This window comes from Desulfomonilaceae bacterium, assembly GCA_041662605.1.
In the GTDB taxonomy this organism is placed as follows: Bacteria; Desulfobacterota; Desulfomonilia; order Desulfomonilales; family Desulfomonilaceae; genus CAJBEZ01.
This window is the reverse complement of record JBAZSD010000002.1, coordinates 1-115343: the sequence shown is the minus strand read 5'-3', so window position 1 is coordinate 115343 and position 115343 is coordinate 1. Positions and strand designations below refer to the sequence as shown.

Sequence of the window (115343 nt, the reverse complement as noted above, 5' to 3'; positions counted from 1 at the left end):
TCCAGCATCGCGACGAGTCCGACGCCTGTCCCACCTGGAACATCGGAATCAATTATGGTAACTACACGTTTGTTTTTCGAAAATGGCGTTACGACATTTATGACCGCAGATGGGTTGCACGAATGATAACCACCGGAGATTTCATAAAAATCTACCACCGCCCCTGCGACAGGGGTATGGTTGTAATGATATTTTTCCGGAGTTAACCTGAAAATGGCGAAATCTCCATTTCGGAAGGCTTCGAGCCATTGCAGTTTGTCCTTTCCCAGGAGTTCTTCGTAATCAAAGAATTTTCCCTTTAGGAATAGATTAGATGTGTCGTTCAACGACCCGACAATAACCCTGGAATCGGCGGGACAAACAACTGATGTGGGACATTGATCCATTGGCCGGCATTCCCAGTAACGAATTTGGCGTTCAAAGACACGTCGCATCGTTATAAATTCTTCTGGGTGAAGGCAATCATCTAAATTTATTCCAAGAGCCTCTAACGAGCGTCTTGAAAACAACCAAATTCTCATGTCGAATTTCAGAAATGATAGAAGCTCACTTGAAAATCGAGCGCTTGTTACTGCCCGGAAAAGAAAAGGGGCCCTTTCTCTTGCGGACGAATAAAGAAATTGGATAGCTTTATCTCCAATAAGTTTTTCCGTCCTGATCCTCCCAGTTTCTCTCTCCACAAACTGGTGGCTCATCATTATCATGTATTTCAATTCTCCTAATGTTTTTAAAAGGTTCATCCGCATCGCTGTGAATGGTAATGACAATGAGGTTTATGAGTTTCTCTATGATGTCCAAAGGAACGGATTCACTCAGAACATCTTCGCTGATATCTTCAAGAAACTTTCGCGTATCCCGATCTTTGACCACGTAGTGAATAGCTTCACGATAATCTTGTTTCAGAAAAGCCTGGTTTGAGTCTAACGAACTTAGGTCTTCATGAAGAAAGTTGAGGCCTTCCAGAACATGATTCTTTTTTAGCGTCGATCGATAGTAAGTTTCTGCGGACAAGTTAAAGGTTTCGGCATTTAACTTCATAGGCGATTTAGCCGCTGAGATATCTAGAATGGCCGAAGTCAGACGTCCGGCAACAGAAAATTGCGATGGGTTTTTCAGCCTGTTTAACAGGTCGTCTAACAGGTTTTTGAGATCGAACATTTCAATGAGATCGGCGGCTTCCGCTTGGAGCAGCCTGGTGAGCCCGAGAAGGTACTCCTGGTTATAGACTCGCATATAACCGGGATATCGTCTGCTTTGGCGCAATCCTCGCGTATATTCAAGGATTCGTTTCATAAAGAGGTTAGGCGTGCCGATTCGTACATAAAAAGTTGGGATGCCGATTGCCGATCCAAAGAAGATCTGCCTGCGTTCACTTTCTATGAAAGGATCATCGGGAATGTGCCGATGCGAAACCTCCCCAAGCAATGCAAGTTTGAAGGCTAGAGTTGTAACGAGGAGTTGAAGATTAACGGCGTTTGCCATGTCGTTTTCAAGATTTCCGAAAAGACTGTAATGACGTCCCTCAAAACCGGAGAACCCCATTTTGGAGAATTCTCGCAGACGATATAGGAAATATGGAGCCATCTTCTCGTCGAAGACACCAAGATCGGAAAGGTCTTTCTTGAGCCTGTCAGTATTGCCGAGTTTTCCGTCCAATCCTGGACTTTCATTTGTGCTCATGACTGAGATTAGATAGTCTATAAGCCTGAAATCAGGGACAAAATCTCCTTTTACCCGAAACAGCGTCGTTAGCGCTTTGTCTATCGGCGAGATTCCAAAAGGAGTAACCGGTTGCCCCAAAATATTAAGTTTGGCCTTTTTCTTCCAACGCCGCCAGATCATTCTCAAATGTGTATAATCAAGTTCGTGCGGTAAGAAACCGAGGACTTTCTCCGGGTGAAAATCCGGGAAGCCGAGTCTGTACGGAGCTGCGCTGTATGTGCCGACAAACAGGGGCAGGAAATGCTCCACAATTTTGATGACTAAGTCTCCCAGAAATTTCTCATGAGCGGCAGTGAATCCGGAAGAGCTACTCGAAAGGCGCCGGGTAAGTTTAACGCTCCCTAGGCTTACGTGAGTCCCATTGTTTGCGAGACTAATATTGGAAACATTTGGCAGGACTACCAGATTTCGATTAATTATGCCCGCTTCTCTAAGTTTGGCCACAGCGTTGAGTTGACTGCGACTGAGAACTTGATGGCACAAGCACATATAATCCTGCTTTGTTTGGCCAGTGTCCCATCCATTTAAGCACGGGCTCATAAACAGATCTCTGTAAAAAGAGTCCGAAATACAATCGTTGAGCTTTTTTTGACGGGTAGGAGGGTGCGGGGAAAAATACAGAAGGGCTTTCTGCCCGTTAGCTTCAAGCAAGAACTTCTTGTTCGCATACATGATGAGGAGTTGTGTGAGGAGATACCTTTTTGAGGTCTCCTTGGCTAAGGAGCGGCCCAGTTCCAACTCCCGCCTAATAGGAACCACATTGAAAGAAAATGTCTCAGGCGACGTGTTATCGTTCAACAAGTGCTCCATCAAGCGGGTCCCAGTAAAGTGAATTAGTTCAGGAAGCCCTTTTTGTGAACCGATTACGTCAGCCAAGGCGAGTTTCATAACGTAGCTTATCGGTACACGGAGGAATTCTTTCCCCTGATCAAGGTACACAAACTTGTGAGCGTCGGTCCTTAACGTGCCGCCGGATTTACGCTTGTCCGAGAGCAAATCATAATCAAATATTTCTCTGGCGGATTGATTAAGACATGAAAAGGGGAATCTGACCCAACTATTTTCCCACATGTTTTCCGGATTGTCGTACAGGTATTTCTCAAGTTCCGTTATGGCTTGTCTGGAAGTATCTCCAGAGGCGGCTCGTCTCACGATATTGGCGAAATAATTGGATTCTCTTATCCGTATGGGCAGGTCAACGCAATCCGTTTTTCCCAATACTGCCGCTTGAAGTTCAGTTTCAGATCCGGCCGTGACGTCGTCGATCCCGAATGGAATTGATTTTGGGTCTATGACGTCTGAGGTTCCGTGACATCCGAGAATCTCTCGGAGATTTCTCATTGAAAAATTGTGACCCTGTCCCAGCGAGATTATCGTGCGTCGTTCGATACCGAGTGTCATTTACAAGCGATTCCTGCGACCTTCCCGGAAATTAGATGGATTAATTACGCCTGCTTCATGTTAGCCGAACATTAAGGATTGGATAGTTTTTTGCTAAGGACGAGAAGCTTCCCATTGGGGAAGAATATGAATTCGCCGAATTTTCCTTGTCCCAATAATCCCCTTAACGTCCTGAAAAAATTCTCAACGCAATACTAACAAGTCCCTAATACCAACCTAACGCCTAGGCCGTAATAGTCCGTTTAATAGAATGGGAACCTTTCATAAATTGAATCAACCCAAGAGCGGAGCAAATCCTAACAGGAAACACTCGAATTCTTTTGGAAGCAGGAGGCAAAGGATCCATGGGAGAGTTCAGTCTTAATTCATTTGTTCTTCGAGACATTTTTGATCACGCCAAACCTCTGGGACATCATCAGCAAGCGGACAAGCTTAACCTCGGTTTTGGGTTCATCTATTACGGCGTTATCAGGGCGCTGCGTCCCAAACACACGTTGGTAATAGGTTCCGGATATGGATTCAGTGTTGTTTGTCTTGCGCTCGGGATTAGAGACAATGGTTTTGGCGCTTTGACGTTTGTTGATCCTTCGTATTCATTACTTAAGGATGGTCCTTTCAAGACACTTGGAGGAAGAGGGAATTGGGACGATTCAGAGACTGTGCAAAGTCATTTTCAAAGATTTAATGTGGATCAAATAGTCACGCACTACAGAATGTGCAGCGACGAGTTTTTTCAGTCGTACGAAGATCTACGATTATCCGAAATTAATGTGGCGTTTATCGACGGCGCCCATGATTACAAACATGTAAAACACGATTTCGTGGAGGTTTTGAAAAAGTCTTGCTCGAACACCTACGTCTTTCTGCACGATTCCAACATCTATATCAGGGAAATGATACGACATGCGGGGGTGAAACGATGGCTAAAGTTGTTGCAGAGATATGAAAAGGCGTTTCAGGTCATTGATTTCCCCTTTTCATCAGGTGTGGCGCTCGTTCGAATTCTAGAGCCGGATGTATGGAAAGAATTAAAACATTGATGATAGTAGGCGGCGTAATCATCGCTTTGCTAGCGGTGACTTTTCTCTTTTGGCGCTACGTTTGGTTTTTTCGGAATCCATCTCGGTCAATTCCGCCAGGTGACAACATTGTAAGCCCCGCCGACGGAACCATTGTTTATGTCAAACGCCTCGTGTCGGATGACGACGTAATTGTAATAAAGCAGGGTCTTTCGGCCAAGATATCCGACATAATCAAAGAAGATGTCTCCATGCCAAAAGTGCTGATTGGCACGTTCATGAGTCCGTTGAATGTCCATTATAACCGCTCCCCAATAGAGGGCAGAGTCGATTTTGTACGTCACTATCCCGCAAAGACCAAGAACCTCAACATGGGCTCAATGCAGTTCAGGACTATCTTCAATGTCCAACCCTATTATTGGAACAGCAAACACATAGTAGAAAATGAGCGAACCGTAACCCGCATAATTGGGCTATTCAAAGGACAACCAATTTCTACTTATGTCGTCCAGATTGCAGGTGGTCATGTCAGTGGTATCGACACTTATGCGCCTGAGGGCAGTGGACTGAGTAAAGGGGAGGTTTACGGTATGATACGGATAGGCTCCCAGGTGGACCTTATACTTCCGGACCTGCCTGGCATGAAAATCAAGGTGAAGGCAGGAGACGTCGTGAACGCCGGTGAATCCGTTTTGGTCGAATAGGCTTTATCAACACAAACTTCAACTGTTTTAAAAAGGTAGAACAGCATGAAAATTGATTTGCATTGCCACTCCAAGTTCTCCAAACGGCCTTCGGAATGGATACTTAAGAAAGTAGGTTCCCCTGAAAGCTTTACTGAACCTCTTCATATCTATGAGATAACCAAGAAAAAAGGGATGTCATTGGTCACAATAACCGATCACAACAGCATTGAGGGATGCCAGGAGATACTGGGGCTAAAAGGCGTTTTCGTAAGCGAGGAGGTAACCACGTATTTCCCTGAGGACGGGTGCAAGCTTCATGTCCTTGTCTACAAAATAACAGAAAAAGACCATTACAACATCCAGAAACTGCGAGAAAATGTCTATTCGCTCATTACTTATCTGAATCAACAGCGCATTTTTCATGCGTGGGCCCATCCCCTATATTCGGTCAATTCGAAGCTGACAATCGAAAACTTTGAAAAAGGTCTGCTTCTTTTCAAAAACCTTGAATTAAACGGGGCCCGTAGCGAAGAGCAAAACGAATGCCTTCGCCTGTTGGTGTCCAGCTTGAACCCTGAGACGATCGATAGACTGGCCAGGAAACACAATCTGAAGCCAATTCATAAGATATCGTGGCAAAAAAACCTTGTCGGAGGGTCGGACGATCACGGATCACTGACTCTAGCAGGTTGTTACACTGAAGTCGGTAAGGCTTCAGATTTACAGTCGTTTTTCAATGGGATTGAATGCGGCGAAAGCAATACCGTCGGGACAAAATCTTCGCCGCTATCTCTGGCGCATACCATTTACAGTATTGCTTACCAGTTTTATGGAAGAAAGTTTGATCTGGAAAAATATGTTCATAGTGACATGATTTTTTGCCTGCTTGACCGGTTCCTGCGCCCCTCGAGTAAGCAGCAGCCACGCCTTTTGGCAAGGTTGGGACATATATGGAATCACCGACATCGACCTAACCATACCGATAACGGCGTTAGAAACATTGTGGACCTCCTGAAAAGTGAAGCGGATCAGCTTTTATGGGACAACCCCAAGCTATCGGGAATGCTAAAATATGGATATAGGAATTCCGAGAACATAGAGAAAGAATGGTTTGATTTTGTAAACACCCTGTCCAACAGGGTGCTATGCCATTTTGCGGATCATATAATGAACAGTCTCTCCGGGGCGCATGTGTTGAATCTGTTCGATTCCCTCGGCGCCGCAGGCTCACTTTACTGCATGCTGGCCCCCTATTTCCTGGCATATTCAATATTCTCCAAAGATAGGCAATTCAGCGAAGAAGTTCGCTCAAACTGGGTTAGATCTAAAACAGAATACAGCAGGCTAAAAATTAATGTGGGTCATTTCACCGACACTTTCTACGAAGTTAATGGCGTTGCCGCGACGCTAAAGAGACAAATTGAGGCCGCTAAGCTGGCGAATAAAAAATACACTGTTATCACCTGTGATGCGGACGAAACGAAAAATGAGGATGGCATACATAATTTTAACCCGATAAAAGTTTATTCCCTTGCAGAATATCCGGAACAGAAATTATTCTACCCGCCTTTTCTTGAAATGCTGAATTATTGTTACAATCAAAAATTCACACATATCCATGCCGCGACACCTGGACCGGTTGGGCTGGCGGCGTTGGCGATAGCTCGTATTCTCAACCTGCCCCTAATAGGGACCTATCATACCGCTCTCCCGCAGTACACCCAGTATCTCACCAATGACGCCCTGGTAGCGGACGTCATGTGGAAATACACCATTTGGTACTATGATCAGATGGACCTTGTGCTTGCTCCATCGAAAAGCACCGCCGAAGAACTCACGGAAAAGGGATTAAATGGTAGCAAAATTAGAATAATGCCTCGAGGGGTTGATCAAAAAATGTTTCATCCCGCCAAAAGAAACGGTTGTCTCGAGAAATATAGCCTGAACAAAGATGAACTTAAATTGTTGTACGTAGGACGAGTTTCAAAAGAAAAGAACCTCCAGATCCTAGTAAGCGCCTTTAAAAAACTTATTGAATCGAAAAAGGATGTCAGACTCTTTATCGTCGGGGATGGACCGTACAAAACGGAGATGGTTGAAGCGCTCAAGGATACCCCAACAGTTTTTACAGGTTATGTTCAAGGTGAGGATCTTGCCGAGATATTCGCTTCTGCGGATCTATTTGTATTCCCTAGCACGACGGACACTTTTGGAAATGTAGCGCTGGAATCTCAAGCATCGGGTGTGCCCGTAATTGTTACCGATAAGGGAGGACCAAAGGAGAACATCATTCCCGGAGAAACAGGAATAATAGTGAAGGGAGATGACGTCGCTGCTTTACTACAGGGATTGCTTAAGTTGTTAGCGGACAAAACTCGTTTGAAGGCGATGGGAAAGGCTGCCAGGTTGTATACCGAATCCCGATGCTTTAGCTGCGCATTTGAAGAATCGTGGGAATTCTATCGAGAAGTGGCGGACAATAACAGTAATCGCTACCCCCCGGAAAGCACGCAATTTCCAGGAAAAAAATTTGCAGCAGCGTTTTATAGCAAGGTCGGATGACCTTTATTCAAAACTTATCTCGGTTAACCTCCTAATTATTGGAGTTGTTTACAGTTTATGAAGGAATGTCAAATGGAAAATGAAAATTATCACATTGCAAAGTGGAGAAATTTGAAAGGAACTGAGTTCTTCAGCGAATTTATTGTTCCCGGTTGTGTAGATACGAAGGAAATTCCATGGAAAGCGTGGGTATTGTCTGACCCGATGATCGTTAAGGACCCCATGGGCGAACTTCCTACACGGTTCTTTGGTTATTGGCGATCTGTAGGTTCCAGGAAACTGGTTGATTTTTTACTCGAAACCAATCAAGACCTGTCGAAACTGTATGACCTGATACTCGAACCACATTACGGCTTTGAGTATGGAGATACAATCGTTACGCCTGTTTGTCTGGGCAAGCGTATTTATCCGAGCGGCAGAATCCCCAAAATTGAGGTTTGGGCCTACCATGAGGACACTTCTACAGTGGATTTTGACGGTGATATGCTCAAACTTAAAAGAACCGGATTTCAACGTTTATTCTGATTAGCCATTCGGATCAGCGGGCAAACAGTTAACATTTACGATTGTCGTTGATACCGAACAAGGAGACAATGAATGAACAAGAAAAAGGTAATTTTCTGGTGCAGGGGGAATACCGCCCAAGCCAAATCGCTGAAGTTTTCTTAAGCAAATATGCCGATGAAAAGAGCGCTATCTTCCCCAGAGGCTTCTGTTAGGTTGCGTTGGCTGCTGATCCAGCGTCTTTTGCGGGCTCTGATGAAGAAAAATCAGCAGAGTTTAGAGAAATAGGGAAAAGGATAAAGCAACACATAAAGTCGTGATTGCAGAAAGCGTGTTAGAGATAGCCATTAGCCGCCTTTCCTGTCCATGCTTGGGCCGCCATCTGCACAGGATCCCACGGGCTGCTCAGTGGTGGGGTGTAACTAAGATCCAGATCAATCAATCCGTCCACGGTCATGTCGTGAAAAAGCGCCGTTGCCAGCACATCAATGCGTTTGGCGATTTCCGATCCGTAAGAGCCAATGACTTGAGCGCCTAGAAGTCGTCTTGTGCTCTGATCCGCTGTGATACTGATCTTTAATTTCTTTGCGCCTGGGTAGTATGCTTTGTGATCCCAAACTTCAATTTCATTTGTAAAAGGGGTGAATCCTTCCCTGGTGGCTTCTGACTGACGCAAACCTGTACGGCCGACCACCAAATCAAATATTTTAACCACCTGCGTTCCCAGTGATCCTGAAAATTCATATTCCCCGCCAACAGCGTTTGCGCCGGCGACACGGCCCTGTTTATGAGCGGTAGTTCCCAAAGGGAGATAGTCCGCTCTATTGAGAATGCGGCGCCACGTTTCAACACAGTCCCCTGCGGCATAGATATCCTTGACCGATGTCTCCATACGTCTGTTGACTCTAATAGCGTTTTTTACACCAGTGGCTATACCTATCTTCTCCGCCAAGTCGGTTCGTGGTTTACATCCCGCAGCCACCAAAACCATATCTGTGAGAATGTGAAAATCAGGACTACCGGACACACACAGTCCTCCTTCAACTTGTTTGATATCTTCTATGGCCACACCGTTGACTACTTGGACATTATGTCGCTCAAGTTCAACTCTGATTATCCCACTGAAACTTGGATCAACAGTTTCCATTACCGATCCGGCGTACTCCACCACTGTAACTGCGAGGCCCCTATGAGTGAGAGCGTCAGCCATTTCCATACCAATATAACCACCACCCACAATTACAACAGATTTGGGAAAACGCGAGGTAATGTGGTCCCGAATGGCAAATCCGTCTTCCATCCAGCGCAATGGATACACTCCAGGTTGATCCAAACCCATTATCATAGGTCTTGAAGATGTGGCGCCGGTCGCCAGGATAAGCTTGTCATATCCAAGGTGAAACTCCTCTCCACTCGACGTCAAGCAAGTTACCATCTTATCATTGCAATCGACGGATGTGGCTTGATGGTTGATTAATACCCGAATGTTCCCTTTCTCGATTTCCCCGATTTTTCGATGCGCTAACTGGCTCCATTCAGGCGTTTCCCCACTCAGATAAAAAGGCAGACCGCAAATGCTATAATTCGGAAAGCTGTCGGCGACAACGACTGTGATTTCGACTGTCGGACTCATCTCCCTGGCTGTGAGCGCAGCGCTGATACCCGCGTCACTGCCACCTATGATCAATAAACACATCATTTAACTCCACTCCGGTTTCCTACCATACATGTTAGAATTGAGTCCTTACGTCGTGATCTCAACCAGATCATTTTACAGATTTAATAAAACACAACCCTTCGGTGGCTAGCGAATCCGCCTTTCCATTTTGCTTTCTGGGAATCCACTTTAGCCTCCAACCAGGATGGTCGTTAAAGTATCGTCTTATGCTCATAATGATTTGACGAAAACGGCTCTTTTCACGAGTATTTATTTGACCATTTACCTGGCAGACAACGGTGCGGCTGTCACCGTGAATCTCGGCCTGATCAATTTTCAGTGAAATCAATCGTTGGATTAGAGCCATTAGAGCCAGATATTCGGCTTTCAGGGCGTCCCCTCTCCCGACGTATTCAGCGACTTCGCAGACAGGGAATCCATCTGGGTCCCTAACAACGTAACCAATTCCACAATCGCTTAGAAAGCAAGATCCATCAAAATAGGCTTTGTAGTTCATGCGTTAACCCCTCTAATCTAGAGAATTCCGGCATTCTTTGAACGCTAGTGATTGGCTTGTCATTTATCTTTTTCCTAACTCAGAGAAGGGCTCGGATCAAGTTAGAAAACGGTTAGTTTCGACTATGTTCATCGAACCAACTCTTCATGCGCAGCCACACGTATTTGAGCCTTAATCGCACTGGATTTGAGGGGGGTAGTGAAAGACCTGGAGTGAGCCTTATCATAAGGTAAACGGAGGCGTTCAAGAGGTCTGCTTGCTTTGTGAGATCCTGTCTGATAGCTAAAATTAAAATCTAAGATTTGTCTGTGATCGTCGGTCCGCGGAATCTCTTTCAACTGAATCTACCATGGATGTAATCCTGAGTATGTTTCTCCTTGGGGTCTTCAAAAACCTGTTTAGTTGCGCCGAATTCGACCAAGTAGCCCGTTCTTCCTCCCTGGGTTGTGTCGACGTATAAAAATCCAGTCTTGTCAGCGACACGTTGAGCCTGCTGCAAATTGTGGGTTACGATTGCTATTGTGTAGCTCTCCTTAAGTTCGAGCATAAGTTCTTCGATCCTTCGAGTCGCAATCGGATCCAGGGCCGAACAGGGTTCGTCCATGAGGAGCACCTCCGGCTTCGTCGCAATGGCTCTGGCGATACACAAGCGCTGTTGTTGGCCGCCGGATAGAGAAAGAGCGCTAGTATGCAATTTGTCCCTGACTTCATCCCAGAGGGCCGCGGCCCTTAAAGCCTGTTCGACACATTCTTCACGATTACCCTTATATCCGTTGAGTTTGAGACCAAACGCCACGTTACGATAAATACTCATAGCAAACGGATTTGGCTGTTGGAATACCATGCCAATGTAACGTCTGACAGCGACGGGATCGACGTTATGATGATAAATGTCCGTTCCCTGGAAATGAACGTGCCCTTCAAAGCGAAAACCCCTCACGAGATCGTTCATCCTGTTTAGGCAACGAAGCACAGTGCTTTTTCCGCAACCCGACGGTCCAATGAAGGCCGTGATCTTATTTCGCTCGATCGGAATCCTGGTATCGCGTACGGCTTTTAACTGACCGTAGTACAATTCATCAATGTTGCAGTCGATGACTACCCCATTCCCGTTACCGTTGCTGGGCTTTGGGGCCGACGAAAGCATTTTTGCTGCATGAGCCATGACAATCTCCCTGAAGTCACCTACGTGAAAGACTTTGTCCAATCAAATTCACGGTTAAAACCAGCAGCGCCAAAACGAGAGCGGCCGCCCAGGCTAGCTCGATCTGATTTTGAAACGGCATGGCGGAGAAGTTATAAATCAATACGGCTAAGGAGGAGGTTGGTTGCATCAGATCAAGACGCCCCCCGGAAACAATCCAGTAATTGCTGAATAAGGCAGTGAACAAAAGGGGAGCTGTCTCTCCGGCCGCGCGAGCGATTGCAAGCATTATCCCTGTGAGGATGCCTGGAAAGGCTGTGGGCAACAATACCATCCACACTGTTTGCGTCTGTGTGGCCCCCATGCCTAAAGCAGCTTCCCTAATTTTTGAAGGAACCATGTGAATAGCCTCTTCCGCTGTAAGCATCACAGTGGGAAGCATAAGGATAGACAATGCAATTCCTCCAGCGACGGCGGAAAATCCACCGGTAACCAAGACCACTGCCCCGTAGGCGAATACGCCTGCGAGAATGGAGGGAAAACCGGTCAGGACTTTGGCGCACATGCGGACAACATCGGATAGCTTCGCTTGAGGCGCTATTTCAGCAAGATATATTGCGCTGAGGATGCCGAACGGGACACTGATCAAAGCGGCGATCCCAACCATCACCAAGGTACCGACAATGGCGTTTCCAAACCCCCCACCATGCTCAAAGGCCACTGGAGGCAATTCAGTAAACATACTGAGACTAAGCCGCTGTCCCCCCCTGACCACCAGCATCAGCACAACTGAAAATAACGGGACAAGCGCAAGTATAGTCAGTGATGTCGTAAGGAAACTCATCAAGTAGTTGAAAGCCGTCCTCGGCCGGCGCAGGGATTTTTCCAGTACGCCAACATCGACAACCACGTCGGGATTAACTTTATTGGATGGAACCGGCACGGATGTGACGATATCAGTCATCAGCGCCCTCCTATTGTTGGCTCGGAGGCTTTCTGAAGGATTAGCGCTCCAACTATGTTGACGAACAGGGTGATGCCGAGCAGAATAAGCGCTGCAAACATTAGCACGCCTACCTCTTTAGGGCCAGCTTCTGGAAAGTTGTTGGCCAAAAGCGCTGCCAGGGTGTTGGCCGGGGAAAACAGTGACCAACTGATCACATTTGCGTTGCCGACAAGCATTGCCAATGCCATGGTTTCACCCAATGCACGGCCAAAAGCCAGTATAATAGCCCCAAATATCCCCTTGGACGCAGTTGGAACAAGAATGGCCAAAATAGTTTCCCAACGGGTCGCCCCTAAACCATAAGACGCTTCACGAAGTTTGGGCGGGACGGCAAGTAAGGCGTTGAGGCTAATTGCCGTGACCGTCGGTAGAATCATAATAGCGAGCACTATCGCTGCGGGCAGCATTCCCGGCCCACTTAGCGTCGTGCCGAATATTGGTATCCATCCGAGATTTTCGCTAACCCAATTGCACGTGGGACGGATAAGAGGTATGACGAAGAATATGCCCCAGAGTCCATATACAACGCTTGGGATAGCCGCCAGTAACTCAATGAGGTTTTTAAGGACGCTCTCCAACTGGTCCGGCAGCCTTGCCCACAGTGGGTGAAACTGAACACCGAAAAGCTTTTCCACTGAAAACACAAACGAGGAAAGAAAATGCTCGCTGAGGAATACGGCTACTGCGACGCCGAACAAGGCGCCGATGAACAGAGCCAGCAACGAACTGTAAAGCGTGCCCCAAATCTCGGGTAGTACCCCGAACCTGTGCGTGTTGGAGTCCCAGGTTGTTCCAGTGATGAATCCCAATCCATAATCTCTGATTGCCGGAGCCGCCTGGAACCCTATCACGCATACAATGTACAGGACCAGCAGGACGGTCAACCACGCAAAGAAATATGTGGCCCAGCCAAAAGCAGTGTTAAAATGCTTCTCAAAGAACGTAGGCGGTCTGGAAATTGACTCCCCCCCGTTATGCTGGTCCTGAATGTTTGAAGGCACGACTATCTACACCTTTTGGGAACTTATTTTGATTTGATATTGTTAAGAGCGGCCTTAATCTTACCCACAACGTTTTGTGGCAATGGCACGTAGCCAAGTTTCTCACTGTCCTTCTGTCCTGTCGTCAAACCATATTCGATAACACTCTTCAGGGCTTCCAGCTTTTTGGGGTCGCTGTACTGCTTGTAGCAAAGCAGCCAGGTGTATGTGACGATAGGATAGGACTTTTCACCCTGAGGATCAGGCAGCCACGCAATAAGATTTTCAGGCAACTCCACGGCTGCGAGAGACGATTGGGCTGATTCATTAGTAGGCTTGATGTATTTGCCGGCTTTATTCTCAAGCTCTACCATCGGTAATTTCTGCCCTATGGCATAGCCATACTCGAGATAGCCAATGGATCCCGGTGTTGTGGTGATGCTTGCGGTTACGCCTTCATTACCTTTGGAGCGAGTCCCAACAGGCCAGTTGGGCATGGTGCCGAATCCGGGGTTCTTCGCCCATTCCGGGTTTATTGCGGAAAGATGCTTGGTAAACACAAAGGATGTGCCACTCGCGTCAGCTCGAACCACCACGTGGATAGGACTGTCGGGTAGTTTTACTCCAGGATTGGTCTTTGTGATCAAAGGGTCATTCCATTTCTTAACCTTCCCGAGGAAAATGCCGGCATACGCTTCCCTGCTCAGTTTCAACCCGGGGATACCCTTCAGATTGTATGACAGAACTATGCTGCCTGCCGTCATAGGTAACAACTGGGCCCCAACGTCCACCTTCGAGATTTCTTCCGGTGTCATGGCCGCGTCACTGGCGCCGAAGTCAACCGTCTTGTTGATGAAATTTTTTATGCCACTGCCGCTACCTACGGACTGGTAATCTACCTGCACGTTCTGATGAAGAGCGTGATAGTCTTTAAACCATTTGTTATAGAGTGGCGCAGGAAAACTGGCGCCTGCTCCCGTTAATCTAACGAACTGTCCATTAGCGTCAGAGCCTTCTTTAGCGAATACGGACCCTGCAGCGACTGCCACTACCAGCAAACCTAATAAGAGAACTTTCCGAAATCTCATCTTTGCTCCTTTGGATTTGATTACCTAAATTGGATTAAATAAACTTAAAGACTTTATTGTGAGGGTTTTATTAGGAGAGTATTAGAGGACAGTTAATTCTTTGAGGTATCAACTGGACCTGAAACATTGTATTGGAATTAAGAATATAGAACGTAAAGAAACAAAGGAACCACTCGACTACTTCTATCAATCGGCTATCAATTCCTCTGTTTTATCTGTTTCTTCCCACGGCAAAGACAGGTCTTTTCTGCCAAAATGCCCGAAGACCGCAAGTTTCCTGAAGAAGCCACCCTTTGATAGCGAAGGCAAGAGTCTCAAGTTAAACTTCCTAATTATTCCACCGAGTCGAAAATCAAAGCAACGCTCAACTTTCTTCGCTATCAAGGTATCGTCAATTATGCCTGTTCCGCGTGTTTCAACCTGGACGCTTACGGGGCGAGGCAATCCGATCGCGTAACTCAATTCTACTTCACACTCCTCAGCCAATCCTGCCGCAACAACATTTTTTGCCGCATACCTGGCCGCATACGCCCCAACTCTATCAATCCTCAGGGGGTCTTTACCGCTCAACGCGGCCCCGCTATTTCTGGAGTAACCGCCATAGGTGTCCAGAGCGTTTTTTCTTCCTGTAAGGCCGGAATGGACAGAAGGCCCACCTAATTTAAGAAAGCCATAGGGATTGATGAAGAGTCTCGTCTCATTGTCAGGCCTTACAGACTGGTCCTTGAAGACATCATCCACTACATGAGTCAAAATATCATCCCGAAGAGTCGCAGGCGTAGGGACATAGCGATCGATCTGGGTGGCGCTGATCGTAAGACTGTGAATGCGAAATGGTTTTCCATCCTTATAATGAACCCCGACCTGAGTAGAGCCATCCGGAGCCAAGTAGGGCAATACAGCGTCTCTTCGAACCGACGTGAGGCGTCTGGCCAGACTGTGAGCTAACGTAACGGGTAAAGGCATCAGTTCGGAGGATTGCCTGCAAGCGAAACCAAACAGAGTGACTTGATCAGTCGCAGGAATTCGATCGATCTCGTCGTCTGTTATATTAGACTCTTCGAAAAAGAAATTCTGATCTGGGGCTATTTCTTTAAGACTTGTGATTATGTTGCAGGTTTTGAAATTGAACTCTTTATCCGTATACCCGATTTTTCTTATAACTTTTCTGGCCACATTGGGAAAGTCAACCTTGGTCTCAGAAGCGAACCTGGCGGCGATAAAAACAATCGAAGAAGAAACAGCGCATTCAGCGCTTACTCTGGACTTTGGGTCAGACTCAAAAAACCGGTCCACCAAGGCGTCACTGATTTGATCACACAGTTTGTCAGGATGTCCTTCCGTAACCGACTCAGAAGTATGAACGAATTCCTTTTTCATTTGTGCTGACCTTCTGATCCTGTCTTTCGAGTTTCATTGATTAACAGAGGAAGGGTTGAAGCCGCGCCGATCACAAGCATGTCACCGACCGTTATGGGCGCCAACCCCAACAATCCTCGTAAGGATGGTACCAACTGGGTGAGAAGTTGCAAAGCCAGGGACCCGAACACGGCCACATTTAAATATCTGTTCGGAGGACGCCCATCATCGGTAAATATGCTTGTGTCTTTAGATCTGCACGACAAAGCGTGAAGGATTTGAGAAATTGTGAGACTTTGAAACGCGAACACTCCTGCTGTTGGGCCCAAGCCATATTTGGCGACACCGTATCCATACGCCGATAAAGACGAAATACTTAATATGTTGGCTTCAATAGCAATTTGTTTAAAGTCCTCGTTCGTAACAATAGGTTCATCGTGATGACGGGGTGGCCGCGCCAATACATCGGGTTCCGGTGGTTCCAACGCCAGGGCCAGCCCAGGAAAAACATCGGATATCAGATTTATCCACAATAACTGTATGGCGTTCAAGGGGTAGCCGAGACCCAACAGACTGGAGAACAACATGACAATTATTTCACTAAAATTCGTGGCGAGCAAATAATGGAGTGACTTTCTAATATTATTATAAGTTGTCCTCCCGTCGCTCAAAGCCACAATCAAAGTTTCCAAATCATCATTTTCAAGCACGATATCGGCGACTTCACGGGCAACATCTGTGCCACTAGCGCCCATTGCTATCCCAATGTCTGCGGCTTTCAGGGCAGGTCCGTCATTGATGCCGTCGCCGGCCATACCGACTATCTTTCCACTGGCCTGCAACGCCTGAACTATTCTAAGCTTGTCAGAAGGACTCACTCTAGAAAACACATGGGCTTTGCCGCATAATGCCTTAACTATTTCGGGATCATTCGCTTCAAGATAACTGGAGTCGACTATCTCTATCGGAGCGCCCCGACTTAAGTCCAATTCTTTTGCGACCGCATAAGCGGTAGGCCCCTGATCGCCCGTAATCATCACTGTGTCGATTCCGGCTCTATGAAAAGACTCAATTGATTCTTTGACTCCTTCTCTAACAGGGTCCTCCATACCTACCAAACCTAGCCACGTCCAATTGGAACAATTTATATCCGAATCACCGTTACGACCGTGGGCGCAGGCTACTCCCAATACTCTTAACGCGAGCCCCGCCATCTTCTCATTTGCCAGGTCAATTTCATCACGACTTTCGTCAGTCAACTCATACAGCACGCCATGCTTTATAAAATTCGAGCATTTAGCGAGGACCTCATACGGGCTACCTTTAATAGCCAATAGCTTCTCGGAATCATTCGCTTGATGAAGCGTTCTCATAAATAGCTGATTTTCAGCCCTGTAATTCCTTTCAACAAGTGGATACTGATTTCTCACCGCCTCAACATTAACTCCGGCGGAAATCGCCAGGCTTACCAAAGCGTTTTCAGTCGCCGAACCATGAAGTTTGAACCCGCCATTATTTGATTGGATCTGTGTTTCACTGCACAAAATGCAAACATGCAAAAGTTTTATCAATTCGTCGGACTCATAAGGATTCACATGTTTGGACCCAGAGGCGAACATTCCGTCCCAGGTGTTTAAAAATGTCATGCCGGTGAAAACCTGGGTAACTGTCATGTGGTTCAGAGTAACCGTGCCGGTCTTATCGAAACAAATTGTTTGAACGGAACCCAGAGTACATACCGCGTCAAGATCTCGAACAAGCACTCCGTGGCGCTTCATGCTTCGCACTCCTAACGCGAGAGTTGTTGTAGCCACGGCCGGCAAACCCTCGGGTAATGCCGCTACCGCGAGAGAAACGCCCATTTTGAGCATTTGAATCAGCCCGACTCCTCTAACCAGGCCTATGAAAAAGATTATGACGCAGACAACGATGGACACTGCGGTAAGTTGATTTCCGACAACTGTAAGCTGCCTTTCAATAGGAGTGGTTGGCCGTTCAGCTTCTGAAACCAGAGTCTGGACCTTCCCAACCTCTGTGGAGGTCCCGACGGCCACAACCACCGCTATGCCATGTCCACCTGTGATACGTGTGCCGGCGAAGACCATGTTTTGACGTTCGGATATAGGTATAGACACACCGCTCAGCGATGTGGCGACCTTGCTTGACGGTAAGCTCTCACCTGTTAAGATTGATTCATCAGCGCTCAGGAGCTGGCTCTCGATAATTCTTGCGTCCGCAGCCACGTACGAACCGGGTTTGAGCGCCAAGATGTCCCCGCATACAATCTGGTCGGCTGAAACGATCTGTTTTATCGATCCCCTTATGATCTCGGCAGATGGTCTGACAAGTTTTTTGAGTGAACTAATGGTTCTTTCTGCGTCGTTTTCGGTTATAAAACCTATCGCCCCGTTGATTAAAATGACTGCGGAAATGATTGCGGCGTCAAGCCGCCCTCCTGTTAAAACAGAAAGCCCTGCGGCGGCGCCGAGTAATACTACCGGCATAGATGTAAACTGATCGAAGAAAATCTCGAGCTTTGAACGAGAGGCAGGTTCAGGAAAGAAGTTCGAACCATGCTTCATAAGATTTGCGTTGATTGATTGATCAGACAAGCCGGTTTTTGGACAAACGCCAAAGAGGTCGGTAATCTCCTGAGCCTCCATATGCCACCATCGGAAACTTTGCGCCGCAGACGGGACTTCATTGACAGGTTGGCTTTCTATGTGATCAGCGCGTATTTTCGTTGATGATGGAGCTTTGTTTCCAGATGTCTCATTTATGTTTTTATTTTCAGACCTGTTTCTGCTCTTCACAAAATAGGTCGCAACAATTTTTTCGAGAGAAGAGAAGATCAGATGACGATTACAAACGGGATCAAAAAGGACCAATGCATTTCCAGTCAACACATTTGCGGAAACGCGATTTACGAAATTAAATTCGGATAATTGAATCTCAATTGTTTTTTTAAGGTTTTCTGAACGATAAAGTCCCTTGACTTTAAACCTTACTCGGCCTTTTACAGTGTTGTGAATTTCTTGAATCAAATCTATTTTTCTTCGGAAACCTGTTTATGCAAACAAGAACAAAGTAGATCGTATTCACGTTAGGATAGGGCTAGAAACGAATTAGTATCCGGTTAAGACGCGTAATTCAGGAACAAAGGAGGAGGGTGATCTATTTCAAAGAAAATCAGCGTCTATTTCTTCCAACTCGGTCAGCCTGGATTGGGAAAATAGGCCTAGGCCTAGGGCATACCAAAATGCCACATACCATGGTGGACCGGTGAAATTTCCACGTGCAAATTGATAAATGCCATGACTTACCAACCCAAGAAAGACTATGCTCGGGATATCTAATCCACCCCCAGTCATTTTCAAAAGATCTTTGTCGGCCGTGTGGAACATGTCCTTTACGCCGCCGAGAAGGGTCACACGACGGCGCGTTTTGGTCTCTAATTTGAATAAATCCGATTGTTGAGCCACTTCGGCGATGTGTTTAGCGGTAAAGCCGCCCAGAAATAGAACTGAGGCCGTATCCGGATTAACCACAACCGTTTCATCGCCGGCATGTTTTGAGAATTTCTTTTCTATCGAGGTAAAAAAATCCCTATCACGTCTTTTAGAAGGGACTTTAATTCGCAGACGGTCATTAACCCTGTGAACGATGTAGGCTTCTGGAATCATTTTTTGCCAGGCTTATGCACTAATGCAGAACTTTTGCCTTCGCTGACTTCCGCCACGCTTGCTTCAAACTCGGCCTTTGCTTCCACAAAAAGGTCTTCTGCAACCTCGGTTACTTCGGCGACCATCTCTCGGCCATATTCATAAAGCATGTATCCGCCCTTTATGACGGCTTTGAGCAATGGCCTTGCGGCGCCTGCGACTGCTGGAATGACTATGGGCGCAACTAGAAGGCCAGCGCCTACAGCAATCCCTGTCCAAATACCACCTTTTGGGATCATGTCCGAAATCGCCATCTTTCTTCCCCTTCCTTTTCAATCTGTCTGCAATAATCACATCTAACCCATAAAATGTAAATTCAAGGCATTAAAGTCAACTCCTTTCTGCGAAGAGCGCAAACGAGAAAAACCTGAAATTCAACTAATACTTGATATCCACATTAAAAATTAATTTGGTCCTAACATACGTCTAATAATTTAAACCTAAATATTTTCAAAGCGACAGCGCGTGGAAACTTAATGACTGAAGCCCAAGTTTTGATGGGTCATTCAAGAGAGTTGGAGGAAATTTACATGGGTTGTTATATTCATAGGACACCGGGAAGGTTGAGAGTCAAAATTCCCCGCCTAAAAAGGAACGTCAAACTTGCCGACGAATTAACTCTACTGCTACGTGAAAAACAAGGGATCGATTCAATTGAAGTCAATTCCCTCACAGGTAGCCTAAAGGTCAATTTTGATGAATCACAGGTGACTTCGACCACATTGCTTAAAGTCTTATCTCAAGAAGGCTACATTGATATGACCAAACTTGTTTCAAGCAGTAGATACATGGATACGGTATTTTCGGAAGCGGGGAGGGTCGTGTCTAGGGCTATAGTCAGTCTAGCCCTGGATAAGGCTCTTGAAGGTTCGTCGCTCTCGATTATAGCCGCTCTCATTTAAGGCTGTGAGACTCCTCTACATTATTCCGATCCCTTGTCTCAACAATGATTTGTCATAATCTCCACTAATTCTCAGCCGCCTCAGTTTGGTATTTTTTTCATAGCTCATCTAATATAGCTTTTTTCTTGTTATTGAATTCCAGCTCGTCTATCAAACCTTTGTCTCGCAGTTTTTTCAATCTAATAAGTCTCAATTCAAAGGCGCCGAAGACGTCTTCACTCGAATTCAGAGCATGATTGGGAAGCAGCGAAGGTTTTCCTGTTTTAAAACTTGAGAGTTTTTTTGTGAATTCAGTTTTGGAAAAGCCGCTTATGAAGCCATTTGGCAACCATTTTGTCTCTGCCTTACGAATGAGGCCCAACCCAAGCTTGATCAAGGCGTTCCCATTCATATAGATTTTATTACTTTGAGTCATCAACGAAATCGTCCTTGTTGAGTTTTCGGCGCGGACGGCGCCTGGGTTTTTGTCAATTAATTTTCGTGGATGTTTTTCGATAGACAGAGAAAATGGTTGCGCATGATCGTTCCGTTGTCGAAGCAGTTTTTGGTTGCGCGCGCAAACGGCTTTATAGGCTATTCGAGCGCCTACTGGCCAAAGAATAAGTATTGCTAGACCATAGGTGATCAGTCCAAAGACGATGTTCATGAATAGCATTATCGCCGCCCAAGTAATGGTGGCGTAGAACATACCTATTGGGCCTAATATTAATGCTAGCAACACTGCGGTCCTTGGGCTTCTAACACGCTCCTGATATCTCTCTTCATGAACGGCCATCTTGTGATCCTCCTACTAATTGTTACCACGTGGAATTATCATTACAGACTATTGTGTGAATCCTGTGAAGGGATTTGTCAAATTGGACGAATCAATATCTAATTTTTTTCGGAATAATCCAGGACTATAAGTTTTCAGCCAGATTGAATTGCTGAACCACGTATTTGAAAGAGGCCAAAACATAAATGCCGTCTACGAGATAATTGGTAAAGGATTGCTAACAGAAAGCGGTTGTACAAAAAATGGGCTGCCCAGGGGAGACGTAAGAGAGCCGTTTGGTGGATATTTTCGGTGGGCAGCCTATGCGTGATGATATGCCCCAATTGTTCAGCCAATAATTTATTCCTGTTAGAAATTCGCTAAAGGGCTACATGGTCGACGCGCATTAAAACTTATTTCTTGAATTCTTCCCATGCAGCGTCGACAGCTCGGTCGATCTTGTCGCCGGTTTGTTGCATCGTATCCCAGATTACGTCCCACTGGGATTTGACGGACGACGCCATGTAGCCTATTTGTTCCTGTGTGTATTTTACCTGGTTCTCGCCGACCCTGCCAAATGCTGTCCACTGCTTGTCAAGCGTCTCTGCAGCCTGGTCTACGCAAAGATCGAAGGTGTCTTTACTGACATTCCCCAGAGCGGCAAGGCGATTTTTCAGTTCACTAAAAAACGCGTCCCAGTCCAGGCACTTCTCTTGAATCAGGAGATCCCAGGACTGTTTAATCTTATCAGCCGCCCTGTCAATATCATCCACAGCCATGTTTCCGGACTGCTTCATGGTTTTGGAAATTTGGTCGACGGCCACGAAAAACTCCTCGCGGGAAGCGCCCCAACTTTTCACAAGAAAAGCCCTGGCCTCACCGAGCATGAAAACACCTATAACTCCGAGATTGTCGGCAAGTTCGGTAACTGCCGCCCGAACTCCCTGTTCGTTTTTTTCCATAGATCCTCCGTTGTTTTATTGACTTAGAGTCAAGGCTGAATATAAAGGTTTCCGAGGTTAAAGCTTTTGAGCGCTATTGTCTCGCCTAATCGAACCCAATTGTCCGAAAATTAACACGCTCCCCTGGTCAAGAGGAGCGTGAGTCTATGTCATCGGGATTTACAAGACCCATGGGTTGAATATTTCGTCTCACCTCAAGGTCAGGTATCTCAAAGCTAGAAACTGATCAGCATATTGGTTTCAATGGCAAAAAGAGCGTCTATATCTCTGCCAAGATTGTAAGTGGCGATCGCCTGGTTTGCGTTGCCTATGACTGTAGCCCCACCGAGAGCGCGATAAATGTTGGCCGTGTTGGGAAACGCGTATGCCCACCAATTGCCGGGTTTCCAGTATGCGAAGGTCGAGTTCCAGGTCAGTCCTTCCAGTATTTTCCAGTTTACCCCGCAGTCCGTTTCCCATCCAATGTCTCTTGCGCTCCCAGGGACTGCTTGTCCCACATTGACTCCATTCTGAGCGTTCAGGATGTCAGCGTTGGTCCAGACTCGACCCTCAATGGCGTAATTCCCTCCGAGTCTGTATGAACTTGCCTGATCACGCCAAGCCTGTGAGAATACAAAGGAAAGGTTGAGGTTGGCCGCAACTGCGTAATCAAGTCTTCCTCCTACATGATGAAAATTGGTGGGTTGACCGTTGCCGGACGCGTCCCATCCGTCACCGGTTCCATACATGTAGTACATCAGATAGCCCCACTGTTTCATGTAAGGACCAGAGAGTCCCTGTTCCGCAGTAGCCGCATCCTCGCTGGTATTTCTGGTGCTTGGGTCATCGCCGGTTGCACGGACATAATTGAATGTTATCTTGGAAGGCCCGCAAAGCGCTCCAATTTCGGCCCCATAAAGCCACGCAGCGTCGTCCTCGTTTACGTTTACCAACCCGGTCGCAGGGTTGCCCGTGCCTCTGCCTGACCGCCAGCGATTGAACCAGTCGGCCTCACCGTTGAAAAAGACTCGACCATTGTTGTATTTAGCGGCCAACGCAATTCTGTATCGTAAAATATCGTCGCTAGGCGCACTGACGGTAAGAGCTGCCCCTCGAAAACGATTGGCTACTGTACCCGCTGGTACAGCGGGAGCGCTGGGCTGACGATACGAATCAGACACTAATTGCAACTCGAGAGGACCGTTACCGTAATGTATTTCTCCCATGACAGCCTGAAAATAATTGCGCCGATCTTCCTGTCTTTGCGTGGAACCAGGCCCGGTGTTACGAGAAGTAGCGTTACCTAGAGACCACGCTGACTGCTCACGTCCAAAATAAGGGCTGAATCCTATTTTGAAAGGCCCATAGTGAGCGGTAACGCTGAAGGACGCGGATGAACGGTTGTCTTTATGCTTCCACAACCCCATCCCGATAGCGCTGGTCTTATAGCCAAGACTGAAGTCGAGCATAGGAGTATGGATCGAAGCCTTCAACCACTGGAGAGTCACAAAGGTATTGGGAACATTGCTGGCAACCGGCCGGTCGTTGATAGGAACATACATAGAATTGTAAAATCCCACATTTCGATAAGTCCCCGCCGCAGCGCCAGTAGTCCCTCCAAAATTGTATGGGTCTCCATCAGACCATATTCCAAGGGATGTTAGATTAACGGAGCTTTCAACAGAAATGGCCTTGTTGACCTTGATCTTTGGGAAAATAGTGGCCCTGTTGTCGGTGAGACTCATATCGCAGCCAAAATTGTTCTGCCCTGCCAATACTCCGAAATTGTTTGTGTCACTCATTCGGTTGGTAGTCGCTGCGGTTGGAAAAACGGACAGGTGGTTGATACCAAGATTCACGTTTGTACCGTCCATCTGCCCGAAAATGTCGTTTTGACCGGTCCTGGTCCAGTAACGATAGCGCCATTCCCAGTCGCCCTTCATCGAAAACTCCCAGGCGAAGGCCGGCGCTGCTGCGCAAATTGCTAATAAGGCGATTAAGCCAATAAGTCCAAACCTTTTCATTCTTCCTCCCATTCAAAAAAAAAATTTGAGAATCCCAGCTCAAGCGAAGCTTCTGACTCGGCCAAGCCCGAGGCTTCGCGTGTTTTCGCCCAAGGTCAATCCTGGGATCCCCTCCGTTTAAGGAAATATTCGGTGATCGAATTCTGGCGATGAAACGTTAGCTGTTAATTAAAGAAACGTTAGAAATGGTTAGAGTAAGGTTAGAAAAGCGTTAAGATACGCATGGCTGGGCCGGAAAAATTGGAAGATGACATGAGTGGTAAAACTGCTCTAAATAAGGAAAAGGAATAGAATCTGCATCTCTTTTTCGGGTGAAAGAGTCTCCGTATTCCTCAAAATCGAGAAATAGAGTTCGTTGCTGTGTTAGCATTAATCATGATATTCTCTTTCAAGAAAATGGTTCGGAATGTTTCCTCACTTACCCGATAATTAAACAGTCCCAAAGGCATATCCATAATGGCTAAAGAACGTATCCTGGTCGTAGATGATGAAGAAGATATCCTTGAACTGGTACGTTACAATTTGACAAAGGAAAACTTTCAGGTCATAAGCGCCACAACCGGGGAAGATGCCCTGGATAAGCTCAAGAAGGAATCCTTTGACCTCATACTGCTTGATCTCATGTTACCGGGCAGGGATGGACTAGACACATGTCGTATCATCAAGGGAAGTCCTGAAACTTCCCAGATTCCGATAATGATGATTACGGCAAAAAGTGAAGACACCGACGTGGTGCTGGGGCTGGAGTTGGGAGCGGATGACTATGTGACCAAACCGTTCAGCCCGAGGGTCCTGCTGGCAAGAATTAAAGCCCTGCTGCGGAGGAACCAGCCCGAACATTCCGAGGACCGAGCCATCATTAAGGCTCATGAAATGGTTATTAATCCTTCACGACACGAGGTTAAGGTTAAACAATCCGTTGTGAACCTCACAGCGACCGAATTCTCAATACTTGAATTTCTGGCCAAGAGACCCGGTTGGGTATTCACTCGAGAACAAATTATTGATTCTGTGAAGGGAACAGACTACCCGGTCACGGATAGATCCGTAGATGTCCAGATCGTGGGGCTCAGGAAAAAACTTGGCGACTCTGGAGATCTGATTGAAACGGTCCGTGGCGTAGGTTACAGGTTCAAGGAGTGAGAGCACGTCAGTAGTGGTTACCACTTTTCAAATTATTGGCGAATCCTGACATCCAATCCTACATGCTTGCCATATATCACAGACCGAGTGTCTTAGGTAAGTCATCAATCATTTTCCTTATTTCATCCCGCACCCGTCTGTAGGTCTGGAGTTTTTCTTCCCTGGATGTATTTGATACGCTGGTTACTGATCTGGGGTCATCGAACCCTATGTGGATGTTTTTTGATGTTCCAGGGAAAAAAGGGCAGGTCTGCCTGGCGTTGTCGCAAAGAGTAATCACGTAATCGAAGTCAAGACCCGCCAACTCTGAAATTAATTTGGATTTGTGGCTGGATATATCAACACCGGCTTCATTCATGACCTCTACGGCTATAGGATCTAAACCATGCTTTTCCACACCCGCTGAAAAAGGTTCAATTACATCACTGAGCAATTGTCGAGCCCAACCTTCGGCCATCTGACTCCGACACGAGTTGCCTGTGCAAAGAAATAAGACACGTTTTCTGGTATTGTTAGGCATTCTGTTGCCCGCCCTTCATTAAAAAGTTAACCTATAAGATCACAAAACGGTCCGCCCAGTTTATGATTTTTCAGTTCGGATGGATATAAAAAGCTGGGGCAAAGAATAAAATACGAGAAACATGAAAAGCCAAATAAACAATTCAAGCGCTCAGTTTGCGGACTTACGGCGGAACGTGTTACTGTTTTAAGGGACTGATATTAAAGAGCCGGCAATTCATTAAGATGAAGAATTCAACGTTTGAAAAAGACAAATTGACGGATGAGGAATGGGAATCGATTTGCCGAAAATGCGCAAAATGCTGCTATGAAAAAGTAGATTTGGGCGGAGGTCAAATCGTTTATACCAGCGAACCGTGTGTATATCTGGACACTGTCACCGGAATGTGCAAAATTTACGAGAATCGCCATGAAATTGAGCCAGACTGTATCAAACTTACAGAGGAATTCATCAGACAGATTAACTGGATGCCCTCAGACTGCGCGTACGTGGAATACCTCGATCAGAAAGACACATTAGAGACTGTCAGGGCCGTGAAAATAGCCAAAAAAGGTAAACGATCAAAAGCAAGGAGAAGGTGATGGCCGTAAAAACAATAAACGTTAACAGAGATATTTTGGAGGTCAATGAAGCGCTTGCCCTTAACCTCAAGAGATCATTTGAAACTAACAGAACATTTGTAATCAACCTGATGGCGGCGCCAGGGGCTGGAAAGACATCCACAATCCTCAGATTAATTGAAAGTCTTTCAGGCAAGCTCAAAATGGGAGTCATAGAGGGCGATATAGCTTCTGATGTCGATTCTCGAAGGATCCAGCAGGAGAACGTCGATGTTGTCCAGATTAATACCGACGGCGCCTGTCACCTGGACGCTAATATGATTACAGCCGCGTGTTCCGGTCTTGGTATAGAAGGTAAAGATTTGGTGATCATTGAAAATGTAGGAAATCTTGTTTGTCCGGCGGAATTTAATCTCGGGGAGAATCTTAAGGTAATGATTCTGTCAGTCCCTGAAGGACATGACAAACCACTGAAATACCCGTTAATGTTTACTGAATCCCAAGTTCTGTTGATCAACAAAGTAGATCTAGTTCCATATACTGACTTTAATATGGAAGAATTCCAGAAGACAGTAATAGCAATGAATCCCAATATTAAGATGTTTCCAGTTTCTGCAAAGACAGGTGAAGGTTTCGGGGAAGTATCGGAATGGATAGAAGAGCAGGTCAAGGCATCAAAGAACAATCGGGGGTAGACCAAATGATGATCCGGACAATGCGTTTGGGCTCTATTCTAGTTGCCGTTTTTGCGATGAATGTCTGTGGTTTTTGGGTTCCTCATGAGGCAGATGGCGCTGAACTCCCGGACGCTACAATAGCTGGAGAGATCGTCAAGGATAATAATAAAGCCATAATTGAGGCCTTCTTAAAATATGAGCTAACCGAAGTTAATCAACAGGTTACGCAAAAACTCATAGAACAGCGCCCATCGTTGATTTTCTTTATTAAGCAGGCGCAGCGCGGTCCTCTAAGTAGCCTGCTCTTCCTGGAAGAGCAGGTGCACAAACTCCAGGACGCTCAGAGGAACATAGATTCTTTTCCCTACTCGATAGCCTTTTCTTCGGCGGAAAAGAAAAAAGTTCTAGGGTTGCGCCCGACAGCGGACAAAATTGTTTCATACGGTATCCCTCTAATGAAAAGGGATTTTTATCGTGTAATTGTAGCCGCCAAGCATTTGGCCGACCCCAAAAAGAAACATCCTGTCGAGTTAATGTCTGATCGGGCTTTTCGTGACGCCATTTACAGATACTGTGAACCGACGGCGAGAGACCTGGATAACGCGATAGGAAAGCTTTCAGAGGGCGAGCTAATTTGTATGCGGCTTGGATTTGTCCTGGAACAGGTAACTGTTACTAATATCTGGCTTAGAGTGAACGACAACAAGTTGCCTGACGAGTCGGATTATATGGTGTTTCGGAAGAAAAGAAGCGAGTACTTTGAGAAACGCCTTAAAAGAATTTATGGTGACTCTAACAACGCCGCTGCTTCAAGCCAGAGAAGAAACAACAGATAGATTCCAAATTTCAAGACATCCTCTTTATGTCGTTTCACCGTACGGGAAAGTCTTGCGTCATCCATTCATGATGCCGCATGAGCCCGATCATTGAATTGGCATAGGTTCAAGTAAACACTTGCTGTTTTTATTTCGATCGCGACGCGGCAAATTAAGTGGGAGTATATGCGCCCTCTGGTCAGACTGTTAAATGTGACGAAAAGTTATTTGAGCGGTTCCAAAAGCGAGGTTCTCCCTCTGGCCGGGGTTAGTTTTGAACTTTTTCAGGGAGAGCGGGTAATATTATTGGGAAAGAGCGGTTCAGGGAAAAGCACGTTCCTTAACATTGTTGGAGGTGTAGACACTCCGACAGAGGGTCAATTCTTTTTTGACGGCAAAGAACTTACAAAAAGATCTCAAGTTGATCTGGCCCTTTACAGACGCAGGGAGGTTGGATTCATATTTCAGTCGTTCAACCTGTTTCCTTCGTTGACGGTGGGGGAAAATGTCACCCTGCCTTTGGAGTTGTTAGGTATTAGTGACCATACGCGGGCGCATGAACTCCTGGCTGAGGTTGGCTTGGGCGGCTTTTGGAAGAAGTTTCCGGAGGTTTTGTCAGGAGGCGAACAACAGAGGGTCGCAATCGCCCGCGCTCTGGTCAAGAAGCCAAGACTGATTCTTGCAGACGAGCCCACTGGAAATCTCGATCAGGAAACGGGAAACAGCATTCTGCAACTTATAGACAGGATTTGCCTGGAATCCAACGCTGCCTTGATCATGGTCACGCACAGTCCCGACGCATTGTGGATTGCCCCAAGACATTACAAACTCAAGTCCGGAATACTGATAGAAAATAATTGTGCGACTTAAGAGATCGAATTGATACGAATTTGTTGATTCATTTATCCTATGATGCCACGTGATGAATTTGATAACACTGCTCAGATTCAACTTCAAATATTATCGAAGACATACGCTCCTGGCTATGCTCTGCCTGTTGGGAATTTCATTGGGTGTCGGGATCATAGTGGCTGTGGAGTTGATCAACAACTCAGCTCTTGCCTCCTTCGAATCCTCGGTTGACTTCCTAGCGGGGAGAGCGACCAATTCGATCATTTCCACATATGGAAGAATAGATGAGAATTACTTTAAACAATTTTGGGAAAATCCCAAAATTGTAGCCGCCACTCCACTGGTAGACGTAATGGCGGATACGCTCGAAACAGGTTCGGAACCGGTCCATTTCCTGGGAGTGGATCCATTCCTGGAGGCTCCGTTTCGCAACTGGGTTCCACAATTCGATGATCAGAAAGGAATGTCACAGTTCTTTGATACTGACGAGCCGTCTGCATTTGTTTCCGCGGACCTTCTCAAAAAGCATAACCTGAAAACTGGAGACTGGTTGACTGCGCTCGAAGCGGGTTTGGAAAAGAGAATCCGGATTTTAGGTCCCCTGCCTGGAAACGCTAATGGGGGATTGGAGGAAAATCTTGCTGTAATGGATATAGCTTCGGCTCAAAACGTTTTTAGCCGCATTGGTCGACTGGACAGAATAGACCTCATAGTCGATGGGCCGGTATCTTCGGCGATCAAAGCCTTGCCTCCTGGACTCGAAGTGACTGACGCGAATTCAAGAAAATCCACTCTGACAGCGATGCTTTATTCCTTTCAACTCAACCTGGCGGCCATGAGCCTCATAGCGCTTTTTGTAGGAGTATTCCTGATATACAACTTTTCAATGTTCTCCGTCCTGTCGAGGCGCCAGGACATGTCCCTACTATTAACCTTGGGGTCCGATCGCGGGAAACTTGTTATCGCATTCATGATTGAATCAACAATCCTGGGCGTTTTGGGAAGTTTGATAGGAATAATTTTAGGTTTTTCAGTAGCGTCATACAGTATAGGGAAAGTATCCTCAACGATCAGTCAACTATATTTTCAGGTCAACGCTCTCCATGTGGAACTTACGAGGAGCATAATTATAAGTGGCCTTTCCGTAGGGTTCCTGGCCACACTTGTCGGTGTCACGATGCCTGCGCTTGAAGTGGCGACCACGCCTCCTGTCCTGGGACTGAAAAGACAGAGTATCGAAGACAAGGTCAACAAATTAAAGAAATACCTGTCTCTAGCCGGCGTATGCTGTCTCATTTTCGCCGTATCAGCGGCATGGGCTTCGAAGCGTTCAATTTTTTGGGGTTTTGTGTCAGCTTTCGGTCTGACTACGGCATTTGCGCTTCTTACCCCCGGTCTGCTGAGTCCATTTACGTATTACCTTGGCTTAATATTGAAGAAATCTTCTAAAAGACTCGAAGGTTTCCTGGCGGCCAGAAATATTGGGGCGTCCCTGAGCCGGACATCCATAGCGGTGGCTGCTCTGGCCGTGGCCCTGTCAATGACCATTGGCGTAGATACCATGATATACAGTTTCAGAACTTCTGTAGCCGCCTGGCTGGAAGAAGCGTTAAAAGGGGATTTGTACATATCGCCTGAAACCACCAAATGGGATCATCCTCTCCCGGAATCTTTAATGAAAGAAATGGAACAGGACCCTAGGGTCGACGCGCTGGAAAGATATTCAACCATCAATGTCTTTTTGGACGGCAAACCAGTCAAACTAAGAGTCATGGAATCCCGGATACTTGAACGCAGAGCCAGGTTCCATTTCATGAAAGGCGATAAGAACAATGCCTGGGAGAAATTACGTAACGGCGGGGTTTTCATATCAGAGCCTCTGGCCTTCAAATTCCACCTTGGACTTGGTGATTTTGTAAGCCTTGATTCTCCGAATGGGCCGCAAAAGTTCAAGATCGTGGCGATAACGAGAGACTATTCTTCTGATCAAGGCACAGTGCAGATTGATCGAGAGGAATATAAGAAAATATGGAAAGATGATAGAACACAATCCATTGCGCTGTTTTTAAAACCGGGCGTTTCCTTCGGAGAAGTGAAAAAGTCTATAGCGTCAAAATTCAAGGGATTGGATAGGACCATTGTCTCTAACCATGAAATGAGGGAACGAGTACTTTCAATCTTTGACAAAACATTCGCGCCTACAAGCACGCTGAAGGGGGTTTCTTTGTTGGTGGCGCTACTGGGAGTCGCTACAGCCATGATGGCTATACTGCTTGAAAGATCACGAGAAATTCGGGTCCTTGGGTATCTTGGACTTACGCCTTGGGAGATCGGAAGGATGAACGTCTACCAGGGGCTGATCATGGGGCTAGCCTCGTTCCTCATAGCGTCTGTTTGTGGTTTGTCACTCACTTATATAATAGTGTACGCTATAAACTTCAGGTCTTTTGGATGGTCTATTGATATAAGTGTGAACCAGTGGATATTTTTAGAAGCGTTAGCTCTGACAATGGCTGCCTGTTTTCTATCTTCTCTTTATCCGACCTGGAGACTTGTTCGGGCTCCATCGGCTGCGGCAATCAAGGAAGAATAGATGCGCCGAATTGGGCGTCAGGCCTTTGGCATTACGCAAGGATTTAAAAAAAGGACTTATTAACAATTGAGGATATTAACATGAATAAATCAGAAATTTTAAAGGCGTTGGAATGGGTTGACCAGACGGCTCGCGATGGAGACGCTCTACGGTTGGTTAAGGCCAAACAGAGTCTCGACAGCGCGTTAGCCGTGATCACTGACTCTGGAGACCAGGAACAAGCGTACAAGACCGCTCAGGAAAGTTTTGTTCGCAAATACGGAAGGGAACCGCTCGAAGAGTTGGAGTTGGAAGACTGAGCCATTGGGTTAAAATTCCAGAATCGCACGCGCCAACTTTAACGTTTGCGTGCCTAACCATTTTGATCATCAATCTTTAAATGGATCATAGTCAGTTCTTAGATTTGAAGCGATTGCTTTTCTGGTTTGTTCCATGAGTTGGGGCACATCATCCTCGGTCAGACCTTTGGTTTCTATCGGCTTTCCTATCGTAAGAGTTATGTGGCCGGGACGCAATGCCATTGTTTTTTTCGGAAGAATCTTAAAGGCGCCGTTCGATGTGACAGGCAAGATTGGAAGGCCGGTTTGAATCGCCATCATGAATGGTCCTTTCTTGAACGGGAGGAGTTCTCCATTCGATGTTCTGGTGCCTTCAGGATAGATTAACAAAGACCAGCCATTTGACAGCTTCTCTTCGGCGCGTTTCAGACTCTGTACAGATGCTTCTTTGTTGGACCGGTCTATCGCTATTGCTCCAGTTCCTGCCAGGGCCGATCCAAATATTGGAATCCGTAGGAGTTCCTTCTTTATGACCCAACGAAAGCGAAGAGGAAGTTTTATCACAAGGGCTAAGATGTCTGTGTTTCCCTGATGGTTGGGAGTGACAATATACGATTGCCCCGGCATGACATTTTCGGCCCCGAAGACTGAAAACTTTAAGCCCATGAAAAAAGCGATTATCTTGGCCCACCATCCCATCATTCGAAAAGCCGGGCCGCCTGATGAGGTTAACAGGCTTGAGAAGACTATTGGAGGCATTAGAAGACTTGTGAAAATCACCAAGCCTACAGCGGTTATTAGAATACGAGGCAAGTACTGGATTTTAGACCACATCAGATTACGGTGTTCCTCTGAACAGGAATGTTATTAAAGGCTTTTATCTTGGAAACGATTGTTGGAAATCAACACAGTTGAATTGATATTAGCATCTGCATTGAGATCCTTCAACGAGCGACCTCACAAAAATGACGCTATATTAAAAATGCAGAGCCTGTTTATCAGCGGAGATCAAACTCAACATGTCCTCTGACCGACTTAACAAACTTAAAATCAGCCTGGAATCAAAGGATACGCCTGGCGCAGGAATTCCCTTGATCAAAATCGTGTTGTTTTTGTTGTTGCTGTCAGGATTGGCTGCTATAGGCGGCTATTTGCTGTGGACCAACTGGCTGAGGCCACCAAAAGAAATTCATGTGACCAAAGTGACCGGCGCATTCCCATCAAGGGCCCTGACGATTCTTAACGCCAGCGGCTATGTGGTGGCCCAAAGAAAGGCCGCAGTTTCCTCAAAGGCAACTGGCAGACTTGAACATCTGTACGTCGAAGAGGGTAAATTTGTTAAACAGGGCGACGTGATCGCACAGTTGGAAAACGACGATTTGAAAGCCGCCCTGGAAGAAGCCCAAGCAGGCCTTAAAGTTGCTACGGCCGACCTAAATAATGCCGAAGCGGAATTGGAGGACGCCACTCTCAATTTTAACCGACAGAAGTCGCTCAAAGATTCCGGCGCAGTTTCAGAGCAGGCTTTTGATTCCGCTGAAGCCAGATATAAAAAAGCTCAAGCCGCTCACAGATCCGCAAGATTTAGAGTTGATAAAACTGGAGCTTCCGTGAAAGTGGCGGAAGTGAACCTGGAGCAGTCCTATATACGAGCGCCTTTTGACGGCGTGATATTGACCAAAAGCGCTGAAGAGGGAGAAGTAGTAGCGCCGATGGGCGCGTCCCTGAACGCGAAAGCCTCCGTGGTGTCGATGGCTGACATGGGTTCACTTATGGTTGAAGTTGATGTGTCGGAATCCAGCCTTGAAAAAGTCAAAGCAGGGGGTCCAGCGGAAATTCGCCTTGACGCGTTTCCAAATGACAGATTTGAAGGGACCGTGTATATGATCGTCCCGACCGCTGACCGATCCAAAGCCACGGTTTTGGCCAAGGTCAAGTTTGATAAAATAGACTCAAAAGTACTTCCTGAAATGAGCGCAAAGGTCGCTTTTTTATCTCGACCACTGAAAAATGATGAAGATAAGCTTTTCCTGGGTGTTCCCACAAATTCTATATCAGGCAAAGACGGAGCCAGAACAGTTTTCGTAATCCGGGATGGCAGGGTTCATGCCACCGAGGTCAGGGAAGGGCGCTCCTGGGGGGATATAACGGAAATACTTTCTGGACTTAAAAAGGGTGATGCGGTCGTACTGAACCCAGATTCCCAGCTTAAAGACGGTTTGAGAGTAAAGATCAAAGAGTGAGGCGATTCGCTGTGGCTCAACCCGATTTGGTAACAATCGAAGAACTTACTAAAACCTATAAACGTGGCGGACAGACCATTCCTGTTTTGACCGACATCAGTCTTTCTGTTGGCCAGGGCGAATTTCTGGGCCTTATGGGACCATCCGGTTCGGGGAAAACAACACTTCTAAATCTTATCGCGGGGATAGATAGACCCGACAGAGGTCGATTAATCGTCAATGGGGTAAACATAGCTGTCTTGAGCGAATCAGAACTAAGCAAATGGAGGGCTTTGAATGTTGGTTTCATTTTCCAGTTCTACAACTTGATTCCAGTTCTCAACGCATTGGAAAATGTTGAACTTCCACTACTTCTGACTTCTCTTTCAAAACGCGAAAGACGGGATCATGCAGTCACAGCGCTTGAGGCGGTTGGGCTTAATGACCGGATGGATCATTTCCCATCCGAGTTATCTGGCGGGCAGCAGCAGAGAGTAGCCATAGCTAGAGCGATTGTGACGGATCCCGTATTGTTGGTGGCGGACGAACCTACGGGCGATTTGGACAAAAAATCAGCAGGTGATGTCCTGGATCTATTGGCGGAACTTAACCGTCAATTCGAGAAAACGATAATAATGGTGACTCATGATCCGCGAGCCGCAAAAAAGGCCCAAAAAATTCTGTTCCTTGATAAGGGGATTCTGGCGGATTCGATCAAGGACGAGTTCTAAGGATTGAACCACCTGACGAATTCTTTTGTATCGACCCTATCTGATCTGAAAGCGTTTATCGGAGATTTATCATCCCGATATCCCACGGCCAGCGAGATTACCAGTTTCTTGGTTTCGGGAATATTCAAAACGTCTTTAATCTCGTCTTCATACCAGGTAACCAGTCCGATCGGGCATGTCGAAAGGCCATGTCCCGCCGAAGCCAAAACGAAGTACCCTATAAAAATTCCTATATCAACCATGCGGTCAGGAGGAAAACTTTCATCGAGATATATGAAGACTACCGCAGGCGCGCCGTAAAACTGCAGGCTACCTTCATTGACGAATGTTTTAAAATCCATCCGCATTTCTTCTACCAGAGGAGTCATTCCCTCTGCCGTTTCCTTGGCCCTGTCAATAAATCTCGCGGGAATTTCTTTTGAAGATCCGGGTCCGCAAGTAACCTTTCGTTCTGCCAAGCGCTTCAACAATCTCTTCGAGAGTCGTTTAATTTCATTTCCTGTAACCACGGTAACTTCCCATGGTTGTATGTTGATGGCTGACGGAGAGTTGCACGCGTCCCTCAAGACGTCTTCCAGGATAGCGCTGTCTACCTGAATATTGAGAAAACCTCTTGCGCTGCGTCTTCGCCGTATTGTTTCGAGTAAGTCCATTGCAGTTGCCTCCACAATCTAATTTCGCGCTGGAGCCACCCTACATGGCTCGGTTTCTTGCTCAATTGAAAGAAAATAGATATACATCTCAAGATAAATTTAGAAATTCCGAGAGAACCAAACAATCTTGAGAAACTCATCATAATCCCCAAAGCCTATTCAGGAGAAACTGTTCTTGTGAAAAACAGGATTTTATTCGCATTCGGATCGTTTGCAGTATTGATGGCATTTTACGCGAGTCCAAGTTGGTCGGAAGATTTTGTAGATACTTTTAAAGCCGGTCTACAGTCTGAAGACTCAGGCTCTCTGGATCAGGCCCTTACCTATTATTCCGACGCTATAAAGATGGCCCCCCAATCCGCGCGCTCCTGGGCCAAGAGAGGTGAGACTTACCTTAAAAAAGGGGACCCTAAAGCGGCCATAAAAGACCTTATCCAGGCGACTAAGCTCGATCCGGCTTACGCTCCCGCTTTTGCAAGGTTAGGCTTCGCCTATAACGCTATAAGCGACTACGCCAGGGCCGTCGAAGCGCTAAATGTGGCTATCAGGCTTGAGCCATCGTCATCCGAGGCTTTGAATACCAGAGGTTTCTCCTTCAATGGTCTTAATGACTATGATCAGGCGATTCAGGACTTCAACAGCGCGATAGCTTTGAATTCCAATGATCCAAGGTACTACAACAACAGGGGTTTTGCGTTTAATGGCAAGAACGAATACAAAAAGGCGATTCAAGATTTTGACAAGGCTATAAAACTGGATGCTACCAATGCCATGGTTTATAACAATCGAGGCGTCGCATACATGAGAATAAAGGATTTTGACCGCGCTCTCCAGGACTTCGACAAAGCCATTGAGATAAATTCAAATTTCGCTTCCGCATATCACAATCGAGGTATGGCGCTGAGTGGTAAGGGACGTGACGACAAGGCCATAGAGGAATTCAGCAAAGTTATTGAAATGAACCCCAATTCGCCTGTTCTCTACAAGGATCGCGGAACAGCGTATTCGAAACTTGGAGAATATGGACTGGCAAAGAAAGATTTTGAAAAATCTATAGAATTCGACAAGAAGTTCGCTCCAGGCTATTCCGCTTTGGGCTTGCTGCTGGCGACAGCGAATGATTCTTCCGTCAGGAATCCTGCGCTTGCAAAGCGATTCGCCGAAAAGGCCGTATCAATGGGAGATTCTACCGCTCCGGAGTTGACTCGCAATCTTGCTGAAGTGCACAAGGCGCTGCATGAGGACGCCGCTGCAATTCTAACTTTGAAGAAAGCCATATCAATGGACCCTTCAAATAAAGAATTTGCGAAACTATTGCAGGAATGGGAAAAGGCCGCTCCTACGAGAGTTTCCACCCAACCTGAACCGACTCGGTCTAAAGCGTTTTACAACTTGTGGTGAGCGTCCGGAAAGGCGTTTCAAAGAGGCGAACTTGACTAAAATAGATGACCGATTTTCGGCGTATACGAATAACATACTGGATCTCAAAGACGCTGGGAAAGACCTGGACAGGAGAAATGTGACAAGGTCGAGGATTTTGAAGGTCTTCGAGAGTCTTCCTCCTGATGTTTTGGATCTTTTTCTAAGCGGGTCGCGGAATTTCAAAATTCTGATTGTTCCTGATCCGGGCTTACCCTTCGGTATGAAAACCAGGGCTCACGTTTCTTCCATTGGCCTGATTTACACAATTTCCATTTGTGATGAAGCTCAAGATTGGCCTGAAGATCATTTCATGGGATCTGTTTTTAGGGAACTGGGACATGTTGTGGCTGAGTTGCCGCCGGAGGAAGAGTGGCCCTTGAACCGAGGCGCCAGGGCCCGGTTCAAGGAGCAGGCGGAGTGTAGGGCTGATGCTCTAGTTTGGAGCTGGGGATTGAGGCACTATGATATCATTTTTCTGAGCGCGACTTATCCTTCTCACTGGGTAGATAAAATTGTCAATGATATTAGCTTGATGCTCCTGTCAGAATTCAATAAGAATTGAAGTCGTCACGTTTCCACTAAACCTCCAGGTCAAGTTTGAGAAATACGCATAAAGTTGACCTGATTTACTTGCCCAAGAGTTCCAGCGCCCTGGCTACTACGTTGTCCGGTGTAAATCCGTAGTTGGCTAAGACCTCTGAGCCTGGAGCCGAAGCTCCAAATCCGTCAATTGAAATCACTTTACCTCTGGAACCGACCCATCTCTCCCATCCCAGTGAACAACCGGCTTCAATAGCAAGCCTCAGTTCCACTTCAGGTGGCAACACTTTTTCTATGTATTCCCTGGGCTGTTTTTGAAACATATCCCAACTGGGCATCGACACGACTCTTGTTGGCACGCCGCGTTGTGTCATCAGAATATTTTGGGCTTTCAGAGCTAGATTGACCTCTGACCCCGAAGCTATAAGGATTAAGCTTGGTTTTTCTTTGCAGTCCGACAGGATGTAAGCGCCCTTGTCCAAAAGGGAAGCGCTTGCGAAAATTTCCCGGTCAAGAATTGGCAGACTCTGTCTCGTCAGGATAAGGGCCACTGGACCTCGTGATGTCATTGCCACTCGCCAGGCTTCAGCGGTTTCGTTGGCGTCCGCTGGTCTTATGATTGACAGGTTGGGCATGGCCCTGAGTGACATCAGATGTTCGATCGGCTGATGAGTTGGCCCATCTTCTCCGACCGCCACACTGTCATGAGTGAAAACAAATATTGTATGAACTTCCATAATAGCCGCCAATCTGATAGCTGGTCTCATGAAATCACTAAAGACAAAAAAGGTCGCCCCATAAGGTATGACGCCTCCATGAAGAGCCATGCCGTTAACAATTGCGGCCATGGCAAACTCGCGAACTCCGAAATGAATATTTCTACCGGCAGAATTGTCCGGCGCCTGGGCTCCGGCGCCTGAAATCATGGTCTTGGTCGATGGAGCCAGATCCGCAGAACCGCCCATGATATTAGGGACCTTCTTGGCAATAGCGTTCAGGACCTTACCGGAAGATACTCTGGTGGCTTCAGGCTTGTCTTCAGGTTTAAAAACAGGGATTTCAGAATCCCAGTTTTCGGGCAATTCTCCTCTAATTTGTCTGAAAAACGTCTCCGATTCCTCTGGAAAAGCCGTGGAATATTCCTGCATAAAAAGGTTCCATTTGTTCTCACTTTCCTTCCCACATTCCAATAGGGAAGCGAAATGGCTTTGAACTTCCTGCGGAACAAAAAAACGTTTATCCACTGGCCATCCCAGGTTTTCCTTCGTCGCTTTGAGAGCTTCTTCCCCCAACGGTTCCCCATGAGCGGAAGAGCTGTCCTGCTTGGGGCTTCCAAAGCCTATATGAGTTCTAACCAACAAGATTGAAGGTCTTTCTGTTTCTCTCTGAGCCTCCTCAATGGCCTCTTGAATGGCTTGCAAATCATTTCCATCCGAAACTCGTGAAACATGCCAGCCATAAGCCTGGAATCTGGCCCCGACGTTTTCCGTGAACGTAAGGTCTGTGCTGCCCTCAATTGAAATCTTGTTGTCGTCGTACAAATAAATTAGCTTTCCTAACTTTAGATGGCCGGCCAGTGATGCGGCCTCCGAGGATATCCCTTCCATCAGGTCTCCGTCAGAAACGATAGAATAGATGTAATGATCAACAACGGGAAACCCTGATCGATTAAATTGCGACCCCAGGAATCGTTCCGATATAGCCATTCCGACTCCCATGGCAAATCCCTGCCCGAGAGGCCCCGTAGTCGCTTCCACACCCGGTGTAACTCCATATTCCGGGTGGCCGGGTGTCTTGCTTTTCCATTGGCGAAAACGCCTGATTTCTTCTAAAGAAAGATCATAGCCTGTCAAATGGAGCAAAGAATACTGTAGAGCCGATCCGTGACCAGCGGAAAGTATGAAACGATCCCTGTTTGGCCATGCCGGGTTCAGCGGATTGAATTTCAGAAAACGGGTCCACAGCACATAAGCCATGGAGGCTGTTCCGAGTGGCAATCCAGGATGACCCGAATTGGCCTGCTGAACCATGTCTACAGACAATGCTCTAATTGTGTTGATGCATAATTGGTCGATAGAATCCCCTGAAACGTTCATAATCCTGTCCTTACGTGATAAAAGTGTATCCTTGGAATGATAACCGATCATGCGGTCTTTTCACAATTTATTTGTGTTAAGCAGATCAAACATCCTTTGGGGATCATTTGTAGGTTCCTTGCACGTGAAATTGGCGCATACGTAAATTGTTGGTTCATTGTTCTTAACGCGATAATCTTTCAAATATGGCGCAAGGGAAACTAGTTCCAAAGATCTGTCATCATCATTCTTGAGGATTACCACTTTATTGGGCAGGTAAACGCTATCCAGCTTATCCAGAATTGGGCCGGCGTCTTTTTCTGCATGTCCAACTACAAGGACAATCTCAAAGGCCGGGCCCATAAGGAAATCAGCGAAGAGCAGGAACTGAGTATACGCCGATGGAAACTTTTCCACTACGCCTGCGAAAGCGAGACTCATCGAAGACACCATCGATTCAAGTTCAGGCGCTCCTGTTAATCGGGAAAGCTTTAACAGGTTCATTGCGGCCACTGAATTGCCTGATGGAGTGGCCCCGTCGTAAATCTCTTTCTGTCTGGCCAGGAGTTCCTCGCCATCGACAGCGGTGAAAAAGAATCCTCCAGAACGTTTGTCCCAGAACCTTTTAACAAAATCAGAATTCAACTCAATAGCGGCCTTAAGATATTTGGTCTCAAATGTCGCCTCATACAATTCGAGGAGTCCCCCAATAAAAAAGGAGTAGTCATCAATATGTGCGGATAATCCGGATTCGCCCATGCGATAACGGCGCAATAGCCTCCCCTTGGAGTCGCGCAAATTGTTGAGAATGAAATGAGCCGAACGTTTCGCCGCGTTGACATAGTTTTGATTGCCCAAAACTCTTGAGGCCCTGGACAAAGCGGAGATCATAAGTCCATTCCAGTCAGTCAGGATTTTATCATCTTTGTGAGGTCTTATGCGCTTCTCCCTGAATTCAAAGAGTCTCGCCCTTGCCGAGTCCCATATTCGTTGAGCTTCCTCGGGCGCCAAATCAAGTTGCTCCGACAAAACGTCGAGTGGTTGCTTGAGATGAAGAATGTTGGCTCCTGTAAGAGTTTCAGTGGCTTCGTCCTTGAAATTGCCGAGTCTGAAGACGCTGAAAACTTTTTCTACAAAATTAGCCTCATTATCAGGCAGCGCCTCGTGGATATGGTCTGAGGTCCAAAGGTAGAACTTACCTTCCTCGTCCTCGCTGTCAGCGTCTTCGGCTGAATAGAAACCACCTTCGGGAGAAGTCAAATCCCTCAAAACATATTCGAAGATCTCCTCAACCGTTTTCCTGTAATCCTTTTTTTGGGTCGCCTGATACGCTTCTGTATAGGTGAGCGCAAGCATGGCCTGATCGTAGAGCATCTTTTCGAAATGAGGCGTCAACCACTGGGAGTTAGTTGAATAGCGATGGAAACCAAATCCTACGTGATCAAAAATTCCTCCCAAACGCATTTTATCCAATGTTTTTGTAGCCATCTGCAACGCCATCTCGTTTCCCGATCTTTTCCAATATCGTAACAGGAAGAGTAGATTGTGCGGTGTCGGGAATTTTGGGGCTGCGCCAAAGCCCCCATGTTGTGAATCGAATCTCTCCGAAAACTGTTCAAAAGCCTTTTCCAATACCCTCAAGTCTAACTCCTGCCCATGAGAGTCCCCTGAGGAATTGCGTAACGCCGATATTATTTTATCTGTAGATTCGTAGAGTTCTGATCGTTTATCGCGCCATAGCTGTTCAATTCTGGCTGCCAGATCCAAGAGCCCCATGCGCCCGTGCTGTGAATATTTTGGGAAATACGTCCCAGCGAAGAATGGTTTCTTGTCGGATGTCATGACAATATTTAGAGGCCACCCACCTCCGCCTGTAATCATCTGACACACCGTCATGTAGATGTGATCAATATCGGGTCGTTCCTCTCTATCCACTTTGATGGGCACGAAGACTCTATTCATGATCTCAGCTACTTCCTGATCTTCGAAGGATTCTTTTTCCATAACGTGACACCAGTGACACGTGGAGTACCCTATAGACAGGAATATTGGTTTGTCTTCCGTTTCAGCCTTATTAAAGGCCTCAGGTCCCCAGGGAAGCCACTCGACAGGGTTATAGGCGTGCTGCAAAAGATAAGGGCTCTTTTCGTTGATCAGCCGGTTAGGAGTCTTCTTCTCAGGCTCGTCGCGGCCTGAAATCTCTTGGTTATAGGATGAATCTGTTATGTCGGACATGGGGTTATCTCCTGTTAAAAAAAAGCCCCGAATGGGCAATTCAATTCCTGGAATCCTTAGAATGAACATATAACCAATTAAATGAATGGCAATATGTTCGAAATTTATGATGGAACAAGGCTAGTATGTGTTGGTAAAGGAAATGTAAGAGATCAGAGGAAGGTTCGCCTGGTGGTTCAGTTCTATTCTTGATAGTTCTTGAATAGTAATCTAAACTGTTTTTAGAAGCCTGTCGGTTTATTGACTAAACAATCCTTACTTTTCCCAAAGCCTCTTTCGGAGGTGTTCCTGTGCAAGACCAAGAAAAAAGCAGGGATCAACTCATTGCTGAACTCAATGAGATTAGAATTCAAGTGTCGAATCTCGAGGCAAGCCTCGCCGCTTCATCCGCCCAGTCATCCTCTGAAAAAGACGAAAAAATCCGTAATCTCAAGACGATTGTCGCTCAAGGTGAGCAGAGATTTCGCCTGCTTTTTGAGAATTCATTGGACGCCGTCGTTATAACCGATACGAAAGGAAAAATACTTGAGTGTAACGGTTCCTTTCTGAAGCTTCTCGGTTACTCAACCAAGGAGGAATTGGCCCAGAAAAGAATCGCGGAAATTTTTTGTGATCCTGAAGACGGTCCGAAGATGAGACGCGAACTCGAGTCAAAAGGATTTGCCGAAAATTTTGAAATAAAACTTTGGGCTAAGGATGGCCACTGTCTGGACACGGTTCACGCTATAAGCGTGTTCAAAGATTCAAACGGAGCCACAATAGGATATCAGGGGATTCTTCATGACATAAGTTCAAAAAAGCGGACGGAACAGGAACTGGAGGAAGCGCTCAAATCAACAGCCGCTGAAACCGAGAAACTGCGGTCAATGATTGAAGGCATGGAAGAAGGCATAGTGTTGGCGGACACTTCGGGGCTTATCACTGAAGCAAATAGCTGGTTTCTAAAAAGAGCCAGCTTGGATCGTGATCAACTGCTTGGAAAACACATTTGGAATTTCCACACCGATGTTGAAATTTTGACCAAACTTAAATGTCTGTTCTCTGAGTATGGAGAAAAAAAGCGTACAAAACCTCTGACAATGAATCGGGAAATGTTTGGTTTACATGTTTGCCTTCGTGTGCAACCGATTTTTGTCAATGGCGCCTTTCAGGGAATCATTCTCAATGTAGTTGACATAACGGACCAGGTAATCGCCCGCCTTGCCGCTGAGTGCGCGAATGAGGCCAAAAGCCAGTTCCTTGCGAATATGAGTCACGAGATCCGCACCCCCATGAACGGTATCATAGGGATGACGGAATTGGCCTTGGGCACGGAACTTACCAGCGAACAAAAAGAATATCTTGATTCCGTGAAAATTTCAGCCGAGGCCCTGCTTTCGCTGATAAACGACATTCTTGATTTCTCAAAAATGGAAGCCGGCAAATTTGAGTTGATCACTACGGATTTTAGTTTGAGAGATTGTGTGGACAACACGATGAGCACAATGGCAGTCCAGGCTCATAGCAAAAAACTCGAGTTGGCCTACGATATAGTCCCGGATATACCTGACAATCTCTCCGGTGATCCCGGACGATTACGTCAGATTCTGGTTAATCTCGTAGGTAATTCGATCAAGTTCACCGCCAAAGGTGAAGTGGTGGTTCGAGTGGCCACTGAGATGGAAGGCCATGATTTCATAGAGCTTCATTTCAGTGTTTCAGACACGGGAATTGGAATTCACGAAGATAAACTGGCCAGCATTTTCAGGGCCTTTGAACAAGTCGATGGGTCCACAACCAGAGAATTCGGTGGTTCTGGCCTGGGGCTGGCAATTTCATCTCAACTGGTAGAGATGATGAACGGTAGAATTTGGGTAGAAAGCGAAATTGGTCATGGGAGTATTTTTCATTTCATCGCCAGGTTTGGGTTCCCGGTTCAACCGGCGCTGAGAGTCATTCCCAGGGGAAGGGTAACGCTTGACGGTGTAAGAGTCCTGGTGGTGGATGACAACGCTACAAACCGAAGGATACTGGAAGAAACTTTGCGCTCCTGGGGAATGCTTCCAACCTCGGTGGCCGAGAGCACAGTGGCCATAGATACAATTATTTCAGCCAATAACAGAGGCGCTCCTTTTTCTTTGGCGCTCCTGGATTTTATGATGCCTGAGATGAATGGTTTTGAACTGGCGGAAGCTATTAGCTGCCACAAGGGATCCAACCTCGAGAAGATAGTCATGCTGACGTCCGGCGGCCAAAGAGGCGACGCCGCCAAATGTCGGGAACTGGGGATCGCCGCCTATCTGATGAAGCCCATAAAACAGTCCGATTTGCTCGATGCAATTCTGATGACCTTGCAAAAAACGCCGGATTCGGATCTGCCTCCCTCTCTGATTACTCGCCATTCCGTTCGTGAAGCCAGAAAACGGCTGGATATCCTGGTTGCGGAAGATAACGTTGTAAACCAAAAGCTGGCCGTTAAAATACTGGAGAAAATGGGGCATGTCGTGACCGTGGCCTCAAATGGCAAAGTTGCGTTGGACATTTTGGAAACAGGCACATTCCAGATAGTCTTAATGGATGTGCAAATGCCAGAAATGGATGGTTTTGACGCGACCCGGGCAATTCGTGACAAAGAGAAAATTACTGGAGAGCATATCCCGATTGTGGCCATGACGGCCCACGCGATGATTGGAGACAAGGAAAAGTGTCTGAACGCTGGAATGGATGGCTATATCTCCAAGCCAATAAGCTCGAAAGAACTCGAAAAAGTCATTTACACTGTTCTGAACAGCGTGGAGACTCCTACTCTAAGATTAAAGGGGAGTTGAGATTCCGCTTACCTACAATGCAACCTGGTATGATTCGTCAAGCCGGCCAATTTCGCTAGAGCACTCTGTAAACTTCGATAGAAGTGACTTTTCCTTTCAAAGACATTCTTTCCGGCTCTGAAACGGAAGGTGGAGCCTTTAACAGTTCACGAGTCTCAGAGCTTATCAAAATATCGGTATTCAATTTCTTTGTAAGGTCCTGAACCCGTGAAGCAACGTTAACTGTGTCTCCTACCATTGCGTATGAAATTTTGTGAGAACTGCCGACAATACCCGCAAGCGCAGGCCCGGTATGCACGCCAATACCATGTAAAAGCGGCTCAAGGCCATTTTTCATCCTTGTTTCATTAAGCTTGATAAAGCGCTTTCTCATTTCAAGCGCAGCGGCAATTGCATGGTCTGCATGTTCCGGGTCATTTTGGGGCGCTCCAAACACAGCTTCAATCTCGTCACCAACATACTGCAAGACCACCCCTTTGTTGTTGATAATAGCCTCTGTCATTTCGTGAAAGTAACTATTTACCGCTTCGAGTACCATCTCAGGCGGTAATCTTTCGGCAAGGCTCGTAAAACCTCGAAGGTCCGAAAAAAGCAACGTCACAATCCTGGTTTCCCCTCCTCTTTGTACCCGACCGGACAATATTTCTGCGCCTATCTCCGGGCTTGTAAAAAGATTGAACGCCTCTTTGATCTCTTCTCTTTCTTTCAAACCTTTAGCCATCTCGTTCACACGGTCACCGAGGTATCCTATTTCATCATTGCTCACAACCGAAACACGGCAATCGTAGTGCCCATTTCTGATCTTCTCCGTGACATCCATGATCTGCCGCGTGGGATCCGCGAAATTTTTCGCAATCAATGTCGCCAGCCAAAAACCATAAATAGCGGTGAAACAAAAAATAATCAGGGAAAATGCTCCGAGGTCATACAATGAATTCGGTGAGGATGCAGGATATGAAGAAAAAGAGGAATAGGTTTTTATCATCAATGTTATCTGGAACATCGGTAACAAACATGTCGCAAGGTACATGATCATCAACCGGTGACGCACACCGAGTCTTATGGTCCCTTTCTGCTCGCGGATTCGGCCGTCAGGAAACATATATGGGATTATATATTTACGACATGAATGTTCTAAGATTACAAACGCCAGAAGAGTTATCATCAAGGCGTTAATAAAGTTGTACAGTATGAAAATTGCGGTTTTAGCGCCGGGTAAATCAAGTTGAACACCAAGAATTGCGGGAAAGGTAACGGACGGAATTATCCACGCGACCAGATTCATGCCTGCCACCCAAAATGGCAAATTGATAACTCGACGTCGGGCCTTTATGAGTTCAAATTTATCTACCTTTTGTCCTTTTTGAAGTGAATAAAATACCGGTGCGACAGGACGCGATACCCACCACAGGAAAAGTATCGCGATGGGTACCAACACGGAAAGTAAAACAACATTGGTCTGTCTATCAAGGCTCTGTATGTGTTCCCAATTACCGACCGGTTGAGCGTAACGTAATAGTGACTGAACCAGGAAAAAACCGATGAGGTTGCTCCCGATATTAATCACTATCAGTCGCCACAAGAAAGGCAATTTCACAACAAATTTATTTAACAAATTCGCCTACTATTCGGATCATTTGCTCAAACAATAAACGCTATTAGCCTGCAGGACTGGGAATTAAAAATCATTCCTAAAGTCCTATAGGCTCCCAGGCTACATATCCCGATGACGGTTTACCCCACAATTAAAGGGGAGTTGAGATTCCGCCATCTTTTCGGATTTTCCAGTAATGAAGCGCCATCAGAAACGTCAACAATGCTGGAAGGATAAAAATATGCCACGCGTAGAGCCTGACCAAGCCTAGATCACCAACCTCAGGGGGGCCAAAGAGAAGCAGACCAAATTTACTTCCGACTATGGGAATCTTTTCAGTCAAGTTCCGGGCAATGGTCCATGCCCAAAGGGCCCGCTCATCCCAGAGCAACAGATAGCCCGTAAAATCCACAAGGAAAACCAGGACGAGAAGAATGACCCCTATTATCCAGTTGAGGCTACGAGGCGGCAAAAACGAACCTGTCCAAAACACTCGCGCCATATGGAGAATGACAAGAACCACCATAAACTGACCAGCCCAGTAATGCATGTTCCTGAAAAGGAAACCGAATGGCGCAAAGTATGTGATTCTTTGTACTGAAGGGTAAGCGTTCGAAACTGAGGGCAAATAGAAGAGCAGCAATAAGACCCCCGTAGCCACTTCTATCAAGAACAGTAACGTGGTTAAACCGCCCAGACAAAAGGTGAAAGTTAAGCGGGCCGATGCTTCTGGAACGGAACGCGGATGGATGTGCCGGAAAAAAGCCCAAAGAGAGCCTTTATTTATGATTCTCGCATTCTCCCTGTTTTCAGTAGAGAAATCTTGCCTCGCGTTTTTCATTTTGCTGTGGGTGGTTCAGTTATGCGCAAAATTTCGGCGGATTGCTCGGTCAAGGCCATACGCGATAAAGGTTTTGTAGCGGGCCCCTGCAATACACTACCGTGAACATCAAACGAGCTTCCATGGCAGGGGCACTCGAATACACCCTTTTCAGAGTTCCACTTGTATCGACAACCGAGATGAGTGCAACGGTCATTGAGGGCGAATGAATCGGTAAGATTTTTCCCTTTGATCACCCATGCTTCAGCTTGAGGAATGAAAAACGGCGCACCTGGGGTCAATGAGTTAAATGTCTCCATTGACAACTCTCGATCCCTCTCTGTTCTAGTTTGAAAAAAAACGAATTTCAGAGCCCCCCATGAAGACAGGAGAGCTATTGCTCCGCCTATAAATATCGTCAAAAATTTTAGGAAAGCACGCTTAGTCTTAGATTCAGGAACGGCGTCTGGCATAATGGTTTTTGAATAATGGACATGAATTAGTATGGGGGGATAATTGCGGCGCATCGGTTAGGGAGCGCCGCAAGTAATTGTTTTCGCTAATCTTATTTCCTAACAACCGGTTGTGGGTGGTCTCGGTTTGGATGTTCCTGCCGCTGCTTTCAATGCCGCGTCCGCTTCTGCTTTTGTCTTGAAAGGTCCCTTTACCACGCTTTTTACGTCTGCGGGTTTTTTGTCTGTCACGGCCATTTTCCCAGCTTCTTTAACAACAAAAAATTCTTCGGCCAGAGCCGATGTGGCAAAAACGAAAGCTGAGAGAGACAATACAACCAACATTACCCTGAACGCCCTTTTCATAAATCAAACCTCCTCATAGATTAATTGCCTATTCCTAACACGAAACCCTTTGGTCTCCAAAATTATTTGTCGTATGGGGCCCATTTTTCAGCCAGCCAGGCGAGAACAAAAGCCCCTAACGCTGCGACTGTAATTATTATCGCCATGGTTTCCATCGAGGTTCCAAAGTACTGCCAAAGCGTGATCCGCCCCATGTCGGAGCTTTTATAAAAGGATCCCCACAAAGGCATTCCAAAAGCAAAGATGTCGATACCGATGGCCATGCCGATGAGGAAGACCACACTATCGATTTTCCCGGAAACAAACCCCACAACTGCGGTTCCAGGACAGTAGCCTCCAACTAAAAAACCCAGACCAAACAGAACGCCACCAACCAACTGCGGCCAGAAATAGGTTTTTAATAGTGAGTAATCCAACAACATAGAATAGTCAAAAAGGCCTAGCCAGTTCAGAATCACCAACCCGATCATAGCCGTTACTAGCGCAGAAAACATCACCCGCAGAACGCGCATGTCCCTGAAATAGAATATGGCCGTGAGATTGCGCGAATCGCCGAATCCAGCTCTCTCAAGAACAAATCCGAACAAAAAACCGATGCCTACCGCTACAAAGAGGCTGGCATGAAAGCCTATGACTTCATTGAGGTAAAGGGGACCAGTCATTGCCATTCCTTTCTCACAAAATAAGCTGCGACAAATGCGGTTGCAAAAACCGTCATCATAAAAACCCAGCTACCCACCACCATGGTCGCTCCACCACTCAGGGCCTGTCCGCTTGTACATCCCATGGCGAAACGTGTGCCTATACCACCTACGATCCCACCCGCAAAAGCAAGAATCAATCGGTATGCGGTTGGAAATGTCGCCCCTTTTCCGACTGAAATCCTGAACCTTTTTGCAGTAAGAACCGCGACCAGGCCGCCAAAGAACACGCCAATGACTTCAAACACCATCCAGTCAACAAGAGGGTAATTTGCTCCCTCCTTATAAAACCCCTTAAAATATGCATTCTTTTCCACCGCCTGGGAATCGACAATATGTGTCACAACAGCGGCGGTCCTGGCCACAGCTCCGGACGCTCCAAGGCCCGTGCCCATAATGTAGAATGTGAGGAGTAGAACAAGTCCCAATGCAATTCCCGCTACAAACGGGTTCCAATAACCTTGTGCGTAATCTGGTTTGCTCATTTTTCTCTCTTTCCCGAAAATCGGATGCTTGCTTTAAAAAAAACCGTAGCGATTTAATTTGAACCCGCTGCCTGAGCTTTAAGAGCGGTTTCCTGCCTGAGTTTTTCAGAAACCCCCAAAATGGCCGATGCTGGTTTTTGCGATGTCACATCCGACCACAGTAAAGGGGAGGGATCATTTACCGGCAATTCTTTGGGACAAGTTTGGAGAAAATGACCTGTCAATTGGAATACACCAGCAACCGCCACAGCGATGAACGCTATAATGATAGAGACTATAAGAGCTGATGTTATCATCCGTCCCCTTCTCAAACTCGATTCATTGTGGTTGTTGGAAATAACTTCCTCGGGAGATTGAGGCATGTTTGCATCTTGATCAACAATGTCTTTCCCCTGGGTTGTTTCCGGGGTTATTCCCTGGTCGTCAGTCTGTGGTTTCATCATCGTCCCCTAGTTTAAAGACATGATAACTTTTCTTAATGCGATGGCGGCTTCAATTGGCTCCTGAACACATCTACCCTCTTGGGGATCGATCATGCGGTTCAGGATGAGTTCCAGCCAATCCAGATGATCTATTGAAAAAGAAGATACAACATGAAGTCTTTCAATTAGAGTCAGTTCAATTAATTCCATGTTTGTTGGCCGCATATATCGTTTCTCTCCGTCAAATAATCTGCGGAGGAGTGCCGGAGAAAATGATGAGCGCTCTCAAGCTCATACCCCCGATAAGTACGAGAAGGTCCGCTCCGACAACCAATGCTTTTGGCATTTGTCCGTATTCCAGGTATTCAATGATGCTCAATATAAAGGGAATAACTATGCCGAGAATCACAACCAGGCCCCAGAAGTACGGGCTCAGTATTCCCGATATCAACATCGTGGCCGAAATAGCCGCTTCAGTTGATCTAGTCAAAGACATGAATACCAGGAGCATCAAGAACAGGGCCTCGACAGACAGGAATATTACATGGCCTAGAGCAAAGTTGGACAAAGTGTTGATAGTCTTTGCGTCAATTATGGCCGCCAAGATCATTGCCGCCGCCAGCCCGGTTGATATTGCGGAGGCCAGGAACAGCACAGGCATCATCGGAGTGTTCCAGAACGGGACTCCATTAACCACCGCAATTAGAACCCCAGTATATGTGGCAGTGGCTACAGCGAACACACTTCCACCAATTTCCAGGATCCTGACATATTTATTAGCAAACTTTCCTATGAAACTAATCTCGTTTAAAGCGGCCGCGTATAGCAGCGCAATAGGTATAAATATCGAAAGGATAATGACACCCCAAGCAATCATGCTTCTTAAATTATCCACCATGTAGATTTGTCGCCAAGGTTCCCACAAACCGGCTTCCAGATCGAGCACAAGACAAATCGTGCCTATAGCTACCAATGGGCCAGAGACTAGAGAACCAGCCCTAGCCAAAGCTTTTGACCAGTCCGGCGCCAAAAGATCACACGCTACCGCGGCCAGGAATGCCCCAGATCCAGCTCCAGCAAGGAACAGATAAGTTATGATCAGCCAACCCCAAGCGCTTTCTTGCATGATCAGCTCCTTTTATAGAATATTTTCGGTATCGTGCCCAAATCAGGTCTCAAAGGTTGGGCTCCGGTCTCAGCGATGAATTTGGATATATCGCTCTTTGGGTCATCTAAATCCCCAAAGATACGGACTTGAGTAGGACAAGTGGTCACACAAGCCGGTGTTCCTCCCTCTCTTACAAGTTCAATACAGAACCGGCATTTTTCTACTATTCCTCGTTGATGATCAATGATCCTCATCTTGTAGGGACAGGCTTCCATACAATATTTACAGCCGACGCACGTTTTGGGGTTGACCAAAACTACTCCCTCCGGAGATGTGTAAGTAGCTCCCGTTGGACAAACCCGCTGACACGGGGCGTTCTCACAGTGATTGCACTGTAAAGGGATGAATTCCTTGTCGAACGATGGATATTGACCTCTGTTTTTGTTCTTGATCCAATTGAACGTCTCATTCGATTCGAGGCCATTCTGATTTTGGCACGCGACCCTGCATGAATGACATCCAACGCATTTTGTACTATCAATTGCTATTCCGTAACGTGGCATAGGGGTTCCTCGCATTCCTTCTCTTGCTTCCCTGAGTCTTTTTCAGTATCTCCAATTCCTGTTTCTCCGTAAAAATTCGCAACAGATCGAGGGATATTTTCTAACTGGATCATGCTGGGGTTTTTTCAATCCTCACAACAATTTCATTGGACATGCAATGCCCCAGCATGGGGTCGAAATAAGTAGGGAGAAAGTCATTGTACGATAACCCAAATCCGAAAGCGGTCTTGAGGTTTCTTGAATAAACTCCATACCCGCTCGGCAAGAACACACAATCCCTGTGAATACCTTCTGTTAACATTGCTCTTGCCCTTCCTTTTCCGACTTCATTGCTTATGGTCATGCAGTCCCCATCTTTTATACCCAATTGTTTAGCTCGATCAGGATGGATCCATACGCGTGTCATGTCGTTCAACAGAGTGATTTCCTTGAGATATTCCTGATTGATGGTACGAGCGTGAGTGTGATGGGCCTGTTTGCCATGAATCAGACGGAATGAGTGAGGATTCTTTTGATCAGGCTCGACCAAGGGTTCTTCCCACTCAGGCATTGCTGGAAGGTTGAGGTCTTTTAATGTCGAAGACACGAATTCCAATTTGCCGCTAGGAGTCTTGAAATGTGGTGGCCCCGGCTCCCATTTCCCACCGAGATCGATAACTCCCTCTTTTTTGAGGCGTTCCAGGGTTACTCCCAATGGGGCAAGAGCCGCTCGATTGTATTCTTCGAGCGTAAAATTGAAATAGTTTCCGATTCCTACATGCTTGGCCAGTTCCGTAAGGATGACGACCATGGGCTTTGTATCGTACAGGGGTTTGATTACCGCTTGTCTAATCGCCACTTGGTGTGAGTCATAGCAGTGATTGGTGTGCACAACGTCATCGCGCTCCAAATAATATGACTCAGGGAGTATGTAATGAGACAAAGAAGCCGTTTCTGAAAGGACATAATCGAAACTTACGAGTAGATCGAGTTTTTTGTAACCCTCAATAACCCTGGCAGGATTGGGGCATGTTCTTAGCGGGTTGTTGTGATACACAAAACCGGCCTTCAACTTGCCCACTATGGCTAATTCGGGGATCGCATGAGTGATACCCAAGCCCATTGGGGTTATGGGATAACGGTCCGGATCACCACTGCCATCAACCATGGGGCCCTCAAGCTCAGGGGTTTTTGGAAATTTCTGTGGATCGAGCTTTCCCAACTTCACCTTGGGGGGATCGTACATACCTCCCCGTTGATTAAAATTGCCGAGTAATCCATTAACGCACGCAACTGCCCTAACAAGCTGGAAGCTGTTTTTATATTGAGTTCCCAGCGCCCCATGATACCCACGATGAATGAATGCTCGAGGGGCTGCTTCCGCAAGGTTGTGGGCCAATTTTCTGATGATTTCTTTAGGAACGCCGGTTTTCTGTTCAGCCCACTCAGTGGTGTATTGTTTGGTCTGTTCAGCCCACTCTGTAAAACCTTCCGTATATTGGTTAACGTAGTCTTTTTGATAAAGGTTCTCCTGGATAAGGACGTTAGCCAACGCCAGCATCAGAGCAAGATCCGTTCCCGGTTTTATTCGCACCCAATCGTGAGAGAAAGCGGCTACTTCGCTGAATCGCGGATCAATAGTCACAAAATGCGCCCCGCGATCTTTAGCTTTTGAAAGATCACATAACTGCCGAAGTCGCAAACCAGCCCCAATATTCCTACCCAGAAACACCACGAATCTGGAATGCGCCAGATCATGTTCAGGTTTCGCTGAACCGGTGGTGACCCACCAGCCGATGTTACGAGGCAAAAAACAGGTGCTGGCGTGAGAAAAAACATTGGGTGAGCCAAGCGCATTCATGAACCTCTGGCATAGGTCCGCGTTTCCTTCAGGGTACTGCAACAAGAACAGAGACTCAGGTCCATTTGTTTCCTTAATCGACTGTAGTTTGGCTCCTATTTCCTTGTATGCCTGTTCCCACGATATTGGTTCGAATTTGTTAGGGCCTACGCGTTTTAGAGGCGATTTGACTCGGTCCTTGTTGTAGACCTCGTGAAGAAGAGCATGCCCTTTGGCGCAAACTCTACCCAGATTATTCCCCGCAATGGGAATGCCTTCGGCCTTCCATACACGGTCGCCACGAGTGTAAACTTTTATTGCGCACCAGTTTCCGCAGCCGTCGCAAAGTGTAGGAGTAACCTTGACATTCTCTGAAGCTTTTTCATTTGCAGCCCAAGCGTCAAAGTTCAAATAACTTGAAGCCGCTAAAGAAGCTCCCCCGACAGCGGAGCCGATGAGGAATTTTCTTCGGCTAATCCCGCGTTTTTTCATGACGCCTCCGATCAAGAGAATGTTTCCAAACATTCTTATATATAGATATATATAAATATATAGTCAACATTTTTTTGGAGGTTGAGAAAATTAAATATTCATTTCAGATCACTATGATCTGAAATGATCCCACCCCTTGGGTCTGATGGAGATCTTTTCACCTGAAACTTTCGACAGGGTAATGCCGGGCTCTGAAACAAACTCGCCTATTTCAGTTAGCGTCCACCCATCGGTAGCGGCGAATTGGGCGAGTTGATGGAAGTTTCCTTTATCAATAGCGGCAAGCAGGACATAGTCTTCTCCCCCGTTGAGAACCCAGTCGAAAGGATTGACGGCCAGTTCTTGAGCGAGCTTTTTCAAGGGCCCGGAAACAGGAATTTTGTCCTCAAAAATAATCGCTCCAACTCCCGATTGTTCGCATATGTGGCCAAGATCCGAACTAAGGCCATCTGAAATATCTATGGCTGCATGACAAACATGAGATTGCGCGAGTTTTCGACCTTCCTGAATGTGTGGTCTTGGATTCAGATGCGCGTCAATAAGTAAAGATGTCTCGTAAGAAGGGAGTGAGGTAGACTTGCGAAGCGACTCTAAACCGGCTGCTGAATCTCCCAATCTACCGGTTACGGCGATTATATCTCCAGGCCGGGCGCCATTCCGAAACAGTACTTCCCGTATTCCTACCAACCCGGTTACAACTACGTTTATGACCAGATCAGATAAAGAATGGGTCGTGTCACCCCCGATCACGCTCACCTCAAACCTGTCTGCCAGGCTGGCCATTCCCACGTAAAAATCTTCCAGCCATTCAATGCCTAGCCTGTCAGGAATGGCCAGACTGACAAAAGCCTCTTTTGGAATCCCGCCGCAGGCGGCAATATCGGAAAGGTTCACGGACAAAGCCTTCGATCCCAACGTTTGCGCTGACTGCCAATCCAGAAGGAAATGAGTCCTTTCTATCAGCAGATCGGTGGTGACAAGAAGATTCGTGTCCCCGGATATCCGAATTACAGCGCAGTCATCTCCGATACCCTTTACTATCCCGCTGTCATGAGTCGTAAGGAGACGAGCTATCCTGTCAATAAACCCAAATTCTCCCAGATCCTTTAGTTTCATGTAAAACAAATTTTCAGGAATAGAAATGTCAGGAAGCCTGTTTAGGTGTAATCAAAAGTTGACTTTCCTGATTATGGTTTTTGCTTGCGCTCGCTTCGCACCCCTGACTTTTTCTACCAGACTCATTGTAGAGGCCATGGGATCATCGGCCGAAACTATTGCGCTAACTACTGCGACGCAATTTAATCCCGCAAGGACAACTTCAGACGCGTTATCGAATCCAATGCCCCCTATTCCAACAAGGCAGGCTGATGTTACCGATCGCGCCGCTCGCACCCCCTCTGTTCCCCAAGGTCTTGAGATGTCTTCTTTAGTGGATGTGAAGAAAACTGGGCTAATAGCGAAATAATCAACCAAATCCTGAGCTTCTTCTGTGAGGTCAGATAAATCATTTACAGACCAGCCTATTATTTTATCTGGTCCAAGCATTTTTCTGGCAATTTTTATTGGTAAATCGGTTTGGCCAAGGTGGACTCCGTCGGCGTCAACAGCGAGGGCCACATCCAGACTGTCATTGATAATCATGGGGATATCGTGCTGCGCCAGGAAATCCTTGATTTTGACAGCTTCAGAAATGAAATCTCCAACGCTCAGGTTTTTCTCTCTAAGCTGGACAACCGATATGCCCCCATCAACTGCCGCTTCAACAATTTGAAGATTAGTCCTGCCTCGAGACAGGGCTGTATCAGTGACGAGGTACACATCCCAGGAGTCAACGTTCGTCATACGCTCTCAATCCTTGCGCCAAGTTCTACGTCCCTGCATGTCACATGATGAAGCTCATCCAAAACCTGAACCCAGAAGGATCCTGGTCCTGCTGCTTTCACAGAAGCTTTTTCCGCCACAACCTTGAAAAAACCAAGCGCTCCAGCGCTCGCAAGAAGAGCGTCCTGTTCAACAGCCAGGAATGCCGCGACTATTACGCTCGCTGCGCATCCTGTTCCAGTGACGCATGAAGTGAGGGATGATCCTCCTGATATGACAACTGATCTCAAGCCATCTGTTACAAAGTCAGTAAGGCCAGTTACCGCTACAACAGTTCCGAGCGACGCAGCTAGACCCGACGCTGCTTCCATGGCGTCCTCAGTGGTGTTAACAGAGTCAACCCCTCGAGCGCCATACCCAGCCTGAGCGATGGACAAGATCTCCGAAGCGTTTCCTCTGATTACTGTTGGAGTGGCAAACCGGGCTATGTTGCTCGCCGTACTCGTTCTTAATTTGGTTGCGCCGGAGCCTACCGGATCGAGCACGAAAGGCTTTCTCTTTGCTATGGCCATGTGCGCTGCTGATTCCATAGATTCTATCCACGCGTTGGACAAAGTCCCGATGTTAATAACTAGGGAGTCCGAGATGGCGGATATGTCTTCGATTTCTTCTAAAGCGTGAGCCATTATCGGTGAGGCGCCCATAGCCAAAAGAACATTGGCCGTAGAATTCATGACCACGAAATTTGTAATACTGTGCACTACCGGTCGAGTTTGCCGAATTTGAACCAGCAAAGAACCAGCCTTTTTAGCTATATCTCTCATCTTGCGTCCACCTCCTTATATATCACTAATACACTTACCATTTAGGCGTTCACGTCCGTGTAGAACTCTTGGCGTCACCATTGCAAAATTGGCGATTCTCATACAATTTTAGACGCTTTTTATAATATGACCACAGTGGTCTATATGAGCCCGGAATTGAACCTCTCTGCTCAAAACCACGGATTATTTTCGCCGCGTTGTCAATTTTCTCATCATAAGACATCTGAGCCCTGTTCTTTTGATATTCCCGAATTTCAGGATACATCACCATCGGAATGCAGCCAGTTGAACAATGTTCAAATACCCTGGAAATTCTATTGTAAATCTCAGAAAACGGTTCGTCTTTGATGTTCCCAAAAGTAACTTCACTTACTTCGCAGGGTTGAACATCTCCTGTGGATGTAATAAAAAGATATTCAAACCTGCATTGACATCCAAGAGCCTGGTCCTTTTCGAGCCAGGTGGATAGGCCGCTTATCGGGGGGTGGTCGACATATCTTGGATCCGCGTAAAGCTCTTTTTGAAGATTGGCAAGAACTGTGCTGTGCGCCAAAACTCCCCGGCATGCTTCTCTTCCAGAAGGCTTTTTCTCCATCAAACGGATTTCCGCTACACCTAGATCCTTTGCAAAATCATAATATTTCTTAAAATTTTCGGGTTCCAAAAGATCCTCGGGAGGCACTAGCGAAAGACAGGTGTACACACCTGCCTTCTGAAAAGATTCTACTGCCCTGCAGGCGTTATCAAAGGCTTTGGGCGTCCCTCTGAATCCATTATGAACTTCAGGGTTGAAATGATCGAGACTCACCCAGGCTCCAAACAATCCATTGTCTTTTAACTCACTAGCTCGATCATCCGTCACACCGTAACCTGTTGTAAACATCCACAGACATGTTTCCGGGCTCACATGCTTGACCAGTCTCAGAAAACGGTCATATCTATACATGGGCTCGCCACCGTGCAGAATTATCATGGGGACGCCGGTCGCCTCCACCGCTGTGATGGTTTTCTTCAGTAGTTCTTCATCAAGATCCGTCTTTGTGACTCTACGAGCGTTGGTCGAGCAAAAGGGACAAGAATAAGGACAACAATTGGTGGTAGATATTGAGACGATTCCAGAGGGCATTTCAGTCATGTCGAGGTTGTTAACGTAATTCTTGAGACGTTTGTTGAAGGCCTCTGATGGATATGGAGGGAATGTGCTGTCAAGAATGGTTTTGTCCCCAAACCTCACCATTCTTCTAAATCGAAGAACAGTGTACTCCAGGAAAGACAGTTTAACGAAGTTAAACAAGTCGTCATTGATATTAAGGCCCTTTCGCCGTCTAATCGCCACGTTCCCAGGGTCCCTAAGAACTTTCAACGCTGTGGAAAAGATGCTCCCAACCATTTTAAACTTGTCGAGACCAGTCACATTTGAGGTAATTCTCGTTTCCGCCATAAATAGACTCCGTTTCAGAAAGCTAACGCTCCGAGGGTTTGCGCTAACTGCCTAAGGTTTGGAATATCTTTTCCCTCTGAGAAATAATCTGTAAAGAATAAAGCTATTTTGATTCCCCTGCAAGCCGGTTGATAACAGCCGGTTGATAATCAGGATGGCCTGGCAATGGGTTTACTCTCATAATTCGATGGTTATTTTTCCAACCCGGAGAAAAGAGAATCAATTATGTTATATGCTTTTTCAATATCTTCAATAGTATGGGCGCTCATGAGAGTAAGCCTCAGTCTTGCCGAACCCTCATAAACAGATGGATATCTTATCCCTTGAACAAACAATCCCCTGTTTAAACACAATCCGCTCATCTTCATCGTCAGGTCGGAACGACCTACTGGGATAGGCTGGATGTGGCTCGGATTCCTTCTGGCGGGGAAAATTTGTTTCAACTTTTTGTCCATAATTTCCACATTTCTTTTTAACAAAGCGCGCCGAAGGGCGCCTTCAGAAGAAGTTATTATTTCGAGGGATTTGAGCGCAGCCGCGGAAACCGCTGGACTGGGAGCTGTGGTGAAAATGAAAGATCTGGCTCGATTTATCAGAATATCAATCAAATCTCGACTACCAGCCACATAAGCGCCACTTACTCCCGTTGCCTTTCCTAACGTTCCCATGTGAACATCAGGGTCAACCTCAAGCTCTGCGCACAACCCCTCTCCCGATGGACCATAAATCCCGGTGGCGTGAGCTTCATCCACGACCAAAAGGGCGCCGTATTTTAGGCACAAACTAGAGAGTTCCCTAAGCGGAGCATGATCACCATCCATTGAAAACACTGATTCAGTCACCAGGATTTTTCGCCGGAACCCCTGTTTTCTTAACGCGTCCTCCGCCATGTTTATGTCAACATGTTTGTAGACAGAAATTGTAGCCCTGGAAAGTCTCGCTCCATCTATGATGCTGGCGTGGTTCAACTCATCTGATATGATTAGGTCACCAGTATCGGTCAGGGATGTCAAGATACCGATATTGGCCTGATAGCCGCTGCCGAAAACCAACGCGGCTTCTGTCTGTTTCCATTTCCCGATGAATTCTTCAAGCTCACGATGACTGGGGCAATTTCCCGCTATTAGACGAGAAGCGGTAGACCCTACTCCGTGGATTTGAGCAGCCCGAGAGAATGCTTGTAATATCTCAAGGTTCCCAGCTAAGCTTAAGTAATTGTTGCTGGAAAAGTTAAGAGCATGTTGACCGTCCACTTCAATAAACCTGCCCGGAAAACCTGAAACCTCAGGCATTTTACGGAAAAGCCCTCTCTCATGCAGAGCTTTAATCTCATCGGACAGGCGCCAATTTTTTGACAGTTCTTTAAGCATATCGTGGACTCAAGCGATCCTTATATATATAATAATAAGTGGACCTAACCTAAAAAAATCTGGAGCAGTTGTTCGGATAATAACGGAGTCGAAATTGTAGCATGAAGATAAAATTTTGGGGAACCCGAGGTTCCATAGCTTCGCCAGGGCCGGACACAGTGATTTTCGGAGGTAACACAACTTGTGTTGAGATTATCACCAATTCAGGCTGCTGTGCCGTGATTGACGCAGGAACCGGAATAAGAGTCCTTGGTGATTCCTTGCTCAGGCGATCTCAAACAAGAACAATTCATCTATTTATGACCCATATTCATTGGGACCATCTGATGGGACTCCCTTTTTTCGCTCCTCTTTTTTATCCGGATTTCCATATCGTGGTCAATGGTTGCAAGAAGTGCTTTGAAGGCGTTCAGAAGGTTTTCGGTAGTGACTATATCGATGGAACATGGCCTGTTTGTTTTCAGGATCTCAAGGCGAGAATCGATCCTCCCGGCGATTCGCCTATGGCGATTATAACTCTGGACGATGTGCTGGTGGAGCCACACCGATTGCAACACCCTCAAGGTGGTTTAGGGTTTAAATTTGTTGAGAATGGCAAGAAATTTGTGTTTCTTACGGACAATGAACTTAGCCATGATGGCTGGGAAGGAACCCGATTCAAGGATTTTGTGAATTTTTGTCGTGATGTTGACACTCTGGTTCACGATTGCCAATATTTTCCCGAGGAATCCAAGAGTCGACATGGTTGGGGACATTCAGACACGGACACTGTGGCCAGATTGGCCGTTGAGGCAGGTGTGAAAAAACTTTTGCTTTTTCACCATGATCCTTGGCGCACCGACCACGGGATGGAGCAAATAATTGGAAGATGCAGGGAAGAGCTTGACCGACTTAATTCAGGAACCTTGGTGGACGCTGCTCGTGAAGGTTCAACATTTTCGTTATAAAAGCCCTTTACTCAACGTTTTAATATCGACCTGATTGACCCTATCTGCTCACACTTGAACAAGAAAGCTGACATTCCATAAATTACTAGACCTATGAGTTCGCACATTCCCAAAATGATCAAGTTCTTCACGGTCAATCCCTGAGCCCAAGACCCAAAATCCATAAGAAAAACCAGAAATGTACCCATTATAAAAGAGGACGCCGTAATCTTGGCGATTGAGATGACGAATTCTTGAGTTTCAAACCAGGTTATCCTTTTTATCAAGATGACAAAAAGGATAACAAAATTTAACGCTGCAGCGATGGAAGTAGCAAGCGCCAGCCCCCCATGTTTCATGGGCCCCATGAGAAGCAGTCCAGCCCCCAGGTTTACTATCACAGCGCCTAAAGAAATCCATAAAGGGGTCTTGGTGTCTTTCAATGAGAAAAAAGCCTGCGTTACCACTTTGAGCCCCGAGAATGCCCAAAGTCCAACGCTGTACCATAATAGGGCATACGCTGTTTCAACGGTGTCTATGCGGGCAAAACGACCATGTTGAAACAACACCGATATGATAGGCTCACGCAGCACTATCAGAGCCACCGAAGAAGGGATTGTGAAAAACGCTATAAGGCGAAGGGAAAATGAAACAGATTCCCCCAAGCCTTTATAATCGCCTGCAGCGGCGAGCCGGGACATCGACGGAAGAACCGCGGAACCCAGAGCGATAGCGAACACTCCCAAAGGCAACTCCACCAATCTGTCAGCATAGTAAAGCCAGGAAACGCTACCGGATGGCAACAGTGACGCAAGCATTGTCCCGACCAAAACGTTGATCTGGTATACTGCGCCTCCGATCGCAGCCGGGACAAAAAGTCTACCCATCCGTTTCAATGGTGGATATCCAAAATGGAAGTCCGGTTTGAGCGAAAACCCTTCGGATAGCAGAAAAGGTATTTGAAGGATTAATTGCAGGATCCCTGCCAGGGTCACAGCCCATGCCAGGGCGTAGTACGGAGCCCATTCCGCTGATTTGGTTAGAATAAGGACTCCACTAATCATGGAAATGTTCAGTAGAATCGGGGCGGCCGCTGGAGCGGCAAATCGTCCAAGACTGTTCAATACTCCAGAAATAAGAGCGACAAGGGAAATAAAGAAAATATACGGAAACATTATTCTGGTTAATTGAATTGTTAGGTCGAGTTTACTTTGATCGTCAAAAAAACCTGGAGCAATTACACTTACAATTTGTGGGCTGAATAGAATCCCTGAGATGCTAATTAGACAAAGGATCACACTTGAAAAAGTTACGGCTATTCGGGCGAGCTTTACTCCTTCCTCCCTGCCGTTTTTCTGTAGAGTGTCCACAAAGGTCGGCACAAACGCGGCGGAAAGGGCGCCTTCAGCGAACAGGCGACGAAGTAGATTTGGGATTCGAAAAGCTACGAAAAACGCGTCGGCCCCGGGGCCTGCGCCCATAAAGATGGCAATAATCATGTCCCTGATAAATCCGGAGACTCGGCTAACGCTGGTCCAGAATCCTACTATCCCCGCTGCTTTTGTAATGAGTTTCTTTTCAGCGGCTACGAGGTTTTTAGTTGAGGGGGATTTCAAAATCGATAAGGTCTCCGGTGGGGCGATTGGACGCAAGTAGCATTAGACGCACCGTAGGGTCACGTGGCTCCCTGACGCTTCAAATTCCACGAGAGCGCCTACCGGCAAGGTAATATTGGGCAGAGCATGACCATGGGGGTAATTAGAAATTACCGGAATCCGGCGATATTCAGTGTATTCCATCACAATTCGCTCCGCTACAGCTTTTGAAGCTTCCGATTCATTCCCTGAAAAATGCCCGATTATTACGCCTCGGATGGACCCAAAAATTCCGGTGAGTTTCATCTGGGTGAGCATGCGGTCTATCTTATAAGCTGGTTCATTTACATCTTCAAGAAATAAAACACTATTGAGAAAGTTGGGACAGTAAGGGGTTCCCAGCAAAGAAACCAAAACCGAAAGGCAACCTCCAAGCAGATAGCCTTTGGTTTTTCCGGTTCGTAAAATTTTCAATTCTGAACTAAATTCCCCCATCATATCGAAACATTCTAAAGGTTCTGTGAGGGCGCGAATCATGAAGTCTTCAGAATCTCTATCCAGAACCTCACTAATTTGTCCGGCAAGCATTGGACCTGCAAGTGTCACCAACGAACAGTGGCGATGAACCGCCATAGATACCGCTGTCAAGTCACTCATTCCCATCAAGATTTTAGGTTGTGTCCTTATCGCTTGATAATCTATTTGAGGCAGAATTCGCATCGATCCGTACCCGCCTCTTGCGAAAAAAATTCCTTTAACGTCCGGATCTGATATCAAATTGTTAAGCCCGTCTGAACGCTCCTTATCAGGACCTGCCAGATATTCAAGTTGGTCATAAATGTTTGAGCCAAATTTAATTTTTAGGCCCAGTTTGTGAAAAAAGTTGACTCCTTTTTTCAGATTGGAAATATTGACGGGGCCTGAAACTGCCGCGACTCCAATCAAGTCTCCTTTTATTAAGGGTTTGGGAATTACATGTTTCACTTTTACTGTAGGCCCCTATTTTTTCTTGAATCAGTCATTGGTTGTTAACCCGATCTTGGGGTGATATTATTTCTTTTAGAGGAAAAGATGTCAGTAATTTTTCACATTGAAGACGAAAGTTCCGTAAGGCTTCTATACAAGGAGGTTTTTGAGGAACAAGGGTTCCAGGTAATACAGGCCAGAGACGCGGAAGAAGCCCTGAAAATGCTTAAAGGGTACAAACCGGACATAATAATTCTTGACCTTAAGATGCCTGGAATTGGAGGCAGAGGGTTTCTTGAAAGATTCAATCGTATGAAAATCAAGATTCCTCTAATAATTAGCACCGCCTACCCTTATTTCACCTGCGATCCCTCAATTCCCAGTGTTGACGCTTTTATTGTCAAATCCGGCGACATGACGGAACTTGTTAACAAAGTCAGAGAACTCGTTGCCAAAGGCAGGGCTTAACGTAAGTCAACCCGGAATGTGACCCAACTGCCTCAAGCCCTCGAAAACAACTATTCCTGCTGCTGTGGATAAATTAAGACTTCGCGTCTTCTGAAGATTGATAGGTATCCTGGCGATTCTTGCCGGGAACATGTCAAAGAGTTTCTGGGATAAACCCGATGTTTCAGGTCCAAAAAGGATGTGGTCCCAAGCGTTGAATTTCAGGTTGTAATAGACATCCCCCCGCTTTGATCCCGTAAGAATGATTTGGTCGCGATCGACTGATTCAAGATACTTTTCAAGATTTTCCCAGACGACCAGATCCACATTTTTCCAATAATCCAGCCCAGCTCTTCGTAAGCTTCTGTCATCAATGTGAAATCCAAGTGGTTTTATCAGATGTAGTCGAGCCCCTACCGCTACGCAAAGGCGACCTATGTTGCCGGTATTTGGGGGAATTTCCGGGTTGACCAGGACCACATTGAACATCCGAGTTTTTATAACCTCCCCACAAAACTACTAAAAAATTTGGAGCATCGCAGAAAATTACAGGCTGAACGGCTCAATTTACTGAGCCTCTTTTCCATGGGATCAACCCGCTTATGTCTGAAACATTGAATTTCGAGAAATCCTCATTGGTTTCCCGATCTCCAACAATGACAAAAGCGTCGTCCTGAGTATGCACACCGGTAAAGATGTCTTTTTGACACAAGCTGCTTGCGTTGATAGACGCTTTAACATCGTATCCAGGCCTGGGTGTTACGACGATATCAGGAGCAAATTCAAGACAGGGGCCCTGATAAATCTCCTCTTTGAGTTTTACTTCTGTGAATAGGGGCTCATTCAGGTTGGCGCCCAACCCGGAGGCCATTGGTCCCAAATCGGATATGCGGAACTGGATCAGGTCATTTTTCAGCCTAGCTCTGGTTTCGAGAGCTTGACTATCCGAAAGGAGACCAGTCCTGAATCTCGACTTTGAATTGATGTAAATCCTTGTGGGATCCATAGCAAACGCAAGAGAATTTGGGCTGACGCCTGAAATATCTCTCGCATCCATAGAATTCAGGCCCAGATATCCTCTCATCCTTAAAAGGTAGTTCAGATTGACCTGAAGCTTCAAGTCCGTGAATCCGTGATCAGACAGGATCACCTTGCGAGTCTTGGAGTCAAGCCTTGCTAAAAAGCGCGAGACAAAATCATCTACCTTTCGATAATAGAAAACTGATTCGGAATGATAGGGATGGGTATGGTTTTTCAAGGCGTCAAAAAGGAAATGATTCAACCTGTCAGTGCCTGTCACTACAAAAATGAAAATGTCCCATGGTTCCTTGGCCAGAGTAAAAACCACTTCTTCCAGCGCACGCAAGGTCGAAAAAAGATCTTCAATTAAGAAACGCTTATTCTGACGAGCCCTAACATTGTCAGTGTCGGTTCTGTATCCTTTAGATTTTAGCCAGGGTACCAGAGATGCCGGATGAACCGCCCTCTCGAATATGGGAGCTACAAAACCCGCTATCAAAACGCCATTGAGCGGTCTGGCCGGATAGGTGAAGGGCAGATTGACCACGACAGACCGTTTTTCAGGAAAGTTGTTCCATATTACAGGAACTCTGATGTCATCGAATGACGGAAGGGTTAACCTGATTGCATCTTTGGCTATATCCGTAAATCCGAAGATTCCATGATGTCCGGGATCCTTTCCTGTCATAAATGATGTCCAGGCCACACTGGAGATAGGGGGCCTACTGGAATCCATAGGACTAAAGATTCCATCGGCGGCCACTTTCTTCAGCCCAGGCATAATATCGAGATCAAAGAAGTTTCGTAACAGCGAGAACGGAACGCCATCGAGCCCTACAAAAACCATTTTGTTGAAGTCTGTCATAGATCAACCAGCAAGGGTTAGAAATCACTCAGTCTCTTTTTCATGTCTTCAAGCAGAGAATACGGTAGGGGAGGCCGATCGGGAAACAATCCAAGCTCAACTCCCGGTTTGTTGCCCCCATGATAGTCAGTTCCACCAGTGATCACCATGTCGAATTTGGAAGCGAGCCTCACGTACATTCTAGTTTGTTCCCTGGTATGTGTGGGATAATAGGCCTCGATCCCTCTCAATCCCATGTCGATAAGAGAAAGCAGAATTTCTTCAAAACGTTCTGGATCATTCTGATTCAGTGAGTATGGGTGAGCCATTACGGGTATTCCACCTGCGGATGAAATCAATTGTATAGCCTTGTAAGCCGGCAGCTTTACTTTGGGAACGTAAGCGCAGGCGCCTTTCCGTAAATATCTGTCGAACGCCTCTTGAATAGTCTTGACGTACCCTTTTCTAAACATCAGGTTGGCCACATGAGGTCTGCCAGGAACCCCTCCGGAAGCTGCCTTTTTCACCTCTTCATCTCTGATGAAAACGTTCTGGGCCAAGAGCTTTGACAGGATTTTGGCAATCCTGGAACGTCTCTCAATTCTTAGGAAGTTCAAAGACTTCTGCAGATCTGAGTTGTCAGATTTTACAAAAAACCCGAGAACATGAAGAATCCCCAAATCATAATCCGCACTGATTTCTACTCCTGGAACAATTTCAAGGTCTAGTTCGAGATTGCGAACAGCCATCAAGGCGGGTTCAATGCCGTCCAGAGTGTCGTGATCCGTAATGGCGACCGCCCTAAGGCCGATGGTAGCCGCGTACTGAACCAGCTCTTCAGGTGTCATGGTACCATCGGACATTGATGTGTGGACGTGCAGGTCTATAGATGGGCCTGGGGTAAAACGCGCCAAAGATTTAATATGCTTAATAGAAACTCTCCTAAAAACTAAGGGCGTCGCTCAAGAACTTCATTAACAGCGGCTGACAGAACATTCCATATTCGGTCCGTCCATTCGAGTGATTCTGGTTTCATGAGTACGCTTCTAAGACATGTTATATGATCTTGATTCCATTCAAAATCCTTCCAGTGGCCTTCGAACAGACTTCTGGGCAGATTTGCTTTTGCCAGATGGAGCTGCTTTTGCGCAGCCGTTTCAAAAACAAGGTCGGCAAGTCTGGAAGCGTCTGACGCCGAGTGCGACTTGACTGCCCAGACCACAATGTCCAACTCGGGCCGAGGCCCTGTCATGAATCTTGAATCAGATTCAATTCTTTCAAAAAAATTAAGAGCGGCTAAACGGCATTTAAGAAGATCCCCGGCAAATTCGCCTCCCTTGACCATTGGAAGCATCTTCTGGGTGGCCCATAAAGCCACAGCCGATGATCCCGGCCTTGAACACTCCAGGCTAATTTCCCCTAGGTGAAGTTCGGATGAAGTAAAATAGGTGTAAGGGGAGTCGTGCTTGTAATAAACGCCTACCGATGGGTCCTTAAAGATCACACAGCCACAACCATAAGGTTGAAGCCCGTGCTTGTGGGGATCGATGACTATTGAATCCGCCTGACCCATCGCATCGTACGCCTTACGGATTTCAGAGGGGAGGTCTTCCAACAAAATGAAATAACCTCCGTAAGCCGCATCGACATGAATTCTGAATCCATAAAATCGCTGCAGTTCAAGTATCTCAGGTAACGGATCTATCGATCCTGTGGCTGTAGTGCCTAGCGTGACGACTACTGTTCCGACATTGCCCTGGTCAAGGCGTTGCTTTAAGGCGGAGACGCTCATTTTAGCTTTGTCATCCGCACGGACCGAATCAAAAGGTATTTTCAAAACAGAACAGATTCTGGAATGAGTATAGTGGGCCTGCTCAGAAGCAAGAACCACCTGGTCCGGTTTCAGGCGGCCGGAAATCCACAGCGCTTCGAGATTCGCCATTGTCCCGCCACTACAAAGGTGCCCGACAAAGGAGTCCCACCCAAACATTTTAGCGATCTGGGCTACAGCTTCCTTCTCCATGGCGGAGCTTGCGCGACCTCCATCGAGGGCATGGTTATTTGGATTTATCCATAAGGACAAGATGTACGCCAGCCGAGCGACAGGGTGCGGAGGTTTCAGCATTTGGCCAATATAATACGGATGATGATAAGGATAATTGTCCTTCATTCGGGACGCCGCCTCATTTAGGACTTCCTGTATTGATTCAATCTGTATTATTGGCGTAAACTCGGGCAATTCAGCGAATCCCGATTCCAGGATCTTCAAGGCTTCCGGAAGTAGTTCAATGGTTCTGGTTTCCAATGTCATTGGGATTCCCTTTTAAAAAAGGTCAAGTAGCATGTTTAGGCTGCCAGTCAAAAAGATAACGGCTCTTTATGGCTTGATCGGAGCCCAATCGATTGAAATTCTACGATAATCATTAACAGACGCCCCTGCGCCTGTCAAACAGCGTGACTGTGCCCGGCTTTAGTGTAAGCGCCGAACAAGGTTTGATAATGAAAGGATTTTAATGAATGGAATTGGCTACGATTCAAAAAGTGGTAGCCGAACTCAACGCTGAACTTGTCGGAGCCATGATTTCTAAAATTTTCCAACCTCTTCCTCGAGAACTTGCTCTTAAACTGTATTTACCGGGTAGAGGGGAAAGACGACTCATGTTGAGCGCTGATCCGCAACGTGGCAGAATACATCTGACAACTCTGAGGATACCAAATCCGCCGAGGCCACCCCGATTTTGCGCCTTTCTGAGGGCCCATCTCTCAAACGCGAGAATAACGCGGTTTTCATGCCTTAGTGATGATAGAATTGTAACCATTTCATGCGAAATGGGACCTCGAGAAGCCAGATTGAAACGCAATTTAACTCTGGAGTTGTTAGGCCGAGACTCCAATATTATTTATATAGACGCGGACAAAAACTTGATTTTGGACTGTCTCCACCATATTCCAGACAAAGCCGATGGAAAGAGAGCCGTATATCCTGGCCTGAACTACCAGCTTCCCCCAAAAAAAACAAACGAGAGGTCCCCTTCAGTTAGTAAACGTACATTTCTCGAAACGGTTGATCCTATTCCTGGATCAACTACGCCAAGAGCGCCATCGTTGTTGACCGAGTCTGGACAAATCGAAGTCGTTATGCCTTCTCCGACCAATGATCGGGTTGACGCCTTTTACAGTAGTCTGCTCACCGGCGCGTTAATCGAAAATTTTCGACGTGAGGTTTCTCGACCTGTGCGTTCAAAAATCCGTTCATTAGAAACCCGAAGTCGTAAAATAGAGAAAGACATCGAACGACTGGAAAAATATACTCAGCATGGAAAATCCGGCGAACTTCTCAAAACCGTTTTGGGTAGTGTTCGAAAAGGCGCTTCAAATGTCGACGTGATTGATTGGGAGACTGGTGAGACGGTCAATGTTCCCCTTAACCCAGCCTTGGCGCCAGTGGCGAACATGCGGAGGTTTTTCGCTCTCTCGGCAAAAGGCAAGCGAGGAATTCTTACTGCCAAGGATAGGCTGGAACGTACTTTGGAAGAGAAGAGGGCGCTGGAGGATCTACTATTTTTTGTTGAAGAAGCTCAAACTCAGGAAGAACTGGAATCCTTGTCTTCAGAAACAAATGTGAATCGAAAAATTGATCACGGTTCCCCTCAGGGCCAAAAGAGGAAGAAACCTATTCACCGTTCCCAACCACCTGTTCGTGAGTACGTCAGTCCATCAGGCCTAAAAGTGTTTGTCGGCAAAAGTTCGTTGGGCAACGATTTTATTCTCAGGAACAAAGCTCACGAAGGGGACACATGGTTCCATGTCAAGGACGCTCCAGGTTCGCACGTCGTTCTGACCTCCAGGACCATCGTGGAACTTGCTATTACTGACCTGCTGTATTGCGCGTCACTAGCCGCCCTTCATTCCAGATTGAAGAATTCGGTAAAAGCAGAGGTAATTTACACTGATGTCAAAAATGTGTTCAGGGTAAAAGCAGGACCGCCGGGGCAAGTCACGGTAAGGGATTACAAGACATTGATCGTTAATTTGGGAGAAAAGGCTGTAAATTAGGGGCAAGTGAGAATTGGGCCCGCATGAGGATCCATTCAGGATATCATGCGGACCCTGTTATGATGTGTTTATTTTTTCATGATGTCTTGTCTTGTTACGTTCATTATCCTTATTGCCTTATTCTTGCCGTCCACAACTTTATAGGCAATCCTGACGACATCTCCGGGAACCGCCTGTTTACCGATGAGTGCGTCTGACAGGTCGAAAACCAGTGTCTTACCCGTTGGACTGCCATATTTATTCTGCGGAGTAATCTTTAAGTCATATTCCTCAACGGTTATCATTTTGGTGTTCAGGTCATTGGTTACGGTTTTGCCCTGTAATACTTCCGCTGCCATTGCGGGAAGCGCCAGAAGGAGAAGAGTCAAAACGCAACCGATATAATACAAGCAAAGTCTCTTTTTCATTTTTACCTTACCTCGTTATCTGATGCGGCCTGTTAGACCTGATGAGAAGCGGCCTTCTTTTCCCGCAATTCTTTGGCCGCGCCACTAAACATTATCCAGCAAATGTAGACACAAATGCTTCCTACCGCTCCCAATATCAGCACTGTAGCTGCTGTATCGATTTTGTACTGCTTAAGAATTATGGAAACCATACACGCTAGAACCGCCAGACCAAAAGCGACACGAATGCCATATCCCTTGGCGTATTTTGTGGCGACGGTTCCTATCTGGGCCCCAATTGCCGCGCCGAGCAGCATTACGAAAACAGCGTAGATTTCAATTCGGCCTTTGGCTCCATAAGTGAATGTTCCGTAGAGTCCGGAAATCATAACCTCGAACAGATCTGTTCCGACCGCTATATGTGTCGGACAGCCAATCAGGTAAACGAGGGCGGGCATGCGAATCAACCCACCACCGATTCCCAGGAACCCTGCCAGTATACCTGTGAGGAAACTCACCATAATCGGCAGCCAGGCCGAACAGGTAAATCCCGCTGTTTTAAAATGAACCATTGGGGGTATCTTGATCCGATGGAGTGTCTTATACCAGGTGATACCTTCGGCTCCGCGCTCTCCAATATCTCCAGCTTTCCTTTTCTTGTCCGCTTTGTAATAATCATAGAAAACCATAATACAAATTAGGGCGAGGAGTACGATATATGCCCATCGGACAACCGGACCCACCTGGCCTAAGCGCTCAAGGTACATGACTATCTGAGCGCCGATTTCTATACCGATAACCGTTCCTACGATCATTATAAGTCCCAACTTATAATCGACATTTCCAAACTTAGCATGTCGAAATGTTGAGATCATCGATTTACCGGCTATATGCGCTATATCCGTCCCGATTGCGAAAGCCATCGGGAAACCCAGGATGTTTAGACCGGGAGTAACCATCCAGGCGCCGCCCATTCCAAAGAATCCGCCGATACATCCTACAGAGAAGCCTATCAAGACCAATCCAGGCCAGAATATATCTACGCCTGAAATGGGCATATACATGGTGTACCATTCCAACATTTCATTCCTCCTAGCTGATGCTTTTTACGGTGATTCCCAGTGAAATCGGCATCAATGCTCGATAATTTTTCTGGATGTCAGGTCGATCCCAACATGTTTCATGATTTGATCTGTGATTAACCCGAGGGTGACTCCCATGAAAGCTGTTATTATCGTGCACTCGAGTCCGAACCATAGGGGGTTTGTGTTGTACGAATCCACGAAGTATCGCGCCCATCCGGCGCCCACCCTACGACTGTCCGCTACAACGATGAGCATTTCTGCAGCGGGACCGGCTGCCCTTACAAGCTCGGGTAAAAATACGGTGAAAACGGCTGCGCCCAAAGCGAGCAACCTGCGAAAATGTTTTCTCATTATCGAAACCTCCTTGGAGATTGGTGATCACATAGCGATGCAAATGTTTGTGATCGGTCTGCCATATGGGATGCAACGCTTATGCCAGGAAATTGAGGAAAGTCTTATCTGTCTAAATCAGATGATATAGAGAGCTTGAAAAAAAGGCGGGTTAGAGAAGTCTTAAGATTTGAGAGATAGTGTCCGTTTTTTTTACAACGTGTAAAAAACAGAGACTGAACGAATCCTTTTTGCATGAGGACAACTTTTAATTATCAACGGTTTGCAGGAGATCGGACTATTCGATACGTTTCTGTGGGCCAACATCTTGAGGCACAATAATTGCTCCTACTAATCCTGAAGGCAGTTTTCACCCGTTTCGAACATGGGTTATCCAGGGAAGGTATAGTATATGGCCAACATCCTGACCAGAATCATGGAACTAATAAAACCTTTGACAAGACAGGATAAGCGACTCGTCAATGATAAAGTGTCCCGTGTTTTTAGGTTCAAATACGCCTGTTTTAAAGATTTACTAGCTTCTAATACTGAGATGCTCGATATAATCACGGATATCGAGCAAAAACTCCGTGGGCAAAACATTTTCGGCATGTCCTATGTTAAGACGCAAGTGGCGCGCTGTGTTTTTCACACACTCAGAATGGTGAAAAGTCTGGATGATCTCTCACGACATAATTATCCTATGCTTTTCAAGTGTGTCGATGAAATCAACAATCGAATCAACGAAGAGCTAAATAAGGGTCAGGATCTCCAGATTACAGATTACACTCTGCCTTATTCAGAAATAACCAAAGAAATGGCTGATTGGGTCGGCGGGAAGAACGCAAACCTTGGAGAGTTGCGAAATAGGGTTGGATTAGCCATACCGGAGGGCTTCGCAATTACGACAGCGGCGTGTGGCTATTTTCTCGAATCAAATGATCTGTTGGATCGGATAACAAGGCTAAGGGTAAATCTTGACCCCGAGGATCCGGGAGCAATTAACGCAGCGAGTCAACAAATCCAGGATCTCATATTGAAAGCTCAAGTTCCACAAGAACTGACAGACGCTGTCATGTCAGCTTATAAGGCATTGGTCAAAACAGTCAAAGACCGAGGCGCCTGTTTGAAAACTGAAAAACTACGTGTGGCTATGCGCAGCAGCGCCATAGGTGAAGACAGCGCTCTTTCTTTCGCCGGACAATATCAGACTGTTTTAAATGTCACCGAAAGTGAAATAATTGAGGCGTACAAGGCCGTGGTGGCAAGTCTGTACAACGCCAGGGCCCTAACCTACAGACTGAACAAGGGAATAAGGGATGAAGATATCTCAATGAGTGTGGCGTGTATCGAGATGATAGATTCTGAAGCCAGTGGCGTCATATACTCCAGACATCCATTCGATATGGCCAAGGATGAGGCGCTAATCAACGCTGTATGGGGATTGGGGCCTTACGCTGTGGATGGGGTTGTAAATCCGGATAATTATTTTGTGTCAAAAAACGATGATCTTACAATATTAGAAAAGTCAATAAGCGAAAAACCGGTTCAATTGAAGCTAAAGCAAGGCGGAGGAGTTGAAGAAGCCGAGGTTCCAGAGGCGAAACGAAGGGAGGCTTGTCTCACGAATGAGCAGATAAAGGAACTGGCTGGTTACGCGATTAAGCTTGAAAACCACTACCACTGTCCGCAGGACATCGAATGGGCCCTTGACGGTTCGGGTAGATTGCTGATTCTCCAGGCAAGACCATTACGAATCGAAGATATCGTAGAGAAGTCAGGCATTGACGCTTTTCCAGCAGTAGAAGGTTATGATGTCATACTTGAAGGAGGATCCCCTGCGTTCCCTGGAATTGGATACGGTCTGGCTCACCATGTAAAGACGGATGCGGACCTCCTGGATTTCCCAACAGATGGAATCTTGATAGCTCCGCATTCGACACCTCAGTTCGTAGTTGTCATGAAAAAGGCTTCAGCTATCGTTACCGATGCAGGGAGCGTTACAGGACATATGGCGTCCCTAGCTCGTGAATTCGGCACACCTACTCTGCTAGGGATAGACGGAGCCAGCAGGGTTATCAAGCAGGGGGCTGAAATCACCGTGGACGCTTACTCCGGAAGAATCTACGCAGGGAAGGTTCCGGAACTCCTCTCAATTCAGCGAACCAAAGAGTCCAGCATGAGGGATACTCCCGTTTACCAGGCTCTTCAGAAGGTTTCGGACCTGATAATCCCCCTTCATCTTGTAGACCCTAGAGCGGCAAATTTTGCTCCGGAATATTGTTCAACGCTTCATGACATTATGCGCCTGGTTCACGAACTTTCCTACAGGGAAATGTTTAAGATAAGCGACATCGTTTCTGAGACGGATGGCGCAGGGGCAAAAAAACTTAGGGCGCCCATCCCGCTGGATCTTCACATCATAGACCTCGGAGGCGGCTTCAAGGATGTAACTGACAGGGCAAGGTTTGTTTCGGTAGAAGAGATTTTATCTGTACCGCTACAATCCCTGCTTTCGGGTATGTTGAGAGAAGACCTTCGCCAGCTCGGGTCTAAGCCTATTGATCTGGGAGGTTTCTTTTCTGTGATGAGAGAGCAGATGTTTGCTCCAAATATGATGACAGAGCGTTTTGGAGACAAGAGTTATGCAATAATCTCCGACAAATACTTAAATTTTAGCTCCAGGATAGGCTATCATTACAGTGTGCTGGACGCATTCTGCAGTGACTCCACCAACAAGAATTATGTGACATTTTCATTTAAGGGAGGGGCTGCGGACGACATCCGTAGAAACAGGCGCGCCCGATGCATAGGTATCATTTTTGAGGAAATAGGTTTTCAGGTGGAGACGCGTGAGGATAGAGTAGACGCTCGTTACTACAAATATGATGAGATTGAAATCCGCGCCAAACTGGACTTGATAGGTAGATTGCTCCAATTCACCAGGCAAATGGACATGTTAATGCAGTCTGAGGCGAGTGTAACGGCAATCGCTCAGAGTTTTCTGGAAGGTAAGTATCACCTGGACGCAAAGTTTTGGTCTGAGATGAATGCTTAAAAGAACTTCGGATAATTTCAGGGAATCAGCTTTTTTCTGGCAATTTTTCTGTCAAACGCCGATTCTATTTTTTCCAATAGAGTTTCCATGGAATAAGGCTTTAGAAGATAGTCGAAAGCTCCATTTTTGATGATGCTTTTTGCTGTATCAACGGAAGCGTGTCCGGTTAGCACAATGACTTCGATTTCCGGATCAACCAGCTTAATTTGAGGCAGCGCCTCTACACCTGTCATATCAGGCATTTGAACATCCAGGATGACAATGTCATAATGATTCTTGCGCAATTCTTCCAATGCATGGATTGCGCTTCCACAGGTAAAAGCTTCCAATCCCTCCGCAAGAAGTAGTTTTCTCATGGTTGAGCGGAAGCGCTCTTCGTCATCTACAATTAGCACTTTTGGTTTCACATTCATGTCAATTTGTCCCTGATACCCTTAACCTCAAAGGAAGGCTAACAGTGAAGAGTGTTCCAGAACCTGGCTGACTTTCTACATTTATGCGCCCCCCTAATTCTTCGATAACTCCTCGGCAAATAGCTAGACCGAGTCCGGTTCCCTGTCCTTTCTTTGTCGAAAAAAAAGGACGAAAAATCTTTTGGATGTTTTCTTCTGAAATTCCACATCCGTTATCTTGAATGTCTATGTCAACCCATTTGTTTTCTCTAAGCCTGGTCTTGATCTTTATTTTTCCTTTTTCTCCAACCGCCTGTTTGGCGTTCATTAAGATATTCAACAGCACTTGCCGTATCAAAGGACCATCCGAAAGAATTACAGGAGCCCTTGGATCAAGTTCCAGTGTGACCTCTGTTTTTGAAACGGATTTTTCTCTTGTGGCTATTTCGTAGACCGTTCGTGTTACTTCGTTTATGTCTATTTTTTGAACTACAATGTTCAACTCTCTCGCCATGCTTAACAATTTCGTGATGATCAGGTTACAGCGTTCTACCTGTCTCTGGATTTCCGACGATGAATCCAAACAATCTTCTATCTCGTTTTGGGTAGCAGAACCCTGACAAAATCTCTTACGAAGTAACGTGTCAATCCATGTCGCTTCTTGAGCTATTATAGCTAAAGGATTGTTGATTTCGTGGGCTATTCCTGAGGCGAGTTCATCAATGGAAGAAAATACTTTCGGACGGGGGCACTCGGGTAACTGGTTAATTTCCAAGTCGGGTTTCGAGAAACTTTTCGACACCAAAAACCTAACCTGAAAGGCACACACACCGGCCACCAGTAATAAGGTTACTCCGAAGATAGGTCCTTCCAAATAGAAAATCGGGACGGCGATTGTTCCCACCAGCAAAGGTGTAAGATAATGAATTTTGGGATTAAATTTCATGTGTCATTCAGAACGCGACCATAAAGGCGTGAACCAGGGTAACACAGAACCTTAGAAACCTGATTTTAAGCGCCACGATCTTGTTCAATGAGTTTGCGTTCGTAAGCCTGAACGATCAAACCCAGCAATTCAGTAAAAGGAACCGGCTTCATAACATAATTGTAAGCTCCTAGTTGTAACCCTTGGATGCCGGCCTCAACTGATCCATGCCCAGTTAACATCACCACTTCGGTGAGAGGCGCTCTCTTCTTGATCTCCTTCAGGACTTCAATTCCGCTCATTTTCGGCATTTTCACGTCGAGAACAACAACATCCGGAGTATTACGATCCAGGCATTCGAGTCCTTCCTGACCGCTGGTGGCCCCCTCAGCTTTCAAGCCCCTGTCCTTTAAACGCTTGACCATTGTTTCGACAAAATCAATCTCATCATCTATTACCAATACTTTGAATTGGTCCATCTTTTGTCACCCCGCGCTCAGACCTTTTGGTTTTGAAATGGAATCGACTTGCCTTGGAGAGTCCCCATTCTTTCGTATACGAATGTAGAAAGTTGTTCCATGGCCTTCTTCGCTTTCTACCTCAATCAGCCCACCAAGTTTTTCCATTATTCCATAACTGATAGATAGCCCCAATCCTGTTCCTTCGTCCGGTCTTTTGGTAGTGAAAAACGGGTCGAAAATTCTCGATAATGCCTCTTTCGATATCCCTGGCCCGTTGTCAGAAATTTGAACGGTGAGCTGCCCCGGGTTTCTTGAGTCAGACTGAGTGCTTATTTTTATCAAGCCCGACTGGCCTACGGCGTCGATCGCGTTATCAATTATATTTAGGAAAACTTGCTGAAGCTGGTTGGGATCTGTGGATACCTTGGGAAGAGTTTCCTCATACTCCGTTTGTATCTGAATATCCCTGAAATGCGCTTCATTCTCGAGGAAAGTTATTGTTTCTGACACCAGGTGATTTATGTCTACGATTTCCTGGGTAGTTTCCATCCTTCTTCCGAAACGTAGTAGACGGTGAGTAATTTCTCGAGACCGGTTGACCTGACGTTCAATTTTCTTAATGCAGCCCTCAAATTCCTCTAAATTATCTGATTTCTGGATTTCTTCGCTTTCGAGCAGGTCTTTCATCCATCCAGCCTGATCGCCAATAATTTGGAGCGGGTTATTTATTTCATGCGCTATGCCAGCGGCCATTTTACCCAGGGCAGCCATCTTGCTGGACTGAATCATCAGGTCTTCATTCTTGGATTTTTCTTTCTCGATATCCATCAATCTTCTGGTCATCAACCTCGTTGTGAACACTGTCCCTAGAACCACTAGAATAACTCCGCAAGACAGAATCAAGGCTTCTATATAGTGAGCCCTGAACAGAAGAGCCATTTCTTCCTTGGGATCTTCCTTCACGACCAGAACCCACTGTGCAGGGACTGATATGGGAATGGCTCCAAAAAGACTTTCATCACCTTTGAAGTTCATTGATTCAATCGTTGCCGCGCGCAATGACGAGAAATTGGGCGTATTGGGATGTTCCAGGAGTATGCCGGAGAATCTGGGGGTGGTCTGTAAGATATTCTCCCTGTTAATTATAAAAGCGTCGCCGCGTTTCCCTAGCTGAGCGCCTCGGACAATTTCATCAATAATGGCTGAATTAATGGTGGCCCTTAATATCCACACCCTATTATTTTCAACGCTCGTCACCGCTATAATAAAGTGAGGCACCTTTCTAAACCCAAGAAACACGTCGCTGATATATACACCCGTTGATTGAACTGCCTGAAACCAATCTTCGTGTGAATAATTAACGGACTTTAGCTTTTCATAATAAGGCCCGACGTAAGCAATGTGGTTTCCGTCAGAATCAATTACACCAACGTCTATAAATGACTTAGACCTTGATTGTATGACGTTGAAAACTTTTGTGAGGAATTTCTCATCCTTGAGTTTTTCGAAGGAATGGGTCTGAGCTATTGTGTTAAGCTGTGAGACTCTTTCATCGAAGAACAGTTCAATTGAACTCTTTCTATTTTGAATGAGACTTCTTAAAGATTCGATAATCTTGTTCTGAAAAGTGGCGTTAAACTCATAATATATGGTGGCGCCAAGAGCAAATAGCGGAACTAACGAGAAGCTGAGCGTCATGGCGATCATTTTGGAGCCGAGGTTCTCATAGTGTTTGTGGGTCATTCCGGTCCTCCAAGAAGCCTCATTTAAGGTTCAAAAATAAATCGCCTCATTGATTTTAGCTGAAAAGTCTATAAATGTACGTTTATCCTGTCCAACTGTTTTCAGCGATCATTCAGGTCAGTCAGACGTAGATCAATGCCAACTCGAACAAGAGTTCAGCAAGGCTTGTGCCATATCCAGACCAGTATATACTAGCGAGTCGAAAATCATGGGGATCAACGAAAGGACCCCGGGAATGCAATTGATTGGCCTTTTGCCGGCAAGGCGCCCTCAACACATGCCATGTCAGTATTTTTTACATCGTGTAAAGGACGAAAATGCGTCAAGCGCCATTATACGATCGAAAATGACAGGCATTGTTGATATCTTCAACAATGCCGATTGTCTTTTAGTTGGTTGTATGCTAAATATTTAATTTAATAGTGAAAACATAGGCAATTTCACCTTTTTGGAACTAATCGGGCAAACAGGTCAAAATGAGCAGATCCAAAGTTCTAGTTGTCGAAGACCACCCTATGAGCCGGCGTATATTGGAAACTATGCTCACACAGAGCTATGAGGTAATATCCGCCGCTTCCGGCCAGGAAGCGATCGATAAAGCCAGGCTTGACCCTCCTGACTTGGTTCTTCTAGACATAGAGATGCCGGGACTGAATGGTTTTGAGACGCTTGAGATTCTCAAAGGGGGAATCATTGAACAGGCCGTGCCAGTTATATTCCTCACAGCCCTCGAAGACTCAAAAAGTCGTGAAACAGGTTTGCAAGCAGGCGCAGTAGACTATATTACAAAACCTTATGACAAGCAGGAACTTCGAATAAAGGTGAAGAATCACCTTGCTCTGTACGAGGCCAGAAAGGAAATTGAAATCCGCAACAAGGTCATGGCCAGAGAAATGGAAATGGCTTCACAGTTGCAGAGATCGTTGTTGCCGGAAGATTTCCCGAGTTGCGATAACGTGGCTTTTTCAGCGTTATATAAACCTGTTTCCCCCGCAGGTGGTGATTTTTATGACGTCATTGAACTCGGACCCTCGAGAATTGGATTTGCCGAGGTAGACGTGTCGGGGCATGGCGTAGCAGCCGCTATGGTGGGAGCGATGTTCAAAATGGCGTTTCAGTCATTTGCCAGGACTACAGGCTCACCAGCGGAACTGCTCAAGGTCATAAACGATCAGATGTTCGGAATTTTGCCCGACTCGGATTTCTTGACGGTTTTTTACGGTGTAATCAACCTGGAAACCCTTGAGTTGGTTTATACTAACGCTGGACACCCTCGACCCTTTCTTTTTAGACCAAATGACGGAACATTCGAAGAACTTGAAATTGGAGGCCCCCTGGTGGGAGCCTTGTCTGGAATGGACTACGAGGATGGTAGGGTTCAACTTGAGAAAGGGGACAGAATTCTAGTGTTTACGGATGGAGTCACCGAGACTCTTTCGGACACCGATGACAATAGTTTAGATGATTTCTATGGGCTGGATAGACTTAAACAGATGCTGGTAAACAATTCCAATTGTGCCATGGACGAAATTCTTTCCACGATCTTGGATGATTTGATAAATTTTCACGGCTCGAAGATTTTTGAAGATGATATAACCATGTTTTTGATCCATGTTGTCTGACTTAACATGAGTCCGGACTTCTATAAAAATTGGGCGCCTGTTTTCAAACAAAGATTGCCGCCTAAGTATTTTTGAACTTGACTCCAATCATTGTGAAGTTTGTTCATCAGACGGCTTAATCAATTAATATCTGGTCATTTATTGACCCTAGTGATCGGTGAGTTCCAGAAACCATGCCCGAGAGTAACGAAAAATTTGAACGCGACTACGAACTAATGGAAAAACTGTATCGTAAGTACGCTCGGGATGGGATCAGAGTTTCCCGCTGGAAACAATCGATTCATTTCAAAATAAAGAAAGCTCTTTGGATAATAGTTGTTGGAGGTAGCCGAATGCTGAAACGGGGGATCGACATCATCGGTTCCTTGTTCGGACTGATTTTGCTCTCCCCTGTATTTGCCCTCACCGCTCTTGCCATCAAAGTTGAGGATCGCGGTCCGGTGTTTTTCGCATCGGATAGGGCGGGTAAATGGGGGAAAAGATTCAAAATGTTCAAGTTTCGTTCAATGATTCTTGAAGCGGACCAATTAAAAGACGATCTCCTGGATCAAAACGAGACGGGGGGCGTGATATTCAAGATGAAGCGTGATCCCAGGATCACGAGAGTTGGAAGATTAATTAGAAAGCTCAGTATTGATGAACTCCCTCAGCTTTACAACGTTTTAAGAGGTGACATGTCTCTGGTTGGTCCTCGACCTCATCCACCCAAGGAAGTCGAGCTTTATACACTGACCGATCGAAGGAGACTCGATGCGACGCCAGGGCTTACGTGCTTTTGGCAGGTTAGCGGAAGGAGTGACATAAATTTTGAGACTCAGGTTCGTCTCGATGTTCAGTACATCGAGAGCCAATCACTTTTGGGGGATCTCAAGCTGCTTCTCAAGACGATCCCAGCGGTTCTAACTGGAAGGGGGGCTTACTGAAAATCGTAACGTCAAGCAACAAATCGTTTCGTGGGTCGGTGACGAATAAATCGTGTCCATGCAGATTATAACGGACTCTGTTTCGATGTTAGATTAAGCGCTTCCACAAAAATGCACGCGATCATTACTCTTTTCAATGAATCGAGAAGCTTTCAGCCAATTGCAAGGCGCAGGCCGGTAGGTATGCTTCCTGTTCTTAACAGGCCCCTGCTCGAATGGCAAATAATGAACTGCGTCAGGAACGGGATTAGGAAGATCCTCGTTATTGCGGTAGAAAACCCGTTGTCTGTCGGAAGCTTCGTAGGGCCAGATACGAGATGGGGAGCGTCTATCGAAATGCTTGTTTACAAGGATCCGTACAGTTCGGAGGAGGTTCTAAAACGTGTTTCCGGCATGATGGAATTTCCGGTAGTTCTGATCCCTTCAGAGAGTATGCTGGACCTTGAATACGAAACATTCTCAAACTTGCGTCCCGACGCCAAAGGAAAACCGATCAGAATCCTGTCGACCGGACACGTTGAATTCGGGACTGATCAGGATGGTGTCAAGCGTTGTTTCAGAGTACCGGTTGATGCGCCTCTGGACACAGGATGTTATGTTTTCGAAGAGTGTAATCTGGATTGCAGCCAATTGATCGACTATTTTTGGGATGGGAATTACTTGTCTGTCGAGAGCCCTGGAGATCTTTGGAAGGCCAACATGGCTTGCATCGGGGGATGCTTCCACAATTTCTTGGGACCGGACTACGGGACACTAGATCAAAAAGAGCCCCGGATAGGTCACCACACAGTCGTCGATTCCAACGCCATCATACATGCCCCGAGCTTCATCGGAGATTATTGCAGGATTAACCCCGGAGCGAGAATAGCTCCGTTCAGCGTTCTAGGTGATGGCGTTATAATAGACCATTCAGCGTCAGTCGCGTCCAGTGTAATCTTTAAGGAAACGTATGTTGGGACGGACGCGAACATTGAAGACAGTATGGTCATCGCAAATATAATGATCAATGTTAACGTAGGAACATGGACATCGGTGGGGGATCCATTTCTTCTTTCAGGTGTAAACAAGAAAATCATCTACAGGCTTTCTCAAAAGATAGCCGATCGAGTTCTCGGCGCGCTTTTGTTCATGTTAACCTCCCCGGTATGGATTTTTAAGGGAATCTTCCGATTGACAAGGGGAAAGACATTTTTTGCTTCTCACACACTAATGGTTCGGGATCTTTATTTTGATCCCGCGTCAAAAGACGCTGCTCGGGCTGTGAATTTCTTTTATTTTGATGACGCAGGTCCCCTTGTGGAGCGTCTTCCGGCGCTAATTGAAGTGGTATCGGGGAAACTGAGGCTAGTAGGAGTGAGACCGCTCAAAGAGGAAGATTTTGACAATTACCAGGAAGACTGGAAACAACAGCGATTTGAAGTCCTTGATGGTCTTTTCACGCCGGTGGACGCAGAGTGCGCTGGAAATACATCCGAAGAAGAAAAGATTGCGGTGGAAAATTACTATTCAGCCACGAGGAATCTTAAGGAGGACTTGAAGATTTTCTTAAAGGCGATCAAGAAACTATCATTAGCTCACTGAAGGGTTATCATTAATCTTTTGTGATCAATTGAAAAGTCTTGGTGTCATTTCGCCTGATTTTTGATATGAAACCTCAGTAACTGCAACACGTTCCGTTTTGCCACAGGAGAGCTTGAAATGGAGATCGAAAAAATGGACGGGGTAACTGTAATAAGTACCGATGAAAGACTCGACGCCCTAGCCGCTCCTAAACTTAAAGAAATTGTCAAAAATATGTCGGAAGAAGCAAAGACAAAATTGGTTATAGATCTCGCAAAAACCAAGTTTATAGATAGTTCAGGATGCGGGGCTCTCGTAGCGTCTTTGCGGACACTGTTGAAGAATCATGGGGATCTAAAAATTGCGAGACCTTCTCCCCAGGCGCAGACGTTGTTTCAATTGACCAGACTACACAGAGTCTTTGAAATTTTCGACGACCTGGATACAGCCATCAAATCCTTTCACTGAGAAACAGGTTTGGATATGATCGTTTCCGGACTATAATTTGCGCCTGGTCGATCAGGAAATTGAATATGCAAAAGGAACTTTACGTCAAGATCGAGGCTAGGGCTGAGATCATATTGCTCAGACCTCTCGACCTTTTTGTAAGAAACCTGGTTGAACAATTACCTGGTTTTTCAAATGCCGAAGACGTTGTTGACAATGTTGAACTAGCCTTCAACGAAGCTTTCGCTAACATTTGCCGCCACGCGTACAAATCAAATCCCAAAGGCCCTGTCCGCGTGGAAATCTTCGTGAGACAGAATGATCTGGAAATCCGGCTGGAAGACAATGGAGAAAGCTTTAACCCTGACGAAATTGCCGAGCCGGATTTTCAAAACCTCGGGGAAAGCGGGCTCGGAATATGGTTCATGAAAAAGTTTATGGACGAGTGGATCTATAAATCGGATGAAACCGGAAAAAACGTGCTCAGATTGATTAAGAACATGCCATGTAACGTAGCTAGAATATAATCCGCTCTATGGGGAAACGATGATAACGATTGAAGAACTGGCGAAAGAGTTGGGCATCGATCGCGAAGACGTAATTGAATTTGTGTCGGTTTTTCTTGACTATACTGAGAATGAGGATTTGCCTGCGTTGCTGGACGGAATAAATAGAAAGGACGCATTGGTAGTCAAGCGAAAGGCTCACTCAATAAAAGGCGCGGCCTTGAACTTAATGTTACCGGAAATATCCTCATTAGCCGAGGAGATGGAAAAAAAGGCCGGACAAGGAAATCTGGACAACAGCCCCGCTCTTTACGCCTCCATTGTTGACGTCATGAAGCTAGTAAAGCAGAATTTGATTTAAGACGGCTTGTCTTTTCGCCAGACCTTATTCTAGATTTCTTTGTTTGGATATTGACAGGGTAAAGTGTCTGATGTTACTCTGAATGATTATTGCGGCGGTGTAGCTCAGTAGGTCAGAGCATGCGGCTCATATCCGCAGTGTCCGGGGTTCAAGTCCCTGCACCGCCACCACATGCCATCTATCGTCCTCCTTTTCGTATCGACTCACAAATACGATTATGCTATAGGCACCTCATTAAGATATCGCGGCGTCCCTGATGTTTTGCAAACCGGGTAGGGGACTATCCCGGTAGATAAACTCCATCTCGAGACGCCTAGACGTGTCATGAGATGATTTTGTGACAGCTCTGAGGTTAAGGATTCCTATGCAAGTAATGCAAGACGATGCAGTCAAGAATATGGTCACTATTGTGATACCAGCGTTCAACGAAGAAAAAACCATAGGTGATGTCGTAAGAGGGGCATTGTCAAACGTTACAAACGCAAGAGTGCTGGTCATAGACGATGGCTCGACAGACGACACCTCAAAAGAAGCCATTTCGGCAGGAGCTGAGGTGATCAGGCACCCTATCAATAAGGGCAATGGAGCTTGCCTGAAAACAGCTTTGAGATCCACCCAAGGCGGAATAATAGCCGTTATCGACGCTGATGGGCAGCACGATCCAAAAGAACTGCCGGACATGATTGAGAAACTTGGAGATTATGACCTGGTTGTAGGTTCCCGTAATTTTTCACGGCAGGAAGGATCGCCTCTGAGAAATCTGGGAAATCTAATTTTGAGAAGACTTGCTTCTTTTCTGGCTGAGAGAGATATACCGGATTTAACTTCAGGTTTTAGGGTCTTTAGACATAATGTAGCAATAAAATTTCTACATCTTTATCCTAATGGTTATTCATTCCCTTCCACCAGCACTCTGTCTTTTATTACAGCGGGCTACAACGTGGCGTTCACTCCGATCTCCGTGAGCGAGCGACCAACGGACACAATCAGCAAATTGCGACCATTCAGAGATGGTTTTAGATTCATAATGTTTATTCTTAGAATCATAACCATGACAAATCCCAACAAAATATTTTTCCCTGCCGGACTGGTGATGATTCTGTTTGGAATTTTCCTGACCATTCGGAACCTGATAATGTTTCAGCAATTTTCCGGTGGTGTGGTGTTGTTCCTTGCCGGTGGGATTAATATCATTTTCTTTGGCCTCATTCTTGATCAGTTTGCCTCACTTCGACTTCAGGAAAGAGATTGAGTCCTTCGAATAGGCGGAAGTAGCATGTGTGGAATCTGTGGCGCCTATTCCATAGGCGACAGTCGTCCTGTTTCAGATCTCTTGTTGAGGGAAATGAATCGAACCATGGTTCACCGTGGGCCGAATGACGAGGGATACCACGTCGATGGTCTGGTTGGGTTGGCTATGCGTAGACTCAGCATAATAGATCTTGAAACCGGCCGGCAACCCCTGAGCAATGAGGACAGCTCTATCTGGATAGTGTTTAACGGAGAAATCTATAACTTTAAGGAATTGAGAGCTGGTCTGATCAAAAAGGGTCACATTTTTCGGACCGTTTCAGATACGGAAGTCATTGTTCATCTGTACGAAGAATGCGGTGATGATTGCGTGACATTTTTGAACGGGATGTTTGCTTTCGCTATCTGGGACTCCAACAAGAAACAGGTCTTTGTGGCTCGGGATCGTCTCGGAATCAAACCGCTGTTTTATTGTTTCGATTCGCACAGGAATTTTTTTTTTGCTAGTGAGATTAAAGCCCTACTAAAAACATCAGTTGATCGTAGGCCAAATCTTCAGGCGTTATACGATTACACCTCGTTAATGTATACGCCCACGCCGGCGACCGCTTACTCCGCCATCAACAAACTGGAGCCCGGATCGATTCTCAAGTGCTCATTTGGGGGATTGAGCAGGAAATCATATTGGGATATTCCGACTCCGAAAGCTGGAGATGAGGATTATTCAAAAGCGTCATTTGACGAAGAGATCATGAATCTGATCGAGACCGCTGTCAGGCGCCAAATGATATCCGATGTGCCGATTGGAGCGTTACTCAGCGCGGGTTTGGACTCCACCACTATTTCCGCAATCATGGCACGCAGGTTTAATGTTCCACTGAAAACCTTCACAATAGGTTTTTCAAGAAAGTCATATGATGAATCCGCGGATGCGCGTTTAGTAGCTCATGAAATTGGTTCTGAACACGTAGAGAAAATAGTCGATCCATTCATGGTTGGCTCGATCGAAGATCTGCTCAATTTCTTTGATGAGCCGTTTGCGGACTATTCAGCCATTCCTACCTATCTTGTTTCAAAGATTGCCTCAGAAAAGGTCAAGGTTGTCCTGACCGGGGATGGGGGGGATGAGATATTCGCCGGCTATCCAACGCATTTTGCGTTCAAGGTCAGCCGAATCTTCAGACTAATTCCGTCATGGGTCAGGAAAAATATCATAAATCGAATAGTGCTGTCTCTACCGACTTCTTTTGAACGTATCAGTTTTGATTATATGGCAAAAAGATTTGTGACAGGCGTTGACCTTCCCTTTGAACGGGCTCATTACTGGTGGAAGGTAATTTTCAACGAGGAAGACAAGAGAACTCTCTTTTCAAGAGATTTTCTCGAACACAAATTTGAGGATACTTTTCGAATCTTTGACGAACAATTTTCAAAAGTGCGAGGCTGTCACCCGTTAAATCAGGTCCTTTACGTAGACGCCAAGACATTTCTTTTGGATGACAATCTCACAAAAGTCGACAGAATGACCATGGCAAATTCTTTGGAAGCGCGAGTTCCCTTTCTCGATCATGAATTGGTTGAGCGGATGTCCGTTATACCTCCCGGTGTGAAATGCAAGGGATTCCAAACCAAGAGTCTCCTCAGAAATGCCGTCAAGTTGCTTTTGCCTCCCTCAATTCGAAAAGGTAAGAAAAAAGGTTTTACTCCTCCGTTACCGTTCTGGATAAAGAATGAGCTGCGACCCTTCATAAGCGAAGTCTTTTCAGAGAAGCGGTTAGGCCGGTCTGGGGTGATTAACGCCAAGTACTGCCGAGCCCTTCTGGACGAACATCTGAATGGAGTGAAGGACAACAACAGGCAGATATGGACAGTGCTGAGTCTGGTCTTATGGCTAGAGAAAAATCCCGTGTAAGCCCACAAGAACAACTGGACTAACTAAAACCACAATCAAGCTTGGAACCGTCACTATCCCCCTAGAGTTAACGAAACTATTCTAATAGATGAACCGTCCCTGACAGGTTCATCCATAGATACTCTCTTGCCTTCGACTATGGCGATCACGTTCAATTTCAAAGGCAAATCCAGCAATTTAATCAACGTTCCCACAGTGGAACCTTCTTCCATCTCAACCAGCCGGGGACTAAAGCGATTCCTGACCAACCCTATGGGCTCCAAGAAAATGCGCAAGAATCAACTCCCCAAAATCATTTTGTATTCAGCTTCCAGATCATAATCCCTCAAAGTTTTTTCTGATGGTAAACCTGTAACTGGATCCAAATCCATGAGTTCATAAAATCTGGTTTTCATCTTTTCGAATTCAATTTCTATGCCCTCTGGAGCCCCATCGATTGCGGGAGTCAAGAGACGTGAAGAAATCTGGTCATCAAACGCGGAAATTCCATATTTCGCGTTCAGCAGTCTCTGAAGATAGAAAATCCGCCTGCCGGTACGCATCATGTCCTCAACCGTCCAATTCAGGCCCGCTACGACATTAAATAAATCAACCCACTCCGGGATTGTAATTTCCCGATCGGCAAACTGGCACATGCATGAACTATTCTCCAAAGACCCTATGGTAAAACCTATGACAGCGGATTCAGGTTTGTTTTCAGATGAAAGAGGATCCAGTTCATAATCAAAACCGATTTCAGGGTAATAGCACGCTCCCATTTCCATGAACAGCATAGGAGATGAAACGTGACATGCTCCCCTGTGTCCCACGGCGTACGTCAAGGCAAGGCCATGTCCGCCTCCACGAGGATCGTGCATCGGCGCTTCCAGTCCCTTGGCATGAACGGCGTATTCCATTGTTTGAGCGCCAGTTCTATTGGCTGCGGCTACAGATCCTTCCGAAAGCAATGCCCCCAATGCGCCTTCTTTTGAAGCTATTGAAGGTAACACATCATTGATGACGGTATTCATGTCTCCCCAACTGAGATTCAAACCATTGCAATCATCGGATCCAATAGCGCCATTGCAAAACGCCTCGATAGCCCATGCGATGGTAGCCCCACAAGATATGGTATCCATCCCCATGTCATTACATATGCGTCCCGCCTTGCACGTAGCCGCTAGATCCATCGATCCCAGCAGGGAACCAAAGGCGACAATGGTTTCGTATTCAGGCCCTGGTCCCTTGGGTATGGCAAACGGCCCATCGTCAATTTCGACTATTCTCTTGCACGCCACATTGCAAAAAGCGCAGTTGGAACGTCTTTTCAGGTATTTTTCCGACAGGGTTGATCCAGCAAGCGCTTCAGCCATCTCTTCCCAAAAATTGGAAGTAAAATTTCTTATTGGGACATCGCCTAAATGAACTCCACCTTCAAGGTTCGCTGCGGTGCCATTTTCTCTCAGAACACTTGCTGTAACCGATTCCTTAACTTTATTGTTCAATTCGTTCACGAGGGTTCGGCATGCGCCAGGGTCTTCGACCAGGAAATTCTTTTCTGAGGACTTTACAACTATGGCCTTCAATCTCTTTGAGCCCATAACTGCTCCCAAGCCTGCCCTGCCAAAGGCGTTATGCCCATCGTTCATGATGCAAGCGAACTTGACCAAGTTTTCTCCTGCTGGACCTATCGATAACGTCTTGTAAGACTTCCCGAATCGCTTCTTCAGTAGAGCTGTGGTCTCTTCAACGCCTAGTCCCCAAAGTTCGGGGCATGGTTCAATCGTGGTTTGACTGTCCGTTATAACAAGCAGGGAAGGGGTAGGGGCCATTCCTGAAATCAAGATTCCGTCAAATCCTGCATATCTTAATTCAGGCGCTAAATTGCCTCCACAAGACGAATCAGCCCAATGGCCAGTCAACGGTGATCGAGCCGCTGCAGAAAAACGACTCGCGCCCGAAAGCCTCAGACCGGCAAAAGGGCCGAGAGCAAAAATAAGTAAAGAATCCGGGGCAAGCGGATCAATCTCAAGATTTCCATATTCAGAGAACAACTTTGCAGCTAAACCTGCGCCTCCGATGAACTTTCGGTAATAATCAAAAGGAGGATCCAGAGTGACCATTGAGCCCTCAGAAAGGTCAACTCTCAGAAAATGCCCTGTATTTCCTTTCATGGCCTTGCCTTTACCGAGAATTAGGAGATTATTTTGCTCTCCCAGCCCAAATCTTTAAGGGTTTCGACGTAAAGCGCCGCAACTTTCTTAAGTTTTGGGACCAATTTCAACAGGCCGGTAGCTGATCCCTTAACCCTGATCTTTTTTCTCGTAATCGCCATCACCGGATTAAGCTTATTAGACCACGACCTATGAGCGTCATCAGCGGAGAGACTCATCGTCAAATCTGGTTGATCAGCCGGTTTTCCGGCGGACACCTTGATATTTCCGGCTCTACAGTCCACGTGAAAAGAGCACTCCGGTCCGTTTTCAGTGTAATCAAACCAGATTAGCTGGTTGACTTTCTTGAGTCCTTCGGATAACTCGGGATCCGTTTTTGCGCGTTCAAAAAGTGCAAGAAAAGCCTTTATGGGCTCTGTTTCATCTTTCCAAAATTCCATCATGGCCTCCTGGTTTTCTTAAATAGCCTTAAGATACATATTGAGTATGTCGGATTCATCGGGTGTTCTTGGGTTGTAACTGATCTGACTGTCGCCGGCTGCAAGCTCCACGAGGGCAGAAAGTTCATCTGGCGTATTCGGAACCTGAAAGTCTTTAAGGGTCTCATGAAGCCCAATTTTCTCCTTAAGTTTCCTGACAGCGATTACAGCGGCTTCTGCCTTAACTTTTGAAAAACTTCTGCCCGCAGTAACTCCAAGGACCTGAGCTATCATCGAGTATTTCTCTATGGCCTCTTCAAGGTTATACTCCATCACAACTGGAAGCATAATCGCATTAGCGAGTCCATGAGGAACCGAGTAGAGAGCCCCCAAAGAGTGGGCCAGGGCGTGCGTCGCTCCGGTCATCGCATTGCAAAAGCACATTCCGGCCATCGTCGCTGCAATGAGCATATCTCCTCGGGCTTCAATGTTGTCAGGTTCTGAGACTGCTATTGGGAGGGCCTCAGCTATTAGTCTGAGGACGTGTAATCCCAATGCGTCGGAAATTGGCTGGGAAGCTGTCGATGTTATTCCCTCAATGGCGTGGGTGAGGGCGTCCATGCCTGTAGACGCAGTGATCTTGGGTGGTAACTTGACCGTCAGTTCAGGATCCAGCAAAGCTAAATCAGCATTACAGTACGGATGGGATACCGAAAGTTTGGCTTGAGATTCTGAATCCAGAACAACTACAGCGTTCGTCACTTCACATCCTGTGCCTGCAGTAGTAGGTATGGCCACATGAGGCGGTAAAAGCTCCGCGTTCTCCCAAAGAGCGGCTTGGTCCGCCAGGGGCTTGAAATCCTCCAACTTTTTTCCTACTAAAATATTCACGGCCTTTGCAGTATCTAAAACGCTGCCACCTCCAATGGCTATCAAGGAATCCGCCATGACTTCCCTGTAAAATTGGCCCGCTTCATTGATGTTTTCTATCCTCGCATCCTGAAGGACACTGTCGAATAAGCCCGCAACCTTCATGCCTGATTTTAGTAGTTCACATAACACCATATCGGTTACACCGGCGTTCACAACACCTTTGTCCGTGATAACCAGCGGCCTTGACGCCCCTAGTTGAGTAAGCTCAAAAGCCAACTCATTTCTAGCGCCGGGGGTGAAAAGTATTCTGCCTCTATTTACCCATGAAAAAAACGGTTCAAATTTCAATCGGCTACTAGACATTGCTTCTTATAGACCTCCAATCCGCCAAATCGATTCATCTTCACGGTTTCACAGCCATCCAACAATACCTTGTTCTACGACAAATTTTTTAAGAGGGAAATGAATTTTGGAATATCTACCGGTTTTTGCAGAATTTTATCCACAATCGCAAATGATCAGGTCGAAATCTTGTTTCTGAAATTCACTTATGGCCTCAAAACCTGATTCCGACGCGACAACATGATGACCAAAAAACTGGAGACGCTCTTTAATCGTCTTTAAGACATGTTTGTTGTCTTCTACCAAAAGAATCGGAATCTTCGAGAGAGTGTCGGCCAGATGGGGCGCCTCAGAAAACGGCTAAACTCTTTATATATTTTTGCAGTTCGAGCGGAAAGCGCTTTAACGTTGATTTTAAAGTTGTCTGGAAACTTTTCGACGAAATAGGCTTAATCGTCCAATTTGGCTGATCCGGATTTTTTGTTTTTCAGCTCGAATTTCTGGAGTCTGAATGGATTAGCAGGTGGAGTTTCTTGTTTTGGCAGAGTGACTTTTTCCGAGGGAGTATCTTCGGCGCCCCAGGAATATTTCTTTCTATCGTTTGTCTTTTCTTGTGATGAAGTGGGCTCTTTCCTAGGACCAACAATTGTAGGGGTGTCCGCGTTTTCTTTCGAATCCTCGTCCCCTTTTGAAATCTTTGAACCTGATTCCAAAAGATCGAACTTCTTCACTACTCCGCTGGAATTGCTGATGGACGCATTACGGATCGTCATATCGTTGAGGTTTAGATCAACGACTACCCTATAACTCTCTGAGGCTGATTTTCTGTTTTGAAGTTCTACCAACAAAAGGTTATTGGTCACTAATGATTGTTTGACTACGAAACTGGACTGTTCGATTTTCTTCCCCGACATCGCAGGAGTTGAAGCCGGTTGATCAATTGGCAAAGGAGCAGGTACGCGAGTCTGATCATTTTTGGGCGCAGCATTTCGCGGACGTGCCTGTAAGCCTACAGAGCGAGGTTTCGGACTGGACTCAGAGTGAGGAGATCTTTGCAACATCCTCGGGTCCGTAGGTACGGCTCCAAGAGCTACCACAGCTAGATTGCCTTTACGTTCAACCATGAAGGGTGGAACCGGATACTCTCCGAAATCCACAACAAGTCTGGCTCTGTGACCGTTCTTTCCCAATCGGATTTCATTAATAGGAGGTTTGTCCACCTTAATTTTGGCTGGAACTTTACCCAAGCCTGTGCTTTCAAAGTCTATGACAAGTCTGTAGGGGTTTTCGAACGCGAAGGCGGAATGAGCGCCCAAAGCTTTGTCAGCCTTGATTATTAACTGTTTCTGATCTGGAGCAATTTGAACACTGGTGATAAGAGGAGTTTCCAGTTCTTGCGCGCTGGCTGAACTCAGTAAAAAAGGAACGAAACAAAAAACAAGAATAGCGTTTATTAAGGAAGTGGCATGAATACGGAACATGCCCTTAAGTTCCTCAAAGCTACCGCGAGATCTTACAGTTGCAATGTCCGGTCTTTTCATGTAGCGCTCTAACGTCCAGATTTTCAGTTGCGTTCAACTGTTCATTGATAATACCAAAAGGTATTTTGAGTGTCAAAAAAATAATATATAACTAGACATACAATAATAACCTAAATTAAGTTATAGCATAAAACAGATATCATGCAAATATTTAGTAGGATAATAGTATGAACATTATTGTTTCCCTGTTTATGAGAGCGGCTATCATCGCCTCAATCTGTTTTTGTATAGGTATCGCTTCAAATTTCGTTCCGGCAAGGCAGATCCCTTGGCTTTATGTCCCACCAAAAGAAGTTACAATCTCCAACCACAAGATTCCTCTTATCGATTCTGAACAGGCTCAAGCATGGCTGGAAGATAAGCAAACAGTTTTTGTAGATACCCGAGAAGAAAAGGACTACATGGCAGGCCATGTTCCAGGGGCGATATCATTGACGCCTGAAAACAAAGAGGAAAGATTTCCGGGACTAGAGCCCTTGATGCCTCAGACAAGCAGAATAGTCCTGTATTGTTATGGTCCGGATTGTGACAATGCTGAACGAGTGGCTTCATTCCTACTGGACTTCGGATATACGGATCTAATGATAATGAGCGACGGATATCCCGGTTGGGAGCAAAAAGGATTTCCAGTTGAACAATCGCACAAACGCAAATGATTAAAAGGCCAAAAGATGAAGTGGATAACATTAATCGCCAGACTCGTAATCGGATCCTTATTTCTTTACGCAAGCGTCTACAAGATATTGGACCCTTCCGCATTCTCGGCTTCAATCAGAAATTATGGATTGATGCCAGCCATGTACAGCAATTTAACGGCTTTGACCCTTCCTTGGTTAGAGTTAGTGGCCGGAAGCTTGTTGATACTTGGGATCCAAACGAGGGCGGCGGCTCTATTGACATCTTTGATGATGCTCGTTTTTCTCGGAGTCACGGTTTACGCCTATTCAATCGGCCTAGATATAGATTGTGGCTGTTTTTCTTCCTCTGCGCAATCAGCAGGAAGGATTGGGATTACTTACATCCTGAGAGACTCCGGCTTGGTTGTTTTGTCGCTGTGGACGCTGATTTGTGATCGCGGCGACTTCAGCCTGGCGTCCGCGCAAAAAAGTTGACAGGGAGATCAAAGAACTCTGAAAACGCCCTGGGTTCAAGAACAGTTTTCCATACTGGGTTAGTCTATTTTCGATTAAACTCAAATGTTGTATCGTCATACGCATGAAATTTACAGTTACTATAGACGTAGAAGAAGAAGGGCTGTTTAGCGGTATATATTCAACGGATGACTCATCGGCTTTGAACGTTTATCAACTTGACCGGCTCGATCAAGTTTTTATGGAGCTTGGTGTCAGGCCGACTTTGTTGGTTTCTTATCAGGTAGCGAACAAAAAAGATGTCCTTAAAAAACTGTTTAGCCTGAAGACGAGATGGAAGGCCGAAGTGGGGGCCCATCTTCACCACTGGAATACTCCTCCCATTGTCGTGGACACTATCCGTCCACCTGCGCCTTCTGAATTGTTGTCCTCAGATCTCCTGGAAGCCAAGACCCGGTCTTTGTTGGGGGTGTTGCAAGAGAGTGATTTGTACGCGACATCCTTTCGCATGGGTCGTTTCAATCTTGGTCCCAAGATGTTCCAGATTCTCGAGCAAGTAGGCATAAAGGTTGATAGCAGCGTCACCCCCATGAGAAGGGAATATGGTGGAGCTAACCACCTTTGGGCTCCCACAGATCCTTATTTCCCCGATCCGTTGGATCCTACCAAGACTGGAAGCTCGGATGTTCTGGAAGTTCCCGTAACCATATTGCCAATTTTGAAAGGTATTGATAACTACCTGAAGTTGTTTTCCAAGACAGCGTTTACGCCTCGAGCGGCAATAGAATGGTTGGCTTTAAACCTGGGATCAATATCGCCACAACCCGCTTGGGTAAATCTAGGAGTCGCCAAAGCTGGAGTCATGCTGCACAAGTCACGAGGGGGGGATTGCGTTACAATTTTCTTTCACTCATCCGAACTGGCGCCTAGGTTGAACCCTCTGAATCCAACAGAAAAAGCAGTTGAAAGATTCATAAAGCGTCTCGCTCTTTTGATCCAGTGGCTTATGAACCGCTATAACGCTAAATGCCATACATTATCCGAGTTGTACCCCTTGTACAATTTGCAGGGAGCTACTCCAAAAAAGGCGCCGCTTGTTGAAAAACATGTGGACTCATTCTGACGAGCTTTGCTGAATTTTTATCAAATCGACCTCTCGTCCAATCATTACCAGTATATCACTTGGCTTGACCACAAAATCCGGGCCTGGCAAAAAAACAAAGTTCGGCGGCACAAGCTCTTTGACGGCGATGACAAAAACTCCAAAACGCTCTCGCAACTTGATTTCTTTTAGACTTTTACCAAGGAAAATATCCGGGATTCCTACATCCATTACTTCAAAACCTTCTCCCAGCGGAACGAAATCCAAAAGGTTCGGGTTCAGTATTTGAGCGGCGATTCTCTTGGCTGTCTCACGTTCGGGGAAAATCGTTTCGGTAGCTCCAACCGCTCGGAGGATCGAAGAATGATCCTCACTGGCGGCCTTTGCCCTAATCCTTTTCACGCCTATTCTCTTCAAGTGGAGTGTGCACAGAACGCTTGCTTCCAGGCTTTCACCCAAGCTCACAATTGCCTCATCGAATTCAGGCGTAACCAGCGAACTCAGGCCGGTGAAATCCCTGACGTCGAGTATCATCGCTCGTTGAACATGATTCACAATGGCGTTAACCCGATCTTCGTTGTTGTCAAGCGCCAAAACCTCCGCAAATTTGGCTAAATCTCTCGCGAGTTCACTGCCAAATTGTCCGAGACCTATAACAGAAATCAATTTCGCAGATTTTTTCATCCAATCATCACCGTTCCCTTGGGATATCTCGCGCGGAGATTAGTTCTCGGAATCATCCAGAAAGCGATAGTCAAAGGACCCAGCCTTCCAACGAACATTGTGACGATTAGCCACAATTTCCCGTGTGTGGACAGATTTGGGGTAATCCCGGTAGATAACCCCACTGTTCCAAATGCAGAAACCTGCTCGAAAATCAATGAGAGTGAATCTACCTTCATGGTGGATTCGGTGGTCATAAGAATTACAATTCCAATGATGTTCCAGAACACAGCAAGGCCCATCAACAGATCCGTTTTGCTGACAAGTTCGTGAGGCAGCCTTCTGTCACCCAACTGAACATCGCGTTGTCCGCGCAAACCGGCTACCAAACGCGCGCAATAAATGGCGACTGATGACGTTTTGACTCCTCCTGCGCAAGATCCTGGCGAGCCACCGATAAACATTAATATTATGAGCAAGAAGATAGAGGCTGACGGTAGTTTCCCAATATCCACAGTGTTGAATCCGGCCGTCCGAGCCGCGACGGACTGAAAAAGACTGTTGATGAGTTTTGCATCCCACGAGTTTTCATTGGAAGTCAAACCAAAAATTAACAGGACAATTGCTCCGCCAATAATCAGGATTCCCGATACCCAAAGAACCACACGAGAATGCAAAGAGAATCTTCTCAAAACTCTTTCGCCAAGACCCAAAGGATTTCCGCGCATAACTGTCCAGATTTCGTGCAAAACCGAAAACCCCAACCCCCCCAATACAATTAAACCCATAATAACAAAGATTACTCCATACTCATCTCTTAGACCCAGAAGATTGTCTGATCGTAACGAAAAGCCCGCATTACAAAAAGCCGAAATGCAATGAAAGATCGCCGAAAAGAGCGCCGCTCCAAGGTCCATTGTTTGGGAAAGAAAAAAGGTCAAGAGGATTATTCCAAAGCCTTCGATCGCAAACGTAAGCGCTATTATCGTCTTGAAGGCGCTTTGAAATTGGCTGGCGAGGTCTTTCTGAAACAGGGTGTTATGCAAAACCGCCTGAGACTTGAGCGACATCCTCAGTCCAAGCATTTGAAACGCTATAGCGGCGAACATCATTATTCCGAGTCCGCCCGACTGAATCAGGACCACAATCAATACTTGCCCGAAGAAAGAAAAAGCCAGCCCTGTGTCAACCACTGTCAGCCCGGTAATACAGACTGCTGATGTCGAAGTAAAGAGGGCGTCTATGAAAGGTATTTTACTGGCGCTACTCGCCCAGGGAGTCGCTAACAGAATGGCGCCAATGAGAATTAGCAGAGCAAATCCGCCGACCAGAGCGGTTTCCGGCGTAATCATTCTTGAAATATAGAATCTAGCCGACTTCTTCCGATTCATCCTTCCATCCGTGAAATCAACGTACTATGGCGGAATCACTGTCTCATGCGCCAATGAAAAGTGGTTTCTTCAATCTGAGTCTTGTTACCATAGAAGTGGTGCAAACAGTTAATATGGAAATTCATATCAACGAAATCCATCATTTTTTCCATGCAGGGCAGGGTACACTCCAACACACCGGAATTGGACGAACAGTATTTGCTGGAACCGCTTCAATTTTCGAGAGTCTAAAAAATAAATTTAATTGCTTGAAAACTGTTGACAGAAACAGTGAATCTCACATATTCACCATAAGTTAATAGTAAACATTAATATAGACAACTATCATGTTGGTATGATAATATTAATATGTCTAATTTGTCTTCAGAGATGAGTGCGGATAGTACATGAAGATTTTCACAAGAATCGCTTTGCTCACTATTTTTCTAAGTGTTATGCTCAGCTATCCACCTGAGACCAAATCTCAATACGCCGAAGATTTTTATGAAAACGCCAAATTAGCTTATAGGGCTGGAGAATATCAAAAGGCCCTGGATTATTATACCAAAGCTATGAAGGCAGGAATAGCCACCCCTGAGGTGTACTTTCGCAGAGGCCTGACTCTGGAAAAATTGAGTGACACTACGAGGGCAGTGGAGGATTACACAAAAGCAATTCAGCTCGATCCACAGATGGAAACAGCCTACAATAACAGGGGGAGCGCGTACTACAGGCAGGGTTCCTACAACGAGGCCATCAAGGACTACTCCAAGGCCATAGAATTAAACCCTTCCTATTCTCTGGCCTATTACAATCGAGGCAACGCATACTATGGAAAGGGCGATCTGGACCGTTCCATAGCGGACTTCTCCAAGGCTATAGAATTGGATCCAACTGATCCGGACTCTCACAATAACAGGGGATGGGCGCTTGTGCAGAAGGGAGAAATAGCAAAGGCCATTCCGGATTTTAATCGGGCGATCCAACTGAATCCTGAATATTCTCTGGCGTATTACAATCGGGGGGCCGCCCTAATAAAGCTGGGCGACAGTGATGGAGCCATAAAGGACCTTTCAAGCGCCATAGAATTAAACCCCAAATATGAACTGGCCTATTTCCAGAGAGGGAACGCCTATTTCAGAAAAAACGAAGTTAACAAGGCCCTCAATGATTACAATGAAGCGGCCAAGCTCAACCCAAACCAGCCTGATGTATACAACAACAGAGGGTGGCTTCTTTTTGCGAAAGGGAATCGGGCAGAGGGGATCAAGGATGTGACAAAGGCAATCACGTTGAACCCGGATTTGGCTAGAGCCTACGCGAATCGTGGATGGATGTATCAATCATCGGGGGAATGCGCCAAAGCAATACCGGATTTTTCAAAAGCTATTGAACTCGAAGGTCCCTCTGCTGCGGTACTGACTTATCGCGGACGTTGTTACATGAACACTGGGAATCAGGAAAAAGGTATTGCGGACTTTGAAAAGGCTTGCGACGTTGATCCTAACAATCCAGAGTTACTCCTGGTCTTGGGAGATAACAAGGAAAAATCTGGAGATTACAAGGCCGCCGCCGGTTTCTTCAAAATATTGACCAAGGTTAAACCTGATGATCCTTCAGCATATCTAAGACTTGGAGTAGCCCTGGGTAAAGAGGGACAATTTCAGGAAGCGATAAAGGCATTATCCAGGAGCATAGAACTGGACCCTAAAAACAGTAATTCTTATTACAAACGTGGCGTAGCGTATGAGTTCTTGGGGTATACGTCAAAGGCCAAGGCTGATTTCGCTAAAGCGAGGACCCTTTCCAGCGAAAAGAAAAATGTTTCCCAAAACATTGACCATGATTTTGAAATCTTTTCTCGCTCTCTTATGGCATTGAGGTCGATCATTGTCACCTAGATTCTATTTGTTTGTTTTGTGGATTCTCTGTTGCTTGACCCTCAATCCTTGCCTGGCTGCGGCGCCTGAAGAAAACACTTCTTTCACGCAGGCCGTGGAAGCCCAATGGAAGAGAAATTTTGATGAGGCCATAAGACTGTACAGCCGTGTGATTGATGAGAACCCAAAGAATGCGCAAGCGTTATTTTACCGGGGAGTCGCCTTCAGGTCCAAGGGGCGGGAGGATCAGGCTCTTTCTGACTTTGAAAAAGCGGCCGCGCTGAACCCTGAACTGGTGGAGGCGATTTATGGGAAAGGGCTAATTTACCTGCACAAGAAAAATTACGAAAAGGCCCTTCAGGACATGGATCAAGTTCTTGCAAAGGTTCCCGATTATGAAGGAGCCGTCCGCTCCAGAGGTGAAGCGGAGATTTACACCGGTAAGTTTGCGGAAGCCATCAAAGACCTCTCCAACGCCATCAAAATATATCCTGACGATGGTGAAGCCTATTTTCTCAGGGGATTGGGTTATCTCAAAGAGGGAAGAAACGATCAGGCAACCGCAGATTTCAAAAAAACAGTCGAATTTGACAAAAATAATATTTCAGCCTGGGGTGGCCTTGGGAAAATTTCTCTTGCTTCTGGTAAAACTGAAGAAGCGGTAGACTACTACAACAAAGTTATAAAGCTCGATCCAAAGAATGAGGAGGCGCTCAAAAATAGGGGCTATGCCAGGTACTTGCTGGGTGATTATCAAAAGGCGATGAATGACCTGAACGCAGCCCTTACATTGGATCCAAAGGATCTGCAATCCCTGGAAACCAGAGCGGATGTGGAAATCAAGCTAGGGAAAAAAGACGCTGCTCTGAAAGATTACGACGCCTTGTTGTCAATCAGGGGAGACGACGCGTCTTTACTTTACAAGAAAGCATTATTACTTTCCGACTTGGGCAAGAAAGAAGAAGCCCAGAAAGATCTTAGTAGGGTTCTTGAACTCAAACCGGGTGACTTCGACACCCTTGTCCACCGGGCTGGGATATTCATCGATCAAGGCGCCTATCAAAAAGCTTTGGATGACCTCAGTCAGGCGTCTTCTGTCAGACCTCAGGATCGATCGGTAATTCTGGAGCGTGCGGCAATCTACCAAAATCTGAAAAAATATGATCAAGCCGCAGGAGATTTCGCTCAGGCCATAAATCTGGATCCATCGGCGAATGACACAGCCAAACTGTATTATTCACTTGGGGAATCGCTATTACTAGCCGGGAGACAGGATTACGCAATCAGGGCCTTTACCAAAGCTCTGCAGCTAGATCCAAAAAATGGTTTGGCTTACGCGAATCGAGGCGTAGCCTTCAAGGACAAGGGAGACTGGAACGCAGCCGAGTCCGACTTCAGATCATCATTGAATCTCCTTGAAAAAGCTTCAAGCAGAAAGTATGTCTCTCGGTTATTGACCGAAGTTGAAACCAGGATACAAAGCGATGAACCCAAAGGGTTGTTAGACCAAGTGCTAGGTATTTTCCCGAAGACTGGATCAGAGAAGACGAAGATCCGGAACTTGTGGTGATTTGAAGATTCTCGCGTAAACGGGGATATCGAAATGCACAAGGTATTTGGCGGCCACTTATTTGTATCACGAATAAGAGCGTCTTTCCCAACTTTTTAAATCTATTCTCAGAAAATTATTGACAGGGGGAATATGCGCGCATAGTATCGCGCTCCCATTAGTAGGCCCCGATTCAGTGATTTCGATTTATGCTCCTGAACGGTCCAAAGTGTCTGAACGTCCCTTATCCGAAGCATTTTCAATGAGGCGCTCGATTTGGCGCCCTGCACGAGTTTTTTTTGCAAAAAACAAAAAGAAACTCTTTGAGAAGGCAAGAGAATTGCTAAACACGCTCCGAATGATTACCAATTACATCGGAACCTGAACGAAAAGGAGTAGATCACGATGTGGATGACTCGTGAAGAAATAGCCGCCCACCTGGGAATTGTACCCAACAGTGTGAGGGGCAAAGTTCAGAAAGGTCAAATTGAGCGAAAAATAGAGGATGGAAAGAATTTTTACAGGCTCATGTCCCCGGATTTGAAAAAGGGCACAGCGGGTAGGAAAAGACTCAAGCCTTTGCCGCCACCTCCTCAACCGGAAATCGTTGTAAAGCCTCCGATTCCCGAACCGGAACCAGAACCGCCCAAGGAACCGGAAAAGCCGAAGACTTTCAATCCAAAGCAGGTTCTGCTGGACATGGTCGCCTCAATCAAAGTGGGACGCAACATTGACGCGATCGAGAAAGGTGACGAAATTGATCTGGCGACTGGGGAAATTTCCCGGGAGCTTGACGCAAAGATTTCAATGCGCCAGCACAGACAGTTGAAAGAAATTGAGGACGCCTTGGAGAGGGTACGTTTAGGTGAATATGGGTTGTGCGAAGAATGCGGTGAACCCATTCCTGAACCGAGGTTGAAACTTTTTCCGGCGGCCAGACTTTGTGTGCGTTGTCAGGAAGAGATGGACCACTTTGAGAAAATTAAAGAGAGCCAAGGGATGAGAATAGGACTCTGGCGGGAAGAAACGACCGACGGAGCTTTCAACAGAACATTTGAAGAGTAACTTCTAGGGAATTAAATCCGGCGCTTCACAACCAGGTGCCGGATTTAAACACCAACCAGTTCAATTGAGACATCACAATTTATGTTTTTTCAGGGGAGATTAAGCGCATGATTTCAACTAAAGGCCGGTCGATGTTGGCAGTGATTTCATCTGTGACCTTCTGCCTACTTCTTGCGTGGTCGCCCGCTCATGGTGAGGACCTGTCCTTATATGCTTTCAGGGATTTCTCTCATCAAACCGAATCCCCGGGAAGTTGGGCCACGCGACTTAACTTCAGCGCGCCGGTATTCCTGGCCAATTTGAATCAAGCGCTAACCGTGTCAATCGATGGCAAAAAGATCCATTGCAAAATTTCAGCGGTTGGGGTTAAAAATCGAGAACAATCATCTCGCTCGTTTCTTGTTGTTCCCACAAGAATTGATCCATTTCCCGAAACTGTGACAATAAAGATCGCCAAAACTCTTACCGATGTGTTGGGAGTGAAATCGTTAACCAGTCCATTTGTGTATGAATTCCAATCTGTGGAAGAAATTTCTGTTAAGGGCCTGGAAACGTTTTCGAGATCGGAACTCGATAGGGGATTGCAGATACTTCTGTCGGGCGAAGCGTCCACCAAAGATTTACTCAAAGCGATCAAGATAAATCCTAAAGTCTCTGGTCTCAAAATTCGGCGTAATGACGAAGGAAAATTCGAAGTGTCGGGGGACTTTGTTAAAGACCGGAATTATAAAATCCAATTTGTTCCTGTAACAACGAACAACGGATCAGCTATTTTCGCTCAATCCGAGTTTGAATTCAAAGGTCCTGGGCTCAACCGTGAAATAGCGTTTTACTCCGATCACTCCATCATTGAACTTAAAAGTCGACAGTTTGTACCCATAAAACTTTCAGGAGTCTCTAAAGTGAAATGTGAGCTTCAGAAAGTTCCCCTGATTCTTATCCCGGAAATTGTTACCAAACTGAAAAATCAATCAGGGAATATTCACCCGGGTTTAGATTCGTGGAAATCAAGTCTGTCCAAAATAGAAACTGGAATTACAGACGAAAATTTCGCGGCGCCGGATTTCCAGGAAGATTCCGACGTATTTTTCTCTCCCGGGGCAAAAGACCGCTCATTGACTTTTTCCGCTCCCTTATCGTTCAGAAAATCTCCTGAAAAAGGTGGAGCATGGATTGTTAAATTCACTGACCCCGACAACTCGAAAGTGACGCCTGTCGCAGAATTGATTCAGATAACTGATTTGGCGCTCAGTTTCAAGATATCCGACCAATCTCTTCTGGTGTGGGTAACTTCTCTTTATTCCGGAGAACCTGTCCCAGGGGTAAGTTTGGGCGCTGTGACAACTGATGGAAAAGTCTACGAAATAGGAAAAGCGGATGAAAATGGGTTGGTCTTGATCAAACAAGGCGCCCAATTTCACCATTTTGACGTCAAGTCCGACCAAAAATCCAGTGGTGAGCCCGGCTCTCTGTCATTGGATGCGATATCTTGGCTCATAGCGGCCACCAAGGATGACTATGCCGCTGTTGATATAAATGCCTTCAGGATAAACGCTTTTCCTGCCAAAGGAACGGAAAAAGGGAATCAAGCCTTCGGCTCACGCTCGGGCTATATATTCACTGACAGGGGAATTTACAGACCAGGGGATGAGGTAAATTTCAAATTCATTTCCAGGGTTTTTAAAGATCAGAAAATAATGTCTCCGGAGGGAGACCGGGTCAAAACCCAGATAACTGGTCCTCGCGGCGACGTGTACTACAGTCATGAAGAGGCCCTAGATGAGTTTGGCGCCTGTTATGATACCCTAAAGCTCGAAACTTATTGGCCGGTTGGTAATTATACGATCAAGACTGCTTTCAACGATGATCCAGAGGGGAAAAAAGCCTTTACAAGGGACTTTGCCGTTCAGGAATACAAGGAGAGCCGCCATTTCGTATCGTTAAGCTTTCAGAAAGAACAAAAAAAGGCCCCCAAGTATTTGGGCGCCAAGGCTGAAGAGGAGTTACTGGTAGTCGAAGTGACGGCGGCTTATTTCGCCGGTGGTCCCGTGCGTCATGGTAAAGTGAGATGGAAAGCCGAACTGGGTCCTGTAACCCATACTATTCCGGGCTATGAATCATATTTCTTCGGTAATCAGGAAGACAAGACTTTATTTCTTGAATCCGGGGAATCGATTCTGGATGATCAAGGTAAGTTGTCACTAAGAATTCCATTGGACGCCAGGATTTTGACGGGAATCTATGGTGTCAAGCTCTCTGCTACCGTAGTGGATATAGATGGTCAACCGGCGACAGACGTAAAATTCTTTAATCCTGTCCCAAAATTTCTCGTCGGAATTGGCGCTCATCCAACCCAGGTCCAGGTGGGTTACGCCAACCCCCTAAACTTTGTGGTGATCGATTCAGACGGGAAAAAAATTCCAAAGGCGTTTGTGGAAATATCTCTCCTTCAGAAACGGTACTTGAATGTCAAGAAGCGAGACAGTCAGGGTAACATCAATGATTCATGGGAGGAAGGTTGGATCAAGACTTTTTCCACCAAACAAACCGTCTTGGATGGGAAAGGGACATTTCAGCCTGAATTGATAGACCCTGGGGACTATCTTGTGGCAATAACCATTTTTGACACAGCCGCGAGATATTCGAGCCAGACTCTTTTTAAAGTTGGCTGGGAAGACTACGATCAATGGCTTCAAGGCCAAAAGGATTCATCCAAAGGCCCTAACGCAAATGTCCTGATAGCTCTTAACCAAAAGGTCTACGCTCCGGATACCTCCGTTGAAGCCACCTTTCATACACCTCGTGAGGTTAAGAAATGTCTTTTGACCCTGGAGAGAAATGACATCCTGGATCACCAGGTTGTTGAGATGCATGGTCAGGATGGCGTCGGTAGATTTCTTATTCACAAAGGCTATCAACCGAATGTCTTCGTGTCTCTTCTGGCGCCTGCGGGCCGAACAAACCTTCCAGTTTACACCAGCCAGACTGACTCGGATATCCCCGCTGTATTTTCCGGCTACGCAAACGCCTCAGTCAAAACCGACTTTGAAAAATTGCGGCTGGAAATCAACAAAAACCAGGCGGAATTAAAAGCAACTCCAGGCGAAAAGGTCACACTTAATCTTGAAGTATTGAATCAATCCGGTTCCGGCGTCTACTCGGAAATCGCCGTGTGCGTGGTAAACGAGGCTGTTTTGGCCATGACGGATTTCAGTATTCCCGAACTATCGTCATTGGGAAACTTCGACCTGCCGCTTGCTGTAAGAACCGGGGATATAAGACTGGGACTCATCAGCCAGGACCTTTTCAAGACCCTGACGACCCGACCATTGACAGGTGGGGGGGTTGGGAAAGCTCTTATGGGGCCGACTTTTCGAAAGGATTTTAGACCTGTCGCGTATTTTAACCCGGCCGTAATAACCGATAAGAATGGTAAAGCCTCCGTGACGTTCGTTGCGCCGGATTCTCTCACAAGCTACCGCATATTTGCGGTCGCCACAGACAAGTCTTCCGGGTTTGTCTCAACCGACAGGCCTATGCTGGTTACCAAGGATTTCTACGTTGAACCTTCCCTGCCTCGGTTTCTCTGTCCGAGTGATCGGGCCGTCGTCCCGATCAGTGTCTTCAATAATACCAAGGAAAAGGGCTCAGTAGATTTGAGGCTCAACTCTTCCACCAATTTGAACCTGAAGCCACATGAATTCAAATTAGATTCAGAGGGAAATTCCTACAAAGTGGTTCAGGTCGATGCAAAGTTGGAAGAGCAATCAGAAGAAACTTTCCTTGAAATTGTAGGTATTCTCGACAGACCTGGTCACAAACTTCAGGACGCTATACGAAAAATCATTCCAACTCGAGATGTTTTCACGCCTGTGACTCAGTCGTATCAGGGAAATTTCACCAAGATTACACAGATACCGGTGAACCTTCCTGAAGATATTCGTAAGGGAGTTTCAGAGAAAAAAGGCACGCCAAAAATCAAGGGGTCCCTGACCCTGAGCCTGAACGACTGGTCCAGGATTATGCCGGGACTCAATTACTTGATGCGCTACCCATACGGATGCATCGAACAAATAAGCTCTTCCGTAATTCCGCTTGTTAGCCTCAGAAGCCTGATCGAATCCGGTGTCATCTCAGAATTGCCACGGCAGAAGGTAGATGATTTTCTAAAGAACGGGCTCGACAAAATTCTTGGAGCCCAGCAATTGACGGGAGGCTTTTCCTATTGGCCTGGGCAACTTGAGACCTCCGTTTGGGGTTCCACATACGCGACATTTGCCCTAATAAATGCGAAAAATGCGGGCATGACTATCCCGGAAGCAAACCTCAATCTTGCGGCCAAATTTCTCAAGGACTCGGTATTCAGGAAAAAAGCGGCTGAAGGTGATTATAGGAACCCCTCTGATCGTTACTGGGCGCTGCTGGCTCTTGCGGACCTGAATGCCATTAATGGGCAAGACCTCCAACCATTTTTCTCCGATTACGGAAGGCTGCCTGAGGAGTCCAAGGCCCTGCTCCTGCTGGCTTCAACGAAGATCGGCTATCTTGACCAGACCCGCTCAAGAGACCTTATCAAGGAGCTGATTGCCTCTGACGATAGTATTAAAAAGGCTTCTCAAAAATCGAGTTGGCGCTCATTGGCGGCTTGTCTGATGGCGACCCTGCAGATTGAGGGCCGGTCAAAAAAGGCGGATGAACTTGCAGGTATCATAATGAGCGGACTAAAGCCTGAAGGCAGGTGGGTTTCAACCGCTGACACAAGTTGGTGTTTGCTGGCTCTAAGTGATTACTACAAACAACAAAAGGATGTTGCGAGCGCCAGAGAAAAGGGGGCGGAAATTGTAATAAGTTACGCCGATCAACCGCAGCAGAAGATCATTCTCAAAGAGACGAGCGCCACTATCGAACTGGATCCTGTTACATTATTGAAAACCAACGCCCTGACGATAAGATCCAATTCGGATGGGTTTGTGAATTATTGTCTTTCGATTACATATCCTGAAGAATCGCCAGTTCAGCAGAAAGGTCCGATACGGCTGAAGTTAACCAAGAAGATCGACAATCTGAATGGAAAAAATGATATCAATGTCGGAGACATAGTCAGAATTTCGTTACAAATACAACTTGAGGACGACAAAGGCAAGAGGGCCAAGAAAGCCCTTGATTTCCTGGCTCTTGAAGACTTCACTCCGGCCGGACTTACACCTGTAAATACGGAACTTAAAACGGAAGGTCTGGCCGGAGAGGCGCTTCCGGATGATTCTTCAGATGAAAGTGGGCTGTTTGAGTTTTATCCAACGTATGTGGAAATTAGAGATGACGGAATTCGGGTTTTCAAAAATCGTATTTATGGAGGATTGTATAAGTTTTCTTATCTGGCGAGGGCTGTAACGGCAGGAAAATTCTGGATGCGGGGATCGACGATCTCTGCCATGTATGAACCGGATGTGAGAACTTCGATCCCCGGCCAGGAAATAACAATTCAACAATCCAGCCGATAAATTTAGGCTAATCGGCTCCGAGATAAGTTAAAATGAGCGCCATTGCCGTTGCTGAAACAGCGAAGCAAACGGCAATCGCCACCCCCAAGAGTCCGATCATAAGATTGACTCGGTACACAAGAAAATACCTCACGTTACATGGATTTTTTGACTTGATTTATTATATCATAGTTGAATGAAGTTAGGCTAGACAAATCTCTCAGAGGCCATGGAAGCGATCTAACAGATAAAATGCTTTAACTAATTACCCCATCAAGTTTCTTAAACTGGAAAGATACGCTTAATAAATTCTATTGAGTTCAATAAAACAGTTAACTAATTGTTCTTTAACAAGAAAAGCCTGATCTGTGTCAGGCTCTTCTTGTTAAGATGTGCGAGGTCTTTAAGACGTATGAGCCGAAAAATTCCATGTGATCGGCGCGAGTGTGGGTCAGTTAAGAGTGGGGGGTCACTTGACGACCTTCAGAATCTCTTTGAACTTGGCTCCATCAGCTACTTTCAGCAGTTCAAACAGGGCCATTTCGGCGCTGGTGATCAAGGCCCCGGACTGTTTGACCCGTTCCAGACCTACAATTTTATTTTCCAGTGTCCTTGATGAAACTGCGTCGGAGACAACGCTAACCTCATAACCTTTTTCAATCAGGTCAATCACGGTCTGATAAACGCATACGTGGCACTCAACGCCAAGAATTAGGACCTGTTTCCTGCCGGAGGCATCCAGAGCCCCCATGAATTCCTGGTTCCCACAGCAGCTAAAACTGAATTTGATAATGGGCTGAGAACCTTCGAGGCTCTGTTTGATTTCCGGTAGCGTGGGGCCAAGGCCATTAGGATTCTGCTCAGTCCATATTACGGGAACGCCCAAGATCTTTGCGCCGGTAACTATTTGGACAGCGCTCTTGACCAGGCTGCCCCTATCATACATTGCGCGGGTAAGCTTCTCCTGCATATCAACTGCGATAAGAACGGTGTCTTCCATCCTAAGCATGTCGCAATTTCCCCTAAACTAAAAAGCGGTTAGACCTCAATCATTCGCTGCGGTATGTCCCGGATCCGGTCCAAGAATATTCAAAGGAGATTTACCTTCCCCGGGTTCTCCTGTAACGTAACCAAATTCATCGGTTATAATTTCGGCCACCCGTTTATACAGTGTCCTTAGCGGGATATGTGCCGGGCAAACCTCAGTGCACAAGTTGCAATCTATGCAGCGACCCGCCATGTGAACGGCTCTAGTAAGATGAAACATGGGATTTTCGGGAGGAAGATCACCCGTCTTTATCAGAGCGTCCTCTTCCAAAGTACATACGTTGCAGAAGCAGACGGGGCATATGTCCCTGCAACCGTAACATTTGATGCACCGGTCAAATTCCGCAGTCCAATAGGCGAGCCTACCATCAAGGTCCTTTTCGAGAACCTCTCTCACTGTAGCGTTAGATACTGGCGCAACCTTTTCGCCTGCTACGAACTCATCAGGAAAGGGTTTGCGACACTCGTGTTTTGTTGCGAGTTCTTCCGGACAGGCTATTCCAACTTTGACCAGTCGGTCTGATGAACCAAATTGATTCCACCTTCTGAGTTCGTTTAGAGCCCTTTCGTCACAGCCACGAACCAGGACCCCATATACGCTATCGTCGTTGCAATTCTGTATAAGATGAAGGGCCAACTTGGCCATGGGATATCGAGCGGCTCCAGGGGTTTCCAGATCTCCTACAGAAAGAACATTGTCGAGTTCTTCCTCTTTTTGGAAAAGATAAGGAGTCACAACGCCGTCATCGTTTCTCAAGCCCAGAAAGCCGACTATTTTGCCACTAGCCAAAAGGCTCTTAACGTGTTCTTTTACTTGTTCAATCATCGGGTCATCCACAAAATCAGAATTAGAAAGATAGTAAAATATTTCTATGAAGCTTCTTCCAGAGGAGCCGCCTTATATAGTTTTTTGGATCTTAGAGGTGATGGGCCAAGGTTTCTAATCTTCTCGACGAATTCAGTAACTACCTTGGCAAATCTCGGTCCTTCCGCGGAAGAAACCCATTTTAACATCAAGCGCTCAGAGTCCACCCCGGAAAACTCAAGAAGTTTCTTCATAAACCCCATTCTTTTTACCGTCATGTAATTACCGTACAGGTAATGGCAATCACCGATGTGTCAGCCGCCGACAAAAACGCCATCCGCCCCTTTTTGGAACGCTTTGAGTATTTGATGAGGTCCCACGGTAGCTGAACACAGAGTTCGAATGGTTCTAAGGTTTGGTGGGTATTGTAACCGGCTCACGCCAGCCAGATCAGCGCCGGCGTAAGCGCACCAGTTACAAAGAAAGCCGACTATTTTGGGTTCAAATTGACTCTCGGGCATATTTATTCCTCAAAGTAAAAGGTGGCGACCCAATATTTTAAATTATCGCCAATCTATATGTCTTAACCTAAACCGCCATGGCCTGCTCTATTTGAGCGTAAATCTGTTGGTTTGAAAATCCGTCGAGCTTGGCGCTTCCTGAAGGACAAGTCGCTGCGCATCCTCCACAGCCTTTGCACAGAACTTTGTTCACCTGGCATACGCCCCGATTCTCAATGAAATTTATAGCTCCATAGGGACAAACCTGAACACATCCCAAACAGCCACAACAGGTTTCAGGATTTATGTCAGCGACAATTCCGCTAGTAAAGAGAGCTTCCTTGGAAAGGATCCCCGCTGCCCTGGAAGCCGTCCCAAGACCTTGGGATATGGCCTCTCTGATAGTAGACGGGAACCTTGCGTTACCACACAAGTATACACCGTCAGTAGCAAAATCCAGAGGCTTAAGCTTGACATGGCCTTCAAGGAAGAAGCCGTTCTCGTTAATCGGCACCTTGAGCATGCTTGAAATTCCAGGAGCGTCATCCTGGGCTACAAGTGGGGTCGATAGCACGAGCATGTCAACCCGGGTTACGATCTCACGTCCCATCCTTAGATGGTAAACCGACACATTGTCCCCATCAAAAACCGGAGGACGGTTCTGGTCAAACGTTACAAAGCGAACGCCCAGCTTTTTGGATTTTCGGAAAAGTTCCTCGTTTTCTACGCCGTACATCTGCATGTCGCGATAGAAAATTGTGATCTTGGTTTCGGGCGCAGATTCCTTGATCAATATGGCGTTTTTGACGGCGGTCATGCAGCATATTCTGGAGCAGTACGTCCGTTCTTTGCATCTTGAACCAACACATTGAATCATTGCGATATTCTTGGCGTCAACGGTTCCCTTGTTTAATCTGGATTCAAGCTCAATGTGTGTTATGACCTTTTGGCCGTCATAATTGTACAAGCCTTCCGGTTTAAAAGGCTGAGCGCCTATCGCCACTATTACGGCGCCGCACTTCACTTTACTCTCAGTCTCTTTTCCCTTGATTGTGGCGATATAATTTCCAACGTAACCTTCTGTTTTGGTAACTATGGATTCAGTATGAACAGTGACCTTGGGATGATTCTCAAGTCGCCCCACAAGGCTGTCCACCAAAATTGCCGGGGGCTCATTGGACGGCAGAATTATGTTCAGATCATTGAGAAGTCCACCGAGACGCTCACGCTTCTCGACCAGATCAACTTCGTAACCCATATTGGCCAGAGCAAGAGCTGCGGACATGCCCGAAACTCCACCACCAATTACCATGGCCCGATGCGAGAGGCTAAGTTCAATCCTGCTAAGTTCTCTCAGTTTAGCCGCTTTTGCCACAGCCATACCTATCTGAACTTTTGCTCTCTCTGTTCCGGACTCTCGTTCGCGCATATGAACCCATGAACATTGATCCCGAATGTTTGCCATTTCAAATAGATACGGATTCAACCCACCTTCTTCACAAGCGCTCATAAAAAGAGGCTCATGAGTTCTGGGGGTGCATGACGCGACTACAACGCGGTTCAGATTCTCTCGAGGAATGGCGAGCTTGATTTCGTTGATACCACCTTCGGAACAAGTGTACAGATTTTCCTGAACAAACGCCACATTAGGCAATGTCTTGGCGTATTCCACGAGTTCTTTCATTTCCAGATAGCCCGCTATGTTGGATCCGCAATCGCAAATGAATACTCCAATGCGGATATCATCTTGAGCTGAGTTTTTCACCCTTTATCTCCCCTATACAGCAATGGGTAAACCTTCTGTCATAACCACTTCCGCAGCTCTTGCCGCAGCGCTACTCGCCTGCGCCACCGATTCCGGTATGTCGAGAGGACCCTGGGCGCAACCACACGAAAAAATACCTGCGACATTGGTATCTAACGGCCTGTTCGGGTGGGTTCGTACAAAATTGTTTTCATCAAGTTCCAATCCAAGCAACTCCGCTATTTTCGAGATTCCTTTCGAAGGGGAGCAGGCGTTGGCCAGAATAACCATGTCCAATGTCATGCTCACAACTCGCCGTTGTTCTGTGTCCTCATAATAAACGACGGGGTTCAACTCATCATCCTGGAGGATTTCCGCTACTCTTCCCCTGATGTATTTCAGACCGGAGACTTCCGCTCCCCTGACCTTGTATTCCTCGAACCCCTTTCCTACTGTCCGGAGGTCCATGTAGAATATGTTCGACTCAGTCTCTCGCTCATGCTCACGGGCTATTATTGCCTCTTTTATAGAGTGCATGCAGCAATAGTTTGAACAATACTTATGGAACCTGAAATCACGGGAACCGACGCACTGTATGAAACCTAGCTTCTTGGCCGTGTGATACTTGTGAACGTGTTCTTCCAGCCATTGCGCCTCATTTTCCAGCTTGGTCTTATCCTCTTCTTTCTGATCTTTCTCTGCTTTTTTTATCAATTTCGGCAGTTCCTTAAGCCGTTTTTCCCCATGAATCACTGACGGCCTCGTCAGATGACCCCTGGTGGGCCCTCCTGCGCTCAAAAGCCTTTCCATTTCCAGTGATGAGATAACATTTGGAAGCTTGCCATAGCCGTATTCCGGTATCTGCTTTGCGTCAAAAAGTTCATATCCTGTTGACACTATGACCGAAGCCACATTCAGATCCAAAAATGATTCTTTTTGCTCATAATCGACGGCTTTGGCCTGACAGACTTTTTGGCAAACACCGCATTTTCCGCCCAAGATAACCTTGCAGTGATTTGGGTCAATCGTGAACATCGAAGGTATCCCCTGCGGATAATCCTTGTAGATAGCTTTCCGGTCATCAAGTCCGAAATTGAACTCATTGGGAACCTTGGTAGGACATTTCTCCGCGCAGGCTCCACATGCGGTACATCTGGAAGCGTCAATATATCGGGGTTTTTGCCGAACCTTGACCTTAAAATCGCCTACTGCGCCACTGAATTCCGTGATCTCACTATAAGCCAGAACCTTAATTTTGGGATGCCGACCGACATCCAGCAATTTTGGTGAGATAATTCATATGGTGCAATCATTGGTAGGGAAGGTCTTGTCCAACTGCGCCATCTTCCCACCAATGCTGGGGTTTTTTTCAACCAAATGGACTTGAATCCCCATCTCAGCCAGATCCAGAGCAGCCTGCATTCCCGCTATGCCGCCACCAATAATCAGCACTTCCTTGGAAGCCATATTTTCACCATCCTGATTCAAGAGGTTTCTGTTGAATCGCTAAAAATCAAAATTCCTTACGCCTTGATAGACTGCGCAAGTATGTCATTCAAATCCCGGATCTGAAGAGGCGTTTCCATATCTCTCAATGCGCAGCTCAAATGAGCCCTGCATTTTGGACAGGCTGTCACAAGCGTTTCCGCTCCTACACTTACCGCTTCTTCTATACGTTTTTTTTGTATGGACTTGGAACAGGTCGAGCAATTCATCCAGGCGCTCGTCCCACAACACAAGCCGCTTTGCCTGTTATGTTCCATCTCCTGGAGATTGACACCTGGGATCATCTTCAGAAGTTCCCTGGGCTCTTCGAAAATTCCCGCCTGTCTTCCAAGTCTGCATGGATCATGGTAAGTCAAACGGGTTTCCAAAGGCTCGAAACTTATTTTCCCCGCATTGGCTTCCCGGCTCAATAATTCATACAGATGGATCGGTTCAAAACCAAGATCGCCGACCACCTCAGGATAACGCTTCTTGAACGTCAGGTACCCCTCGGGGCAAGAGAAAACAACCTGTTTGCAGCCGAGGCTCCTGATCAGATCGACATTTTTTCTAGCCAGCCTGGCAAAATTTTCCGTATCACCATTCCAGAACAGATCATGACCACAGCATCTCTCGTCATCATGGACAACAGGATCAATGCCGATAGTGTTCAATAATTTCAGAGTTCCCTTGGGGCTGTCCATCATGTCAATGCCCCAGTCATCATGAAATTCAACGTCAAAAAATGGAGCGCATCCTACAAAGAAATATACATCGCCGGAAGTCGATATGCGGCCAACTTCTTTGGCCCAATCAGTCTTTGACTGCTTTATATCCATCGTCTGTAGACGCATGATAGTCTGAAAAAGACCTCTATGGGCAGGCGTGCCGGATTTACCCTGACGGGTAGCCTCTTCTCTGATTAGGCGGACAAACTCGGGATAATCAATCTCTGATGGGCAACGAACGGTGCATTGTCCACAGGAGAGGCACGCCCACACATTAACGTCTTCAAGAGGATTTTCTTCCTGATCTACGAGAACCTTTTCAACCATAAGCCGTGGAGAAAAATCAGGGAAAACCCGAGAAACCGGACAACTGCCGGTGCAAATACCGCAGTCCAGGCAATAATAAGCGCCTGTACGATCAACGATCTCCGGTAGGTTCATGCCGCAGTCTCCCTTTTTACCAAAGGATTTCTCCCGAGTTTCCGAATGTCTTCCGTGAAGGTCCTCACGGTGTCCGCGAACCTCGATCCTTCGGAGGCGGAGATCCATTCCTTTCGCAGCCGTTCATCCTCTATTCCAAGGAGCTTCATCATCTTTCTGGCTTTTTCCAACACTTTCAGAGCTTTTTCATTACCTTCCAGGTAATGGCATTCTCCGATGTGTCAACCGGTTACAAGGACGCCATCCGCGCCCTTTTCAAAAGCCCTCAGAATATACGATGGGACCAACATCCCGGAACACATCAAGCGGATCAAACGTATACTTGGTGGATATTGCATTCTACCGACACCAGCGAGGTCCGCGCCGGCGTAGGAGCACCAGTTACATGCAAAAGCTACTATCTTTGGATCAAATTCTTCAGGCATTTTTTCTCCGAAAAATTACACGACAATTTGAAATTGATTCAATCATATATAGGCATAGTTAGAATCTCAGGCTACAGCGACATCAATCATGCGTGTAATCTGATTGTCCTTGAAATGTCGAATAGCGGCCGCTCCAGTTGGGCAGACCACGGCGCAAGCGCCGCAACCTTTGCACAAGGCGGGGTTAACTTCCGACTTGAATTCTCCCGGAGCGACTTCCTTAAGTTCCGGGGCATGGAATGGGCAGGTGTCGACGCACCGACCGCAACCTCGACATAGATACGGATCTATGACAGAGACCATACCAGGCGCCTCGACATAGCCACGGGCCAGAATTAGCGAGGCGTGCGACGCTGCGGCCTCAGCCTGGGCTATAGTTTCATCCAACGGTTTCGGGTAATGAGCTAGTCCCGCCAGAAAAACGCCGTCTGTCGCAAAATCAACCGGCCGTAACTTCATGTGAGCTTCCAGGAAATAGCCGTCCTCGTTGGTTGAAATCTTGAAGAATTTTGCAAGGTCCTTGTTGTTCTGGTTTGGAACAATGGCTGAAGCCAAGACAAGGTTGTCCACTTCGAGTTTCATCATTCCGCCCATGATGAGATCTTTTAATGTGACTTTGATCTTGCTTCCAATCTCTACCTCGGGCGGAGCCTCCTGTTCGTATCTGGCGAAAATCACACCCAGTCTTCTAGCCTGTTCGTAATAGGTCTCATTCAAACCGAATGTTCTAATATCCCGATATAATACGTACACCTTAGCGTCCGGATTGGCCTCTTTTAATTCTATTGCGTCCATTACCGTATGGTTGCAGCAAACCTTGCTGCACCACGGGCGCTCTGGGCTGCGTGAACCAACGCACTGGATGAAGGCGGTCACTCCTGCCTTCCAGACCTGCGGATCACCATCTTTCATGGCTTTAGTCATGTCAAAGTGAGTACGAATTCGAGGGTCCTGACCATAGGAATACAGGTCCGGCTTCCATTCGGAGGCCCCTGTGGCTACCACTGTAACACCGTGATCAATGACCTCGGTTTCAGCCGCGCCATTGGAAATTTCAGTCTTGAAAGCGCCTACAAACCCATGCACGTCTTTTATGCTGGAGTTATAGCGCACTGTAATTTTTGGGTTGTCGCTGACCTTCTTGATCATGCTTTCAAGAAATGGCTGAATGTCTTCTTTCTTAAGGGTATGCGAGAGGTTCCAGGCGTTTCCACCAAGTTTTTCGGTCGCTTCGAGGAGATGGGTAGGGAAACCCTGGTCCGCAAGGCTTAAAGCCGCTGCCATGCCTGCTACTCCACCGCCGATAACAAGAGCGGATTGTACCATGGGTAATTGCTGATCTTGAACCTGCTCCAAAAGCGCTGTTCTTGCCACAGCCATTCTGATCAAATCTACGGCCTTATCCGTCGCTTTATCTTTCTCACTCATGTGGACCCACGAGCAATGTTCACGGATGTTAGCCATTTCCACGAGGTACTTGTTCAGGCCGGCTTCTCTGGCGGTCTCCTGAAACAGCGGAAGGTGGGTCCTGGGAGTGCAGGACGCCACTATCATCCTGTTAATATTATTTTCTTCAATAACCTTTTTGATCTGCGCCTGGGTATCCTGTGAGCATGTAAACAGGTTTTCGCCCGCATATACCACACCAGGAAGTTCGCTGATCTTTTCCACAACGCCAGGCACATCTACCGTAGAGGCGATATTAATCCCACAACGACAGACGAACACTCCTATCCGAGGTTCTTGACCGGACACATCCTTTTCGGGAGGAAGCTCTTTTTTCGATGTAAGTGTATTTCGTTGGTCGGCCAGCATTCGGATCGCCACACCAGCGGCCGCCGAAGCTTCCATGACTGTCTGCGGTATGTCTTTCGGAGCCTGGAACGCTCCTGCCACAAAAATCCCGGGACTCGAAGTTTTTACCGGATCAAAAGAGCCGGTAACGCAAAAGTTTTCAGCGTCCAGATTAACATTCAGAATTGCCGCTGTCTCGATTGCCTTGTCTGATGGTTTAATTCCGACAGCCAGAACAACCATATCAAATGTCTCGGTATTAAGCTTTCCCTCGGAATCAAGATAAGTTATGCCCAGATCGTGAGTTACCGGGTCTTCGACGACTCGGCTAACCATTGATCTGATGAAACGGACGCCACCATCACTTTTGGCCTTTTCATAGTACTTGTCGAAATCTTTTCCGTAGGCCCTTATATCCATGAAAAAGATTGTGGGCTCGATAGTTGCGTCATGCTCCCGCGCAATCACCGCCTGCTTAATGGAGGCCATGCAGCATACCGAACTGCAATGGGGCATCCCCTTTCTTCGGTCGCGCGAAGCGACACACTGTATCCAGGCAATTTTTTTCGGGTGTCGGCCATCAGATGGTCGAGTCACTATGCCGCTGAACGGACCTGACGCGCTTAAGATACGCTCCATCTCAAGATTCACGACCACATTTGGGGCTATGCCATGGCCATATTCAGCCACTTTGGCCGTATCGAACAGCTCATAACCAGGCGCCATAATCACAGCGCCCACTTCGAACTCTTCAATTACGTCCTTCTGCTCATAGTCGATAGCGCCTGCAGGACAGACCTTAGCGCATACACCGCATTTTTTCCCCTGGAAGATCCGGCAATGATCGGGATCAATCGTATAAACAGAAGGGATGCCCTGAGCGTAATCCTTATATATGGCCTTACGAATGTCATGGCCAAAGTTGTACTCATTGGGGACTTTCGTAGGACATTTCTGAGCGCAAGCCCCGCAGGAAGTACATTTGTCAGGGTCTACGAAACGGGCTTTCCGCCGAACCTTCACCCGGAAATCGCCGGCGGATCCTTCTATGCCTTCGATGTGGCTATAGGCGACAATTTGAATATTCGGATTTTGCGCCAACGTCTGCAATTTGGGTGAAAAGATACATGCGGAGCAGTCATTGGTCGGAAAGGTCTTGTCGAGTTGAGCCATAACTCCGCCGATACATGGTTTCTCATCAACCAGATAGACCCTGAATCCGGATTCAGCCAGATCCAGCGACGCCTGAACTCCACCAATTCCGCCCCCAACCGTCATTACTGCGCCAATTTTTTTGTTGCTCACCTTTAACTCCGAACTGTAACTCAAAATCTATATCTCTTGTTGAGCCAATCTGAGGTTATGATCTCTCCGAAAAATAGCCGTTAAAAATGCTTTTACAACAATCCCTTCTTGGCCAGCACAGGGATGGGCGAGACGAGATGTTTCTCGAACCAGCTCTTGGCCTTTGGGTCGTTAAACGCCACGCCTATGAGTTCGGTAAGATATACTACAGGCATGTGGTACACTCTACCTGCGGCCTTGGATATATCCGACTGTCTGGTGTCAAGGTTAGCCTGACACATCGGACACATCGTCACCATTATGTCCGCGTCTACCATGAGGGCCATGTCAATGAGC

The 115343-nt window shown here is 46.4% G+C and carries 103 protein-coding genes and 1 tRNA gene (1 of these 104 running past the window's edge); 38 read left to right on the top strand and 66 right to left on the bottom strand.

All coding sequences use genetic code 11. From position 1 onward, the window contains the following. Both WC647_01955 and WC647_01950 read right to left on the bottom strand, forming a co-directional pair. Positions 1-434, bottom strand: the 5' portion of a protein-coding gene (locus WC647_01955; protein ID MFA6221058.1) for a phosphatidylserine decarboxylase. It extends 310 nt beyond the left edge of the window; the window shows 434 of its 744 coding nt (coding positions 1-434); its start codon is at positions 432-434; its stop codon lies off the left edge, out of view. 196 nt (positions 435-630) lie between these two features. Beyond that, positions 631-3123, bottom strand: coding sequence for a hypothetical protein (locus WC647_01950; GenBank protein MFA6221057.1), 2493 nt, complete (start codon positions 3121-3123; stop codon positions 631-633). A gap of 344 nt (positions 3124-3467) precedes the next feature. Between WC647_01950 and WC647_01945 the strand changes: the two genes are divergently transcribed. The 5 genes from WC647_01945 (at position 3468) to WC647_01925 (ending at position 8109) form a co-directional block, all read left to right on the top strand. Further along, positions 3468-4163, top strand: coding sequence for a class I SAM-dependent methyltransferase (locus WC647_01945; protein MFA6221056.1), 696 nt, complete (start codon positions 3468-3470; stop codon positions 4161-4163). Then, positions 4142-4846: a phosphatidylserine decarboxylase gene (locus tag WC647_01940; protein MFA6221055.1), complete on the top strand. Its 705-nt coding sequence runs from the start codon at positions 4142-4144 to the stop codon at positions 4844-4846. The genes WC647_01945 and WC647_01940 overlap by 22 nt, the downstream gene beginning before the upstream one ends. 45 nt (positions 4847-4891) lie before the next feature. Beyond that, positions 4892-7390 carry a glycosyltransferase gene (locus WC647_01935; protein MFA6221054.1) on the top strand — a complete coding sequence of 833 codons (2499 nt, stop codon included), beginning with the start codon at positions 4892-4894 and terminating at the stop codon, positions 7388-7390. Between the two features lie 72 nt (positions 7391-7462). After that, the gene (locus WC647_01930) at positions 7463-7915 is read left to right on the top strand and encodes a hypothetical protein (protein MFA6221053.1); all 453 of its coding nucleotides are present in this window, start codon (positions 7463-7465) and stop codon (positions 7913-7915) included. Between the two features lie 68 nt (positions 7916-7983). Beyond that, positions 7984-8109: a hypothetical protein gene (locus tag WC647_01925; GenBank protein MFA6221052.1), complete on the top strand. Its 126-nt coding sequence runs from the start codon at positions 7984-7986 to the stop codon at positions 8107-8109. 119 nt (positions 8110-8228) lie between these two features. On the opposite strand, the gene WC647_01920 is transcribed toward WC647_01925, so the two are convergent. The 10 genes from WC647_01920 to WC647_01875 form a co-directional block, all read right to left on the bottom strand. After that, the gene (locus WC647_01920) at positions 8229-9593 is read right to left on the bottom strand and encodes an FAD-dependent oxidoreductase (GenBank protein MFA6221051.1); all 1365 of its coding nucleotides are present in this window, start codon (positions 9591-9593) and stop codon (positions 8229-8231) included. A 67-nt stretch (positions 9594-9660) separates the two neighbouring features. Then, positions 9661-10068: a ribonuclease HI family protein gene (locus tag WC647_01915; protein MFA6221050.1), complete on the bottom strand. Its 408-nt coding sequence runs from the start codon at positions 10066-10068 to the stop codon at positions 9661-9663. Positions 10069-10402: 334 nt separating this feature from the next. Next, positions 10403-11233: a phosphate ABC transporter ATP-binding protein PstB gene (pstB, locus tag WC647_01910; GenBank protein ID MFA6221049.1), complete on the bottom strand. Its 831-nt coding sequence runs from the start codon at positions 11231-11233 to the stop codon at positions 10403-10405. A 16-nt stretch (positions 11234-11249) separates the two neighbouring features. After that, entirely contained in the window at positions 11250-12176 is a 927-nt protein-coding gene (gene pstA / locus WC647_01905; GenBank protein MFA6221048.1) for a phosphate ABC transporter permease PstA, read from the bottom strand. Further along, positions 12176-13219, bottom strand: coding sequence for a phosphate ABC transporter permease subunit PstC (gene pstC, locus WC647_01900; protein MFA6221047.1), 1044 nt, complete (start codon positions 13217-13219; stop codon positions 12176-12178). Before pstC ends, pstA begins: the two co-directional genes overlap by 1 nt. A gap of 23 nt (positions 13220-13242) precedes the next feature. Continuing rightward, positions 13243-14286 (bottom strand): phosphate ABC transporter substrate-binding protein PstS, encoded by a 1044-nt coding sequence (pstS, locus tag WC647_01895; protein ID MFA6221046.1) that lies wholly within the window; start codon positions 14284-14286, stop codon positions 13243-13245. A 186-nt stretch (positions 14287-14472) separates the two neighbouring features. Continuing rightward, on the bottom strand, positions 14473-15666 hold the full coding sequence (gene metK / locus WC647_01890) for a methionine adenosyltransferase (GenBank protein MFA6221045.1): 1194 nt from the start codon (positions 15664-15666) through the stop codon (positions 14473-14475). Next, on the bottom strand, positions 15663-18689 hold the full coding sequence (locus WC647_01885; protein ID MFA6221044.1) for an HAD-IC family P-type ATPase: 3027 nt from the start codon (positions 18687-18689) through the stop codon (positions 15663-15665). Before WC647_01885 ends, metK begins: the two co-directional genes overlap by 4 nt. Before the next feature lie 135 nt (positions 18690-18824). Then, positions 18825-19328 (bottom strand): HMA2 domain-containing protein, encoded by a 504-nt coding sequence (locus WC647_01880; GenBank protein MFA6221043.1) that lies wholly within the window; start codon positions 19326-19328, stop codon positions 18825-18827. Beyond that, positions 19325-19621: a DUF5132 domain-containing protein gene (locus WC647_01875; GenBank protein MFA6221042.1), complete on the bottom strand. Its 297-nt coding sequence runs from the start codon at positions 19619-19621 to the stop codon at positions 19325-19327. Before WC647_01875 ends, WC647_01880 begins: the two co-directional genes overlap by 4 nt. A gap of 222 nt (positions 19622-19843) precedes the next feature. Here WC647_01875 and WC647_01870 point away from each other — a divergent pair, with 222 nt between their 5' ends. Beyond that, positions 19844-20269, top strand: coding sequence for an HMA2 domain-containing protein (locus WC647_01870; protein ID MFA6221041.1), 426 nt, complete (start codon positions 19844-19846; stop codon positions 20267-20269). A 97-nt stretch (positions 20270-20366) separates the two neighbouring features. Here the strand turns inward: WC647_01870 and WC647_01865 are convergent, their stop codons facing one another. The 3 genes from WC647_01865 to WC647_01855 form a co-directional block, all read right to left on the bottom strand. Continuing rightward, positions 20367-21044 carry an SHOCT domain-containing protein gene (locus WC647_01865; protein ID MFA6221040.1) on the bottom strand — a complete coding sequence of 226 codons (678 nt, stop codon included), beginning with the start codon at positions 21042-21044 and terminating at the stop codon, positions 20367-20369. Positions 21045-21436: 392 nt separating this feature from the next. Beyond that, positions 21437-21985: a hypothetical protein gene (locus tag WC647_01860; protein MFA6221039.1), complete on the bottom strand. Its 549-nt coding sequence runs from the start codon at positions 21983-21985 to the stop codon at positions 21437-21439. A 215-nt stretch (positions 21986-22200) separates the two neighbouring features. Beyond that, a complete protein-coding gene (locus WC647_01855; GenBank protein MFA6221038.1) occupies positions 22201-23988 on the bottom strand; it encodes a hypothetical protein in 1788 nt (595 codons plus the stop codon). A gap of 456 nt (positions 23989-24444) precedes the next feature. On the opposite strand from WC647_01855, the gene WC647_01850 reads away from it, so the two are divergent. Then, positions 24445-25131 (top strand): response regulator transcription factor, encoded by a 687-nt coding sequence (locus WC647_01850; GenBank protein ID MFA6221037.1) that lies wholly within the window; start codon positions 24445-24447, stop codon positions 25129-25131. Between the two features lie 76 nt (positions 25132-25207). Here the strand turns inward: WC647_01850 and WC647_01845 are convergent, their stop codons facing one another. Continuing rightward, positions 25208-25651: an arsenate reductase ArsC gene (locus WC647_01845; GenBank protein ID MFA6221036.1), complete on the bottom strand. Its 444-nt coding sequence runs from the start codon at positions 25649-25651 to the stop codon at positions 25208-25210. 224 nt (positions 25652-25875) lie between these two features. Between WC647_01845 and WC647_01840 the strand changes: the two genes are divergently transcribed. The 6 genes from WC647_01840 (at position 25876) to WC647_01815 (ending at position 31447) form a co-directional block, all read left to right on the top strand. Next, the gene (locus tag WC647_01840) at positions 25876-26232 is read left to right on the top strand and encodes a YkgJ family cysteine cluster protein (GenBank protein ID MFA6221035.1); all 357 of its coding nucleotides are present in this window, start codon (positions 25876-25878) and stop codon (positions 26230-26232) included. Then, on the top strand, positions 26232-26906 hold the full coding sequence (gene hypB / locus WC647_01835) for a hydrogenase nickel incorporation protein HypB (protein ID MFA6221034.1): 675 nt from the start codon (positions 26232-26234) through the stop codon (positions 26904-26906). Before WC647_01840 ends, hypB begins: the two co-directional genes overlap by 1 nt. After that, positions 26861-27724 (top strand): hypothetical protein, encoded by an 864-nt coding sequence (locus tag WC647_01830; protein MFA6221033.1) that lies wholly within the window; start codon positions 26861-26863, stop codon positions 27722-27724. Before hypB ends, WC647_01830 begins: the two co-directional genes overlap by 46 nt. Before the next feature lie 165 nt (positions 27725-27889). Further along, positions 27890-28573: an ABC transporter ATP-binding protein gene (locus tag WC647_01825; GenBank protein MFA6221032.1), complete on the top strand. Its 684-nt coding sequence runs from the start codon at positions 27890-27892 to the stop codon at positions 28571-28573. A gap of 52 nt (positions 28574-28625) precedes the next feature. Then, positions 28626-31148 carry an FtsX-like permease family protein gene (locus tag WC647_01820; GenBank protein ID MFA6221031.1) on the top strand — a complete coding sequence of 841 codons (2523 nt, stop codon included), beginning with the start codon at positions 28626-28628 and terminating at the stop codon, positions 31146-31148. 80 nt (positions 31149-31228) lie between these two features. Continuing rightward, positions 31229-31447 (top strand): hypothetical protein, encoded by a 219-nt coding sequence (locus WC647_01815; protein ID MFA6221030.1) that lies wholly within the window; start codon positions 31229-31231, stop codon positions 31445-31447. Positions 31448-31516: 69 nt separating this feature from the next. Here the strand turns inward: WC647_01815 and WC647_01810 are convergent, their stop codons facing one another. Further along, complete coding sequence (locus WC647_01810) at positions 31517-32260, bottom strand: lysophospholipid acyltransferase family protein (protein MFA6221029.1); 744 nt, start codon at positions 32258-32260, stop codon at positions 31517-31519. A 185-nt stretch (positions 32261-32445) separates the two neighbouring features. Between WC647_01810 and WC647_01805 the strand changes: the two genes are divergently transcribed. Next, entirely contained in the window at positions 32446-33669 is a 1224-nt protein-coding gene (locus tag WC647_01805; GenBank protein MFA6221028.1) for an efflux RND transporter periplasmic adaptor subunit, read from the top strand. Positions 33670-33680: 11 nt separating this feature from the next. Continuing rightward, positions 33681-34379, top strand: coding sequence for an ABC transporter ATP-binding protein (locus WC647_01800; GenBank protein ID MFA6221027.1), 699 nt, complete (start codon positions 33681-33683; stop codon positions 34377-34379). On the opposite strand, the gene WC647_01795 is transcribed toward WC647_01800, so the two are convergent. Then, positions 34376-35032 (bottom strand): nitroreductase, encoded by a 657-nt coding sequence (locus tag WC647_01795; protein ID MFA6221026.1) that lies wholly within the window; start codon positions 35030-35032, stop codon positions 34376-34378. The two genes, WC647_01800 and WC647_01795, sit on opposite strands and share 4 nt — an antisense overlap. Before the next feature lie 177 nt (positions 35033-35209). On the opposite strand from WC647_01795, the gene WC647_01790 reads away from it, so the two are divergent. Both WC647_01790 and WC647_01785 read left to right on the top strand, forming a co-directional pair. Next, entirely contained in the window at positions 35210-36433 is a 1224-nt protein-coding gene (locus WC647_01790) for a tetratricopeptide repeat protein (protein MFA6221025.1), read from the top strand. Positions 36434-36464: 31 nt separating this feature from the next. Continuing rightward, on the top strand, positions 36465-37016 hold the full coding sequence (locus tag WC647_01785) for a hypothetical protein (protein MFA6221024.1): 552 nt from the start codon (positions 36465-36467) through the stop codon (positions 37014-37016). Positions 37017-37080: 64 nt separating this feature from the next. Here the strand turns inward: WC647_01785 and tkt are convergent, their stop codons facing one another. Both tkt and WC647_01775 read right to left on the bottom strand, forming a co-directional pair. Further along, positions 37081-39090: a transketolase gene (gene tkt, locus WC647_01780; GenBank protein ID MFA6221023.1), complete on the bottom strand. Its 2010-nt coding sequence runs from the start codon at positions 39088-39090 to the stop codon at positions 37081-37083. A gap of 60 nt (positions 39091-39150) precedes the next feature. After that, on the bottom strand, positions 39151-41304 hold the full coding sequence (locus tag WC647_01775) for a thioredoxin domain-containing protein (protein ID MFA6221022.1): 2154 nt from the start codon (positions 41302-41304) through the stop codon (positions 39151-39153). A gap of 290 nt (positions 41305-41594) precedes the next feature. On the opposite strand from WC647_01775, the gene WC647_01770 reads away from it, so the two are divergent. Continuing rightward, positions 41595-44111 (top strand): response regulator, encoded by a 2517-nt coding sequence (locus tag WC647_01770; GenBank protein ID MFA6221021.1) that lies wholly within the window; start codon positions 41595-41597, stop codon positions 44109-44111. Positions 44112-44166: 55 nt separating this feature from the next. Here WC647_01770 and WC647_01765 read toward each other — a convergent pair whose 3' ends face one another. The 16 genes from WC647_01765 to WC647_01690 all read right to left on the bottom strand — a co-directional run bounded on the left by WC647_01765 (position 44167) and on the right by WC647_01690 (position 58389). Further along, entirely contained in the window at positions 44167-45678 is a 1512-nt protein-coding gene (locus WC647_01765; GenBank protein MFA6221020.1) for an adenylate/guanylate cyclase domain-containing protein, read from the bottom strand. 178 nt (positions 45679-45856) lie between these two features. Beyond that, positions 45857-46546: a cytochrome b N-terminal domain-containing protein gene (locus WC647_01760; protein MFA6221019.1), complete on the bottom strand. Its 690-nt coding sequence runs from the start codon at positions 46544-46546 to the stop codon at positions 45857-45859. Next, positions 46543-46845: a Rieske 2Fe-2S domain-containing protein gene (locus WC647_01755; protein ID MFA6221018.1), complete on the bottom strand. Its 303-nt coding sequence runs from the start codon at positions 46843-46845 to the stop codon at positions 46543-46545. The genes WC647_01760 and WC647_01755 overlap by 4 nt, the downstream gene beginning before the upstream one ends. Positions 46846-47097: 252 nt before the next feature. Continuing rightward, positions 47098-47343 (bottom strand): hypothetical protein, encoded by a 246-nt coding sequence (locus tag WC647_01750; GenBank protein MFA6221017.1) that lies wholly within the window; start codon positions 47341-47343, stop codon positions 47098-47100. Between the two features lie 62 nt (positions 47344-47405). Further along, positions 47406-48005, bottom strand: coding sequence for a YeeE/YedE thiosulfate transporter family protein (locus tag WC647_01745; GenBank protein MFA6221016.1), 600 nt, complete (start codon positions 48003-48005; stop codon positions 47406-47408). Beyond that, complete coding sequence (locus WC647_01740) at positions 48002-48529, bottom strand: YeeE/YedE thiosulfate transporter family protein (GenBank protein MFA6221015.1); 528 nt, start codon at positions 48527-48529, stop codon at positions 48002-48004. The genes WC647_01745 and WC647_01740 overlap by 4 nt, the downstream gene beginning before the upstream one ends. 53 nt (positions 48530-48582) lie before the next feature. Next, positions 48583-48969, bottom strand: a complete 387-nt coding sequence (locus tag WC647_01735) for a hypothetical protein (protein MFA6221014.1) — start codon at positions 48967-48969, stop codon at positions 48583-48585. Positions 48970-48978: 9 nt separating this feature from the next. Beyond that, the gene (locus tag WC647_01730) at positions 48979-49176 is read right to left on the bottom strand and encodes a hypothetical protein (protein ID MFA6221013.1); all 198 of its coding nucleotides are present in this window, start codon (positions 49174-49176) and stop codon (positions 48979-48981) included. Between the two features lie 16 nt (positions 49177-49192). Continuing rightward, positions 49193-50077: an NrfD/PsrC family molybdoenzyme membrane anchor subunit gene (gene nrfD, locus WC647_01725; protein ID MFA6221012.1), complete on the bottom strand. Its 885-nt coding sequence runs from the start codon at positions 50075-50077 to the stop codon at positions 49193-49195. 2 nt (positions 50078-50079) lie between these two features. Next, positions 50080-50637 carry a 4Fe-4S dicluster domain-containing protein gene (locus WC647_01720; GenBank protein ID MFA6221011.1) on the bottom strand — a complete coding sequence of 186 codons (558 nt, stop codon included), beginning with the start codon at positions 50635-50637 and terminating at the stop codon, positions 50080-50082. Positions 50638-50731: 94 nt separating this feature from the next. Further along, on the bottom strand, positions 50732-52933 hold the full coding sequence (locus WC647_01715) for a molybdopterin-dependent oxidoreductase (GenBank protein MFA6221010.1): 2202 nt from the start codon (positions 52931-52933) through the stop codon (positions 50732-50734). Between the two features lie 111 nt (positions 52934-53044). Next, entirely contained in the window at positions 53045-54049 is a 1005-nt protein-coding gene (gene thiL / locus WC647_01710; GenBank protein ID MFA6221009.1) for a thiamine-phosphate kinase, read from the bottom strand. A gap of 51 nt (positions 54050-54100) precedes the next feature. Further along, entirely contained in the window at positions 54101-54775 is a 675-nt protein-coding gene (thiE, locus tag WC647_01705; GenBank protein MFA6221008.1) for a thiamine phosphate synthase, read from the bottom strand. Continuing rightward, a complete protein-coding gene (thiM, locus tag WC647_01700; GenBank protein ID MFA6221007.1) occupies positions 54772-55578 on the bottom strand; it encodes a hydroxyethylthiazole kinase in 807 nt (268 codons plus the stop codon). Before thiM ends, thiE begins: the two co-directional genes overlap by 4 nt. Before the next feature lie 49 nt (positions 55579-55627). Beyond that, entirely contained in the window at positions 55628-57019 is a 1392-nt protein-coding gene (locus WC647_01695; GenBank protein ID MFA6221006.1) for a radical SAM/SPASM domain-containing protein, read from the bottom strand. A 191-nt stretch (positions 57020-57210) separates the two neighbouring features. Further along, positions 57211-58389 carry an 8-amino-7-oxononanoate synthase gene (locus WC647_01690; protein ID MFA6221005.1) on the bottom strand — a complete coding sequence of 393 codons (1179 nt, stop codon included), beginning with the start codon at positions 58387-58389 and terminating at the stop codon, positions 57211-57213. Between the two features lie 101 nt (positions 58390-58490). On the opposite strand from WC647_01690, the gene WC647_01685 reads away from it, so the two are divergent. Next, a complete protein-coding gene (locus WC647_01685) occupies positions 58491-59336 on the top strand; it encodes an MBL fold metallo-hydrolase (GenBank protein ID MFA6221004.1) in 846 nt (281 codons plus the stop codon). 11 nt (positions 59337-59347) lie between these two features. On the opposite strand, the gene murJ is transcribed toward WC647_01685, so the two are convergent. Further along, on the bottom strand, positions 59348-60931 hold the full coding sequence (gene murJ / locus WC647_01680) for a murein biosynthesis integral membrane protein MurJ (GenBank protein ID MFA6221003.1): 1584 nt from the start codon (positions 60929-60931) through the stop codon (positions 59348-59350). Positions 60932-60973: 42 nt separating this feature from the next. After that, positions 60974-61894, bottom strand: coding sequence for an LD-carboxypeptidase (locus WC647_01675; GenBank protein ID MFA6221002.1), 921 nt, complete (start codon positions 61892-61894; stop codon positions 60974-60976). A gap of 87 nt (positions 61895-61981) precedes the next feature. Here WC647_01675 and WC647_01670 point away from each other — a divergent pair, with 87 nt between their 5' ends. Next, positions 61982-62344: a response regulator gene (locus WC647_01670; protein MFA6221001.1), complete on the top strand. Its 363-nt coding sequence runs from the start codon at positions 61982-61984 to the stop codon at positions 62342-62344. Positions 62345-62350: 6 nt separating this feature from the next. On the opposite strand, the gene WC647_01665 is transcribed toward WC647_01670, so the two are convergent. The 4 genes from WC647_01665 to WC647_01650 form a co-directional block, all read right to left on the bottom strand. Continuing rightward, entirely contained in the window at positions 62351-62812 is a 462-nt protein-coding gene (locus WC647_01665) for a tRNA (cytidine(34)-2'-O)-methyltransferase (GenBank protein ID MFA6221000.1), read from the bottom strand. Positions 62813-62885: 73 nt separating this feature from the next. Beyond that, positions 62886-64208 carry an alkaline phosphatase family protein gene (locus tag WC647_01660; protein ID MFA6220999.1) on the bottom strand — a complete coding sequence of 441 codons (1323 nt, stop codon included), beginning with the start codon at positions 64206-64208 and terminating at the stop codon, positions 62886-62888. 17 nt (positions 64209-64225) lie between these two features. Next, a complete protein-coding gene (locus tag WC647_01655) occupies positions 64226-65101 on the bottom strand; it encodes a PHP domain-containing protein (protein MFA6220998.1) in 876 nt (291 codons plus the stop codon). Between the two features lie 35 nt (positions 65102-65136). Further along, positions 65137-66498: an aminotransferase class I/II-fold pyridoxal phosphate-dependent enzyme gene (locus WC647_01650; protein MFA6220997.1), complete on the bottom strand. Its 1362-nt coding sequence runs from the start codon at positions 66496-66498 to the stop codon at positions 65137-65139. Between the two features lie 206 nt (positions 66499-66704). On the opposite strand from WC647_01650, the gene WC647_01645 reads away from it, so the two are divergent. Next, on the top strand, positions 66705-68243 hold the full coding sequence (locus WC647_01645; protein MFA6220996.1) for an NFACT family protein: 1539 nt from the start codon (positions 66705-66707) through the stop codon (positions 68241-68243). Between the two features lie 68 nt (positions 68244-68311). On the opposite strand, the gene WC647_01640 is transcribed toward WC647_01645, so the two are convergent. From WC647_01640 to WC647_01630, 3 genes are read right to left on the bottom strand one after another with little or no spacing between them, the layout of a single operon-like run. Then, complete coding sequence (locus WC647_01640) at positions 68312-68650, bottom strand: hypothetical protein (GenBank protein MFA6220995.1); 339 nt, start codon at positions 68648-68650, stop codon at positions 68312-68314. Between the two features lie 32 nt (positions 68651-68682). Further along, complete coding sequence (locus WC647_01635) at positions 68683-69711, bottom strand: sulfite exporter TauE/SafE family protein (GenBank protein MFA6220994.1); 1029 nt, start codon at positions 69709-69711, stop codon at positions 68683-68685. A gap of 51 nt (positions 69712-69762) precedes the next feature. Then, on the bottom strand, positions 69763-70065 hold the full coding sequence (locus tag WC647_01630) for a DVU0150 family protein (protein ID MFA6220993.1): 303 nt from the start codon (positions 70063-70065) through the stop codon (positions 69763-69765). A 391-nt stretch (positions 70066-70456) separates the two neighbouring features. Here WC647_01630 and WC647_01625 point away from each other — a divergent pair, with 391 nt between their 5' ends. Further along, the gene (locus tag WC647_01625; protein ID MFA6220992.1) at positions 70457-73102 is read left to right on the top strand and encodes a PEP/pyruvate-binding domain-containing protein; all 2646 of its coding nucleotides are present in this window, start codon (positions 70457-70459) and stop codon (positions 73100-73102) included. A gap of 17 nt (positions 73103-73119) precedes the next feature. Here WC647_01625 and WC647_01620 read toward each other — a convergent pair whose 3' ends face one another. From WC647_01620 to WC647_01605, 4 genes are all read right to left on the bottom strand, one after another. Then, positions 73120-73515 carry a response regulator gene (locus WC647_01620; protein MFA6220991.1) on the bottom strand — a complete coding sequence of 132 codons (396 nt, stop codon included), beginning with the start codon at positions 73513-73515 and terminating at the stop codon, positions 73120-73122. 1 nt (position 73516) lies between these two features. Beyond that, positions 73517-74440, bottom strand: coding sequence for an ATP-binding protein (locus WC647_01615; protein ID MFA6220990.1), 924 nt, complete (start codon positions 74438-74440; stop codon positions 73517-73519). A 65-nt stretch (positions 74441-74505) separates the two neighbouring features. Continuing rightward, positions 74506-74898 carry a response regulator gene (locus WC647_01610; protein ID MFA6220989.1) on the bottom strand — a complete coding sequence of 131 codons (393 nt, stop codon included), beginning with the start codon at positions 74896-74898 and terminating at the stop codon, positions 74506-74508. A gap of 6 nt (positions 74899-74904) precedes the next feature. Next, positions 74905-76623 carry an ATP-binding protein gene (locus WC647_01605; protein MFA6220988.1) on the bottom strand — a complete coding sequence of 573 codons (1719 nt, stop codon included), beginning with the start codon at positions 76621-76623 and terminating at the stop codon, positions 74905-74907. 476 nt (positions 76624-77099) lie between these two features. On the opposite strand from WC647_01605, the gene WC647_01600 reads away from it, so the two are divergent. From WC647_01600 to asnB, 9 genes are all read left to right on the top strand, one after another. Continuing rightward, entirely contained in the window at positions 77100-78245 is a 1146-nt protein-coding gene (locus WC647_01600; protein MFA6220987.1) for a fused response regulator/phosphatase, read from the top strand. Positions 78246-78418: 173 nt separating this feature from the next. Then, a complete protein-coding gene (locus WC647_01595; protein ID MFA6220986.1) occupies positions 78419-79168 on the top strand; it encodes a sugar transferase in 750 nt (249 codons plus the stop codon). A 111-nt stretch (positions 79169-79279) separates the two neighbouring features. After that, entirely contained in the window at positions 79280-80749 is a 1470-nt protein-coding gene (locus tag WC647_01590; protein MFA6220985.1) for a sugar transferase, read from the top strand. 117 nt (positions 80750-80866) lie between these two features. Beyond that, a complete protein-coding gene (locus tag WC647_01585) occupies positions 80867-81196 on the top strand; it encodes an STAS domain-containing protein (GenBank protein MFA6220984.1) in 330 nt (109 codons plus the stop codon). A gap of 65 nt (positions 81197-81261) precedes the next feature. Continuing rightward, a complete protein-coding gene (locus WC647_01580) occupies positions 81262-81702 on the top strand; it encodes an ATP-binding protein (protein MFA6220983.1) in 441 nt (146 codons plus the stop codon). Positions 81703-81721: 19 nt separating this feature from the next. After that, on the top strand, positions 81722-82042 hold the full coding sequence (locus tag WC647_01575) for an Hpt domain-containing protein (GenBank protein MFA6220982.1): 321 nt from the start codon (positions 81722-81724) through the stop codon (positions 82040-82042). Between the two features lie 93 nt (positions 82043-82135). Then, positions 82136-82212: transfer RNA gene (locus WC647_01570), tRNA-Met, on the top strand. A gap of 194 nt (positions 82213-82406) precedes the next feature. Next, complete coding sequence (locus WC647_01565; protein MFA6220981.1) at positions 82407-83294, top strand: glycosyltransferase family 2 protein; 888 nt, start codon at positions 82407-82409, stop codon at positions 83292-83294. A 24-nt stretch (positions 83295-83318) separates the two neighbouring features. Next, complete coding sequence (gene asnB, locus WC647_01560) at positions 83319-85205, top strand: asparagine synthase (glutamine-hydrolyzing) (protein MFA6220980.1); 1887 nt, start codon at positions 83319-83321, stop codon at positions 85203-85205. Positions 85206-85258: 53 nt separating this feature from the next. Here asnB and WC647_01555 read toward each other — a convergent pair whose 3' ends face one another. The 5 genes from WC647_01555 to WC647_01535 form a co-directional block, all read right to left on the bottom strand. Then, positions 85259-85480 carry a hypothetical protein gene (locus tag WC647_01555; protein ID MFA6220979.1) on the bottom strand — a complete coding sequence of 74 codons (222 nt, stop codon included), beginning with the start codon at positions 85478-85480 and terminating at the stop codon, positions 85259-85261. Positions 85481-85483: 3 nt separating this feature from the next. Further along, positions 85484-87358 (bottom strand): aldehyde ferredoxin oxidoreductase family protein, encoded by a 1875-nt coding sequence (locus WC647_01550; GenBank protein ID MFA6220978.1) that lies wholly within the window; start codon positions 87356-87358, stop codon positions 85484-85486. A gap of 20 nt (positions 87359-87378) precedes the next feature. Next, a complete protein-coding gene (locus WC647_01545; protein MFA6220977.1) occupies positions 87379-87798 on the bottom strand; it encodes an SCP2 sterol-binding domain-containing protein in 420 nt (139 codons plus the stop codon). An 18-nt stretch (positions 87799-87816) separates the two neighbouring features. Continuing rightward, a complete protein-coding gene (locus WC647_01540; GenBank protein ID MFA6220976.1) occupies positions 87817-89013 on the bottom strand; it encodes an iron-containing alcohol dehydrogenase in 1197 nt (398 codons plus the stop codon). A gap of 428 nt (positions 89014-89441) precedes the next feature. Next, positions 89442-90533 (bottom strand): AMIN domain-containing protein, encoded by a 1092-nt coding sequence (locus tag WC647_01535; GenBank protein MFA6220975.1) that lies wholly within the window; start codon positions 90531-90533, stop codon positions 89442-89444. Positions 90534-90700: 167 nt separating this feature from the next. On the opposite strand from WC647_01535, the gene WC647_01530 reads away from it, so the two are divergent. From WC647_01530 to WC647_01520, 3 genes are all read left to right on the top strand, one after another. Further along, entirely contained in the window at positions 90701-91189 is a 489-nt protein-coding gene (locus WC647_01530) for a rhodanese-like domain-containing protein (protein MFA6220974.1), read from the top strand. A gap of 15 nt (positions 91190-91204) precedes the next feature. Next, the gene (locus WC647_01525; GenBank protein MFA6220973.1) at positions 91205-91645 is read left to right on the top strand and encodes a MauE/DoxX family redox-associated membrane protein; all 441 of its coding nucleotides are present in this window, start codon (positions 91205-91207) and stop codon (positions 91643-91645) included. A 103-nt stretch (positions 91646-91748) separates the two neighbouring features. Beyond that, the gene (locus tag WC647_01520; GenBank protein ID MFA6220972.1) at positions 91749-92747 is read left to right on the top strand and encodes a hypothetical protein; all 999 of its coding nucleotides are present in this window, start codon (positions 91749-91751) and stop codon (positions 92745-92747) included. On the opposite strand, the gene WC647_01515 is transcribed toward WC647_01520, so the two are convergent. Together WC647_01515 and WC647_01510 are read right to left on the bottom strand one after the other, a co-directional pair. Continuing rightward, on the bottom strand, positions 92739-93410 hold the full coding sequence (locus WC647_01515; GenBank protein MFA6220971.1) for a TrkA family potassium uptake protein: 672 nt from the start codon (positions 93408-93410) through the stop codon (positions 92739-92741). The genes WC647_01520 and WC647_01515 overlap by 9 nt on opposite strands. Continuing rightward, positions 93407-94780 carry a potassium transporter TrkG gene (locus tag WC647_01510; GenBank protein MFA6220970.1) on the bottom strand — a complete coding sequence of 458 codons (1374 nt, stop codon included), beginning with the start codon at positions 94778-94780 and terminating at the stop codon, positions 93407-93409. Before WC647_01510 ends, WC647_01515 begins: the two co-directional genes overlap by 4 nt. Positions 94781-95166: 386 nt before the next feature. Here WC647_01510 and WC647_01505 point away from each other — a divergent pair, with 386 nt between their 5' ends. The 4 genes from WC647_01505 to WC647_01490 all read left to right on the top strand — a co-directional run bounded on the left by WC647_01505 (position 95167) and on the right by WC647_01490 (position 104754). Next, on the top strand, positions 95167-96660 hold the full coding sequence (locus WC647_01505; protein ID MFA6220969.1) for a tetratricopeptide repeat protein: 1494 nt from the start codon (positions 95167-95169) through the stop codon (positions 96658-96660). Further along, a complete protein-coding gene (locus WC647_01500; protein MFA6220968.1) occupies positions 96650-98209 on the top strand; it encodes a tetratricopeptide repeat protein in 1560 nt (519 codons plus the stop codon). The genes WC647_01505 and WC647_01500 overlap by 11 nt, the downstream gene beginning before the upstream one ends. 390 nt (positions 98210-98599) lie before the next feature. Next, positions 98600-99253, top strand: a complete 654-nt coding sequence (locus WC647_01495) for a TraR/DksA family transcriptional regulator (protein MFA6220967.1) — start codon at positions 98600-98602, stop codon at positions 99251-99253. A 107-nt stretch (positions 99254-99360) separates the two neighbouring features. Then, the gene (locus WC647_01490; protein ID MFA6220966.1) at positions 99361-104754 is read left to right on the top strand and encodes an MG2 domain-containing protein; all 5394 of its coding nucleotides are present in this window, start codon (positions 99361-99363) and stop codon (positions 104752-104754) included. Positions 104755-105202: 448 nt separating this feature from the next. On the opposite strand, the gene WC647_01485 is transcribed toward WC647_01490, so the two are convergent. From WC647_01485 to WC647_01440, 10 genes are all read right to left on the bottom strand, one after another. Further along, positions 105203-105742, bottom strand: coding sequence for an isochorismatase family protein (locus tag WC647_01485; protein MFA6220965.1), 540 nt, complete (start codon positions 105740-105742; stop codon positions 105203-105205). 36 nt (positions 105743-105778) lie between these two features. Beyond that, positions 105779-106606 (bottom strand): 4Fe-4S ferredoxin, encoded by an 828-nt coding sequence (locus WC647_01480; protein ID MFA6220964.1) that lies wholly within the window; start codon positions 106604-106606, stop codon positions 105779-105781. A 44-nt stretch (positions 106607-106650) separates the two neighbouring features. Further along, positions 106651-107106: a hydrogenase iron-sulfur subunit gene (locus tag WC647_01475; protein ID MFA6220963.1), complete on the bottom strand. Its 456-nt coding sequence runs from the start codon at positions 107104-107106 to the stop codon at positions 106651-106653. A 67-nt stretch (positions 107107-107173) separates the two neighbouring features. Beyond that, positions 107174-108850 carry a CoB--CoM heterodisulfide reductase iron-sulfur subunit A family protein gene (locus tag WC647_01470; protein ID MFA6220962.1) on the bottom strand — a complete coding sequence of 559 codons (1677 nt, stop codon included), beginning with the start codon at positions 108848-108850 and terminating at the stop codon, positions 107174-107176. A 12-nt stretch (positions 108851-108862) separates the two neighbouring features. Next, positions 108863-110110: a 4Fe-4S binding protein gene (locus WC647_01465; GenBank protein MFA6220961.1), complete on the bottom strand. Its 1248-nt coding sequence runs from the start codon at positions 110108-110110 to the stop codon at positions 108863-108865. Positions 110111-110125: 15 nt separating this feature from the next. Then, on the bottom strand, positions 110126-110296 hold the full coding sequence (locus WC647_01460) for an FAD-dependent oxidoreductase (protein ID MFA6220960.1): 171 nt from the start codon (positions 110294-110296) through the stop codon (positions 110126-110128). A gap of 56 nt (positions 110297-110352) precedes the next feature. Further along, entirely contained in the window at positions 110353-111591 is a 1239-nt protein-coding gene (locus WC647_01455; GenBank protein MFA6220959.1) for a (Fe-S)-binding protein, read from the bottom strand. Then, positions 111480-111908 carry a hydrogenase iron-sulfur subunit gene (locus WC647_01450; protein ID MFA6220958.1) on the bottom strand — a complete coding sequence of 143 codons (429 nt, stop codon included), beginning with the start codon at positions 111906-111908 and terminating at the stop codon, positions 111480-111482. The genes WC647_01455 and WC647_01450 overlap by 112 nt, the downstream gene beginning before the upstream one ends. 66 nt (positions 111909-111974) lie before the next feature. After that, positions 111975-115007 carry an FAD-dependent oxidoreductase gene (locus tag WC647_01445; GenBank protein MFA6220957.1) on the bottom strand — a complete coding sequence of 1011 codons (3033 nt, stop codon included), beginning with the start codon at positions 115005-115007 and terminating at the stop codon, positions 111975-111977. Between the two features lie 92 nt (positions 115008-115099). Further along, positions 115100-115343, bottom strand: a 244-nt coding sequence (locus tag WC647_01440) for a heterodisulfide reductase (protein MFA6220956.1), incomplete at its 5' end; no start/stop codon positions are given.

Excerpts from the sequence above, each read along its gene's own strand:
- WC647_01950 (MFA6221057.1), bottom strand. The coding sequence starts at position 3,123 with ATGACACTCGGTATCGAACGACGCACGATAATCTCGCTGGGACAGGGT.
- WC647_01945 (MFA6221056.1), top strand. The coding sequence starts at position 3,468 with ATGGGAGAGTTCAGTCTTAATTCATTTGTTCTTCGAGACATTTTTGAT.
- WC647_01940 (MFA6221055.1), top strand. The coding sequence starts at position 4,142 with ATGGAAAGAATTAAAACATTGATGATAGTAGGCGGCGTAATCATCGCT.
- WC647_01935 (MFA6221054.1), top strand. The coding sequence starts at position 4,892 with ATGAAAATTGATTTGCATTGCCACTCCAAGTTCTCCAAACGGCCTTCG.
- WC647_01930 (MFA6221053.1), top strand. The coding sequence starts at position 7,463 with ATGGAAAATGAAAATTATCACATTGCAAAGTGGAGAAATTTGAAAGGA.
- WC647_01925 (MFA6221052.1), top strand. The coding sequence starts at position 7,984 with ATGAATGAACAAGAAAAAGGTAATTTTCTGGTGCAGGGGGAATACCGC.
- WC647_01920 (MFA6221051.1), bottom strand. The coding sequence starts at position 9,593 with ATGATGTGTTTATTGATCATAGGTGGCAGTGACGCGGGTATCAGCGCT.
- WC647_01915 (MFA6221050.1), bottom strand. The coding sequence starts at position 10,068 with ATGAACTACAAAGCCTATTTTGATGGATCTTGCTTTCTAAGCGATTGT.
- pstB (MFA6221049.1), bottom strand. The coding sequence starts at position 11,233 with ATGGCTCATGCAGCAAAAATGCTTTCGTCGGCCCCAAAGCCCAGCAAC.
- pstA (MFA6221048.1), bottom strand. The coding sequence starts at position 12,176 with ATGACTGATATCGTCACATCCGTGCCGGTTCCATCCAATAAAGTTAAT.
- pstS (MFA6221046.1), bottom strand. The coding sequence starts at position 14,286 with ATGAGATTTCGGAAAGTTCTCTTATTAGGTTTGCTGGTAGTGGCAGTC.
- metK (MFA6221045.1), bottom strand. The coding sequence starts at position 15,666 with ATGAAAAAGGAATTCGTTCATACTTCTGAGTCGGTTACGGAAGGACAT.
- WC647_01880 (MFA6221043.1), bottom strand. The coding sequence starts at position 19,328 with ATGATTCCAGAAGCCTACATCGTTCACAGGGTTAATGACCGTCTGCGA.
- WC647_01875 (MFA6221042.1), bottom strand. The coding sequence starts at position 19,621 with ATGGCGATTTCGGACATGATCCCAAAAGGTGGTATTTGGACAGGGATT.
- WC647_01870 (MFA6221041.1), top strand. The coding sequence starts at position 19,844 with ATGACTGAAGCCCAAGTTTTGATGGGTCATTCAAGAGAGTTGGAGGAA.
- WC647_01865 (MFA6221040.1), bottom strand. The coding sequence starts at position 21,044 with ATGGCCGTTCATGAAGAGAGATATCAGGAGCGTGTTAGAAGCCCAAGG.
- WC647_01860 (MFA6221039.1), bottom strand. The coding sequence starts at position 21,985 with ATGGAAAAAAACGAACAGGGAGTTCGGGCGGCAGTTACCGAACTTGCC.
- WC647_01855 (MFA6221038.1), bottom strand. The coding sequence starts at position 23,988 with ATGAAAAGGTTTGGACTTATTGGCTTAATCGCCTTATTAGCAATTTGC.
- WC647_01850 (MFA6221037.1), top strand. The coding sequence starts at position 24,445 with ATGGCTAAAGAACGTATCCTGGTCGTAGATGATGAAGAAGATATCCTT.
- WC647_01845 (MFA6221036.1), bottom strand. The coding sequence starts at position 25,651 with ATGCCTAACAATACCAGAAAACGTGTCTTATTTCTTTGCACAGGCAAC.
- WC647_01840 (MFA6221035.1), top strand. The coding sequence starts at position 25,876 with ATGAAGAATTCAACGTTTGAAAAAGACAAATTGACGGATGAGGAATGG.
- hypB (MFA6221034.1), top strand. The coding sequence starts at position 26,232 with ATGGCCGTAAAAACAATAAACGTTAACAGAGATATTTTGGAGGTCAAT.
- WC647_01830 (MFA6221033.1), top strand. The coding sequence starts at position 26,861 with ATGGATAGAAGAGCAGGTCAAGGCATCAAAGAACAATCGGGGGTAGAC.
- WC647_01825 (MFA6221032.1), top strand. The coding sequence starts at position 27,890 with ATGCGCCCTCTGGTCAGACTGTTAAATGTGACGAAAAGTTATTTGAGC.
- WC647_01820 (MFA6221031.1), top strand. The coding sequence starts at position 28,626 with ATGAATTTGATAACACTGCTCAGATTCAACTTCAAATATTATCGAAGA.
- WC647_01815 (MFA6221030.1), top strand. The coding sequence starts at position 31,229 with ATGAATAAATCAGAAATTTTAAAGGCGTTGGAATGGGTTGACCAGACG.
- WC647_01810 (MFA6221029.1), bottom strand. The coding sequence starts at position 32,260 with ATGTGGTCTAAAATCCAGTACTTGCCTCGTATTCTAATAACCGCTGTA.
- WC647_01805 (MFA6221028.1), top strand. The coding sequence starts at position 32,446 with ATGTCCTCTGACCGACTTAACAAACTTAAAATCAGCCTGGAATCAAAG.
- WC647_01795 (MFA6221026.1), bottom strand. The coding sequence starts at position 35,032 with ATGGACTTACTCGAAACAATACGGCGAAGACGCAGCGCAAGAGGTTTT.
- tkt (MFA6221023.1), bottom strand. The coding sequence starts at position 39,090 with ATGAACGTTTCAGGGGATTCTATCGACCAATTATGCATCAACACAATT.
- WC647_01775 (MFA6221022.1), bottom strand. The coding sequence starts at position 41,304 with ATGTCCGACATAACAGATTCATCCTATAACCAAGAGATTTCAGGCCGC.
- WC647_01760 (MFA6221019.1), bottom strand. The coding sequence starts at position 46,546 with ATGAAAAACGCGAGGCAAGATTTCTCTACTGAAAACAGGGAGAATGCG.
- WC647_01755 (MFA6221018.1), bottom strand. The coding sequence starts at position 46,845 with ATGGAGACATTTAACTCATTGACCCCAGGTGCGCCGTTTTTCATTCCT.
- WC647_01750 (MFA6221017.1), bottom strand. The coding sequence starts at position 47,343 with ATGAAAAGGGCGTTCAGGGTAATGTTGGTTGTATTGTCTCTCTCAGCT.
- WC647_01745 (MFA6221016.1), bottom strand. The coding sequence starts at position 48,005 with ATGACTGGTCCCCTTTACCTCAATGAAGTCATAGGCTTTCATGCCAGC.
- WC647_01740 (MFA6221015.1), bottom strand. The coding sequence starts at position 48,529 with ATGAGCAAACCAGATTACGCACAAGGTTATTGGAACCCGTTTGTAGCG.
- WC647_01735 (MFA6221014.1), bottom strand. The coding sequence starts at position 48,969 with ATGAAACCACAGACTGACGACCAGGGAATAACCCCGGAAACAACCCAG.
- WC647_01730 (MFA6221013.1), bottom strand. The coding sequence starts at position 49,176 with ATGCGGCCAACAAACATGGAATTAATTGAACTGACTCTAATTGAAAGA.
- nrfD (MFA6221012.1), bottom strand. The coding sequence starts at position 50,077 with ATGCAAGAAAGCGCTTGGGGTTGGCTGATCATAACTTATCTGTTCCTT.
- WC647_01720 (MFA6221011.1), bottom strand. The coding sequence starts at position 50,637 with ATGCGAGGAACCCCTATGCCACGTTACGGAATAGCAATTGATAGTACA.
- WC647_01715 (MFA6221010.1), bottom strand. The coding sequence starts at position 52,933 with ATGAAAAAACGCGGGATTAGCCGAAGAAAATTCCTCATCGGCTCCGCT.
- thiL (MFA6221009.1), bottom strand. The coding sequence starts at position 54,049 with ATGAAACTAAAGGATCTGGGAGAATTTGGGTTTATTGACAGGATAGCT.
- thiE (MFA6221008.1), bottom strand. The coding sequence starts at position 54,775 with ATGACGAACGTTGACTCCTGGGATGTGTACCTCGTCACTGATACAGCC.
- thiM (MFA6221007.1), bottom strand. The coding sequence starts at position 55,578 with ATGAGAGATATAGCTAAAAAGGCTGGTTCTTTGCTGGTTCAAATTCGG.
- WC647_01695 (MFA6221006.1), bottom strand. The coding sequence starts at position 57,019 with ATGGCGGAAACGAGAATTACCTCAAATGTGACTGGTCTCGACAAGTTT.
- WC647_01690 (MFA6221005.1), bottom strand. The coding sequence starts at position 58,389 with ATGCTTAAAGAACTGTCAAAAAATTGGCGCCTGTCCGATGAGATTAAA.
- WC647_01685 (MFA6221004.1), top strand. The coding sequence starts at position 58,491 with ATGAAGATAAAATTTTGGGGAACCCGAGGTTCCATAGCTTCGCCAGGG.
- WC647_01670 (MFA6221001.1), top strand. The coding sequence starts at position 61,982 with ATGTCAGTAATTTTTCACATTGAAGACGAAAGTTCCGTAAGGCTTCTA.
- WC647_01665 (MFA6221000.1), bottom strand. The coding sequence starts at position 62,812 with ATGTTCAATGTGGTCCTGGTCAACCCGGAAATTCCCCCAAATACCGGC.
- WC647_01660 (MFA6220999.1), bottom strand. The coding sequence starts at position 64,208 with ATGACAGACTTCAACAAAATGGTTTTTGTAGGGCTCGATGGCGTTCCG.
- WC647_01650 (MFA6220997.1), bottom strand. The coding sequence starts at position 66,498 with ATGACATTGGAAACCAGAACCATTGAACTACTTCCGGAAGCCTTGAAG.
- WC647_01645 (MFA6220996.1), top strand. The coding sequence starts at position 66,705 with ATGGAATTGGCTACGATTCAAAAAGTGGTAGCCGAACTCAACGCTGAA.
- WC647_01640 (MFA6220995.1), bottom strand. The coding sequence starts at position 68,650 with ATGAAAAAGAGACTTTGCTTGTATTATATCGGTTGCGTTTTGACTCTT.
- WC647_01635 (MFA6220994.1), bottom strand. The coding sequence starts at position 69,711 with ATGTTGGAATGGTACACCATGTATATGCCCATTTCAGGCGTAGATATA.
- WC647_01630 (MFA6220993.1), bottom strand. The coding sequence starts at position 70,065 with ATGAGAAAACATTTTCGCAGGTTGCTCGCTTTGGGCGCAGCCGTTTTC.
- WC647_01625 (MFA6220992.1), top strand. The coding sequence starts at position 70,457 with ATGGCCAACATCCTGACCAGAATCATGGAACTAATAAAACCTTTGACA.
- WC647_01620 (MFA6220991.1), bottom strand. The coding sequence starts at position 73,515 with ATGAATGTGAAACCAAAAGTGCTAATTGTAGATGACGAAGAGCGCTTC.
- WC647_01615 (MFA6220990.1), bottom strand. The coding sequence starts at position 74,440 with ATGAAATTTAATCCCAAAATTCATTATCTTACACCTTTGCTGGTGGGA.
- WC647_01610 (MFA6220989.1), bottom strand. The coding sequence starts at position 74,898 with ATGGACCAATTCAAAGTATTGGTAATAGATGATGAGATTGATTTTGTC.
- WC647_01605 (MFA6220988.1), bottom strand. The coding sequence starts at position 76,623 with ATGACCCACAAACACTATGAGAACCTCGGCTCCAAAATGATCGCCATG.
- WC647_01600 (MFA6220987.1), top strand. The coding sequence starts at position 77,100 with ATGAGCAGATCCAAAGTTCTAGTTGTCGAAGACCACCCTATGAGCCGG.
- WC647_01595 (MFA6220986.1), top strand. The coding sequence starts at position 78,419 with ATGCCCGAGAGTAACGAAAAATTTGAACGCGACTACGAACTAATGGAA.
- WC647_01590 (MFA6220985.1), top strand. The coding sequence starts at position 79,280 with ATGCACGCGATCATTACTCTTTTCAATGAATCGAGAAGCTTTCAGCCA.
- WC647_01585 (MFA6220984.1), top strand. The coding sequence starts at position 80,867 with ATGGAGATCGAAAAAATGGACGGGGTAACTGTAATAAGTACCGATGAA.
- WC647_01580 (MFA6220983.1), top strand. The coding sequence starts at position 81,262 with ATGCAAAAGGAACTTTACGTCAAGATCGAGGCTAGGGCTGAGATCATA.
- WC647_01575 (MFA6220982.1), top strand. The coding sequence starts at position 81,722 with ATGATAACGATTGAAGAACTGGCGAAAGAGTTGGGCATCGATCGCGAA.
- WC647_01565 (MFA6220981.1), top strand. The coding sequence starts at position 82,407 with ATGCAAGTAATGCAAGACGATGCAGTCAAGAATATGGTCACTATTGTG.
- asnB (MFA6220980.1), top strand. The coding sequence starts at position 83,319 with ATGTGTGGAATCTGTGGCGCCTATTCCATAGGCGACAGTCGTCCTGTT.
- WC647_01550 (MFA6220978.1), bottom strand. The coding sequence starts at position 87,358 with ATGAAAGGAAATACAGGGCATTTTCTGAGAGTTGACCTTTCTGAGGGC.
- WC647_01545 (MFA6220977.1), bottom strand. The coding sequence starts at position 87,798 with ATGGAATTTTGGAAAGATGAAACAGAGCCCATAAAGGCTTTTCTTGCA.
- WC647_01540 (MFA6220976.1), bottom strand. The coding sequence starts at position 89,013 with ATGTCTAGTAGCCGATTGAAATTTGAACCGTTTTTTTCATGGGTAAAT.
- WC647_01535 (MFA6220975.1), bottom strand. The coding sequence starts at position 90,533 with ATGAAAAGACCGGACATTGCAACTGTAAGATCTCGCGGTAGCTTTGAG.
- WC647_01530 (MFA6220974.1), top strand. The coding sequence starts at position 90,701 with ATGAACATTATTGTTTCCCTGTTTATGAGAGCGGCTATCATCGCCTCA.
- WC647_01525 (MFA6220973.1), top strand. The coding sequence starts at position 91,205 with ATGAAGTGGATAACATTAATCGCCAGACTCGTAATCGGATCCTTATTT.
- WC647_01520 (MFA6220972.1), top strand. The coding sequence starts at position 91,749 with ATGAAATTTACAGTTACTATAGACGTAGAAGAAGAAGGGCTGTTTAGC.
- WC647_01515 (MFA6220971.1), bottom strand. The coding sequence starts at position 93,410 with ATGAAAAAATCTGCGAAATTGATTTCTGTTATAGGTCTCGGACAATTT.
- WC647_01510 (MFA6220970.1), bottom strand. The coding sequence starts at position 94,780 with ATGAATCGGAAGAAGTCGGCTAGATTCTATATTTCAAGAATGATTACG.
- WC647_01505 (MFA6220969.1), top strand. The coding sequence starts at position 95,167 with ATGAAGATTTTCACAAGAATCGCTTTGCTCACTATTTTTCTAAGTGTT.
- WC647_01495 (MFA6220967.1), top strand. The coding sequence starts at position 98,600 with ATGACTCGTGAAGAAATAGCCGCCCACCTGGGAATTGTACCCAACAGT.
- WC647_01490 (MFA6220966.1), top strand. The coding sequence starts at position 99,361 with ATGATTTCAACTAAAGGCCGGTCGATGTTGGCAGTGATTTCATCTGTG.
- WC647_01485 (MFA6220965.1), bottom strand. The coding sequence starts at position 105,742 with ATGCTTAGGATGGAAGACACCGTTCTTATCGCAGTTGATATGCAGGAG.
- WC647_01480 (MFA6220964.1), bottom strand. The coding sequence starts at position 106,606 with ATGATTGAACAAGTAAAAGAACACGTTAAGAGCCTTTTGGCTAGTGGC.
- WC647_01460 (MFA6220960.1), bottom strand. The coding sequence starts at position 110,296 with ATGGCTTCCAAGGAAGTGCTGATTATTGGTGGCGGCATAGCGGGAATG.
- WC647_01455 (MFA6220959.1), bottom strand. The coding sequence starts at position 111,591 with ATGGATCTCCGCCTCCGAAGGATCGAGGTTCGCGGACACCGTGAGGAC.